Origin of the sequence: Acinetobacter lanii (assembly GCF_011578285.1) — a bacterium.
Taxonomy (GTDB): Bacteria; Pseudomonadota; Gammaproteobacteria; order Pseudomonadales; family Moraxellaceae; genus Acinetobacter; species Acinetobacter lanii.
Map to the genome: position 1 here is coordinate 749,512 of NZ_CP049916.1, position 115,343 is coordinate 864,854.

General features: G+C 41.2%; 101 protein-coding genes and 9 tRNA genes (1 of these 110 running past the window's edge). 64 read left to right on the top strand and 46 right to left on the bottom strand.

Going from position 1 to position 115,343, the window contains the following annotated elements; all coding sequences use genetic code 11:
- The first annotated feature begins 112 nt into the window (after positions 1-112).
- Positions 113-577 carry a hypothetical protein gene (locus G8D99_RS03515; RefSeq protein ID WP_166322695.1) on the top strand — a complete coding sequence of 155 codons (465 nt, stop codon included), beginning with the start codon at positions 113-115 and terminating at the stop codon, positions 575-577.
- Positions 578-679: 102 nt separating this feature from the next.
- On the opposite strand, the gene G8D99_RS03520 is transcribed toward G8D99_RS03515, so the two are convergent.
- On the bottom strand, positions 680-979 hold the full coding sequence (locus G8D99_RS03520) for a hypothetical protein (protein WP_166322697.1): 300 nt from the start codon (positions 977-979) through the stop codon (positions 680-682).
- A 236-nt stretch (positions 980-1,215) separates the two neighbouring features.
- Here G8D99_RS03520 and apbC point away from each other — a divergent pair, with 236 nt between their 5' ends.
- From apbC to G8D99_RS03565, 9 genes are all read left to right on the top strand, one after another.
- Positions 1,216-2,505: an iron-sulfur cluster carrier protein ApbC gene (gene apbC, locus G8D99_RS03525; RefSeq protein ID WP_166322699.1), complete on the top strand. Its 1,290-nt coding sequence runs from the start codon at positions 1,216-1,218 to the stop codon at positions 2,503-2,505.
- Between the two features lie 246 nt (positions 2,506-2,751).
- Positions 2,752-2,925: a hypothetical protein gene (locus G8D99_RS03530; protein WP_166322701.1), complete on the top strand. Its 174-nt coding sequence runs from the start codon at positions 2,752-2,754 to the stop codon at positions 2,923-2,925.
- Between the two features lie 198 nt (positions 2,926-3,123).
- Positions 3,124-3,504: a hypothetical protein gene (locus G8D99_RS15585; RefSeq protein WP_196782899.1), complete on the top strand. Its 381-nt coding sequence runs from the start codon at positions 3,124-3,126 to the stop codon at positions 3,502-3,504.
- Between the two features lie 268 nt (positions 3,505-3,772).
- Positions 3,773-4,366 (top strand): LysE family translocator, encoded by a 594-nt coding sequence (locus G8D99_RS03540; protein WP_166322703.1) that lies wholly within the window; start codon positions 3,773-3,775, stop codon positions 4,364-4,366.
- A gap of 134 nt (positions 4,367-4,500) precedes the next feature.
- Positions 4,501-5,070, top strand: a complete 570-nt coding sequence (gene dcd / locus G8D99_RS03545) for a dCTP deaminase (protein ID WP_166322705.1) — start codon at positions 4,501-4,503, stop codon at positions 5,068-5,070.
- Positions 5,071-5,513: 443 nt separating this feature from the next.
- Complete coding sequence (locus G8D99_RS03550) at positions 5,514-7,022, top strand: hypothetical protein (protein WP_166322707.1); 1,509 nt, start codon at positions 5,514-5,516, stop codon at positions 7,020-7,022.
- Positions 7,023-7,032: 10 nt separating this feature from the next.
- Positions 7,033-7,722, top strand: coding sequence for a hypothetical protein (locus G8D99_RS03555; protein ID WP_166322709.1), 690 nt, complete (start codon positions 7,033-7,035; stop codon positions 7,720-7,722).
- Between the two features lie 24 nt (positions 7,723-7,746).
- Entirely contained in the window at positions 7,747-10,245 is a 2,499-nt protein-coding gene (locus G8D99_RS03560) for a DUF6160 family protein (RefSeq protein WP_406741514.1), read from the top strand.
- Between the two features lie 353 nt (positions 10,246-10,598).
- A complete protein-coding gene (locus G8D99_RS03565; RefSeq protein ID WP_166322711.1) occupies positions 10,599-11,531 on the top strand; it encodes a DUF6160 family protein in 933 nt (310 codons plus the stop codon).
- Between the two features lie 104 nt (positions 11,532-11,635).
- On the opposite strand, the gene G8D99_RS03570 is transcribed toward G8D99_RS03565, so the two are convergent.
- From G8D99_RS03570 to G8D99_RS03585, 4 genes are all read right to left on the bottom strand, one after another.
- Complete coding sequence (locus G8D99_RS03570) at positions 11,636-13,354, bottom strand: proline--tRNA ligase (RefSeq protein ID WP_166322713.1); 1,719 nt, start codon at positions 13,352-13,354, stop codon at positions 11,636-11,638.
- 96 nt (positions 13,355-13,450) lie between these two features.
- Complete coding sequence (locus G8D99_RS03575; RefSeq protein WP_166322715.1) at positions 13,451-16,558, bottom strand: efflux RND transporter permease subunit; 3,108 nt, start codon at positions 16,556-16,558, stop codon at positions 13,451-13,453.
- 15 nt (positions 16,559-16,573) lie between these two features.
- Entirely contained in the window at positions 16,574-17,695 is a 1,122-nt protein-coding gene (locus tag G8D99_RS03580) for an efflux RND transporter periplasmic adaptor subunit (RefSeq protein ID WP_166322717.1), read from the bottom strand.
- Between the two features lie 33 nt (positions 17,696-17,728).
- A complete protein-coding gene (locus tag G8D99_RS03585) occupies positions 17,729-18,286 on the bottom strand; it encodes a hypothetical protein (RefSeq protein ID WP_166327488.1) in 558 nt (185 codons plus the stop codon).
- A gap of 363 nt (positions 18,287-18,649) precedes the next feature.
- Between G8D99_RS03585 and pilG the strand changes: the two genes are divergently transcribed.
- From pilG to G8D99_RS03615, 6 genes are all read left to right on the top strand, one after another.
- On the top strand, positions 18,650-19,033 hold the full coding sequence (gene pilG / locus G8D99_RS03590; RefSeq protein ID WP_166322719.1) for a twitching motility response regulator PilG: 384 nt from the start codon (positions 18,650-18,652) through the stop codon (positions 19,031-19,033).
- A gap of 24 nt (positions 19,034-19,057) precedes the next feature.
- Positions 19,058-19,426, top strand: a complete 369-nt coding sequence (locus G8D99_RS03595) for a response regulator (RefSeq protein ID WP_166322721.1) — start codon at positions 19,058-19,060, stop codon at positions 19,424-19,426.
- Positions 19,427-19,429: 3 nt separating this feature from the next.
- Positions 19,430-19,966, top strand: a complete 537-nt coding sequence (locus G8D99_RS03600) for a chemotaxis protein CheW (protein ID WP_166322723.1) — start codon at positions 19,430-19,432, stop codon at positions 19,964-19,966.
- A gap of 43 nt (positions 19,967-20,009) precedes the next feature.
- Positions 20,010-22,070 carry a methyl-accepting chemotaxis protein gene (locus G8D99_RS03605; protein ID WP_166322725.1) on the top strand — a complete coding sequence of 687 codons (2,061 nt, stop codon included), beginning with the start codon at positions 20,010-20,012 and terminating at the stop codon, positions 22,068-22,070.
- A 150-nt stretch (positions 22,071-22,220) separates the two neighbouring features.
- Entirely contained in the window at positions 22,221-26,630 is a 4,410-nt protein-coding gene (locus G8D99_RS03610; RefSeq protein ID WP_166322727.1) for a hybrid sensor histidine kinase/response regulator, read from the top strand.
- Between the two features lie 9 nt (positions 26,631-26,639).
- Positions 26,640-27,101 (top strand): hypothetical protein, encoded by a 462-nt coding sequence (locus G8D99_RS03615; protein WP_166322729.1) that lies wholly within the window; start codon positions 26,640-26,642, stop codon positions 27,099-27,101.
- A gap of 81 nt (positions 27,102-27,182) precedes the next feature.
- Here the strand turns inward: G8D99_RS03615 and dapE are convergent, their stop codons facing one another.
- The 3 genes from dapE to G8D99_RS03630 form a co-directional block, all read right to left on the bottom strand.
- A complete protein-coding gene (dapE, locus tag G8D99_RS03620) occupies positions 27,183-28,316 on the bottom strand; it encodes a succinyl-diaminopimelate desuccinylase (RefSeq protein WP_166322731.1) in 1,134 nt (377 codons plus the stop codon).
- Positions 28,317-28,499: 183 nt separating this feature from the next.
- Entirely contained in the window at positions 28,500-28,649 is a 150-nt protein-coding gene (locus tag G8D99_RS03625; protein WP_166327490.1) for an entericidin A/B family lipoprotein, read from the bottom strand.
- Between the two features lie 118 nt (positions 28,650-28,767).
- Positions 28,768-29,613 carry a DUF1853 family protein gene (locus tag G8D99_RS03630; protein ID WP_166322733.1) on the bottom strand — a complete coding sequence of 282 codons (846 nt, stop codon included), beginning with the start codon at positions 29,611-29,613 and terminating at the stop codon, positions 28,768-28,770.
- A gap of 106 nt (positions 29,614-29,719) precedes the next feature.
- Between G8D99_RS03630 and G8D99_RS03635 the strand changes: the two genes are divergently transcribed.
- The 11 genes from G8D99_RS03635 (at position 29,720) to G8D99_RS03685 (ending at position 32,789) form a co-directional block, all read left to right on the top strand.
- Entirely contained in the window at positions 29,720-30,121 is a 402-nt protein-coding gene (locus G8D99_RS03635) for a YbaN family protein (protein ID WP_166322735.1), read from the top strand.
- A 328-nt stretch (positions 30,122-30,449) separates the two neighbouring features.
- Positions 30,450-30,950 carry a cell wall-recycling L,D-carboxypeptidase ElsL gene (elsL, locus tag G8D99_RS03640; RefSeq protein ID WP_166322737.1) on the top strand — a complete coding sequence of 167 codons (501 nt, stop codon included), beginning with the start codon at positions 30,450-30,452 and terminating at the stop codon, positions 30,948-30,950.
- 233 nt (positions 30,951-31,183) lie between these two features.
- Positions 31,184-31,259, top strand: a tRNA-Val gene (locus G8D99_RS03645).
- Positions 31,260-31,286: 27 nt separating this feature from the next.
- Positions 31,287-31,363 (top strand) — tRNA-Asp (locus tag G8D99_RS03650).
- A 48-nt stretch (positions 31,364-31,411) separates the two neighbouring features.
- Positions 31,412-31,488: transfer RNA gene (locus tag G8D99_RS03655), tRNA-Asp, on the top strand.
- A gap of 22 nt (positions 31,489-31,510) precedes the next feature.
- Positions 31,511-31,586 (top strand) — tRNA-Val (locus tag G8D99_RS03660).
- A 13-nt stretch (positions 31,587-31,599) separates the two neighbouring features.
- Positions 31,600-31,676: transfer RNA gene (locus G8D99_RS03665), tRNA-Asp, on the top strand.
- 31 nt (positions 31,677-31,707) lie between these two features.
- Positions 31,708-31,783, top strand: a tRNA-Val gene (locus G8D99_RS03670).
- Positions 31,784-31,834: 51 nt separating this feature from the next.
- Positions 31,835-31,911: transfer RNA gene (locus G8D99_RS03675), tRNA-Asp, on the top strand.
- Between the two features lie 97 nt (positions 31,912-32,008).
- A tRNA-Val gene (locus G8D99_RS03680) sits at positions 32,009-32,084 on the top strand.
- A gap of 237 nt (positions 32,085-32,321) precedes the next feature.
- Complete coding sequence (locus G8D99_RS03685; protein WP_166322739.1) at positions 32,322-32,789, top strand: DUF2750 domain-containing protein; 468 nt, start codon at positions 32,322-32,324, stop codon at positions 32,787-32,789.
- Between the two features lie 11 nt (positions 32,790-32,800).
- Here G8D99_RS03685 and G8D99_RS03690 read toward each other — a convergent pair whose 3' ends face one another.
- From G8D99_RS03690 to yccS, 4 genes are all read right to left on the bottom strand, one after another.
- Positions 32,801-33,574 (bottom strand): YdcF family protein, encoded by a 774-nt coding sequence (locus tag G8D99_RS03690; RefSeq protein WP_166322741.1) that lies wholly within the window; start codon positions 33,572-33,574, stop codon positions 32,801-32,803.
- 142 nt (positions 33,575-33,716) lie between these two features.
- A complete protein-coding gene (locus tag G8D99_RS03695) occupies positions 33,717-36,377 on the bottom strand; it encodes a PepSY domain-containing protein (RefSeq protein ID WP_166322743.1) in 2,661 nt (886 codons plus the stop codon).
- A gap of 166 nt (positions 36,378-36,543) precedes the next feature.
- Complete coding sequence (locus tag G8D99_RS03700; RefSeq protein ID WP_166322744.1) at positions 36,544-37,104, bottom strand: YcxB family protein; 561 nt, start codon at positions 37,102-37,104, stop codon at positions 36,544-36,546.
- Positions 37,105-37,205: 101 nt separating this feature from the next.
- Positions 37,206-39,380 (bottom strand): YccS family putative transporter, encoded by a 2,175-nt coding sequence (yccS, locus tag G8D99_RS03705; RefSeq protein ID WP_166322745.1) that lies wholly within the window; start codon positions 39,378-39,380, stop codon positions 37,206-37,208.
- A 151-nt stretch (positions 39,381-39,531) separates the two neighbouring features.
- Here yccS and G8D99_RS03710 point away from each other — a divergent pair, with 151 nt between their 5' ends.
- Positions 39,532-40,737, top strand: coding sequence for a multidrug effflux MFS transporter (locus G8D99_RS03710; protein WP_166322746.1), 1,206 nt, complete (start codon positions 39,532-39,534; stop codon positions 40,735-40,737).
- 101 nt (positions 40,738-40,838) lie between these two features.
- Here the strand turns inward: G8D99_RS03710 and G8D99_RS03715 are convergent, their stop codons facing one another.
- Positions 40,839-41,543 (bottom strand): nitroreductase, encoded by a 705-nt coding sequence (locus tag G8D99_RS03715; RefSeq protein ID WP_166322747.1) that lies wholly within the window; start codon positions 41,541-41,543, stop codon positions 40,839-40,841.
- 385 nt (positions 41,544-41,928) lie between these two features.
- Between G8D99_RS03715 and G8D99_RS03720 the strand changes: the two genes are divergently transcribed.
- The 5 genes from G8D99_RS03720 to G8D99_RS03740 all read left to right on the top strand — a co-directional run bounded on the left by G8D99_RS03720 (position 41,929) and on the right by G8D99_RS03740 (position 46,928).
- Positions 41,929-43,221, top strand: coding sequence for a DcaP family trimeric outer membrane transporter (locus G8D99_RS03720; protein ID WP_166322748.1), 1,293 nt, complete (start codon positions 41,929-41,931; stop codon positions 43,219-43,221).
- 240 nt (positions 43,222-43,461) lie between these two features.
- The gene (gene gltS, locus G8D99_RS03725; protein ID WP_166322749.1) at positions 43,462-44,706 is read left to right on the top strand and encodes a sodium/glutamate symporter; all 1,245 of its coding nucleotides are present in this window, start codon (positions 43,462-43,464) and stop codon (positions 44,704-44,706) included.
- A 172-nt stretch (positions 44,707-44,878) separates the two neighbouring features.
- Positions 44,879-45,841, top strand: coding sequence for a patatin-like phospholipase family protein (locus G8D99_RS03730; protein WP_166322751.1), 963 nt, complete (start codon positions 44,879-44,881; stop codon positions 45,839-45,841).
- A gap of 224 nt (positions 45,842-46,065) precedes the next feature.
- Entirely contained in the window at positions 46,066-46,242 is a 177-nt protein-coding gene (locus tag G8D99_RS03735) for a hypothetical protein (RefSeq protein WP_166322753.1), read from the top strand.
- Positions 46,243-46,427: 185 nt separating this feature from the next.
- Positions 46,428-46,928 carry an acyl-CoA thioesterase gene (locus tag G8D99_RS03740; RefSeq protein WP_406741515.1) on the top strand — a complete coding sequence of 167 codons (501 nt, stop codon included), beginning with the start codon at positions 46,428-46,430 and terminating at the stop codon, positions 46,926-46,928.
- Positions 46,929-47,011: 83 nt separating this feature from the next.
- Here G8D99_RS03740 and G8D99_RS03745 read toward each other — a convergent pair whose 3' ends face one another.
- On the bottom strand, positions 47,012-47,359 hold the full coding sequence (locus G8D99_RS03745) for a hypothetical protein (protein WP_166322757.1): 348 nt from the start codon (positions 47,357-47,359) through the stop codon (positions 47,012-47,014).
- A gap of 526 nt (positions 47,360-47,885) precedes the next feature.
- Complete coding sequence (locus tag G8D99_RS03750; protein WP_166322759.1) at positions 47,886-48,119, bottom strand: hypothetical protein; 234 nt, start codon at positions 48,117-48,119, stop codon at positions 47,886-47,888.
- A gap of 676 nt (positions 48,120-48,795) precedes the next feature.
- On the opposite strand from G8D99_RS03750, the gene G8D99_RS03755 reads away from it, so the two are divergent.
- The 9 genes from G8D99_RS03755 (at position 48,796) to sbmA (ending at position 58,762) form a co-directional block, all read left to right on the top strand.
- Positions 48,796-49,809, top strand: coding sequence for a CobW family GTP-binding protein (locus tag G8D99_RS03755; RefSeq protein ID WP_166322761.1), 1,014 nt, complete (start codon positions 48,796-48,798; stop codon positions 49,807-49,809).
- 48 nt (positions 49,810-49,857) lie between these two features.
- Positions 49,858-50,388 carry a YaeQ family protein gene (locus tag G8D99_RS03760; RefSeq protein ID WP_166322763.1) on the top strand — a complete coding sequence of 177 codons (531 nt, stop codon included), beginning with the start codon at positions 49,858-49,860 and terminating at the stop codon, positions 50,386-50,388.
- A gap of 127 nt (positions 50,389-50,515) precedes the next feature.
- Entirely contained in the window at positions 50,516-51,139 is a 624-nt protein-coding gene (locus G8D99_RS03765) for an MgtC/SapB family protein (RefSeq protein WP_166322765.1), read from the top strand.
- Positions 51,140-51,271: 132 nt separating this feature from the next.
- Positions 51,272-51,610: an FKBP-type peptidyl-prolyl cis-trans isomerase gene (locus G8D99_RS03770; RefSeq protein WP_166322767.1), complete on the top strand. Its 339-nt coding sequence runs from the start codon at positions 51,272-51,274 to the stop codon at positions 51,608-51,610.
- A 530-nt stretch (positions 51,611-52,140) separates the two neighbouring features.
- Positions 52,141-54,120 (top strand): poly-beta-1,6-N-acetyl-D-glucosamine N-deacetylase PgaB, encoded by a 1,980-nt coding sequence (gene pgaB, locus G8D99_RS03775; RefSeq protein WP_166327492.1) that lies wholly within the window; start codon positions 52,141-52,143, stop codon positions 54,118-54,120.
- Between the two features lie 9 nt (positions 54,121-54,129).
- Positions 54,130-55,395, top strand: coding sequence for a poly-beta-1,6-N-acetyl-D-glucosamine synthase (pgaC, locus tag G8D99_RS03780; RefSeq protein WP_166322769.1), 1,266 nt, complete (start codon positions 54,130-54,132; stop codon positions 55,393-55,395).
- 102 nt (positions 55,396-55,497) lie between these two features.
- Complete coding sequence (gene pgaD / locus G8D99_RS03785; protein WP_227554349.1) at positions 55,498-56,034, top strand: poly-beta-1,6-N-acetyl-D-glucosamine biosynthesis protein PgaD; 537 nt, start codon at positions 55,498-55,500, stop codon at positions 56,032-56,034.
- A 129-nt stretch (positions 56,035-56,163) separates the two neighbouring features.
- A complete protein-coding gene (locus tag G8D99_RS03790; protein WP_166322771.1) occupies positions 56,164-57,285 on the top strand; it encodes an acyltransferase family protein in 1,122 nt (373 codons plus the stop codon).
- 277 nt (positions 57,286-57,562) lie between these two features.
- A complete protein-coding gene (sbmA, locus tag G8D99_RS03795; protein ID WP_166322773.1) occupies positions 57,563-58,762 on the top strand; it encodes a peptide antibiotic transporter SbmA in 1,200 nt (399 codons plus the stop codon).
- Positions 58,763-58,846: 84 nt separating this feature from the next.
- Here sbmA and G8D99_RS03800 read toward each other — a convergent pair whose 3' ends face one another.
- The 3 genes from G8D99_RS03800 to yddG form a co-directional block, all read right to left on the bottom strand.
- Complete coding sequence (locus G8D99_RS03800) at positions 58,847-59,425, bottom strand: DJ-1/PfpI family protein (protein WP_166322775.1); 579 nt, start codon at positions 59,423-59,425, stop codon at positions 58,847-58,849.
- Positions 59,426-60,046: 621 nt separating this feature from the next.
- Positions 60,047-60,616: a hypothetical protein gene (locus G8D99_RS03805; protein WP_166322777.1), complete on the bottom strand. Its 570-nt coding sequence runs from the start codon at positions 60,614-60,616 to the stop codon at positions 60,047-60,049.
- Between the two features lie 147 nt (positions 60,617-60,763).
- Positions 60,764-61,696, bottom strand: coding sequence for an aromatic amino acid DMT transporter YddG (gene yddG, locus G8D99_RS03810; RefSeq protein ID WP_166322779.1), 933 nt, complete (start codon positions 61,694-61,696; stop codon positions 60,764-60,766).
- A gap of 311 nt (positions 61,697-62,007) precedes the next feature.
- Between yddG and G8D99_RS03815 the strand changes: the two genes are divergently transcribed.
- Both G8D99_RS03815 and G8D99_RS03820 read left to right on the top strand, forming a co-directional pair.
- Positions 62,008-62,541: a type 1 glutamine amidotransferase family protein gene (locus G8D99_RS03815; protein ID WP_171522752.1), complete on the top strand. Its 534-nt coding sequence runs from the start codon at positions 62,008-62,010 to the stop codon at positions 62,539-62,541.
- A gap of 73 nt (positions 62,542-62,614) precedes the next feature.
- Positions 62,615-62,818: a hypothetical protein gene (locus G8D99_RS03820; protein WP_166322781.1), complete on the top strand. Its 204-nt coding sequence runs from the start codon at positions 62,615-62,617 to the stop codon at positions 62,816-62,818.
- A gap of 76 nt (positions 62,819-62,894) precedes the next feature.
- Here the strand turns inward: G8D99_RS03820 and G8D99_RS03825 are convergent, their stop codons facing one another.
- A complete protein-coding gene (locus tag G8D99_RS03825; protein WP_166322783.1) occupies positions 62,895-63,800 on the bottom strand; it encodes an NADP-dependent oxidoreductase in 906 nt (301 codons plus the stop codon).
- Between the two features lie 279 nt (positions 63,801-64,079).
- Between G8D99_RS03825 and G8D99_RS03830 the strand changes: the two genes are divergently transcribed.
- On the top strand, positions 64,080-64,457 hold the full coding sequence (locus tag G8D99_RS03830; protein ID WP_166322785.1) for a lysozyme inhibitor LprI family protein: 378 nt from the start codon (positions 64,080-64,082) through the stop codon (positions 64,455-64,457).
- A gap of 101 nt (positions 64,458-64,558) precedes the next feature.
- Entirely contained in the window at positions 64,559-64,966 is a 408-nt protein-coding gene (locus tag G8D99_RS03835; RefSeq protein WP_166322787.1) for a hypothetical protein, read from the top strand.
- A gap of 44 nt (positions 64,967-65,010) precedes the next feature.
- Here the strand turns inward: G8D99_RS03835 and gatB are convergent, their stop codons facing one another.
- Genes gatB through gatC form a run of 3 tightly spaced genes read right to left on the bottom strand, consistent with a single transcriptional unit; the run spans position 65,011 to position 68,328 of the window.
- Entirely contained in the window at positions 65,011-66,486 is a 1,476-nt protein-coding gene (gatB, locus tag G8D99_RS03840) for an Asp-tRNA(Asn)/Glu-tRNA(Gln) amidotransferase subunit GatB (RefSeq protein ID WP_166322789.1), read from the bottom strand.
- Complete coding sequence (gene gatA, locus G8D99_RS03845; RefSeq protein ID WP_166322791.1) at positions 66,486-67,964, bottom strand: Asp-tRNA(Asn)/Glu-tRNA(Gln) amidotransferase subunit GatA; 1,479 nt, start codon at positions 67,962-67,964, stop codon at positions 66,486-66,488. The genes gatB and gatA overlap by 1 nt, the downstream gene beginning before the upstream one ends.
- Before the next feature lie 49 nt (positions 67,965-68,013).
- Complete coding sequence (gatC, locus tag G8D99_RS03850) at positions 68,014-68,328, bottom strand: Asp-tRNA(Asn)/Glu-tRNA(Gln) amidotransferase subunit GatC (protein ID WP_166322793.1); 315 nt, start codon at positions 68,326-68,328, stop codon at positions 68,014-68,016.
- Positions 68,329-68,462: 134 nt separating this feature from the next.
- On the opposite strand from gatC, the gene G8D99_RS03855 reads away from it, so the two are divergent.
- The 6 genes from G8D99_RS03855 to G8D99_RS03880 all read left to right on the top strand — a co-directional run bounded on the left by G8D99_RS03855 (position 68,463) and on the right by G8D99_RS03880 (position 73,345).
- Positions 68,463-69,509: a rod shape-determining protein gene (locus G8D99_RS03855; RefSeq protein WP_166322795.1), complete on the top strand. Its 1,047-nt coding sequence runs from the start codon at positions 68,463-68,465 to the stop codon at positions 69,507-69,509.
- Positions 69,510-69,524: 15 nt separating this feature from the next.
- Entirely contained in the window at positions 69,525-70,382 is an 858-nt protein-coding gene (mreC, locus tag G8D99_RS03860) for a rod shape-determining protein MreC (protein WP_166322797.1), read from the top strand.
- Positions 70,369-70,863, top strand: a complete 495-nt coding sequence (mreD, locus tag G8D99_RS03865; RefSeq protein ID WP_166322799.1) for a rod shape-determining protein MreD — start codon at positions 70,369-70,371, stop codon at positions 70,861-70,863. Before mreC ends, mreD begins: the two co-directional genes overlap by 14 nt.
- On the top strand, positions 70,851-71,426 hold the full coding sequence (locus tag G8D99_RS03870) for a Maf family nucleotide pyrophosphatase (RefSeq protein ID WP_166322801.1): 576 nt from the start codon (positions 70,851-70,853) through the stop codon (positions 71,424-71,426). Before mreD ends, G8D99_RS03870 begins: the two co-directional genes overlap by 13 nt.
- A 133-nt stretch (positions 71,427-71,559) precedes the next feature.
- Positions 71,560-73,014 (top strand): ribonuclease G, encoded by a 1,455-nt coding sequence (gene rng / locus G8D99_RS03875; protein ID WP_166322803.1) that lies wholly within the window; start codon positions 71,560-71,562, stop codon positions 73,012-73,014.
- A gap of 157 nt (positions 73,015-73,171) precedes the next feature.
- Positions 73,172-73,345: a PA1571 family protein gene (locus G8D99_RS03880; protein ID WP_166322805.1), complete on the top strand. Its 174-nt coding sequence runs from the start codon at positions 73,172-73,174 to the stop codon at positions 73,343-73,345.
- 374 nt (positions 73,346-73,719) lie between these two features.
- On the opposite strand, the gene G8D99_RS03885 is transcribed toward G8D99_RS03880, so the two are convergent.
- Complete coding sequence (locus G8D99_RS03885; RefSeq protein WP_166322807.1) at positions 73,720-75,129, bottom strand: WS/DGAT/MGAT family O-acyltransferase; 1,410 nt, start codon at positions 75,127-75,129, stop codon at positions 73,720-73,722.
- Between the two features lie 168 nt (positions 75,130-75,297).
- Positions 75,298-76,032: a phosphoadenylyl-sulfate reductase gene (locus tag G8D99_RS03890; RefSeq protein ID WP_166322809.1), complete on the bottom strand. Its 735-nt coding sequence runs from the start codon at positions 76,030-76,032 to the stop codon at positions 75,298-75,300.
- A 210-nt stretch (positions 76,033-76,242) separates the two neighbouring features.
- Here G8D99_RS03890 and thrH point away from each other — a divergent pair, with 210 nt between their 5' ends.
- Positions 76,243-76,860: a bifunctional phosphoserine phosphatase/homoserine phosphotransferase ThrH gene (thrH, locus tag G8D99_RS03895; RefSeq protein WP_166322811.1), complete on the top strand. Its 618-nt coding sequence runs from the start codon at positions 76,243-76,245 to the stop codon at positions 76,858-76,860.
- A gap of 81 nt (positions 76,861-76,941) precedes the next feature.
- Here thrH and G8D99_RS03900 read toward each other — a convergent pair whose 3' ends face one another.
- From G8D99_RS03900 to G8D99_RS03920, 5 genes are all read right to left on the bottom strand, one after another.
- Positions 76,942-78,150 (bottom strand): OmpP1/FadL family transporter, encoded by a 1,209-nt coding sequence (locus G8D99_RS03900; RefSeq protein WP_166322813.1) that lies wholly within the window; start codon positions 78,148-78,150, stop codon positions 76,942-76,944.
- 286 nt (positions 78,151-78,436) lie between these two features.
- Positions 78,437-79,945, bottom strand: a complete 1,509-nt coding sequence (locus G8D99_RS03905) for an outer membrane protein transport protein (RefSeq protein WP_166322815.1) — start codon at positions 79,943-79,945, stop codon at positions 78,437-78,439.
- Between the two features lie 397 nt (positions 79,946-80,342).
- Positions 80,343-81,821, bottom strand: coding sequence for an outer membrane protein transport protein (locus G8D99_RS03910; RefSeq protein ID WP_166322817.1), 1,479 nt, complete (start codon positions 81,819-81,821; stop codon positions 80,343-80,345).
- A gap of 244 nt (positions 81,822-82,065) precedes the next feature.
- Positions 82,066-82,138: transfer RNA gene (locus tag G8D99_RS03915), tRNA-Arg, on the bottom strand.
- Between the two features lie 122 nt (positions 82,139-82,260).
- On the bottom strand, positions 82,261-83,610 hold the full coding sequence (locus tag G8D99_RS03920) for an amino acid permease (protein WP_227554350.1): 1,350 nt from the start codon (positions 83,608-83,610) through the stop codon (positions 82,261-82,263).
- A 305-nt stretch (positions 83,611-83,915) separates the two neighbouring features.
- Between G8D99_RS03920 and prpF the strand changes: the two genes are divergently transcribed.
- From prpF to G8D99_RS03935, 3 genes are all read left to right on the top strand, one after another.
- Positions 83,916-85,103 carry a 2-methylaconitate cis-trans isomerase PrpF gene (gene prpF / locus G8D99_RS03925; RefSeq protein WP_166322819.1) on the top strand — a complete coding sequence of 396 codons (1,188 nt, stop codon included), beginning with the start codon at positions 83,916-83,918 and terminating at the stop codon, positions 85,101-85,103.
- A 331-nt stretch (positions 85,104-85,434) separates the two neighbouring features.
- Positions 85,435-86,391 carry a GGDEF domain-containing protein gene (locus tag G8D99_RS03930; RefSeq protein WP_166322821.1) on the top strand — a complete coding sequence of 319 codons (957 nt, stop codon included), beginning with the start codon at positions 85,435-85,437 and terminating at the stop codon, positions 86,389-86,391.
- 195 nt (positions 86,392-86,586) lie between these two features.
- Positions 86,587-87,498 carry a polyprenyl synthetase family protein gene (locus G8D99_RS03935; RefSeq protein ID WP_166322823.1) on the top strand — a complete coding sequence of 304 codons (912 nt, stop codon included), beginning with the start codon at positions 86,587-86,589 and terminating at the stop codon, positions 87,496-87,498.
- A 91-nt stretch (positions 87,499-87,589) separates the two neighbouring features.
- Here G8D99_RS03935 and putP read toward each other — a convergent pair whose 3' ends face one another.
- From putP to G8D99_RS03960, 5 genes are all read right to left on the bottom strand, one after another.
- Complete coding sequence (gene putP / locus G8D99_RS03940; protein WP_166322825.1) at positions 87,590-89,083, bottom strand: sodium/proline symporter PutP; 1,494 nt, start codon at positions 89,081-89,083, stop codon at positions 87,590-87,592.
- A 193-nt stretch (positions 89,084-89,276) separates the two neighbouring features.
- Positions 89,277-90,125, bottom strand: a complete 849-nt coding sequence (locus G8D99_RS03945) for an SPFH domain-containing protein (protein ID WP_166322827.1) — start codon at positions 90,123-90,125, stop codon at positions 89,277-89,279.
- A 78-nt stretch (positions 90,126-90,203) separates the two neighbouring features.
- The gene (locus G8D99_RS03950) at positions 90,204-90,674 is read right to left on the bottom strand and encodes an NfeD family protein (protein ID WP_166322829.1); all 471 of its coding nucleotides are present in this window, start codon (positions 90,672-90,674) and stop codon (positions 90,204-90,206) included.
- Positions 90,675-90,825: 151 nt separating this feature from the next.
- Positions 90,826-91,728 (bottom strand): patatin-like phospholipase family protein, encoded by a 903-nt coding sequence (locus tag G8D99_RS03955; protein ID WP_166322831.1) that lies wholly within the window; start codon positions 91,726-91,728, stop codon positions 90,826-90,828.
- Between the two features lie 160 nt (positions 91,729-91,888).
- Positions 91,889-92,518: a lysophospholipid acyltransferase family protein gene (locus tag G8D99_RS03960; RefSeq protein WP_166322833.1), complete on the bottom strand. Its 630-nt coding sequence runs from the start codon at positions 92,516-92,518 to the stop codon at positions 91,889-91,891.
- A 142-nt stretch (positions 92,519-92,660) separates the two neighbouring features.
- Here G8D99_RS03960 and G8D99_RS03965 point away from each other — a divergent pair, with 142 nt between their 5' ends.
- The gene (locus G8D99_RS03965; RefSeq protein ID WP_166322835.1) at positions 92,661-93,956 is read left to right on the top strand and encodes an MFS transporter; all 1,296 of its coding nucleotides are present in this window, start codon (positions 92,661-92,663) and stop codon (positions 93,954-93,956) included.
- A 173-nt stretch (positions 93,957-94,129) separates the two neighbouring features.
- Complete coding sequence (locus G8D99_RS03970; RefSeq protein ID WP_166322837.1) at positions 94,130-94,828, top strand: HAD family hydrolase; 699 nt, start codon at positions 94,130-94,132, stop codon at positions 94,826-94,828.
- A 110-nt stretch (positions 94,829-94,938) separates the two neighbouring features.
- Here G8D99_RS03970 and G8D99_RS03975 read toward each other — a convergent pair whose 3' ends face one another.
- Complete coding sequence (locus tag G8D99_RS03975) at positions 94,939-96,126, bottom strand: ammonium transporter (RefSeq protein WP_166322839.1); 1,188 nt, start codon at positions 96,124-96,126, stop codon at positions 94,939-94,941.
- Positions 96,127-96,581: 455 nt separating this feature from the next.
- Complete coding sequence (locus G8D99_RS03980; protein WP_227554351.1) at positions 96,582-97,139, bottom strand: hypothetical protein; 558 nt, start codon at positions 97,137-97,139, stop codon at positions 96,582-96,584.
- A gap of 399 nt (positions 97,140-97,538) precedes the next feature.
- Between G8D99_RS03980 and G8D99_RS03985 the strand changes: the two genes are divergently transcribed.
- Positions 97,539-98,444, top strand: a complete 906-nt coding sequence (locus G8D99_RS03985) for an AEC family transporter (protein WP_166327502.1) — start codon at positions 97,539-97,541, stop codon at positions 98,442-98,444.
- A 47-nt stretch (positions 98,445-98,491) separates the two neighbouring features.
- Here the strand turns inward: G8D99_RS03985 and G8D99_RS03990 are convergent, their stop codons facing one another.
- Positions 98,492-99,169 (bottom strand): DUF421 domain-containing protein, encoded by a 678-nt coding sequence (locus G8D99_RS03990; RefSeq protein WP_166322841.1) that lies wholly within the window; start codon positions 99,167-99,169, stop codon positions 98,492-98,494.
- Between the two features lie 255 nt (positions 99,170-99,424).
- Between G8D99_RS03990 and G8D99_RS03995 the strand changes: the two genes are divergently transcribed.
- Positions 99,425-99,937, top strand: coding sequence for a hypothetical protein (locus tag G8D99_RS03995; protein ID WP_166322843.1), 513 nt, complete (start codon positions 99,425-99,427; stop codon positions 99,935-99,937).
- Between the two features lie 88 nt (positions 99,938-100,025).
- On the opposite strand, the gene G8D99_RS04000 is transcribed toward G8D99_RS03995, so the two are convergent.
- The 3 genes from G8D99_RS04000 to G8D99_RS04010 form a co-directional block, all read right to left on the bottom strand.
- Positions 100,026-101,366: a CitMHS family transporter gene (locus G8D99_RS04000; protein ID WP_166322845.1), complete on the bottom strand. Its 1,341-nt coding sequence runs from the start codon at positions 101,364-101,366 to the stop codon at positions 100,026-100,028.
- Positions 101,367-101,714: 348 nt separating this feature from the next.
- Positions 101,715-103,034 carry a hemolysin family protein gene (locus G8D99_RS04005; RefSeq protein WP_166322847.1) on the bottom strand — a complete coding sequence of 440 codons (1,320 nt, stop codon included), beginning with the start codon at positions 103,032-103,034 and terminating at the stop codon, positions 101,715-101,717.
- Positions 103,035-103,159: 125 nt separating this feature from the next.
- Positions 103,160-104,152, bottom strand: a complete 993-nt coding sequence (locus tag G8D99_RS04010) for a LysR family transcriptional regulator (RefSeq protein ID WP_166322849.1) — start codon at positions 104,150-104,152, stop codon at positions 103,160-103,162.
- 906 nt (positions 104,153-105,058) lie between these two features.
- Between G8D99_RS04010 and G8D99_RS04015 the strand changes: the two genes are divergently transcribed.
- Positions 105,059-106,660 carry an isocitrate lyase gene (locus G8D99_RS04015; RefSeq protein ID WP_166322851.1) on the top strand — a complete coding sequence of 534 codons (1,602 nt, stop codon included), beginning with the start codon at positions 105,059-105,061 and terminating at the stop codon, positions 106,658-106,660.
- A 76-nt stretch (positions 106,661-106,736) separates the two neighbouring features.
- Here G8D99_RS04015 and G8D99_RS04020 read toward each other — a convergent pair whose 3' ends face one another.
- Positions 106,737-107,243, bottom strand: a complete 507-nt coding sequence (locus tag G8D99_RS04020) for a copper resistance protein NlpE (protein WP_166322853.1) — start codon at positions 107,241-107,243, stop codon at positions 106,737-106,739.
- A gap of 340 nt (positions 107,244-107,583) precedes the next feature.
- On the opposite strand from G8D99_RS04020, the gene G8D99_RS04025 reads away from it, so the two are divergent.
- A complete protein-coding gene (locus G8D99_RS04025; protein WP_166322855.1) occupies positions 107,584-108,171 on the top strand; it encodes a 1-acyl-sn-glycerol-3-phosphate acyltransferase in 588 nt (195 codons plus the stop codon).
- A gap of 98 nt (positions 108,172-108,269) precedes the next feature.
- On the opposite strand, the gene G8D99_RS04030 is transcribed toward G8D99_RS04025, so the two are convergent.
- The 5 genes from G8D99_RS04030 to trpS all read right to left on the bottom strand — a co-directional run bounded on the left by G8D99_RS04030 (position 108,270) and on the right by trpS (position 113,937).
- Positions 108,270-108,620, bottom strand: coding sequence for a hypothetical protein (locus G8D99_RS04030; RefSeq protein ID WP_166322857.1), 351 nt, complete (start codon positions 108,618-108,620; stop codon positions 108,270-108,272).
- Positions 108,621-108,924: 304 nt separating this feature from the next.
- Positions 108,925-109,668 carry a sulfite exporter TauE/SafE family protein gene (locus G8D99_RS04035; RefSeq protein ID WP_166322859.1) on the bottom strand — a complete coding sequence of 248 codons (744 nt, stop codon included), beginning with the start codon at positions 109,666-109,668 and terminating at the stop codon, positions 108,925-108,927.
- 256 nt (positions 109,669-109,924) lie between these two features.
- Positions 109,925-111,634 (bottom strand): flotillin family protein, encoded by a 1,710-nt coding sequence (locus tag G8D99_RS04040; RefSeq protein ID WP_166322861.1) that lies wholly within the window; start codon positions 111,632-111,634, stop codon positions 109,925-109,927.
- 18 nt (positions 111,635-111,652) lie between these two features.
- Positions 111,653-112,303, bottom strand: coding sequence for a YqiJ family protein (locus tag G8D99_RS04045; RefSeq protein WP_166322863.1), 651 nt, complete (start codon positions 112,301-112,303; stop codon positions 111,653-111,655).
- Positions 112,304-112,923: 620 nt separating this feature from the next.
- A complete protein-coding gene (gene trpS / locus G8D99_RS04050) occupies positions 112,924-113,937 on the bottom strand; it encodes a tryptophan--tRNA ligase (RefSeq protein WP_166322865.1) in 1,014 nt (337 codons plus the stop codon).
- A 272-nt stretch (positions 113,938-114,209) separates the two neighbouring features.
- On the opposite strand from trpS, the gene G8D99_RS04055 reads away from it, so the two are divergent.
- Positions 114,210-115,136, top strand: a complete 927-nt coding sequence (locus G8D99_RS04055; RefSeq protein WP_166322867.1) for a DUF808 domain-containing protein — start codon at positions 114,210-114,212, stop codon at positions 115,134-115,136.
- 52 nt (positions 115,137-115,188) lie between these two features.
- Positions 115,189-115,343: the 5' portion of a KPN_02809 family neutral zinc metallopeptidase gene (gene ypfJ, locus G8D99_RS04060; RefSeq protein WP_166322869.1), read on the top strand. The gene runs 748 nt beyond the window's last position; only the first 155 of its 903 coding nucleotides appear in the window; its start codon is at positions 115,189-115,191; its stop codon lies off the right edge, out of view.

The following is a 115,343-nucleotide window of genomic DNA, read 5'->3' on the forward strand; positions in this document are numbered from 1 at the left end:
CACTTTGTTGCAAAATGATGCTAAAAACATGCAAGTGAATGAAATGCTGTATAAATAATTGTTAGACAATTTAATGATTCATCCAGAGATCAATCCCATCAGAGGTGCAGACATGAGCAACAATAAAAATGTAGAGCAATTGAAAGATAAAGCAGCTGATTTAGGTGCGGATATTAAGCATAAAGCGCAAGAAGTAAAATTAGACGGTGAAAAAGCGTTGGATGATTTAAAACATTCAGCCAAAGAAGCCAAGCTTGAAGGTGAGAAAAAGCTCGATGAACTCAAACGAGACACTGAAGCAAAGCAAGCTGAACATAAAGCGACAACCAACGATAAAGTGGATGAAGCCAAAACCAAGGCAGCTGATTTAAAAGATCAAGCGCATGAGAAATTTGATCATTTAAAAACTGAAGCCAGCCATAAATTGGAAGAGGCCAAGTTAAAGGCTACTGAGCTTAAACATGATGCAACAGTGAAACTTGATGAGCTTAAAGTTCAAGCCACAGAAAAATTGGATGATTTAAAGAAGAAAGCAACCGAAACCTTAAACAAATTTAAAGGCAACGACAAAGCTTAAAATTCATTCTTTGATCAAACGTTTTGAACAAAAAAAGAGTGATTCAATCACTCTTTTTTATTGAACATATCAGGCGAATGAAAATGACGTTAAATCCAAGTATTAGATATTTTTACGGTACTCAATTTTGCGCACTTGGTTATTCACCACCGTGACTGCATAAATATTTTCACCAATATTATATTCATATTGCATCGCATTTACCGTATTTGTACCTTCATGCCACGCCGTCGTTTTCATCGACTGGGGGGACTGTGCAGTGCGATCAATCAATTGATCTAAACTATCGCCAACGGTAATGGTTTGGTTGGTTGCGGTACGGAAACTATAGGTTTCGGTCATGCTGGCAAACACAATGCCAGAACAGGACAGTGCTAAAATCAGTGCCATGATTTTTTTCATCAAGTATCTCTCTTTATCTGAATTCACATTATGAGTATAGAAGTGTGATTTAAATAACACAAATCATGGTGAGTGATACTTTGGTTGAATTTATTGATCTTTTAATAGGATTCAGCTGTGTCAGTGTGCTAACAGGGGCATGAGAATCCTCATCCATGGTCTTAGAATACTTAACCTCAAGCACATTTAAGGCTAAACTAACTGATTCAGCTGTATGTCCATCTTTGGAGTAAATTATGTCGTGGCTTTCTTCTCTCAAATCTGTTTTTTCGCCTGCGAAGGAGGTCAAAGAAGAGGAAATCCAAAACGTATTACAGTCTTATTTATTGCCTCGTACAAATGCACCCCTCAAAGACCGTATCAGCCAAGTCAATGTTGAAGGTCGTGTGCTACAGATCACCATCAATACCTTTAAATCTGAAGCAGATGATTTACAAAAAATCCATGATGACCTTGCAGATGCCCTAGAGCCATGTGGTATTCAAGAATTGAATATGCATGTGATTCAACAAAAGCATGAACATACATCAGGTGGCTGTGGACATGACCACAAAGCGGGGGAAAGTTGCTCAAGTCAGCCAAAGACAGCAAGCGCACCAACAAAATCGAATTTACCGCCTGTGGTCGATGCATCTGGCACGACTGAAGCACCGATTCCAATGAAAAAACCTGCGCCAGAAAACATCGATCCAAATAATCCTCCGATTCAAAAAGCAGCGCCTTTGCAACGTGATGTACCAAAACATCCACGCATCCAAAACGTGATTTTGGTGTCATCCGGCAAAGGTGGTGTGGGTAAATCGACCACCACAGTGAATCTTGCTTTAGCCATGCAAAAGCTCGGTTTAAAGGTTGGCGTGTTAGATGCAGACATCTATGGTCCAAGTATTCCGACCATGTTAGGCAATGCCGGACGTACCCCAATGATTGAGGCAGAACAATTTGTGCCGATTGAAGCTTATGGTATGGCAGTGCTGTCGATTGGGCATTTAACCGGGGACAACAATACCCCTGTGGCATGGCGTGGTCCAAAAGCCACCGGTGCCTTAATGCAACTGTTTAACCAAACTTTATGGCCAGACCTAGATGTATTGGTGATTGATATGCCACCGGGTACAGGCGATATTCAATTAACTTTAGCGCAGCGTATTCCAGTAACAGGGGCGGTGATTGTGACCACACCACAAAATGTCGCATTATTGGATGCCACCAAGGGGATCGCACTGTTTAATAAAGTGGGTATTCCGGTCATGGGCGTGGTTGAAAATATGTCGACGCATATTTGTTCCAACTGTGGTCATGAAGAGCAAATTTTTGGTACAGGCGGTGGCGATCAGTTGGCAACGCAATATGACATTCCATTGCTTGGGCGTTTACCGTTAAATGCATCGATTCGTGAAAATGCCGATTTGGGTAAACCCTCTGTCATTGCAGGCGATGCTGCCGCGGCAAACTATATCGAGATTGCACAGAAAATTGTCGATCAATTACCAAAAGCAGAAAAAGCACAGAACCGTATTTTTTAATCCGATTGAGTAGGCGATCTTGTATTCAATAGAATGTCATTAAAGCCTCTGTTTAAGTAAGCCTTGAAGCAAACACAAAAGCCCAATTTCAATTGGGCTTTTTTATGCTTAAAAGATTTCATTTAGATTGACCTGATCTGTCACATTCCGATGAATGGTCAAAAAATCGCTAATTTTAGGATTATTTGCTCTAATTTTAGTTTTTAAAATATGCATATTCTTTCTTCCAAGTATGTGAGTTTTAAAATGCGTACTCAAAAAATGGTTTCTGCGTTGATTTTGGCTTTAACTACTGTGTCTTTTACTGCTTCGGCAGCGATTATTAATACGGTTGATTTCCCATCTGAATTTGTTCAAAGCAAAGACAAAGTGGCTTCTGCTCCAGTAGAGCAAGTGACTGCGAGTGATGTGCAAAAATAATCACATTAATGCGTGTAAATGAGAGAGCTTTTGCTCTCTTTTTTATTTTAAATTTTATAAAAAAGCCAGTTTGATTATAAATAAACCATTTAGTTCAATATTTTATTTGTGTTTACAATACAGTTACATTGTTTCCATATGTAATTCTTAATTATACTGTTCAATTGAAATATACATTAATTTACTCGGGGATTTGTCATGAAATTGGCTCAAGCAATTCTTTTATCTGTTTCAACTGCACTTGTAGCTGCACCTGCAATGGCAGAATCATCGACATTGAAACAAATGGGTCAAGCAGCAGGCTTAACAGCAGCTCAAATCGCGGCAAATAAAGCAGCAAACAGCAAAGATGCGCAGAAGTTAGCGAAGAAACAAGCTGAAGCGAAAGAGAAAGCAGCCAAAGCGAAAAAACAAGCAGCTGAAAAACAAGCCAAAGCCAAAGCGAAAGCCGCTGCAAAAGCTCAAAAAGCAAAAAAAGCGGCTGCGAAAAAGCAAGCAACTTTAGCGAAAGAAAAAGCGAAAGCAGCGCAAAAAGTAAATACCGCAAAAAGCATTAAAACTGCACTTTTAGGTAAATAAGACCAGTTCGCTGCATCAAGCAAACTCATAAAAAAGTCGAACTTCGGTTGGACTTTTTTATTGCTTTTTGTTTTATAACGGAAACAAAAAAATGAGCTTCAAGTGCTTATACTGACTAGACAGTTATACATCAATCTTTATCCTATCTATATGAATGATAAATTAAAATAAAAAAAGAGCTGTTATTTAAGCATCTTCTTACAATTGAGATTTTGCTAAAGCATTTCAACTGAATTAATCTGCAATCGCTCAACTGAGAGTTTTTTGTATGATTTCATGGCTCTTCATTGGTTTGGTGATCACGATTTTATTGACACCCGGTCCGACCAATACATTGCTCGCATCCTCAGGTATTCAAGTGGGGATCAAAAAATCTTTTCGGCTGATTCCTGCTGAGGCCATCGGCTATCTGATTTCAATTAGCTGTTGGGGATTTTTGATTGGTAGAGTCACCAGTCATTTGCCTGCATTACCCACCATTTTGAAATTATTTAGTGCAGGCTATATGGTTTGCTTGGCCATTAAGCTGTGGCGCACTTCCAATGCACAGCATAATTTTTCAAAGCCGACTATTGGTGTCAGTGAACTGTTTTTTGCGACGCTACTCAATCCAAAAGCTTTATTGTTTGCTTCAGCTATTTTCCCGAGTATTGCGTGGATTAAGATGCACTACTATGTTTCGCATATGCTGATCTTCTTATTGTTGATTATTCCAATTGCATTTTTTTGGACCGTGATTGGTTCGGTACTCGCATCCAATAAAATCCGTTGGTTAAATCAGTCGAACATGCAAAAAACCGCTTCGTTGGTGATTATGAGCTTTTCGATTCCCTTAAGTTATTCAGCCATATTACATTTGTAAGATTCAAAACACTGGCTTGATTTGATCTAGGGCATGCAGCATTGTTGAGGGATTAAGCCTGCTTATTTCCATTGGACCCGAATTCAGTTAAAGTACAGCGCAGTAATTAAATTCAGTTTTTTGGGAATAAATAAATGGCAATTAAGTCTGATCGTTGGATTCGCGAAATGAGCGAAAAACACGGCATGATTGAACCGTATGCAGAGAACCAAGTTCGTTTAGATGAAAATGGTCAAAAGCTCATTTCTTATGGCGTTTCAAGCTATGGATATGATGTGCGTTGTGCACGAGAGTTCAAAGTGTTTACAAACGTTCATTCGGTAATTGTAGATCCGAAAAACTTCGATGATAAAAGTTTTATCGATATCGAATCTGATGTGTGTATTATTCCACCGAACTCATTTGCTCTAGCACGTACGGTTGAATATTTCCGTATCCCACGCAATGTATTGACCGTTTGCTTGGGTAAATCAACCTATGCGCGTTGCGGTATCATTGTAAACGTTACCCCACTTGAGCCAGAGTGGGAAGGTCACGTGACTTTAGAATTTTCCAATACCACCAATCTTCCTGCACGTATTTATGCTGGTGAGGGTGTGGCGCAAATGTTGTTCTTCGAATCTGATGAAGTTTGTGAAACCTCCTATAAAGATCGTGGTGGTAAATACCAAGGTCAAACCGGTGTAACTTTACCAAAAGCGTAATTCAGCTTGAACAAAAAAAGCAAACCTAAAGGTTTGCTTTTTTTATGGCTAATTTTTGATAAATGAATAATATGAGCATGTAGGAGAAAAGCGACAAGGGCTGTATGAAAACAGCGTTAATCCTGTTTAGAAACATGACTAAGTCATTATTATTTTAATAAGTCTATGTTTTCTATTTAAATTTCATTTATCGGAAAAACAGTGATATAACGCACATAATTTTGCATAAAAACATTTAGTTCGATAGTATAAATTGTGATGCATGACATCCTTTTTTTGAGAAGCATGGAATTATTCAGACTGCAGGATTGCAAGATCGGATAAGCACTCAAATCGCTCGATTCAACTTTGTGCTCGATGCAACCTTGAAAGAGCCAAATAAAAGCGACACTTAGAATTATAAAGATATGGTGCGGAGCATCGTATAACATAGGAAGGTCTAGATGACTACACTGCATTATACGTTTCATTTTAACCCGACAGCACGTATGAAAAAACGTGTTTTATCGGGTCTTATTGGCTTCATTCTTTGCCAAAGTAGCTTCGCGCTTGAAGCACTCTCCGATGAATCCTTAAGCTCAACCACGGGTGAAGGTGTGGCATTTGTGCCACAAGATGCATCCTTTGTCTTTCAAGGTGAAAAAGCGGCCTCTACCGATTTAAACAATCGTGCTCAAGACACCGGTTATATTCATCTAATTCCAGTGGGTCCATTGACCAGTACCGTCCAAGATACCAATAAAGATGGTGTGGTGAATGGCTCCGATCATTCAGTGGGTAAAGCGGATTTGTTCGTTTATGGTTTGGCATTGTCAAAATCTGATGGCAATCAAAATAGTCGGATTGCAGCAAATACCGCATCCGCGATTAAATCGTGGGGTACAGCGACCAACCCATGGATTTTAAAAGTAGAAACAGAAAACCAAGTTCCCAATTTTGATACGGCTAAAGTCTGTGCCACAGCCGATAAAAGTTGCCAAGTGCCTTATCTGACCCTTGAAGCACCGCTATACAATACGACGATTCCAACCCTCGATACTGAGGGCGCAGATGCCTACAAGTTAAAGTTAGGGTTATGGGCCGACGCATTTGTCCTCGACCCGAGTAAAAAAGAGGGCGATGCCAGCCTGTATAACCTCGGGGAGAAAACAGGGGTTTCAGATGCCACACGCGCCAATCGTATGCGTTTACAAATGATTTGGAATGATTTCAGTATCAATGGTTCACGCCTACAAATTTTTCAAACGCTAAATGGCGCAAAAAATGAAAATGGCATGAGCGCCTTTTATAACAATACTTTAGGTATAGCAGGTTTAGTCCGCTTAAACAGTGGCGATGCAGCTAATCTGCGTTATACCAATATGAATGGTAAGGCGCTTAGATTAAGTACCAAAGAAATTAACGATAATTCAGGAATGCTCACTACACCGGCTGTAAATGCCAATACCTTAGCCCCGAGCTTTGATGCCAATGATGGTGTTTTTATTCATAATTTAAATGCCAACTTGGTTTTAGGTTCATTGTATCAACCTCTGATTTTAGGTTCAGACGGTAAAAACTTTAGCTTAGAATTGACCCGTATTCCAAATAAAGCCGAAATCTATAAGAAAATTTATACCGATTATGACAATCCGAACTCTAAAGAATATTTAGGTTCGACCTGTAATGTATATAAGTGTGGCAATAACGGTTTGGCAGGCTATCAAGGCAATAATGCCACCCACAGTAGTATCACGATTGGATCAACTGTCTATGATGCGGCAAAGAACACGTTATCTGCATATAAAGGCAATGGTTCAACCAACGATGCGATTGGTGTTTCCTTTGGTGCGCTTAACCCGATATCCCCAGGCGCAGGTGCAGCACTACCTGCTGCGGGTAAAAATTTAGGTTCAGCAGTCATTGATGGTGTCTTGATTCAACATTTAAAAATCACCACCAAAGGTCTATAAGGAGCACAACATGAAAAAAACAATCGCGCTTCTCATAATAACCTTGATGGTCAGCCCGGTGTATGCGCTTGAAGCCTTAAGTGATGATGCTTTGCAAAATGTTGAAGGTCAGGCAGGTGCAGATCTGTCTTTAAAATTATCGATTAACCATAAACTCGAAAATGATAAATATGTGTTTGATAATGGCACAGGTGCAGTGTGTGCCGATGTGCAATTCTGTCGTCTCGCCGTTTCAGTGAATAACCGTTTTATTGATAACAATGGACAAGCCAGCAGTGGCGATGGCTATAAATTGTGGTTGGTATTTAAAGGCATTCAAGGCACGATTAATATCCAAAAATTAGGCTTGGATGGTATGGATCTCAGCTATAAGGATGATGGTGGTGCAGATAAAATTAAAGCAGCCATGCAACTGAGCTTTGATGCAACCAAACCCATTGAAATACGTAACTTTGGTTTTAATGCCTTGGCCTTTGGACAGGATAAATTTTTAACCACCGCGGGTGTTGAAGCTGGCAGTACCAATGCCAGTGATTATGGTTATCTGCAAGTGACGCGGTACGATACCAGCAATGCACCAGGTTCAGTCTATGACCATGGGCGTGAAACAGGCTTTATGGGCGTACAAATGAATGGCAATTTGGCATTACAAGGAAAGGTGATGATGTTTGGCTGTGATGCAAGTCATCCCCGTTGCTAAGCCATCATAGAACAAGGAAGCATGATGAAAAATAATATGCAGCATCATCGGTCAAATACAAATATTCAGCCTAACCAACATAAGCATGCGCAAAAATGGACCTTAAATACGTTAACCTTTAGCATGTTGATGATGGGGGCAACAGCCCCCGCTTTTGCCTTACAGGCGATGCAAGATGAAGACTTGCGTGCTGTGAATGGTCAGGACGGTGTTCAGATTAGCACTAGTTTATCAGAAGCCAATGTCGATCAGGTGTATTGGGCAGATGAAGCAGGACGTGGCAGTGAGGGTGCAACCAATAACACGCTGAAAGCAACTGTAGATAACGTGAAGATTCGCCAAAGCAATGCATCCACTGTGCCTTTAGGTGCAGAGATTAAGCTGAATACGGGGAGTCAGAACAACAATGTGGGTTTGGATTTGTCGGCAAGTTTATCGCCAGCTTTGATTACCGTAGATTCATTTCGTATTTGTAATACTGAAGCAACCGTAAGTTGTAGCCCTGCGATTGGTAATTTGGCGATTCAAACCAGTTCCAATATTGATTTAAATTTAAGAACTTTAAACGGCTTATTCAGTCAAGAAAATTTGAGTGAAATGTCTTTGGGTATTAAAAATGCCAACGTCTATATTGGACAGACCGACGCAAGTAGCAAGCTCAATCAACTGATCTTAAAAAACTTCAATTTTAACTTTGCAGGTCGTGGTGCAATTTTTGTTGATTCAGCAGAAGGCTTACGCCTACAAACCAATACTCGCTTGGCTGGGAAAGACAGTGTTGCATCAAATACGGACATCCCAAATGACAATTTGGGTTATGTCGATTTAAATCGTGTGGCGGATTCAGCATCAGGTAACACAGGGTTTAGTAATACAGGAACCTATGCCAAAGAGGGGATCACCACCAATTCAGGTCTGAACTTGGAAATCATGCTGAATAAAGAGGTAAATGCATCTGATCCTTATGCGATTGACTCAAGCAGCAACAGTCCAAAAGGGGCGAAAGGGCTAATCCGAGTGGGTGCTAGTGGTCGAATGGTCAATTCATCACTCGAATTTCGTGGGGTGTCCGGCGACAACACTGTTTTAGATAAAGCAAACAACGGCAAAGGCTCATCCACTGCACTGTCTACCAATGTTATGGGCAATTCTGGTGTGGCATTTCGAATGCAAACAGAATTTACCAAAGATGATGACTCAATGCTAAACGGTGACAAAAGCAAGGCCACCACTTTAGAGATTGGCGGGGCGGGGCTTAATGCTTATGGCTTTGAATTTAGTAATTTAACAGGCTTAATGCCAAGTACACGTGCATCATTTGACAGTGGTAATGTCTATATTAATTTAGCCGATACTAAGTCATTGACGATTCCGACCAATAATGTCTTCCAAACCACACGTTTTGGTAATGGTAGTTATCTCACCAAAGACACGGACTATTTACAAAATATTCATAAAGGCACCACAGGCACGAACCCTTACAGTTTAGTGGCTGCGATTCGTGGTGCAGAGTTCCAATCGATTTCACGCCGTGGACGATTTACCACCAGTGCAGGCGTGGCGGCTAATAATTTGTTTAGTAAATCAGGTACAGACAATCAATGGGGCTTGGCACTGCCATTTTATAATCTAAATGCCAATCTTGCGCTGTATGGCACCACTGTGAAAGCCGATCAAGCATTTTATTACACTCTTGCAGGTTCCAATGTGATACGTAATTTGGTGGCAAGCACAGGAGATACCGCGCGTCTTGGTCTATCACTTGCGATGAGTACCGAAGGGGTGAAAAAGGATGATGGTGCTAAAACCACATCAATTATGGTAATTGATGGCGGTAAAGTAAATGATGCGACAGGTTCCGCAACAGATTACTATATGGGGCTAAGAAACATTGACATGCTACTCAAAGGTGCCGGCAGTTTAGGTGTTGAAAATGGCAGTGTGAATGTGAGCTTACGTGACATGCTGATTGTAATGTCGGCTGAAGTTGCAGCGGGTTATTTACCGGGCACCACCTATAAAACCTGTAAGCTCAATGCAGGAGCTACAGGCTGTGGCACGACTAGTGCAGCGCCTAAAAACAGTTTCTCTTTACCCGATGATGTTTTGTTTGGTTTAAAATTGCGTGTTGGGGGAGATATTGATTTGTCTTTAATTCCGAATAATTCAGTCGAGGATGGCAGTCGTTTATCTGTTGTCGGTGAATTGGATTTAAAAGGGGACAACAACACCATTCAAATCAGTGACCCACAAAATGGTTCAACCTTGGGCTTAGACCGGATTACTGGTAAAGTCGGATTTAACAATGCGATTGTGGTGACCAAAGATCAGGCTTCTGGTGAGGGTAAAGTCGGTTTCCATACTAGTCTACTGATGAATCCAAATAAAACCACAAATGGTGTATTTCGTGCCAAAGATATTAATTTCTATCCACCCGCTACCGGGCCGGGTGCTCGTTTAGGTGAGCTTGCAATTACCGGTGGCCGTATTTCGAGTGAATTTAATATTATTCCTAGAAATTAACTGAAAACTCTTTTTATTCAGTATCTCTTAAAGCCAAATGATGCTGTTTTTTAATACCAAGTTTAAACTTGGTATTTTTATGTCCGCTGAAATTTTAGCTTTAAAGTCATCCATAAAAAGATTCAAATAAATTGATCAAATTTTGTTAAAAATAATGATATTTTTCAAATACTTCAAATTGTTACTCATAAGTTACAAAAAACATAAAACAAAAGCCACATTTATAGTATATTGTGATCTAATCGATGTTTTTTCAATCGAAATAGAATCAGAATAAGCTGATCAGAAATGAGCGATTAAAATAAATATTGTCATAAGGATTATGGACAATGTGGAAAAATTATAAAAACAGAATGGCTCTGTTATTACCATTATTGCTACCTTTTACTTCATCCATGGCTATGCAGGCGATGGATGATGATCATTTGTCTGATACAACAGGTCAGGATGGAATTAATTTAGGGATTCAAATTCCTAAAATCGATGTAGGGCAAGTGGCTTTAATTGATAAAGATGGTGTTTCCTCTAAAATTCTAAACAAAGATTATAATCAGGCTGCGTCATTGACTTTAGCGGGAACGAGCAATGCGCCAATGAGTGTGAGTTTCCTAGGCAATAATACCAATTCAACCATCAATGCTGTGATCGATACAGATGCGGGTGCAGGTAAAGCGTTTGCTAATATGGCTGTATCGCTCGGTTCAGGCATGACCGGGCTTAAAGTTAGTCCTTTTGCCCTCTATTTAGCCAACACAAATAATACCAATGGCTTAGGTGGTTCTAAAGATGTGTTTACAGCAGGTAACACCTTAAATATTGGGGTGAGTAAATTTTTAGAAGTCGGCAGTGCGAGTAATAACTTTCAAATTGACTTTGTTCAAGGCAATACACCGAAACTGAATATTCAGTTAGGCAATGTACCACAAAGTCATATGGTACAGTTTAGCGGTGCAATCCAAGCCATTTGTGGCACAGGTACAGGTTGTCCAATTTCACTGATTTCAGGTGACAGTTCTGCTAAGTTTGATTTGCAAATGAAAGCGTCTAATAGCACCACAGGGTTTTTACTAAACAATTTTTATGCAGGGCTCGAACCGACAGGCTTAGTCGTTGGAAATATCGGTACCTCGAGCAAAATGAATGTGGCATTGAACAATGTCACTTTGGGTAATGTAGGTGCAACTTCGCCCAATGTGTTTAATGGGATCGCTAATGGTTCAATGGGAAGCTTTGGTGCGGTCGGTGCATCAGTAAAAGACTTAAAAGTAAGCATTCGAGGTTTTTGATATGCACCATATGCAAAGCCTTAGATTCAACTAAAATATCAAGCAATAAAAAATCCCGCATCAGCGGGATTTTTTACGAAAAGAGGAGGATTAAGCGAGGAGCATTATTGTGCAAGTTTGGCTAAAACTTCTTCTTTAGAAATATTTACAGATTCAGCATCGGTACGACCTTTGTATTCAAAAGTACCTGCATCCAAACCTTTTTCACCAATCACGATACGATGTGGAATACCATTGATTTCTAAGTCAGAGAATTTAACCCCTGGACGTTCATCACGGTCATCAAGAATCACATCATAACCAGCAGCGAGAAGTTCTTGGTACAACGCTTCAGCTGCTTCCATGGTACGTGGTGATTTATGTGCATTCATCGGTACAATTGCCACTTGGAACGGTGCAATTGCAGCAGGCCAAATAATCCCTTTGTCATCAAAGTTTTGTTCAATTGCAGAGGCAACGACACGGGTTACGCCAATACCGTAGCAACCCATAGTCACAGTAAATGGTTTACCATCTTTACCCAGTACTTTACAACCCAATGCTTCAGAGTATTTTTGACCCAACTGGAAGATATGACCGACTTCAATACCACGTTTAATCAGAATGGTCCCTTTACCATCTGGAGATGGGTCACCTTCTACCACATTACGTAAGTCATACACTTCGGTAAATTTCGCATCACGTTCCCAGTTTACGCCAGTTGCATGTTTATCTGCTTCATTGGCACCTGCAACGAAATCAGACAATACTGATGCAGCACGATCCACAATTACAGTGAGACCTTTTTCAACAAGACCTTGTGGACCTATGAAACCCGCAGTCAGACCCAATGCAGCCATTTGTTCTTCAGTGGCAAATGCAATTGGCGCAGCGATTAAAGGATGTTTTTCAGCTTTAATTTCATTCAGTTCATGGTCACCACGAAGGAATAAAGCCACCACAGGAGCGTCTTCACCTTCCTTTGCAGCAACACCTTGAACCAACAGGGCTTTAACAGAATCTTTGGCATCTGTACCTAAAAAAGCAGAGACGTCCGCAATGGTTTTTTGATTATGCGTATCAACAATTTTTAATTCTTGCTCTGGCGCAGCACGTTCACCGACCAAAATCGCTTCAGCCATTTCAACGTTGGCTGCATAGTCTGATTCAGTTGAGAATGCGATATCGTCTTCACCACTTGAAGCCAAAACGTGGAATTCATGTGAACCTGAACCGCCAATCGAACCTGTATCTGCTTGAACTGGACGGAAATCTAAACCTAAGCGAGTGAAGATACGGCAGTAGGCTTCGTACATTTCGTCATAGGTTTTTTGCAGTGATTCTTGATCAGCATGGAAAGAGTAAGCATCTTTCATCACGAATTCACGTGAACGCATTACACCAAAACGTGGACGAACTTCATCACGGAACTTGGTTTGTACTTGATAAAAGTTTGCAGGCAGTTGCTTGTAGCTTTTGAGTTCGTTACGCGCAAGATCAGTAATCACTTCTTCATGCGTTGGACCCAGTACAAAATCATTGTTATGACGGTCTTTAAAACGCAGCAATTCAGGACCGTATTGTACAAAACGACCTGACTCTTGCCAAAGTGATGCAGGTTGAGTCACAGGCATCAAAACTTGTAAAGAACCCGCACGATCCATTTCTTCACGAATAATCGCTTCAACTTTATTTAGCACGCGTACGCCCATCGGCAACCAGCTATATAAGCCTGAAGCCAATTTACGAATCATCCCCGCACGTAACATAAGCTGGTGTGAAATCACTTCAGCATCATTTGGGGTTTCTCTTAACGTTGCAAATAAAAAGCGACTCGCGCGCATGGAAACTGTCCTAAAAAAGTTTGGTATCAAAGCCAAATTATACGATAAAAAATGAGGTGTACATTTAAAATGACACCTCATTACAACTAGAAAATATTATGACATGATTTTACGGGTTTGACGCATCATAAAGTTTTTAAAGTCATCTAAGTAAGTAAAGATCACGGGAACCACCACCAAGGTGAGCAAGGTCGAGGTGATCACACCACCGATCACGGCATGCGCCATCGGAGCACTTTGTTCACCGCCTTCACCTAGACCGAGTGCCAAAGGCACCATCCCCATGACCATGGCACTGGTGGTCATCAAAATAGGGCGTAAACGAGTTATACCCGCAGCAATAATGGCATCAAAACGTGACTCACCCCGATCCATGGCTTTCTTGATAAAGTCGATCAGCAAAATGGCATTCTTGGTCACTAAGCCCATCAACATAATAATCCCAATAATCGAGAATAGATTCATGGTCGAATTAAACAGGAACAGGGCTAAAAATACGCCAATTAAGGATAAAGGCAGGGAAGCCATAATGGCTGCTGGATGAATAAAACTGTTGAACTGAGAACCCAACACAATATAAATAAACACAATCGACAGGGTGATCGCTGTAAGGGCATAGCCTGCAGATTCTGCCATATCGGCATTTGAGCCTTGGGTATCAAAGCTATAGCCAACAGGCATTTCAAATTTTTCCTGTAAAGCCGTGATGTCTTTACCAATATCTCCCGCAGGACGTCCTGAGGTATTGGCTTCCACCAATACTTCGCGAGCCAAATCACGACGATTAATCTGAGATGCCCCCAAATTTTCATCCAAAGTTGCAATACTCGACAGGGGAATCAAAATCGGTTGATTATTGGCATCCATCTTTTGAGAAGTGATGTTCAGGTTTTGAATGTCACTTGGCAAAGTCCGTTTATTTTCCGTTAAACGTAAGTTCACATCGTAGGTTTCACCTTTTTCATCTTTCCATGTGGTGACATCATCCCCTGCGAGCAGTGGACGAATGACATTGGCCACTTGATTGACGGATAGCCCCAAGTCATTGGCCAAAATACGGTTGATATGTACTTCTAAAGTCGGTTTCGGTTCTTTCAATGAACTTTCTAAATCGACAATCCCATCGACTTTTGAAATTTCAGCCATGAATCGATCTGAAATTTTTTGCAGTTCATCCAAATCAGGCCCTTTGATCGAAATCATCACCGGTTTTTGACCGCCAGACACGGTTTCATCGGCAGAAGCCACCGAGGTTACGGTAATACCGGCCACACTTTTCAGACGTTCACGGAACTGGTTGTTTAGTTCAGACAGGGTTTCTGATCGCTCTTGGCGTGGGGTGACACGAACACGAATACTGACATGGTTTTTACCGCGATCGGTCACGCCATTAATCACGCCATAAGTGGACAATACGTGCGGTTGTTGTCGAATAATCTGATCGACTTGTTTTAGTTTGGCTTGAGAATATTCAAGCGATGCATCCACAGGTGTTTCAAATTTAATGCGAATTTCACCTTTATCGGGAACAGGTACAAACTCCGTACCAATGAGTTTCGATAAAGCGAGTGCACCAAACAATGAGGCAATTGCAATAGCCAATGTGATGAGGCGAAAACGCAACGCAAGCCGAAGCAGTTTTTCATAGACATGACTTAAGCTGTCTAACTTATTCGAGATAGCATTAAAAAATCGTTTGATGGCATTGGGTTTTTGATTCGGGTCTTTTTTCTTCTCTGCCCAATGTGCAGACAACATCGGATCAAGGGTAAAACTGACAAACATCGAAATCAGTACCGCAGTACTGACAGTGACACCAAATTGATAGAAGAATCGACCAATGATCCCGCCCATAAATGCAACCGGTAAAAATACCGCAACGATGGTGAGTGTGGTGGCTAGAACAGCGAGACCGATTTCTTTGGTACCATCTAAAGCTGCGGTGACATGATCTTTACCCATATCGGCATGCCGCACAATGTTCTCTCGAACCACAATTGCATCATCAATCAATAGACCAATACTTAAGGACAAAGCCAGTAAGGTCATCATGTTAATGGTGAAGCCAAAAATCCAAACGAAGGTTAGTGTCCCGAGTAAGGCAATCGGTAAGGTTAACCCGGTAATTGCTGTAGAGCGGAAAGAGCCTAAAAACAATAAAACAATGATGACTGCAAGCACACCACCTTCAACAATGGTGCGTGCAACATCTTTAATACTGGCACGGATGCCTTTTGAGGTATCCACCACCACTTTTAAAGTCGTGCCTTCCGGCAATTGTTGTTTAATTTTGTCTAAAGTTTTATAGGACGCATCGACCACATCAATGACATTGGAATCTGAACTTCTCAGAATATCGACGGCAACGGCTGTTTTACCATCGATATAAGCACTCGATTCAAGTTCGGCTTGGCTGTCCTGAATGTTTGCCACTTGCTTGAGATAAATCGGTACGCCATTTTTAGTGGCCACAATCAAATCACCAAAAGACTGGGGGTGAATCACACGAGATTTAATCTCGACCACGAGTTCTGAAGCGGATTGTTTCAGTGTACCACCCGGCACTTCGATGTTTTCACCTTTTAATGTATTGATGACTTGATCAACACCGATACCGAAGCTTTGTAATTTTTGCGGTTCAACCTCAATACGAATTTGTCGTTGTGAATCACCCAAGAGATTGACCGTACCAACGCCAGTGACCGTCCTAAGCTGCGGCACAATACGCTGGTCTAAGTAAGAGCTAAGTTCACGCAAGCTCATATTCTTTGATTCAAATACCACCGACATGACCGCACTTGCAGTAGGGTCGTAACGTTCGACAATGGGGTCTTGAATTTCATCACGGAATTCAGCAGTAACGGGTGCAATTTTATCGCGCACATCTTGTGCTGCTAGGGTAGAGGGAACTTCAAGATTAAATTCGGCAATAATGGTCGACAGACCTTCGCTGGATTGCGACACCACTTGTTTAAGACCCGAAATGGTATTGATCTGATCTTCCATTTTCTTGGTGATTTCAGACTCTACCGTTTCAGGTGAGGCACCCGGATAGTTGGTGTAAATCACCACAAAGGGAAAATCAACGTCAGGGAATTCTTCCACGCCCATGCGTTGCCACGAAGCAAAACCAAGCACCATTAGACAAAACATCATCATGATGGTGAAAACAGGATATTTGACACTGATTCGGGTAAACCACATAACAATGTTCCTAGTTTATTTGGCAGAAATCACAACGGATTTATTGATGTCATCGGCGGTAAATTTCACTCGACTAATCAGATCCTGTGGCTGTAACCCACTGACAATGGCGATATTATCATTGACTTGTTGTTGTAAAATTTGAATCGGCACTTTGATTAATTTTTGTTGGCGTACCACCCACACATAGGCTTTGTCTTGTGCATCTTGAATGGTATCCAGTGGAATACGCTGTCCCTGAATTTGATTGGCATCTAAAATCGCACCATCGACAAACGCCCCAATACTCAAAGACGGAATCGCTTCATTGGGACGTGCAAAGAATTCAATTTGGCGACTGACCTGATCGGCAATCGGCGCAATACGGGTTAGGGTAGCAGTGAATTTTTGAGTGTTGCCTTGTAAGGTATATTCAATTTGGCGACCCAGTTTGAGTGATGCTTGCTGTTCAGTCGGTAGTTTGGCTTGAATCTCGAGTTGATTCGGATCCACAATTTCAAATAAAGTTTGTCCAATGCTTACGGTTTGACCCGGCTCAACCTGACGTTTGGTAATGATCCCTGAAATTGGACTTTTTAAAAGACCATCTTGATCGGCTTTTAACGCAATATCGACATTGGCTTGTTGGGCCTTGGTTGTTGCTAATTGTCCCTTATAGTCGACTTGGCTTTGTTCGTATTCCACTTTAGAAATAAAGCCTTGATCATACAAACGTTTTTTGCGCTGTACCATATTGGCCGCTTGTTGCGCTTGTGCTTGTGCAGAGGCTAAGTTGGCTCTGGCTTGAGCAAGCCGTGCAGCATTGTCCTGATTATTCAATTGCACCAAAATTTGTCCTTTGGCCACCTGTTGACCGACATCGGCATTGACCGATGATGCAGTGGCAGACACTTGTGCTTGAATGGAACTTTGATTGACCGCTCGAATGGTGCCCGTAAAGGCAGAGCGTTGTACTGCAACCCCTTGTTCGACTTGGATCACATCTTGTTGAATCAGTTCAACTTGATTTTTAGGTGTTGTGGATTGCGCGGGTTGATCTTGTTGTTTTTCACAAGCCACTAAAAATAGGCTGAGACACAGGACAGAGAGATTAATTTTTAAGCGTTGATTAAGGACTCTATGATGTGTTTTTTGCATGAATACGATCCTTTGAACATAATAAAGCCTTTTTTATTCAAAGGCTTTTAAGCGATTGATGATTGTCTCGTATTGGGCTTGGGTATTTCGATAGTCCGTTTGTAACGATTCAATATTCTTTTTGGTGTTGGTGATGTTTTGCATGTTGTAACGTAAACGGTCTTTCAGATCGTTGGGGACAGGTTGACCTTTCCGGAAATATTCCATTTCCTGACGTTTAAATACAGCCCGATCTTTTTGACTTTGTTTCAACTGCTGTTGTTGTAAGGCAATCTGCTTTTTATAATTCTTTAACAGATCATCGCGTTTTAACGTCGCAATTTTACTTGAACCATACGCTTTTTTGAGTTTATTGTCATGCTCTTGTTGGCGTGCTTGAGCGGCACGCGTATGCGCCATTTTTAAATCTTGATCAGTATTGTAGCTGCGATTCTTTTGAATCACTTGCATATTGGCATCGAGTGCTTCATACCCATGACGAATATGAGCCGGGGTCACAGTACTGCTGATATTTGCCACGCCATTTTTATCATAATAACGATACCATTTGGCTTTATTCACTGCAGTTTCAGCGAAAGTTTGGGATGCCATAAAAATAGACAAAACCACAGAAAGCACATACACTGACTTTGAGGAAAAAATGGGCTTAGATGCAGCAAAAAAATGAATAAAGTTGTACATTTAATCCCCGTTATAAATAAAAAGAATTTTTTATTTTTACTATTACCTGAAACATTTTAGGGCGTTAGTTTAAATTTATAAATATATAACTTGAAAATATTACATAATTTTTATGATCGAGTTAACTCTTTTGTTTTCCTTTATGACACACTAACGATTGTGAATTAAATCTACATTGAAACAGACAGTAAAAATATGTTAAAAAATAACGATTATTGTAAGAATAATATAGTTAAGCTCTACTTAATTCAGCTCACTGGGAAGGGTCATTAAATGGACGATAAATTGCAGAATCTTAAAGTCATGGTCATTGATGATTCAAAGACGATTCGTCGTACAGCTGAAACATTATTACAGCGTGAGGGGTTTAATGTTGTAACAGCCGTGGATGGTTTTGAAGCATTGTCTAAAATTGCAGAAGCCAATCCAGACATCGTTTTTGTCGATATTATGATGCCACGTCTTGATGGTTATCAAACCTGTGCATTGATCAAAAATTCACAAAATTATCAAAATATTCCGGTCATTATGTTATCGAGTAAAGACGGTTTATTCGATCAGGCTAAAGGACGTGTCGTAGGTTCAGATGAATACTTGACCAAGCCTTTTAGTAAAGATGAGCTATTAAATGCAATTCGCAATCATGTAACAGCATAATGATTTGAATTCTTGGGGAAAAAAATGGCGCGTATTCTTGTTGTTGATGATTCACCAACTGAAATGTTTCGGTTCAAAGAAATACTCAATAAAAATGGCTTTGATGTCTTAGAAGCATCCAATGGTGCAGATGGGGTCACCTTAGCGCAGGCAGAATTGCCTGATCTGGTGTTAATGGATGTGGTAATGCCGGGTGTAAATGGATTTCAGGCTACACGTCAAATCGCACGTGGTGCAACCACCAAACATATTCCGGTGGTGATCGTGAGTACCAAAGATCAAGATACCGATCGAGTTTGGGGCAAACGTCAGGGTGCAATTGATTACTTGACTAAACCCATTGATGAGAGTCAGTTGATTAGCGTGATTAAACAATATCTCAGCGTGGGATAATTTATGGCAGCAAATGGATTTATCGAATTACTTCGGCTGTCTAAACGTGGCAATAAAAACTACGCAGGTAGCGATCAAGAAGTAAACCGATGGTCAGGCATTGCATTTGAGATGATGGGGCAATATTTCGTTGCTCCATTAGGTGAAGTTTCAGAGGTGATTTATCCGCCTGTCTGCACCGCTGTACCAACAGCCAAGGATTGGGTTAAAGGATTAGCCAATATTCGTGGACGACTGATTTCGATTTCGGATTTGGCACATTATATTTCTGGACAAAAATCAGTATTTTTACCATCTCAAAAAGTTTTGTGCATTAGCCATAATGATCATTATGTTGGTTTGATCGTAGATCAAGTTTTGGGGATTCAACATTTTAATAAAAAAAGCTTTTTTTCAGAAAATAAACAGATAGACCAAAAGCTGAAACCGTATTGTCAGGGGTATTTCCAACAGCATAATCAAGCGTGGAATATCTTCTTATTCAGTCGGTTATTAAAAGATCCACAATACATGAATGCATCAGAAAAATTTATAAACTAGTTTCGACGTTCGCGACAGCTGTAACGTAATGGGGAGAAGCTGAATGGGCTTTAAACTAAACAAGAACAAAGCAGGTGAGAGTGCTCAGACGAGCAATTCAGTATTTGGGAACAATTTTAAGTCCAAAGTGGATCAATTTAGTAAATTGTTTGGCGATACTGAACAAAGCAAATCCTATCTTCAATTGGGTTTGATCAGCTTGGTGGTCTCAGTATTGATCCTACTGTATCTATTCTATAGTGTGCCACGTAATAATGATTTAACACGTAGTCTAGGTGAGTTACGTTTATTGTCTCAAACCATACCTCGACAAGCCTCGGATGCCATGGCGTCAGGCAGCAAGGATTCATTTAAACGTTTAAGCGACTCTCAAACTGAGTTTGCTGAAAACTTTGAAACTGTGCGAGATGTTCATCCACATAATGATGCATTAGACAAGGTTGAGCAAATCTGGAGCAAAGTCGATAAAGATATTGCTTCAATTACTTCTCAAAGAGAAAGCATTAATAAGCTGTCAGAAACCAATAAAATGATTGCGGATGTTATTCCGGGGATTCAGTCAGAATACAACTCCATTGTAGCCATGATGCTTCAATCGAATATGTCCGGACAACAGGTTTCAATCGCAAAAAATCAAGTGGTCCTTGCAGAGCGTATTTCAAGATCACTGAGCGATTTTGTCAGCGTATCTAATACAGCGACCACCGATTACAACGCGGACATTGAAACGTTTGGACGTTTCTTAAATGCAGAACTCAACGGCAATGCAGAATTGGGTGTGGCACGTATTGATCATCCTGACATCCGTGAATCATTGATGAGCATTAAAAGTGATTATGATGGCATTCTGAAATCAGCGTCGAGTTCAGTGTTGGGTAAATCCAAAGAAATTGGTCAATCACGTGAAGCTGTCAATAATATTGCGGCAAACTCAGAGCCAATGTTAACGAGTTTAAATAAGCTATCGACAAGTTCTGCCTTAAAAACCATTTTGCCCGGCCTATTATTGCTCATAGCATTGAGTACATTCTTATACAGCGTATTCAAGCTTTTGGTGTTACGTAGTCAATCTGATCAAGTGCGTGTAATGCGTTTGCAAGATGAATATGACCGTAACCAAAATGCAATTTTACGTTTACTCGATGAGATTGCCGATTTGGCCGATGGTGACTTGAGTTCCTATGCAACGGTATCAGAAGACTTTACTGGAGCGATTGCGGACTCGATTAACTTTGCGATTGATCAACTGCGTGACTTGGTATCGCGGATTAATGAAACCTCGCAAGAGGTTGCAAAATATACCCAAAACACCCAACAAATTACCCATCAGCTTGCAGAAGCATCTGAGCATCAGGCACAAGAAATTGCTGGTGCATCCACTGCGATTAATGAAATTGCCTTATCGATTGAGCACGTTTCTGCCAATGCAGAAGAGTCAGCAGAAGTGGCGCAGCGTTCGGTTGCCATTGCATCAAATGGTGCAGACGTGGTGAACCGTTCGATTCAGGGTATGGATACCATTCGTGAGCAGATTCAAGAAACTTCGAAACGTATTAAACGTTTGGGTGAGTCTTCACAAGAGATTGGTAATATTGTCTCGTTAATTAATGACATTGCCGATCAAACCAATATCTTGGCATTAAATGCAGCCATTCAAGCATCGATGGCAGGAGAGGCGGGTCGTGGTTTCGCCGTGGTTGCCGATGAGGTACAGCGTCTAGCGGAACGTTCAGCATCTGCGACTAAACAGATCGAATCCTTGGTGAAAACCATTCAAACGGACACCAATGAAGCGGTTATTTCGATGGAACAAACCACCTCAGAGGTGGTACGTGGTGCGAATCTTGCTAAAGATGCAGGTGTGGCCTTGGATGAAATTCAGTTGGTATCGAATAACTTGGAAAAACTGATTGCAAACATTTCGGAATCTTCGAAATTACAGTCAGCTTCAGCCGGTCATATTGCCAATACCATGAACATTGTTCAAGAAATTACCTCACAAACCACCAGTGCAACCTTCGATACAGCACGTTCAGTTTCTGAATTGGCCAATATGGCAGATTCACTGCGTGAGTCGGTAACCAACTTTAAATTACCTGAATAATTATTGTTACTCTTCGGGGCGTGAGACTTATGATTCAATAGGTCTCACGAGAGTTAAAAAAGATCATCTTTGCTAAGATGCATGTTCATCGAAGTAAAAGTGGATAGGTTCTCGTCTCTGATTTGGAGACTAAGCATAGAAGCCTGAGCTATGAAACAAATATTAAAACATTTAGTCGAAAAGACCGAGTTGCCTGAAGATCATTATTTGGATCAGGACGCTGAAATTTTAGAAATCTTCGTTGAAGAGTTGGAAGAAATTTTTGAAAATTTACAGCCATTGTTAGATCAATGGATGGCTAACCCTGCACAAGATGATGTGTTGGTGACGATTCGTCGTAACTTCCATACCTTAAAAGGTTCAGGTCGTATGGTGGGGGCAAAGTCATCAGGTGAATTGGCATGGACCGTTGAAGATACGCTGAATCGTGTGATTGCCAAAAATGTCGAACTCACTCCAACATTACAACGCTATGTGCGTGCAGTTTTTAATCTGTATCAATATAAATTATTTCACGATTTTAAAAATACCCAAGCCCATGATCAAGACTTTCGACCTTTGGTACTTTTAGGTCAGCAATTACAACAAAATTTAAGTCTAGACCCTGCTTTAGAAGAATTATTAGATTTATCTGAGCAGTTGAATCATGTTGATGTCATCACAGGCATGGAACGTGGCGTTAAGGAGCCAAGTTCAATTACACAAGATGCGCCGATTGAACAGGTTGAACCAATTCAACACATTGAAAGCTTTGAGTTTACGCCATCTAAAACAGCACTTGAAGCGACTGAAAGCGATAGTCTACTGTCTGAAACTGTAACGATCTTTATAGAGGAATCAGAAGATCATTTACAGACCTTGGATCAGTTTATTCAAGTGCCGAACCATAGTGCAGAGCAGTACAATCAGTTGATTCGTGCCTTGCATACCTTACGTGGTAGCTCATCTATGGCGCATGTCGATGATATTTTTGATGCCAGTGGTAAAGTTGAGCATTTATTCAGGTCATTGCTGAAAGAAGATACAGAAACCAGTGTCAATGAAAATGCCTTACTGAGTCAGTATGTGCACTATGTGCGTGATTATTTGCATGCCTTAAAATCATCCAATACGTCAAAGCAACAGTTTGCTGAAATTCAACAGAAATTTGATGATGCTTGGGCGCGTTATGATTTCCAAATTGCCAATGTAGAGCAATCGGATCAAAGTCAAAGTTTGGTCAGTGAATTGGTGAATTTGCAGATCGACCAATTACTCGATACTGAACTTGAATTCGATAAACGTGCACAGTCAGAGTATCCTGAATATTTCAGAACCTTGAGTGCGCAAGCGCAATTATTGATTGAGCATACCAATAACCGCGCGGCGATGGGGATTCGTGAATACACCCAATCTTTAAAAGCGTGTTACGACGCAGTGTTGCAACATTTTAGCTTACTCAATACCAACTATGTGTATGAGCTTTTTGCCAGTGTGCATCAAGAGTTTATCCACTTATTTGATACCTTGGCGGCAGGACAACGTGTAGGGCTTAGTATCCAAGCGTTGCAAGCGATGGATGAACTGAAAGCGTATCTACAACAAGATATTGAAGGTGTTGATCAGTTTAGTGATCTATCAGTTGCGTCATGGTCATCGAATGAAACAAACGCGTCATCGCATTCGCTTGATTCTGCACATGTCTCTGCACAAATTGCAGCAGACAAACAGTTCATTCATGATGAACAAGCTCGCCGTGAATTTGATCCGGATGTGTTGGATATTTTCCTGGATGAAGCAGAAGAGTTACTCGGCTTTATTGATCAAGACCTAAATACTTGGTCCGCTGAGCCGGGAAATACCAAAGCACTGAATAACTTGATGCGTCATTTGCATACCCTGAAAGGGGGCGCCAATATGCTTCAGGCAGAACATATTGGCTCCATTGCACATGAACTTGAAAGCATTTATGAGCGCATTATCAATAATCATATGACCGTGAGTCAGGATTTGATTGATGCCATTCGATTGGTGCAGGACGATGTCGCTGACCGTTTACAAATGATTCGTGACGAACAAGTTGATTATCCAGCGCCTTATACCATTTCACTTCTACAATTTATTGCTGATCCGAATGTGAAAGATCAGTATGTTGCAGCATCACCATCAACAACAGATGTTGAAACAACTGCATTGTCTTCTGATGCAGTTGTAAATGATACGGCATCAACAGGAGCGGGCACAGAAGACACTGCTGAAGAGATCGCCAAAGAGACCTTTGCTGAAGAAGCTGAAGAGCTGATTGAAGAAGCACAAGGACTATTAAAACAATGGAGCGATCAGCGCAGTAACCGTAGTTTATTATTGCAATTACAACGCATTTCGCACAGTCTCAAAGGCGGTGCGAAGATGGTTCAAATCAGTAAAGTCTCAGACATTGCGTATGAACTTGAGTCAGCTTTTGAACAGTTTGCGGTACATAATTTTAACTCAAATGCCTATGACGCCTTATTAGCGTCTGCATTTACTTGGTTGAAATCAGCAATTCTTGAGCAGAACTTCCAGTACTTTGACACACTAAAAAGTAATTTAAGCAACATTCAGTATGTCGATGTCTCTGCTCAATTGCCGGAAAAATTGGCGCGTACCGATTTACTCGCAGATCAATACACGGTTGAAGTGGTTGAAGGTGATGGTACCGAGCCACCATCGATGCTGGGTGAATGGGGCGAAGATACCCAAACTGAGCAAAGCGATGAGATGATTCGGATCTCAGCTGATCTGATTGAAAAAATGATCGATCTTTCAGGTGAGAATGCGATTAACCGCTCACGCATTGAAATGGACTTAAGTCAACTCGGCAATACTTTGACCGATATGGAGCTTGCGATTCAACGTTTGGCGGATCAGTTGCGTCGAATGGAAGGGGAACTTGAGTCACAGATTATTGCCAAACATGGTGACTTGGATGGCCGATATGAAGACTTTGACCCATTGGAAATGGATCAATATTCATCATTGAATCAGTTATCTAAATCCCTAGCTGAGTCTGCATCGGATTTGGTTGATTTCAAATCTACTTTGGTTGAAAAAATCAAAGACACTGAAGGCATTTTATTACAACAGTCACGTATTCAAGCCGAAATCCAAGAAGGTTTAATGCGTGCACGTTTGGTGCCTTTCTCTCGACTATTGCCACGTCTGCAACGCTTAGTTCGACAGGTTTCAACCACATTGAACAAGCCAACAGAATTATTGGTCAACAACACCGAAGGCGAGCTGGATCGTACCATTTTAGAGAAATTGGTTGCTCCACTTGAACACATGTTACGTAATGCACTCGATCATGGGATTGAAAGCACCAATCAACGTGTCAATCAGGGCAAGCCTGCACAAGGTAAGATTGAACTGGATATCAGCCGTCAAGGCACGGATATCGTGGTGGCCTTTAAAGATGATGGTCAGGGGATTGATGCCGACAAGATCAAAGCCAAAGCCATTGAACTCGGGTTATTAAAAACCGAGCAAGCCTTGTCAAATGAAGATATTTTACAATTCATTTTCCATCCCGGTTTCTCAACCGCAGAGAAAGTCACCCAGATTTCAGGTCGTGGTGTCGGATTGGATGTGGTGCAAAGTGGCATTAAGTCGTTGGGTGGTCAAGTGTCGGTTGCATCTGAACTCGGCAAAGGTTCGACCTTTACCATTCGCGTACCAACCACGGTAGCGGTGAGTGATGCCTTGATGGTGAAAGTCGGCGATCAACAGTTCGCTGTACCGTTGGCGCAGATCGACCGTATTGTACGTATTTCACCAACCGCTTTGGATGAGTTCTTCAACAGTGATCAAGATTATTTCCAAATTGATCATCAAAATTACAAGCTACGTTATCTGGCAGAATTTGTCGCGCATCAGCCTTCACCTAAGTTGAATGGTGTGGCACATTCATTGCCGGTGTTGCTGATTAAAGGCAATATGGGGCATACCGTTGCCTTGTTGGTGGACCAATTGATTGGTTCACGTTCTCAAATTGTGATGAAGCCGATTGGTGACCAATTGGCTTCAATCGGCGCGATTTCTGGTGCCACCATTTTGGGTGATGGGCGCGTTTGCTTGATTTTGGATGGACAAAATATTGCCCGCCAAATCCAAGCCAGCAATCGTGATGATGCCAAGGTTGAAAAACGAGACACCTCACGTCGCAATGATCAACGCCATTTGATTATGATCGTGGATGACTCTGTAACGGTGCGTAAAGTCACTTCGCGCTTACTTGAGCGTCATGGTTATGATGTGGTGACCGCCAAAGACGGTCTAGATGCAATTGAGCAACTCGAAAATGTCAAACCAGATCTGATGTTGCTGGATATCGAAATGCCACGTATGGACGGTTTTGAGGTGACGGGCTTGGTGCGCCATCATGAGGTGCATCATGATCTTCCGATTATTATGATTACTTCACGAACCGGCGAAAAACATCGTGATCGTGCGTTCAGTTTAGGCGTGACTCACTATATGGGTAAACCATTCCAAGAAGCGAACTTGCTAGAGAATATCTCTGCGGCACTGGAAACCAAATAGAGAATTGTAATGAGTGACACACAACAGACAAAAGCCATGGATTTGAGCCAGACGCAGGAACTTCAGCACCTGATTACGGTATCCACGGGTTTTATTGATGCCTATATTATCCATTGCTATGAAAAAGTGCCGATGCTGTTGCCACAGAATATTGTCCTATCCGCATTGGACAGTCCAGCGCATGTCAAAACCGTGCAATGGCATGAAAAAGAATTGCCGGTGTATCATGTCAATGGACCTGCAAGACGCTATGGGGTGGCACTGGTGATTGAGGGTGAGCACATTGAGCAGCGCTTTGCCTTGATGTGTGAAGAGATGCCGAAGACCATTCGTATTCGTATTTCTGAAGTGGTCGATGACGAAAAGGCCAGTGATCATGTCAGTATTTTGCAATATGTGCGAATTAGCAATCAGCTTTATCATGTGCCAGATTTGGCAAAAATTCAGGCTGAAATTGGAATTGCTGTTTAACTAGCAAGATTGACCTTTTAATTTTCAATGATCAAAAAGGGATGCATTACGCATCCCTTTTTTTATAGCTCAATTAATTGATTAAGCCAAAAGTTCCACCAAAATTTGTTCATAAATTTCAGCCAAAGGTTCGAGTTCATCTATGTTGACGTGTTCATTGATTTGATGAATGGTGGCATTGAGTACACCGAGTTCAAGCACTTGCGCGCCTGTCGGTGCAATAAAGCGACCATCGGACGTACCACCTGAAGTCGATAACTCGGTTTCAGTCCCTGTGACATTAAGAATGGCTTTCTTAGCAGCATTGACCAACTCACCAACTGGAGTCAGGAAAGGCAAGCCAGACAAAGTCCATTGAATCTCATAGTCCACACCATGACGGTCTAAAATTTCTAAAGTACGTTCTTTTAACTGTTCGGCTGTCACTTCAGTTGAATAGCGGAAGTTGAATAAAACATTCATGCTGCCTGGCACCACGTTGGTTGCCCCAGTACCGGCATTGATATTTGAAATTTGGAATGAGGTCGCAGGGAAATATTCATTGCCATTGTCCCATACTGTATCGCATAGCTCTGCAATCGCTTTTGATGCCGTATGAATCGGGTTAACCGCCAAATGAGGATAAGCCACATGCCCTTGTTTGCCTTTAATTGTCACATTGGCATTCAGTGAACCGCGACGACCATTCTTAACGATATCCCCCAATGTATGGGTGCTTGAAGGTTCACCGACCAAACACCATGTCATTTTTTCATTACGCGCTTCTAAAGTCTCAACCACTTTGACTGTGCCGTTGATGGAAGGGCCTTCTTCATCAGAGGTGATCAAAAATGCAATCGAGCCTTTGTGATCAGGGTGTTTTTCGACAAAACGTTCAGATGCCACCACCATGGCTGCCAAAGCAGTTTTCATGTCGGCACTACCGCGACCATACAATTTTCCATCACGGATTTCAGGCTTAAATGGATCAGACTCCCATGCATCCAAAGTACCTGTTGGGACTACATCGGTATGACCGGCAAAGCAGAATACAGGCGATGCAGTACCACGACGCGCCCAAAGATTATCGACATCTTCAAAGCGCATATTTTCAATGTTAAAACCAATCTTGGCCAAACGATCTGCCATGATATTTTGGCATGAATGATCAACCGGTGTAACCGAAGGTTGGCGTAAAAGTTGAAGACTTAAATCAAGGGTAGCGGACTGGGTCATGGAGAGATATCAATTAAGCAATTGCAGTTATCATAATCGAAGAAAAACCGTAAAGAAAATCTAAAATATTGATGCCTAATATTAATTTTACGAAATCATTCATCATTTGTTGGTTTAAAATGAACCGCACAAAAAAACCTGATCAATTGATCAGGTTTTTTCTTAACTAAGGAAGAAGTCGAATTAGTTGCGACGGATTTCTTCAGAAGTTTTTTCAGCAGTATTCGTTACAGCATCCCCAGCTTTAGATACATCTTTACCCACGCCTTTAAATGTATTACAGCCTGTTAAAACAAATGTTGCAAGCAATGAAGCAGCCAAGATTTTTTTCATCATCATCTCCGGTTTGTAATTTATTCTGATGTTGAATAAGAATAAAAATTAAACAGATAGATGAATATGAGAGTTTTATTATGGGAATGTTATGAAATGTAGCTTTTGCAGGAAAAACTTACAGCACTCGCACAGAGCTAGTGAGGTTCTCGGCTTGACGGAACATAAAGTCATGTTGCGTGGCATGATTGCGATATAAACCATTGCACCACCAAACAGCGTTAGGGGAACTCTGGCTCTGATGCGGACAGATCCATTCTTGACGTTCAACCCGATAATAGCCGCTCAAGCATTGATTGCCCCAATGTCCAATACGACGTGCCGGATTCACCCAATGTGGCAGATTGAATTGATGATGTTTTAAAGGTAAATACAGTTGACCTTTTAAAACAGCAACACGTTTTTGGATGATGTGATGATCAATGGTCTGAAACTGAAATTGCTTTTGACTGAAATGATGCAATTTACGATTGAGCGTATCACTGCGATTTAAGCCATACCACTCAGGTAAATGCATTTGACCTTCAGCCAAGTAAAACTTTAGCGCCACTTCCCAATGTTCAATTTGTTGTGTGGTTTTATTCAAAATTAAAAAATCGAGTTCGCCTAAAGTATTTTTTCCTTCAATGATTTGAATGCTGTGTCCTAAAAGTTCGAAGTCATGATATGTACTGTCTTGTAGCCAAAACCACATTAAGTATTCAAAGCGTAATCCCAAACGGGTACTTTTTAAACTCGATACAAAACGAAGCAGGGGGTCGGGTTGCTCATCAAGTTGGTTTAGGCGTTTTTCATAGCGAGCATATTGCTGTTGCCAAAACTTATCATCATGCAACTCGAAAGCATGCAGGACACTCATCTCTTTGGGCGTTTCTCGAATAATGTTGGGACTCGCAATTGTAAAAGCGAGTTGTCTGACGATAGGGTGTTTAAATTGCAACCAAGCTTCAAATAAGACCGTCATAGATTCAACTCAAATGATTCAAGAAAAGCCTGAGAATATAAATTATCAAACAGTATTGCCTATAAAAGCATATATACTGATGAAATTCATCTGAATGAGTTGCGGTATGAGAATCTTGTTTTGGCGTAGCCTCGTGGTTATTTTTATTGTGCTGGGTTTTATCGGGGCACTTTTGCCGGGCATGCCAACGACGGTTTTCCTGATTCTTGCTGCATGGGCGGCCTCAAAAGGTTGGCCACAAATGGATGCATGGTTGCTCAATCATCCAAAATATGGACCAACGCTGTGCAACTGGCGTGAACACGGTACAGTGCCACGTAAAGCTAAATGGTTCGCCAGTATTATGATGTTGATCAGTGGGGTTGTTATGCTGATGACTAATGCACCCGTTTTGGTGAAAGTGTTTACAGATGTCACCATGCTCTTGGTGGCGATTTGGTTATGGACGCGTCCTGAGCCTAAACTGAGTTTGGAAAACGCCTCAAGCAAACAACAGATTAATGAATAGAGCGCCGAGTGAATCATAGCGTTCTTTCAAAAATCCAAAAATGAAAATAAAAGCACCATCTAAATGATCAATCAAATCTCCTTCTCATCTGCTAAAAGGAGAGGGGATGTCCATGATTGAATGTTAATAGGGTAAAATGAATTTATGAAACAAGTTTAATGTTTTGAATAAATAAGACGACAATTAAATGTAAGACTGCAAATAAATAGAGTTGTAAAAAGTCGCAATCAATAACCTAATCGGGTTATTTTTGTTTTAGGATAATCACCACTCATCCATAACAGTGATCGCCTTAATCACGGATGACCCATTCTAATAAGAGTCTAGTATGTACACGATTGAACACGCCGACATTTTAATTGATCTTGAATCGCAAACGTTGGCACTGCCGAAGCTGAATAAGTTTTATCTGATTTCAAGTGGTCTTAATGGTATTGGTGAGCAAGAAAATTCTGGAAAGACGCCACGAGGTTGGCATACAGTGGCGCAAAAAATCGGGCATGACTTACCGATCAATGCCGTGTTGAAAGGCAGACAATGGACGGGCGAGGTTTATGATGCTGAATTGGGGGCATCTCATCCTGAACGGGATTGGATTTTGTCGCGTATTTTATGGCTTAGTGGTTTGGAAGTTGGCTTTAACCAAGGCGAGGGTTGTGACACCTTTAATCGTTATATCTATATTCACGGCACACCCGATTCAGAACCGATGGGCATTCCCAAATCACATGGCTGTATTCGGATGAACAGTCAACAAGTCAAAGAAATTTTTGATTTGGTCGAAGAAGAGGCTTTGGTTTATATCTCTCAATCTAAAATCAATGGCTGAAATTTGTGCTGATTTTAATTTGGAAAACTCAATTTTTTAAAACCGCTCAAAATCATGTGCAATAAAATTGAAGATAAATAGGTAAAAAATATACAAAAATAGGCTTTTTTAGCGGAAATGATCTATTTTTTAATCATTCAAACTTGAAATGTAAGATTAGTTGAGAAAAGCGTTTGACAGTGGGCGAGGATTCTCTATAATGCACCTCATCCAAACGATGAAACGTTTTGAAAGGGCGCTTAGCTCAGTTGGTAGAGCGTCTGCCTTACAAGCAGAATGTCGGCGGTTCGATCCCGTCAGCGCCCACCAAATCCTTTCAACGTTAAGATTTTAAGTGCAGCGGTAGTTCAGTTGGTTAGAATATCGGCCTGTCACGCCGAGGGTCGCGGGTTCGAGTCCCGTCCGCTGCGCCACTTTAAGTCTTAACATTGTTTGTACCTTAATAGCGATATTATGTAAGTGCAGCGGTAGTTCAGTTGGTTAGAATATCGGCCTGTCACGCCGAGGGTCGCGGGTTCGAGTCCCGTCCGCTGCGCCATTTACGTAATAGACCTTTTAAAGGGCGCTTAGCTCAGTTGGTAGAGCGTCTGCCTTACAAGCAGAATGTCGGCGGTTCGATCCCGTCAGCGCCCACCAGATTTTTTGTGATGCAGCGGTAGTTCAGTTGGTTAGAATATCGGCCTGTCACGCCGAGGGTCGCGGGTTCGAGTCCCGTCCGCTGCGCCATTCATTAAGTCGAAATAGTTTGACCCTTTAAGGGCGCTTAGCTCAGTTGGTAGAGCGTCTGCCTTACAAGCAGAATGTCGGCGGTTCGATCCCGTCAGCGCCCACCATATCTTGAGATGCATATCTTTAGATATAAAACTTATTTATAAGTTTGCCGTGCAGCGGTAGTTCAGTTGGTTAGAATATCGGCCTGTCACGCCGAGGGTCGCGGGTTCGAGTCCCGTCCGCTGCGCCATTTTCATTTTCCCTGATTTGAAATTGGTTGAACATCATGTAGACTACGCACTGCGTTTGTCTTGCGTCAAAAATTCAAAATTTGAATTTTTTCCTCAGGGCGCTTAGCTCAGTTGGTAGAGCGTCTGCCTTACAAGCAGAATGTCGGCGGTTCGATCCCGTCAGCGCCCACCATATCTTTTAAAGATATCGTTCTTGTTATTAGAATAATCCTAGAAATCTCCTTGATTTGATCTGTATATTCCAATTTATATAGTCCTCATCGCTTAAATGTCTGTTTTAAAGTTCAATTCAATCGTTTGATTGCATACCTTATCCAATTTCATTTTTTATATCATCCATAGTTTTTGTATAACGCATGCTTTTTGTATAAAATGTGATGAATCACAATATTTTACTATTATAAAAATTATGCGAAATCCTTATCAGCGCAAATCCAATACGTCTATTGCAAATACCATTGTGCCGCCCAAGGAACAATATATTCATTTTTTAGAAACCGTGATTGCACAAGAAAAACTCTATGGTTTATATCATGAGGGTTGGGCATTATGTGCGACCCCATCCGGTCAACAAACTTTAGCAATTTGGCAAAATAAGAATTTGGCACAACTGTTGATTCGAGACAAATGGGCGGATTATGCCATCGAAGAGGTGAGTCTGATCGATTTTGTTGAAAAGGTGATTCCCTATATTCGTCAACATCAAACCCATTTGTCCTTAAATCTGATGCCGGAAGGGCAAAATGTATTGGTGTCTGGTCGACAGTTTTTGATTGATTTGAAATCCTATTTATATAATTTATATTTAAAAGAGCCAGCACGATTCAATTCAGGCAAGTTGCCTTTACCACGTAAAATTCGTTTACACGATAAATAAAAGCAAAAGAATTAATACTCATTTAATAGCCAACCACTAAGGTAAGCAAAATATTCTCTAAGCCAAGCGTTATAACGGGTCATCAGTGGCGTGCTTGCGCTGTACAATGTGGCGTTTTGATAACCTTGTTTGTGGGCAATGGCTTCAGCACGTAAAGTATGGAAATCACTGGTCACAATGGCAATCTTAGACTCCAGTCCTAAATCATGTTGTTTGAGCACAACCAAGCTATTTTTGAGATTGAGTTCGGTGCTGGTGCTTTGATCTTCAAGCAAAATACGCTGCGTTGGAATGTGATGCTGAGATTGTAAATATTCAGACATGACTTCAGCTTCAGTTTTTACTTCTCCAAAATCATGCCCACCGGTCACGACAATCCATGCTTGAGGTACTTGTGTAGCAATTTCAGCGCCCCGATTTAAACGTAAAGCCAATGTCGGTGAGGCTTTGCCTTGAATGATGCCACTTCCCAAAATAATGATGGCTTGAGTGTTAGGCTGAACAGATGCATCTTTTATGTGGGTATGTAAGTAAGCAAAGAAAGCCAATAAGCTCAAAAGCCAAGCACTAAACCCCAAATAAGTGATGCACCATACTTTTTTTAAAATACTATGCTGTTTTAGAAATGAATGAAATCTTGGTAAAAAGAACGTATAGACGGCAAGTATTGCCCCTAAAATGAATGGGATAATCGTACCCAAATGAATTTTCTTTTGTGCGATCAGAAAAAGACCATCAGCAAATAAGATCAAGCCGACAATAAAGAGTAGGATTCTGAGCATCATGAGGGTTCTTTTCTAAAAGTGAATAGTGAAAGTGCAGAAAGCATACTTCAATTTAAGAGAAGTACAAAAAACCGAGCAATCATGCTCGGTTTTTTAAATGCTCATCTCAGCATCAAATGGACAATATTGAATTGAACAGAGATTAATAGACATCTCGACGATAGCGTCCGTCATGACGCAATTGATCGACTACATCAGCACCTAGAATCTCGATTAGGGTTGCATCGACATCTGAGGCCATACCTTGAATACTGCCGCACACATAGATCACAGCACCTTGTTCAATCCATGATTTAAGTTCATCCGCCTGTTCACGCAGTTTATGGTGCACGTAGATTTTCTCGGCTTGATCACGAGAGAAGGCCAAATCACAACGTTTTAACATGGCGGTATTCTGCCAAGCTTGAATAGTTTCTTTGTAGAAGAAATCATGGGCTTGTTGACGTTCACCAAAGATCAGCCAATTCTCGGTATAGCCTTGACGAATACGTGCTGACATCAGGCTCAGCAGTCCTGCAATACCTGTCCCGTTGCCAATACAAATGATCGGGCGATTATCATCGATCAAATGGAAGTTTGGGTTGGTCCGAATCCGCAGATGAATTTTGTCACGTAGTTGCGTATGGTGTGTCAGCCAGCCTGAGCCTAAGCCCAATTCTCCTGAGTTATCCATTTTTTGACGCACCACTAAACGTAATACTTGTTGCGTCGGAATACTGGCAATCGAGTATTCACGAATCGGTAAATCTGGCAACTGATTCACGAGTAAATCTAAATTGGTAACTGACTCAATATCAGACGCTAAATTTTTATTCCAGAGGGCGTGTTGAATGCTTTGGTTGAGACTATCGACATGTGCATCCGCATCAATCTGATGTTGATCGAGGAATACTTGAATCCGTTCAAGGCTATTTCCGGGTTGCACGATGGCAATATCACCGGCTTGCCACTGCGCTTCATGTTGCGCTTGTAATTCAAGATTAAAAGCGGGGGCGCCGAGACTATTTGGATTGAGCAATGTACGTTGAGTTAAAGTCCATTGATCAAAAGTATGTTCAATGTTGGATGATTTAAGTTTAAGTTGGCTGACGGTTGCCAATTTCTCATTCCATAACTGAATGGCTTTGGCATTGCTATTGTCCACTTCAATGGTTTCAAACAATGCGGTGGCTTGATTTTCTTCTAACCAGCGGTGTAAGTAATGCCCAAAGAAACAGAAGGTTTCTGGATAATCCATTGAACCTAATGCCAGTACAGCAAATTTTAAATGACTCAAATCTAAACTTTGACTCATGATATTTTTGCTAAAACTGCTGGCTAAATCAGGGGCTTCACCCGTGCCATAGGTACTGGCAATAAACAATACTTTTTCAAACTTTTGCAAATCGGAAAGGGTGAGTTTCTGAATCGGTTTAACCGTCACCGATTGCTGCGCTTCTTGTAAACTACTGGCTGTGCCCCACGCCAATTGTTCAGACACTCCGGTTTGCGTCGCATAAGTGATCAGCCAAGGCGTTGCATCGGGATCGACTTCACTCATTAAACCCTTTTGCTTCGCCACCAAAGTCAATTGCTTTTGCTTACGACGTTTTAAATACAACATCCAACCGGTCACAAAGAATAACGGCATGGATAAAGCAGATAACATGGCAAAGAATTGATATAACGGTCCGAAGAAACTGCCACGATGCACAGGCAAAATGCTGCTCATCACTTTTTCATTCAGTTTTTTGTCGGCATAGAGTTCCATTTTTTCAATATGTGCCGATTGATAGTTGTAAACGGCTTTATTACGGGCACGTTCATGTTGAGGAATAACATCGACAAACGAGACCTCTACTTTACCATCATCTTTCTTGGGAAGATTAAGGGTCAAGGTTGAATATTCACGTCCCATTTGCGCATTAAAGCCTAACCACGTCTGATTTAAAGCACGGTGAATTTCGACTGGAGAAAGCGCATCTGATTTTTCAGTTCGATCCTCACGCGGTTTTTTTGCCGCAATTGAATCAGAAATAACCGCGTTACCTGCATGATCAGATCTTTGCGTGTGTTGCGTCGGTGCTGAACCATGTTCAGTATGTTTCTCTGCAGGATCACGAGCCGATTCGTTCTTTTTATTTTCAAGTGGTTTTTCTACGCCCATGAGCGTGTACATTCCGTTTTTCCACCAACTGTATGACCAAGTTAGACCTGTGGAAGCGATCACGATGTAAAACACAAACACCCAAGTGCCGGCAACCGCATGGAGGTTCCAAATAAAATTGCGTCCTTGCAGTTGTGGTTTAAACGACAGCCATTGTTTCCAAGTATGTACTTTCGGCCATCTGAGGTATAAACCACTCAGTGCAAAGAAAATTAAGATTAAAGTACACGCGCCCGTAATCTGTTTTCCGACCGGACCTACAGTTAATGTGCGGTGTAAATTCTTTATAAACTTAAAAAATTCCTGCCCTTTAATCTCCGGTAACTTTTCAGCCGTATAAGGATTGACCATCAGGTTTAAGCCGTGCTTGTCACCTTTTTTAACGATGTTCACTACAGAAGATGCTGTAGGGGATGCCGCTACCGTAATACTGTTAATCTTCAACGCTGGGTCATGAATGTGAAAATGTTGATACAGTTCAGCAGGGCTGAGTTTACGGGTGTTTTCAGCTTGAACTGTATAACTCTCTGGGTTGATCAGTTTTAAAATCTGTTGATCATAAGAGTAGATTGCGCCAGTCACACCCATCAGGGAGAGAATCAATCCAGCGGTGATGCCAAGAAACCAATGCATTTGGAAAAAAGTTTTTTTTAGCATGGAGATACAGTGGAGATGCAAGTTTAGGGTGGCCGAATTATATCCGAAGATTGGGGAGAGAAAATGAATTATGCAGATAATATTCATTCTCATTTATAGTTTTGTAAGGCTGAATCAAAAAAACCTCCAAAAATGGAGGTTTTAAAGGGGATCTGCGCTTTAACACTTATAGTGTTTTTGCTGCACCCACAGTTTCATTTAAATGTTTGCGTACAGTTTCAAATGAGAAATTTTTGCTGTCCATACGTTTAGGTAAGATGTATGCACCTTGTTGACCTTTCATTTTGAAATTAATCAGCATGAAATCTGGGGTGTTATACCATTCGTAAATGTCTTTCCAACCCACTGTACCGACACCTTCTTGCAGACCTATTTTTTGGCGCATCACGATGCCACTCGGCTGCACACCCAGTTTAATGCCTTTGATTTCTTCTACTGGGAATTCATTCATCTTACGCTTCACATACCACTCTAGGCCGAATTTACGCACCAAAAAGTAGATAACAACAGCGACAAGTGTCACCCAGAAGATAATCGTTGAATAATTTCGGATAAAAATTAAACCCAAAATCGACAGTGCAACAACCGCAGCCATAATCGCCCAAGCTTTAGTACCAATCTTATTGGTGCTACGCCAAATTGCCAATTGCGCTTGACGCTGTTCAGCTTCAGTCACTTCATAAGGGACCGGTTGTAAGGTATACGCGTAAAGATTTTTCGCAGTCATAGTGTCATTAACAAAAAATTGTAAATCTAGGCACAGTTTATCACTAAATGACTTGACTCAGTGAGGAAATTGTTCAAATTTAAACAGCTATGCCGAGCTGTTTAGATTGAAGCAAGTGCACTGGAGTGAGCATCATGCTCATGGCTCAAACTCTGTTTTAAATTGCTTAAATGTTTCAGTATGCTTAACATGAGTGATAATTGTTGTAATACAATCAAATCCTTAGAGGTGTCTTCACGACTTTGATTTAATTTAATACGAATGTTTTGCTGCAGGTTGTGCAAATTCAATTCAGGCATTTCATCATGTAAAAGAGCACCACGAATATCCGCTAAAGCATGATGTAAAAGCTCAAGCGTTTCCTGATCATAAATTTGATCGCGATGTGCACCCAGTGCTGCGATATAACTTAAAAAAGTATGATTCAAACACAAAAATTCAAAGGCTTTGCTCTTTTGCACTGGATCAAAATCGGGCTCTGTAGCGAGGGTAGACACCAGTGATGCAACATCGGCATCACGGTTATGCGCTGCACGACGAACCACGCGATAATTCAAACCATTGTTACGCCCTTGAGCATATTGATTGACCACTTCGGCCAAATAATTACACTGTGCCTCTAAAGAACGGGCAACAGTCGGCGCCAAACGACGAAATTTCCAATCGGGGAAAATAAAGGTCACGCCTAACCAGGCCAAACCACAGCCAATAATGGTATCAATTAAACGGGGCATCGCGGCTTGAAAACCGAGTCCGTCAAGATTGAAGTTAATTAAGGCTAAAATCGTGATAAATGCGGTAGCTTGGGCATATTGCTTACTGCGCAGATCAAAGAACAACACACCGCTTAGAATCAACAGCAGTAACTGACCTTCCGTTGATGGTACAAAGTACAGAATCAAAAAGCCGAGTGCGATGCCTGCCATAGTGCCCAAAATACGCAGGCGCAAACGCCGTTTGGTGGCATTAAAATTCGGTTGACTGACAAACAGTGCGGTGAGCAGTACCCAATAGCCATATTGAATATCGGTGATTTGCACAAAGATATAACCGACCAAAAGCACCATCGAGACACGAATGGCATGTCGGAACAGCACCGATTCAGGGGTGAGATTTTGTTTGATCCGCACCACTATATCTTGCCAGCCTTTAAGATCATCATCTTTGAGTTGGTTTTCAATATATTTATTTTTATCGAGTTTGATATTGCGTTCAGTTTCCACATTACGCAGTTGTGCATCGATGCCTTTTAAGTTTTGAAATAAGGCAAAGAGGGCATTGACCCAAATCAAATCATGTTGCTGATTTTCACGCAACTGTTCCAACGATTTCTTAAGATTGACAAAAGCATGATCAAAGCGGGCATTATGTTTGTAGATGGTCCGATTTAAAATGCTGTCGCTCAAATCCTTACAGGCCTTAGCTTGCAAAGACAGAATCCGTTGAAAGCGAAACAAAATGTCGCTGTGTTCAAATATTTTGGTCAGCTTTTGATAATCGATATGTGCGGAATCGGCACGTTCATGAATGTCTTGCGCGACAAAATAATATTGTAAACTGCGACGGGTATCGATCTGACCCCGGTCACCTTTTAAACGTGTCAGTAAGGTGGTTTTCATGTCGTTGAAAATCCCCACCAACTGACCATTTTCCAGTGACAAGCTGATCATACTTTTTTGATAGCTTTTCGCTGTCATATCGACATCGAACAAATTTGATTTGGCAAATAAAAAGTCACCGAGAGCAGAAAAACTTTTCGCCAATTGATCTTGTACTTGGCGCGCAGGGAACAGCAAGAAACTAATGGTGGCAATGATGCCGTACCAAATCGCGCCTGTGACCAATAACACCGGTTGCGCATACCATTCTTCAAACAGATTGACTCCAAGCATGGCATACACAGAAATCACCAAACAGCCATAAGAAATAGTGGCGTAACGACGTCCTAACGACCCGAGTAAAATTAAACCAATACAGGCAACAATTAAGCCTAATGCGAAGACCACTGGGTAGGGGAATAACAGTTGCACCGATGCAGCGCTGACAAAGAACCCAATATAGGTATAAATCAGGTTCATAATCCGAACCGAAAAACGATCGTCAATATCGCTTAAACCTGCGGCAACCACCCCAAGGGTCAAAGGAATGGTCATCAATTGATGACCTAAAAAATAGGGAATAAATGCCGTGCCTGAAAATGCGATGATCATTCTGAGGTTGTACATAAAAGACGTGTTGTAGGTTGCTTTTTTAAGCTGCATCAACCAAGTGTTCAAACCCCAATCCTTATTTTAGTGCTAAATCGCATAGTTACATTTCTAATTATAAACTGAATGAATCGTGAAAATTCACTTGTATTGTGCACGAATCATCCGTCAATTCAGTATAAACTCGTCTGTCATATGATTGTCAATTTTGAAATACGCCATGCCTGAAAAAAATGCGAGCCAAGACTATTCAAGCGGATGGATTATTCTCCTCGCTTTATTTACAGCACTTGGTCCTTTGTCGATTGATATGTATTTGCCAGCATTGCCACAAATGGCAGATGACTTTGGGGTAAGTACACAACAAATTTCAAATACGCTGCCTGCTTACTTTTTAGGTTTAGCCATTGGACAGTTATTCTATGGTCCGATCAGTGATCGGATCGGACGTAAGAAGCCGCTGTATTTCGGCATGAGTGTATATGCACTGGCGAGTTTATTGTGTGTTGTTGCACCGAATGATTGGGCGATGATTGCTGCACGAATTTTGCAAGCTTTGGGTGGTTGTGTCGGTGTGGTTATGGCACGAGCAGCAATTCGCGATAAGCTGGACCTACAGTCATCTGCACAAGCCTTTGCCAGTATGATGATTGTAATGGGGCTTGCACCCGTTTTGGCACCGATGATTGGGGCATTCATTTTAAAATTTTTAAGCTGGCAAGCGATTTTTGTAGTGTTGGCGATGATTGGTTTGTTTTGCCTAATCTGCGTGCATTTCTTGTTTGTAGAAACGCTACCTGCTGAACGTCGTTTAAAACTGAATTTTAGACAAGTGTTTGTATTGTACAGTTCGATTGTTCAAGATCAGTCATTTCGTTTGCCCATGCTCGCGGGCTGTCTGACTGGTGCGGCATTGTTCTGTTATATCAGTTCAGCAGCACCGGTGTTTTTAGAGCAGTTTAAGCTTGAACCGCAACTATTTTCATATCTCTTTGGTTTTAATGCCTTTGGGATTATGCTGTTTTCATCGTTGAACAAACGCTTGAGTCAAAGATTAAGTATTGCTCAAAGACTGAAACTCGGTGGACTGATTCAATTGAGTGGGGCTTTACTGATCTTCTTAGTAAGTTGTTTTAACCCAAGCTTACTCAGTATCGTGATGCTCGGGGTATTTATGACGGTGGCAGGCATTGGTTTTACTGGGCCGAATGCCATGGCATTGGCAATGTCGAAACAAGGCAATCGTGCAGGCACAGCCAGTGCAATTATGGGCAGTGCGCAATTTGCATGTGGATTGTTGGGTGGTGTGCTGTTGAATTTCTTGTTTGGCTCAGCCTTAATGGATATGGCGATATTGATGCTGATCTTTACTGGTTTGGGCTGTGTGGCTATTTTCAAATTGAGTAAAAGCTTGCAACATGCCTAAGTACATTTGAAAATTGTTCAATCAAAAAGAGCCGAAGGGCTCTTTTTTAGATTTGAAATTAGATCGATGATCGAGTTAATGGATATCGTTTTAAAGGCAACCTAATCTAGAAACACGGAGAAATTTTCTACGGGTTCACGCGGAGTCACAAAAGTATTGATGATATGTTCGGGGTCAGCATAACCCAATGCCATAGCACAGACCAATTCTTCATTGTCAGGTGCACCGAGCACATCGAGTACAATGCGATGAAAATGATTCCATGCCGCTTGTGGACAGGTGTCTAAACCACGTGCTTTGGCAGCAATCATGACATTTTGAATCATCATGGAAATATCCATTTTTGCACCAATGCCCATGGCTTTGTTGACCGTGAAAAATAAACCGACTGGCGCATCAAACAGTTGATAGTTACGCAGTTGCTGTGCTGCCATTTTCTCTTTGTCACCTTTTTGAATGCCAAGTAGACCATAGAGCCCCCAACCATTTTCACGACGACGATCAATATACGGTGAAATCCATGTTTCAGGGTAATAGGCAAAGGTTTCAGTATACTGCGCAGCACGTTCAGGCTGTTGAAATAATTCGATTTGCGCGGCACACACCCGCTCAATCATCTCAGCACGTTTTTTTCCAGTGATCACATAGACTTTCCACGGTTGGGTATTGGTGCCTGAGGGAGCGCGTGCGGCGACTGTTAAAATGTCTTTTACAATCTGTAGATCAACTGCTTTGTCTAAGTAAGCACGAATCGATTGACGCGAGCTAATCGCTTGGTCTACCAGTTGAACTTGGTCAGAACACATAAAAACTCCGATTAAAATTATTATTTCCTTGGGTATACGCTATATACCATAGTCTTATTTGTAGTGTCATTTTCAAAGCATGACTGGGGCTAACGCACAGATATATCAAATATTTTGAATTAGTAAGCTGAAATTGTTCTTGAGATTCCAATAAATCTTGAAAATACGTATTTTAATATTGATCATTAATTGTTAGATTAGGTTATGTGTTATACACATAATGTTACGTAGTAAAATTTAGCAACAAAATAATTTTTTGGAAAAAATGCAGTGAGTGCATGTTTTTTAAAGGAAAAAGCCTTTAAGCCAAACAATACGTTTAACGTCGAGATATGACGAGAAACCAGATGCACGGATATGCACCTTTTACACTTTGGAGTTTTTGATGAGTCAATTCATTCGCAGTCAATCGTTAATTCAAAAAGGTTTAGCTGTCGCCGTAACTGCAGTGATGATGAGTTCAGTTCATGCTGCAACAGAAAAGGAAGAAATTCAAAGTCTTCGTCAAGAAGTTGCCGAACTGAAAGCATTATTGACTCAACAAGCTCAAGTGCAACAACAGCAACAAGTGCAACTTGCTGAAGTAAAAGCACAACCGGCAACTGCTTCGGCACCGCTGTCTTTAAAATCTAAAGCGGGTGCAAGCGTCAATCTTTATGGTTTTGTCCGCGCTGATGCTGAATATTCTGCCAAAGGTGCTGATGGAATCTTTAACGCACCGAACAAAGTTGATTTAAATGGTGTTGCTGTAGGTGAAAAAGACCCTAAAACGATTAATCCAAACAAAGATCGTTTCTATGCCACGGCTAAAACCACACGCTTAGGCTTGGATTTTGTTGCACCCGTACAAGGTGCTGATGTGGGGGGGAAAATCGAGGTCGATTTTGCAGGCACCAATGAAGCACTTCGTATTCGTCATGCGTATTTAACTTATAACCAATGGTTGTTTGGTCAAACCACATCTTCATTCTTGTCAGGTGAAACCACCGCTGAAATGCTCGACTTTGGTTCACCACTGGGTATTGGGACCAAACGTATTCCAATGGTGCGTTATGCAGATAAATGGGGTGCAGATACTTTTTACTTCGTTGGCTTAGAAAAAGGTGCTGATGCTAACCGTCTACCAACCTTAACCGGTAAAGTATCGACAAAAATTGCAGATGGTAAAGGTTTAGTCACTGCCCGTGCTTTACTGCAAGAAGACCGTGGTCGTATTGCTCGAAATGGTCAAGAATATAAAGATGAAACTGAGTTAAGTTGGGGTGTGGCTGCAGGCTTAAACTTTAAGCCAATTGAACAATTAACTTTAAATGCCGATTATTCACATGTTTCAGGTGATAACAACAGCTTAATTGGCTTTGTTGATAACTCAGTTGTAACCAATACCAATACTAATGATATTGATCTTGTGGATTTCGATGCTGTCACTGTAGGTGCTACCTATAAGTTTAATCCTAAGGTACGTTCGACTTTAGGCTATGGCGCAATTTTCTATGATGATAAATATTTAGTGACAGGCAAAAATGAAACCTTACAACAAGGTTGGTTAAATGTGATGTATAACCCAATTAAACCGATTACCTTTGGTGCGGAATACATTTACGGTGAACGTGAAACTGTGGGTGGTCAAGTCGGTCGCGACAGTAGTGTAGGTTTAATGGCGAAATATGATTTCTAATCATCGTAGTAATTAAGATCACAATAAAAAAGAGCTCAGTATGAGCTCTTTTTTATGCAATAATTACGCTTTAACTATATGCAATTGATTATCTAAGTCTCTAGATTTGTTCACTTTAAGCTTTACATTATTCAACTTGTTAGCATTCAATATTGATTTAATGTATTCGGTGAATTGATGCTTATACAAATTTAGTTTTAAAAATATGCAGATATAGAAGAATTAGAGTGGATACCCAATATGGAAATAACGTTTAATGCATTTTATACCCTGATTGCAGCCGTAATCGTGCTGCTTTTGGGACGGTTCTTGGTCAACAAAATTGATTTTTTAAAACGCTATAATATCCCAGAACCTGTAGCGGGTGGTTTGGTTGCAGCGGTTCTCTCCTATATTGTTTATAGTATTTGGGGATACAGCATTACCACGAGTGGTGTTTTACAAACCAGTTTCATGTTGATTTTCTTCGCTTCAATTGGTTTAAGTGCAAACTTTTCAAAACTAAAAGAGGGCGGCATGGGGTTGGTGATCTTTTTGATTGCTGTTGCATCCTTCATTGTCGTGCAAGATGTAGTGGGGATTAGCTTAGCCACGTTACTCGGAATCGACCCACTGATTGGTTTAATTGCAGGCTCGATTACCCTGACAGGTGGTCATGGTACTGCAGGTGCTTGGGGTGAAATTCTTGAAGTAGAGCATGGGATTCAAGGCGCATTGGCTTTAGGTATGGCAAGTGCGACGTTTGGCTTAATTATTGGTGGTATCATTGGTGGGCCATTGGCCAAGTTGCTGATTAATAAATACAAATTAGCAGCACCTCATAGTAAAGAAGAAATTAATGCTCGTGATAGACATGATCAAAATGACCCACATCAAACTGGCGAATTTGTAGCGTTTGAATATCCAAATCAAGTCCGCTTAATCACTGCAGACAATGCCATCACCACTTTAGGTTTATTTGCGGGCTGTTTGGCTTTTGCAGAGTTTATGACCGGCTTTAGCAAGGGTACAGCATTTGAACTGCCTACCTTTGTTTGGGCATTGGCTGGGGGTGTGATCCTAAGAAATTTTCTTGAAGGTGTTTTGAAAGTTAAAATATTTGAGAGAGCGATTGATGTATTTGGTAATGCATCACTGTCTTTATATTTAGCGATGGCACTCCTTTCGTTAAAGCTTTGGCAGTTGGCAGATCTTGCCGGTCCTTTGGTGGTGATCTTATCTGCGCAAACATTAACAATGGCTTTATATGCTGCATTTGTGACTTTCCGTGTGATGGGTAAAAATTACGATGCTGCTGTGTTGGCGGCAGGCCATTGTGGTTTTGGTATGGGCGCAACACCGACTGCTGTTGCAAATATGCAGGCGATTACCAACATGTATGGGCCTTCTCATAAAGCATTTTTAATTGTCCCGCTCTGTGGTGCTTTTTTTGTGGATTTAATTAATGCCACGGTCATTCAAATGATTTTAAAATTTTTCGCATAAATTTTAAATTTCACTGAACAAAGCCTCGACTAAACATCGAGGCTTTGTTCATTTATGTACTTATATGGGTAATCTTTCTACATAAAAAGCCGAATATCATAAAAATTTAAACAGTAAATCTGACAGTGGTATGATTTGATAGTCCCATTCTTTAAATTAGCTTTTAGATTCAATGAAACTTCTTAAAATTTTCTGTCTCGGTTTATGTATTAGTCTTTCTGCTTGTCAGCATAGTGCGATCAAGTCACAGACGGTTGCAACCAAGCCTGTGCAGGAAGCAAGTTCTGATATCGATTACACTGCATTTAAAAAGAATAAAGCCAATCACAAACCTGTGGTGGCCTTGGTGCTTGGAAGTGGAGGGGCACGCGGTTACGCTCATATTGGGGTGATTGAAGTGCTTGAACAAAAGGGTATCAAGCCTGATTTTATCGTGGGCACCAGTGCGGGCAGTATTGTGGGTTCGATCTATGCCAGCGGTAAATCTGCACAGGAATTGCGTGATATTGCCTTGAAAATGCAAGTGCATGACGTGCGTGACTTTAATATTAAAATGCAAGGTTTCCTAGACGGTAAAAAAGTTGAAAATTATGTCAATAAACACGTCGGGAATCTGCCCTTAGAAGAATTAAAAATTCCACTGTATGTCGTGGCAACTGAACTCAAACATGGCGAAAAAGTGGTGTTTAATAAAGGGAATACTGGCCAAGCCGTACGTGCATCTATCTCTATTCCAAGTATGTTTATTCCTGCCAATATTAATGGCAATCAATATGTCGATGGCGGTTTGGTTAGTCCGGTCCCTGTCAACATCGCAAGAGAGTTGGGCGCAGACATCGTAATTGCGGTGGATATTTTGGCACAACCGATCCATACCGAAACCACCAATCTTTGGGGGATGTTCAACCAAAACATCAATATCATGCAAAGTAAATTGGCTGAGGAAGAATTAAAAAATGCAGATATCGTAATTCAACCTGACTTACGTGAAAAAGCCCATATTTTTGATGTGAAAGGCCGTGAATTGACCATGCAAGCGGGCATTGATGCTGCCTCTGAAAAAATGGAGCAGATTGAAAAATTGTTCGAGAATCAACCCAATATTAAATCTAAATTTTATTCTGCCCAGCAGTAAGTTGAGTACAGACTGTTAATGCTTAATGGTTTTAAAAAAATTAAGGTTGTGCAATTTTTAAAATTTAATAATAGGTATTAAGTCTGCATTAATACCTATTTTATCTATATATAACATGATTTTATGTTTACCATTTGGTTGATTTTTTTTATAATTTTAAAACTTAAAAAAGAATATTTTTAAGCTTTATAAAACATAAAATATAATCAAGGGTAACCATCATTATGGCTCAATTTAATCTCGGTCAATGTGTTTTGTTAGCATCTAATCCTGAACTTGTTTTCGAAATTATTGCCATTCATCAAGACCAAACCTTTGATATTCAAGGTCAAGACTCAGCAGTTAAGCATTTGAAGTATCATCATATTCCGTGTGAAATGTTACGTGCCAAAGCGAATTAAGTTTTCTATGTAGATTTTTACTTTATGTGATTGATCAAATGAAACAGAATTCATTGCGCGATCATATAATTTCAACAATATTCTTCACAGAAGAAGATATTTTATAAACAAAATGCAGATATAATAGGACCTATATCCTGTGTAAACCATTGAGCTTAAACTATATGTCTCCAACTGAAAATGTCATGCCACTTGCTGTTGATCAGTCTGAATTAACGATGTCAGTTCTAATGACTCCAGATATGGCGAACTTCTCTGGAAATGTACATGGTGGAACCATTTTAAAGTTGCTCGATCAAGTGGCTTATGCATGTGCAAGTCGTTATTCAGGTTCTTATGTGGTGACTTTATCGGTGGATAAAGTGAATTTCAAAGAACCGATTCATGTCGGTGAAATGGTGACCTTCCTTGCTAGTGTCAACCATGTGGGTCGTACTTCTATGGAAATTGGGATTCGTGTTGAAGCACAAAATATTCAAAAGCGCACTGTGCGTCATACCAACAGTTGTTATTTCACCATGGTTGCAGTAGATGAAAATGGTAAACCTAAACAAATTCCGCCATTAAACTTAGACAATGATTGGAAACGTTGCCGTTATGAAGCTGCTGAACAGCGTAAAGTGGCACGTTTACAAGAAAACAATCATGCGTCGTGCAGTATCTATAAGAAAGCAGCCAAAGCTTAAAAGTTTTAAAAAGCTGTCGTGAATAAAAAAGACCTGAATACAGGTCTTTTTTTATGTGCTTAAATTGGGATTTCTAAACTTATTTAAGAGTGCCGTTTCGCCAAAGTATAGCCATTGACCACCATAAACCAATTGCCTTGCACGTCTTGAGTGGGCGCTTGAGTCACTTTGAATTCGGTTGAGAAGGGTCCAACCCCCGCCTTAAAGCGGTCAGTTTCAAAAGATTTGATTGGTGCTGAGAGTGAGGTGGATTTGCCTTGTTGTTGATTGTGATACTCAAGATGACCTTCAGGACTAATCACTAGGCTGACACTACTGTCTGCACTGAGCCAAGAGCCTGCATAATGTATTTTATCGGCATCTAAGGGCTTGCTACATGCCATTAGACACGTACTGAGACATAAGCACAGCGATAATCCTTTATGATTCATGGTGAAGCACTCTACATCGAATGTTGAAATTTTTATTTTGGATTTAAGTGTTTGAATTCATTATTTTTAAATTAATGCATGGGTATATTTTATGAATGATATTTTGAACTTTTAAAAATGATTCTATCCAAATACAATAGGTTTAAGTATGAGGATATTGTTAATTTTTAATCAGTTTGCGCTCAGTCTAAAGTGATTCAAAAAGATAAAATTTAATCTGTGTAGTGCTGTTTATTTGAGTTAAAACTTAACAAGTAAGATAAGAAGCGGTTATACCAATCCTCATTTTCAGAGATTAATTTTTACATTAAAAATCATCTCAATAAAAAGCCCACTTCAAACTAGAAGTGGGCTTTGATTTTCATACAGTCATCAACATGCAGATAAGTCGATCAGATTCACAACTGGAGGCTTAACAATGAGAGCAAACTCTCTTAACGCCGAATCATCCCTGATGAAAATGAATACTCCTTATTCAACAACAGATCTGATCAATTCAACTGTAAATGATGTAGATCATTAAATGTTATTGCGCAGGTTGAGCAGTCGTTGGAGCAGTGGTTTCTTCTGCTGCAACATCAGTGCTTGGCTGAGCTGTGGTTGGCTGACCCGCTGCAGATGTTTCAGCATTCACTGGTTGTTCTTTAGAAGAACTAATCACGTTGTCTGCTTTTTGATCTTTTTCTTTTGGTGTTGCTGCAAAAGTTGAAAATGCAGTGATGGCTAGAGTGGTTGCTAATAAAGTTTTAACAAGTTTCATGTGTGGCATCCTTCTTTATAAAATATAAAAAGCGTCACTTAATTGAATTTTCATACATTTAAGTGTGGGTTCATCAAAACCGGTTCATCAAAAATAAGAAAGGTTGATTCTTTGAAACTCATCTGAGTTCAAACTGAATGCAAATCGCCAATTAGCACGGCTAGATGCAATCTGAACCAACGAAATTTATGCTAAAGCCATAACGTAGATAGGGCAACCAAATCAACAAAGCGACACAGCTTGGCTTACAGTGAATACACAAAGCAGCGCTTTATGTTTTGCTTATGTGAATATGCCCTTAAAATTGAGCAATAAAATGTATGAAAATATGAATTTTAGCTTAAAAAATAACCAGAAAATTTACTTAGATAAAACAGAATCCAGTCTAAATTGAATCTGGATGGAAAGTGTTTTAAAAAATATGCTGATCAAATTCTGATGAGCTTTGCAGATTTAGAGATATATAAACCCCAAAGAAAAACTGTTTTTAAGATCATTAATGAGCTTATCGATTTGATTAACTTGGCTTTATAGAAGTATCAAATCTTATGCATCGTATTTTGAATGCTTAATACAGGCTTGAGTTTGTGATGATTAAGCATAACAATGTTTTTGGGTATGCTCTTTTGCCTTTTTAAACCCCTTCATCTTCTAATTCATATTCGAGAATGTTCTTTTGAAACTGATACAATCCCATGCGGTCAAAACACATATTATTTCAGGATTCTTGGGTGCGGGTAAAACCACGCTATTACAACATCTGTTGGCGCAAAAACCTGAAGGTGAAACTTGGGCCGTGTTGATGAACGAATTTGGTCAAATTGGGGTGGATCAAAAACTCTTGCCGCAACAACAAGGCTATGAAGTTAAGGAATTGTTGGGAGGATGCTTGTGTTGTACCAGTCAATTGCCGATGCAAATCGCCTTGTCTCGTTTAATTCAAGAGACTCAACCCGATCGATTGTTTATTGAGCCGACAGGATTGGGGCATCCGGCACAATTGTTGGAACAACTGACTGAACCGCACTGGCAAAGTTTGATAGAAATGCGTGCTTTGGTCACCGTGGTGGATGGGTCACGTTTACATGATGCAGAGTGGACAGCACAACACTTGTATCAGGATCAGCTAAAAGCAGCACAGATCGTGGTGGTGTCGCATCAAGATGCGATGAATGAGAAAGATCAGTTAGCTTTAAATAGATTAAAGCAAGAATACCTTGCCTATGTGCAACATTGGTTGACCTCCAATCATGGACAACTTGAGTTACAGGCTGTTGATTTACCCTATGTTGGGGTTGAGCGTAAGATTCAGCCCTTGATTCAGATTCAAAAAACTTTAGCAGCAGGGCAAGCGCAGCCTGAAATTAAACAACTGCCTTATCATTATGTGGAATCGGCCCAAGGCTACACGGTGGCAGGCTGGAAATTTTCCAAGCGTTGGCAATTCGATTTTTATGATTTGCTCGATGTGCTGTGTGAGCTTACAGATTGGGTGCGGATTAAAGCAATCTTTCACACCAACCAAGGTTGGATGAGCTTTAATTTTAATCCGGAACAATTGAATTATAAGTCAGGCGCTGAAAATATCGATAATCGGATTGAGATCATTACCCAGCACGAGCGTGATTGGGCAGATGTTGAAGAGGCGATTTTAAAATGTCGAATCGATACTTTGGAAAAAACGCAGTAATTGCAGTGAAAATCTTATATCCTTAGCGCCAAATTTGAGGACACTGGTATGGCGCTAAAAGCGACAATTTATAAAGCAGATTTAAACATTGCCAATATGGATGTGCATCAATATGGTGACTATCAATTGACCATGGCACAGCATCCTTCAGAAACCATTGAACGCCTGATGGTTCGCGTTTTAGCTTATGCACGCTTTGCTGATGAACGTTTAGAGTTCACCAAAGATTTGTTCGAAACTGATGAACCGGCGTTGTGGCAAAAAGACCTGACGGGTCAGTTGGAAAAATGGATTGAAGTCGGCTCACCCGATGAAGACAAAGTCAAAAAAGCCAGCGCACGTTGTAAAGAAGTGGCTGTAATCACCTACGGTTCAAGCGTAGATGAATGGTATAAACGCAATAGCAAACTGAAAACATTAAAGAATGTGCAAGTTTGGCAATTGTCGGAAAGAACCACCGAAGCGATTCAAAAGCTATGTGAACGAACCATGCAACTGCAGTTAAATGTGATGGATGGTGAGTGGACCCTGATTGGTGATCATGCTCAAGCTGAAATTGAATGGACACAACTGCAATAACAGTGTTTGAAGTCTAAGAAACCCTAAGCTTTTGTCCATTCATGTTGAGGATGCGTGTTTCGACTTGCATCCTTAAATCAAAATTGCGTATACCTAAGAATAACAATAGAACAAATAAGGGAGCACTATGCATCCTGATGTATATCGCCTGCTGATTGCGTTAATGATTGGCGCCATCATTGGCGCAGAACGTGAATATCGCAGTAAGTCTGCGGGTCTGCGCACCATGATTATGGTGAGTCTGAGTTCCTGTCTATTTACCATTTTATCGATTCGTATTGGGCTCGACAGCCATGACCGTATTGCCGCCAATATTTTAACCGGTTTGGGTTTTTTTGGGGCAGGGGTGATCTTTCGCGATGAAAATCGAATTTCAGGCATTACCACCGCCACCACCATTTGGATGACCGCAGCACTGGGTATGGCAGCAGGTGCAGGCTATGAATGGTTGAGTTTATTTGCCACTTTGATTGTGTTGGTGGTGCTAATTTTTTTAATTTATGTACAAGAGTGGATTGAGTCGCTGAATCAGGCACGCACCTATCGCATTGTATGTAAGTTTAAAAAGAAAACCTTGTATCAATATGAAGAGCTGTTTAAACACTACAATATGCAAGTGATTCGCAGCGTACAACATAAAACTGAAGAACGCATTACCGGGCGTTGGATTCTGATTGGTTCTAAAGAAAATCATCAGAAGTTAACGGCTTATTTGCTTAATGACTCAAATATCCAAGAATTGAGTTTTTAAACATGCACTGAACAGATGCTGATTCAATAGGACAGTATGGAAGCAAAATGCCTCGCCATCTAAGCGAACATAGGGTTTGCTTTGAATTATGTTTATAATCTGAGTATTCATAAATGTTGTTGAGGAAAGGGCATGACTGCTGAATTAGAAATTATTGATTTAAAAGTGGGTGAAGGTAAAGAAGCGGTGAAAGGTGCATTAATCACCACGCATTACACCGGTTGGTTGGAAGACGGCACTAAATTCGACTCATCGATTGACCGTGGTAACTACTTTGAAACCGTGATTGGTACCGGTCGTGTGATTAAAGGTTGGGATCAAGGCATCATGGGGATGAAAGTCGGGGGTAAGCGTAAATTGATCGTGCCATCACATTTGGCTTATGGTGAGCGCAAAATGGGCAAAATTATTCCTGCCAATTCAAATCTGATTTTTGAGATTGAACTGTTTGATGTGAAAACCCGTGACTAATGTCAAATCCTGAGTGGAATGCATACAATTTCCATTCATGTTTTACAAGAAGCTCTCAATTGGGGGCTTTTTTTGAGCCGATTTAACAATACATGATCAGACTCATACACAATCAAATTCATTTAAGTGCATGATATTCAATTGATTGAATAGCAACTCAAGCCAAAATTGAGGAATCGTACAGGGTGAAATGAAGTATTTGATATTTTAATGGAAAATTAATAAATCACCATCCGGATATAACCCTTTGCAAGATTTAAGCGTACAATATTGGAGAAACATTTTTAAACATAAATGTGCTTTATTTAATGTTCTAATATGTCTCCTCATTATTCGCACTTGAATAATGCGTGTTCTCCTCCATTCCAAATTTTGGTTAGCGCTATTTAGATCATTGATCCTGTTCAGTTTTATCACCTCATGTATTGAAACACTATGGGTGAGGATGATGAGCATCGGATCATTTCGTTTAATTAAATGGCACATGAGATGATGATATGAAACTGAGAGCCTTACCCGTTGCGTTATTGATGGCGATTTCCTCGATCGGTGCAACCTTCTCAACCTGCACGTCAGCAAAGGATCAATCTCAACAGCAAAGCAAAAATTTTGATAGTCAAAATTTAACGGTCTTGGCTTATCACGAAGTCAGCTCTGACAAAAATAGTTTGATTCCAAACTATGCGGTGACCACACAGCAGTTTGAAGCGCATCTGGAATGGCTAAAAAACAACGGCTATCATTTTATTAGCATCAATCAAGTCTTGGCCGCGCAAAAAGGGCAAGCGAAATTGGCACCCAAATCGGTATTACTGACTTTCGATGATGGCTATGCAAGCTTCTACCAATATGTCTATCCGATCTTGCAAAAAAACAAAATCCCCGCAGTGTTGGCTGTTGTAGGGGCATGGTTAGAACCCCACTCCAATCAGAAAGTGAATTTTGGTGATGTCGAATTGCCACGCAATAATATTTTGAGTTGGGAACAACTGAAAACCATGCAAAATAGTGGTTTGGTTGAAATTGCCAGCCATAGTTATAATCTCCATCATGGGATTTTGGGCAACCCGCAAGGCAATACCGAACCTGCTGCGACAACACGCTTATACTCAGCGCAAAATCAGAGTTATGAGTCCGATCGCGATTATGCCCAGCGCATTCAGCAAGATTTTAAGAAAAACGTACAGCTGTTCAAACAGCATGGCATAACAGAACCACGTGTCATGGTGTGGCCTTATGGGCGTTATAACCAACAAACTGTCAACATTGCACAGCAACAGGGCATGCCGCTGAGTTTTAGCTTGGACGATCCAACCTTGCGCAAACATCAATTACCCGGTCAATTGAATCGAATATTAGTGCAAGGTGGAATGACGCCTGCGCAGTTGGCGACTGAAATCAATAACCGCAACCTGCAATGGACCGATCAGCATCGTCCGCAAAAAATCATGCATGTGGATCTGGATTATATTTATGACCCCGATCAAAAACAGCAAGAAAAGAATCTAGGATTGTTGCTCGATCGAATCCAAAAAATGGGCGTCAATACGGTTTATTTGCAAGCCTTCTCAGACCCAGATGGCAATGGTTCAGCCGATTTAGTCTATTTCCCCAATCGCTATATTCCGATGCGTGCCGATCTATTTAATCGCGTCAGTTGGCAGATCATGACTCGGACCCAAGTCAGCCGTGTTTATGCATGGATGCCGATTTATGCTTGGGAATTGCCAAAGCAACATCCGGTGGCAAAAGAAGTGGTGGTGACCCAACAAGCCAAAGACAGTCAGCATTTGAATATGGGTTATCGACGCTTAAGTCCATTTTCAGAGTCAGCCAAGTCGGTGATTAAAGGGATTTATCAAGACCTTGCTAAGTCATCGTCATTTAACGGGATTATTTTCCATGATGATGCGACTTTGTCTGATTATGAAGATGCCAGTCCCATGGCACTCAAAGCTTATAAACAGCACGGCTTACCGACCGATTTAGCCAAAATCCGTGAGGATGATGCCAAATTGCAAAAATGGACGGCGATGAAAACCCGTGCCATCGATAGCTTTGCCATGCAATTGGCGGATGAAGTGCGTTTGTATCAGCCGTTTTTAATGACAGCACGTAATTTATATGCGCAAGTGGCGTTAAATGCCTATTCTGAAAATTGGTATGCCCAATCTTTAGAAGAATCCTTAAAACATTATGATTTCACTGCAATCATGGCGATGCCTTACATGGAACAGGTTGAGGACAAAGATAAGTTCTTTCGTGATATGGCCAATCGTGTGTCGAAATATCCCAATGGATTCAAACGAACCGTGTTTGAGTTACAAGCGGTGAATTGGCGCAATAACCAAAAAGTACCTTCGGAAGAAATGGCAGATACCATTGCTTCGCTGTATAAACAGGGCGTGATGCATGTCGGCTACTATCCCGATAACCCGATTGAAGATCATCCCGATCCGGCAGTTCTACGTCAAGTATTTGACACCAAACCCAATGCGTTGGTGCCTTAGGACAGATTGATGAGCACTTTGCAAAGCCTGTGGCAGTCGATTCTTAACTTTATTTTTTATTATCCCTTATTTATGTCCTATTTATGGATGGTGGGGGCGCTGATTTTCTGTTTTAAAGAACGACGTGAACCGGGCTATACCGAACCACCAAAACTTAAAGAATATCCTTTGGTGGCGGTATTGATTCCTTGTTTTAATGAAGGGGACAATGCTGAGGAAACCCTTGAGCAAGCCTTGCAGCTGCAATATCCCCATTTTGAAGTGATTGCGATCAATGACGGTAGTTCTGATCATACCGGTGAAGTATTGAATCGCTTAGCTGCCCAACACAGACAATTGCGTGTGGTGCATTTGGCTGAAAATCAAGGTAAAGCCATGGCACTGCAAGCAGGTAGTTTGGTCACTGAGGCGGAATTTTTGTTAGGGATTGATGGGGATGCTTTGCTTGACCCTTATGCCGCGCATTGGATGATGCGTCATTTTCAGCAACATGCCAATGTGGCTGCGGTGACCGGAAATCCACGGATTCGCAATCGTTCAACCTTGTTGGGTCGTGTGCAGGTTGGTGAGTTTTCTTCCATTATTGGGATGATTAAACGTGCCCAACGCACCTTTGGACGCTTATTTACCGTATCGGGTGCAGTCACCGCCTTTCGTAAAACTGCCGTGCATGAAGTGGGTTATTGGTCACCGAATATGTTAACCGAAGATATTGATATCTCTTGGAAGTTACAACGTGCCGGTTGGGACATCGAGTTTGAGCCGAATGCGATGGTGTGGGTGCTGATGCCTGAAACCTTAAGCGGTTTGTGGAAACAGCGCTTGCGCTGGGCGATGGGTGGGGCACAGGTTTTACTGAAAAATATCGATGTGCTGGTCAAACCGCAACTGAATTTTTTATGGCCGCTGATTTTAGAGCTGAGTCTGACGTTGGTATGGTCGTATCTGATGTTGTTTATGGTGGTGATGTGGTTGTTACATCTCATCCTGCCTTTTGTCGGTTTTCCTGATATTAGCTCGCCATTCTTACCTTATGGTACCGGTATTTTTATTGGCGCAACCTGTCTGATTCAATTTTGCATCAGTTTATGGATGGACAGTCGTTACGAACGTGGATTATCTAAAAATTATTTCTGGATGATTTGGTATCCTTTTGTTTTTTGGATTATTACCGTGACTGCCACCATTGTGGCAATGCCAAAAGTCTTGGCACGGCATGATGAAAAACGGGCACGTTGGGTCAGTCCTGACCGTGGGGTACGTAGTGAGCCATAGATTAAAGTGCATGATTTTCAATATGACGATTTTGAAAATGAAGACTTTGCAGATAATGATTGTGGAAAGAACCACTTTAAACATGAATAGGTTTTGAACATCATGTTAAGTAAAAATATGTCATCTAAAACGATTTCAGAGTCTAGCGTGTCGGTACAAGATCACACTGTATCTGCACCCGATCAAGTGCAGAATCAGGTCATGCATGTGCCTGATCAAGCTTCAATGATCATTGATGTACGTGATCAATTGCCACGGCATAAGCGTTTCTTCACCACCTCGACCACACTGTTGTTATGGGGCTGTTGGTTATTGCTTTGGCAACCGGTCATGAATCAATTGGGATTATTGGATACACAAAGTGATCGCTTGGTTGATAAAGTGCTCCATGCATTTTTTAGCATTATTGAACATGGTTTTATTGCGATTTTAGTCTGTGCGGTGATGCTGTGGTTATGGAGCCATTTTATCCCTGCAAACACAGTCAAACATGCAACAGTCAAACGTTTGGCTGAATATGCACAGGAATTTGCTGTGACTGAATCGGAGATTCAACAGGCACGCCAGCAAAAAGTGGTGACGGTACATCACGATGATTCAGGCAAAATTATTCGGATTGAAAGCCAAGATCAGGTTTAAAAAACAGGCTTAAAACAGGCTTGAAATGCATTTTTTTATAGTGATAACGATTGGGCATGTTGTTGATACTTTGGGTGGAGTGAATCATTCAAGTCAAGCACGATGCTGCAACGGTTGAATGAGAGGATTATGGTTAAATTAAATTCTGCGGAAAGCATCCGAGGACTGGCATGCTTGGCCGTGGTCTTCTCGCATTTAAGTTTAAGTTTTTTCCCGTATCTGCATCATTTTGATGTCAATGCGACCACAGATTCTGCATTACAGTATTTTATTCATCATTCGCCATTTGCCTTTTGGTACTCAGGCACGGCGGCCGTATTTTTATTTTTTGTTTTAAGTGGCTATGTCCTGTCTTATGCGATTTTAAGACGACCTGAACAAGCAAAAACAAAAATTAAAAGTATGCTGATTAAGCGTTATCCGCGTTTAGCCATTCCTGCTGTGGTGTCCTGTCTATTGGTATGGATCATCTTTATGATCTTCGATATTGACAGCAGTCAAGCCAATGGTTGGTTACAGGCCTATGTGACGCAACCGATCAATCTTCAACATGCGATTTACGAAGGCACGATCGGTTCGTTTTTCTTTGCCGAAAGTGATACCAATTGGGTGCTATGGACCATGCACATTGAACTGCTCGGTTCTTTGATTTTGTTTCTGCTGTTGTATTTGTACAAAGTAAAACGGGTTCTGTTCTTTATCGGCTCAGTGGCTTTACCATTACTGGCTTGGTATTGGAAAGGCGAGGGCTTTTTTCTAGGCATCTTAAGTTTTGTCATTGGCATTTATTATTATCTTTATGGTCGTCCGTTGAAACTTTTCCCTGCCATTGTGTTGCTGTTGTTGGGCTTGTATTTGGCCGGGGCACACAATACCAGTTGGTCGTATCAATGGTTGACGCCATTCATGGGTGGTAGTGTTTATGACTATTGCAACTTTTTAGCTGGGGTTGTGATTGTGTATAGTATTTTGATGAGTCGTCGACTTTCTGAAAAACTCGACAAGCCATTTTTGATTTGGCTTGGAAAAATTTCATTCTCGGTGTATCTGATTCATTTAATCGTTTTATATGTGGTCGGGCTTCCGGTTTTTAATATTCTGCTCGATCAGGGTTTGAGTTTTACCACTTCGGCACTTGTTGCTTCATTCATTTTCATTGTCATGACCTTAGTTTTTGCAGACTATTACAGTCGTTGGGTCGATCAGTTTGCGATTCAAATCAGCCAAAAGATTGCCCATAAATTCGAGTAAATCTTAAGCGAAATGGCTGAACTGTTGTATCTACGACGCACGGATTCATTTAAATGGATCAGTGCGTTGCTGGGCATGCTTAACTCAAATGAAAAAGAGAGGGAAGGAGATTCAGAGCTTGCTTGTAAAAGAAAAGTCATACCTTCACAGCATCATAACCCCCATCAAAGACATACAATCTATAACAAATACCCGATAAAAAATTTAACAGTTTTAACTGTTTAAGATTAGTATGTTGTCAGATGATTCAAAATATAATTAGGGATATCGCGTTTCGATGTTTAAGTCTTTTTTTCCAAATCCAAAGTGGTTTTTTAGCTCCTTGGTGCTGTGGTTTATCATCAATTTGATTTTATGGTACTCAGGTGGTCGAGGTTGGGGTGAGCTGATTGGCTTGCCTACAGGCTATAGCAGTATGGAATTGCCTGCCAGCGTGAATCGTTTTTGGTCAGCACAATTTATTTGGTTCTACCTGTGGTTTTTTGTGTCGACAACAATCTTTGCCCTATTTTGGAAGTTTAAATCCAATAATTCTTGGCAACGCTGGTCGGTATGGGGCTCTGCATTTATTCTGTTTAATGTCTGGTTTAGCGTGCAAGTCAGTGTCGCGATCAATGCTTGGTATGGTCCATTTTGGGATTTGATTCAAAAAATGCTGACCAATGGCGGAGACATTAAAGACCTCTACAATGGGGTGCTGAGTTTCTTGCTGATTGCGATGGTGGCGGTGACGGTCGCTGTCATCAATTCATTCTTTGTCAGCCATTATATTTTCAGATGGCGTACCGCCATGAATGAGTATTACACCGCGTATTGGCCACAACTGCGTCATGTCGAAGGGGCTTCACAGCGTGTACAAGAAGACACCATGCGTTTTGCCACCACGCTTGAAACATTGGGTGTGACCTTTATTAAAGCAATTATGATTTTGATTGCCTTTTTGCCTGTGCTTATTGAACTGTCTAAACATGTTCCTGTTTTACCGATCATTGGTGAAGTGAAATATTCATTGGTCTGGGCAGCCATCGGGTGGGCGCTTTTCGGAACATTCTTACTGATGGTGGTCGGGATCAAATTGCCGGGCTTGGAATTTAACAATCAAAAAGTGGAAGCAGCGTATCGTAAAGAATTGGTTTATGGTGAGGATCATGCTGATCGTGCAGAGCCTGCCACCTTACGCGAGCTGTTTCATAATGTGCGTAAAAACTATTTCCGTTTGTACTTCCATTATGCCTATTTCAATATGGTCAGTACGTGGTATGCCCAGCTCGATATCTTGTTCAGTTTGGTGGTGCTGTTCCCATCCATTGCGGCAGGCACCATGACCTTAGGTCTACTCAATCAGATTGGTAATGTATTTGATAAAGTCCGTGAGTCGTTCCAATATTTGATCAATTCATGGAAAACCATTATTGAATTGCTGTCGATTTATAAACGTTTACGTGCATTTGAGTCGGTCATTCAAGTGAAAGATTGATCGGTTTAAATCAGATCAAAAAGCCTGCAGATCGCAGGCTTTTTGATGTTTGGGAATATTGAATAATGCAGGGTGAGGAGATTATTAAATCTGCACTGTTGCACCCAAGGCTTTGATGAATTGTGCCATCCACGCAGGATGCGCCGGCCAAGCGGGTGCTGTGATTAAATGTCCATCGGTTACCGCCTCAGTCACAGCAAGCGCTGCGAAGTTGCCGCCTGCCAATTTCACTTCCGCTGCACAGGCAGGGTAAGCCGAACAGGTACGACCTTGTAAGATACCCGCTGCCGCTAAAATTTGTGGGCCATGGCACACTGCCGCAATCGGTTTTTGGGCGGTATCGAATTCTTTCACGATTTCAATCACACGGGCATTCATCCGTAAGTATTCAGGAGCACGTCCCCCCGGAATGACCAAGCCGACATAGTCTTGGGTCTTCACCGCATCAAAGTCAAAGTTGATCACAAAGTTATGACCCCGCTTTTCGCTATAGGTTTGTTCACCTTCAAAATCATGGATTGCGGTTGCTACTGTATCCCCATTCTTTTTATCAGGACAAACTGCATGTACGGTATAACCCAATCCTGTTAAAAACTGGAATGGCACCATGGTTTCATAGTCTTCGGTATAGTCACCCACCAACATAAGAATGTGTTTAGCCATCTTTTTTCCCTCTGTTTGAATCGATTGAAGTGTTGTTGTTGAAATTAATTTAGCATAATCAAAGACGCTCAAACATTAGGCTTAGGTGGTCTTTCGTTTGGGGTTTTTCATCACGCGATCTAATTAGCATTCACTCAGTTATAGAGCATCTTGGTGTTAAAGAAAGCATGCCAGCGATATTCGTTGAGCCCATGTTTTAAAATGATTTTAAAGTTTAGCCAATTGACTCAATCAAATACTCTGACCAACAGCCGAAACATGCCTTTGAATATCAGTTCAATGATGCGTAATCATCCCATTAAAATCAGTTGAAAAAACACAACCACGCAGAGATATTGAATGCTACGGCATAACATACAATCCCGTGATACCGCACATACAAGGGGAAAAGTAGTAACTTTAGGCATTGGCTAAAGGTATTTTTTAAAAGCTACATGCCGAAGATTTTCTTCGGCATATAATCATGTGCATCTGTGATCAATACAACAATAGAGCATAGATCCACCATACAACAAACCACTTCAGCGTGACCCAAAGGCCCAGATGTATATAGGCTTTCCTGTTTTTATTTTAACTTTGGTAAATTTGAAAATGGGTGTTAATGATTCAATATTCATGCCTTTAGACCCCATCAAATAAATGACCGATGAAATGAAAAAGCCCACGAATAACCCAAAATAAACTTCGAATAATCACCTCAAAAATCAAACGAACCATGACATGGAAAAATAAATAGCCTAAGCATTCAAAGACCCATAAAATCGCTCTGAATACCAAAACAACGCTAAACAGTACGATGCATAAGCTGTAATGCCATTTGCCAAAAGGGTCAACGCGAAAATTGCCAATGCCAAAATGATAATTTTGTTCTAAATCATCAAAGCTCACCAATTCAGGATATTCAAACATCTGTTCAAAACGGGTGAAATGTTGTGGGCGAAAAAAGGACTGGCTCAGTGTGGTTCTTTGCTGAATTGGTTTAGGCAGATAAGGCGCATTTAGGTCATATTTGGGCGCACGAATACCAATCAGATTTTGCTTAATCGGTGTTTGCTGGATCAGTCGAGGTCGATAATGTGGCGATGCGTCAATAGATGTGGTCGACGGAATTTCATCGTCATCAGATAGAAACACGCGGTAAACAATCACAATCAAAATCGTAAAAATACTGGCGCTAATCAGAATAATCATAGGTTGAGATGCAATATTTTGGTTTTTATTATTCAAACTATTTTGAACGGCATGCGTGTATTGAGCAAGTACTATACGATGGTTGTCTATTGCTTCGAAATTGTTCTTCGACTGAAAGCATGTGCCTTAATATGACAGACACGCCAATCAAAGCTGTTGTGTTGTATAAAACAGCTTGGTGCGGATCGCTTGCCAATTGGTGGATATCCAACACACAAATGAGCCCAACGTCACCATCATCGCGCCATGCCAAAAACTGGTTGAGAGTTGGGTTTGTAAAATCCACATTGAAATCAGTGCTGAAAAAATGGGACTAAAATAAGACAAAGTCACAAGCAGGGTAATGTTGCCTTGGTTAATGCCAATATTCCAAACGGCATAGCCCAATGCGGTAACAATCGAGACCACCAACATATACCCTAAAGTATGCCCATCAATCGATGGGAAATTTTGTATCAGTTCAGGATGTAACAGGCCCATTTTTAGCCATAACACCACGGTAATCGCAAGGAAGAACAGGGCAATCGGATTATGTCCACCACTGTACTTTTTAGTGATGACGCAATAGATTGACCACAGCAAAGCACCACAAAATGCCAAGAGATAACTCAGCGGATTGGTCTTGATATTAGCAAGTGCCATGTGCCAATCGAAACTGCCATTGCCTGTTTGAATATAAATGATTCCGCTTAAACTGATCCCCAGCCCGAGTAATACCCACACATTAAATTTAAGCTCTCGAAACACGATTAACATGGCAACGGTCATGCTCGGCCAAAGATAATTCACCAAACTGATTTCAATGGCTTGTTGAGGGGTTTGTGCCAATGCAATGGCGTATGAAAAACATAGCTCATAAATCACAAATAAAGCAGTTGCAGACAACAGATAAATACGCGGAATGTGCTTTAAATTCGGAATTCGAAACAGCACCACCAAAATCACGGCACTTAAGCTATACATACACAGTACAGCCAAATCGGCCCCAATCACTGCACTGATTTTTTTGAGTAAACCGACAATAGAAGACCATTGCAAAATGGCACTAAAGCCAAGCAGCGTCGCGAGATTTTTGGACATGGGAGAGAGACGGCAGAGCCAAAAGAAGAGCTCGAATTATACGCTTGAATGCGACGTTTTTTTAGGCATTTGAGATTGGAAAAATTGCACAACAACTTGGGTTTTAATCGGCTTTTTCATCTGTATTTAAAGCAATATGCTCATGGATTTTTACAGCGCTCAAACGTTTTTACGGAATGAAGTCATCGGATGGAAATGCTTCATCAAGGTGCTTATGTGTAAAGGGGATATAAATTTACTTTACATAGTCCTCCTAGTTGAAAAGAAAGGGTTTATGATACAAAGAAAGCGGTTCTTTTGGAGTTCTCCCTATGTTGCATCAAGTTCAATCTGCTCAGCCTCATTCATTGTTACGTCAGCGTTTGTCTCGTTGGGGTTTGGCGACATTCACTGCCTTGAGTTTTATCGGTGCAAGTCAAATCACGACAGCAGGCCCTACCGTCGATCAACTGAGTGAGTGTTTGGTGAAATCTACCACCGCAACGGATAAAACGGCTGTTTTGCAATGGACTTTCGTGGCTTTATCCACCCATCCTGATTTAAAGACTTTCAGTAATGTGACTGCAGAGCAAAAAACAGCTTTAGATCAAAAATTTGCGCAAGTGGTACAACGCATTTTGGTTGAACAATGTGCTGAACAAGCCAAAGCCGTGATTAAAACCGAAGGGATCTCTGCGGTAGGTGATTCCTTCCAAGCCTTGGGACGTAACACAGGGGATGAAATCTTGAAAAACCAAGAAGTGAAAGCGCAGCTTAAAGGCGTTTTAAAATACGTCGATATGGGCAAATTGGTTTCAACCTTTTTAACGCCTGATATTTTTTCTAAATTGGGTTTAGCGAAATAACCTTATTAGGTCTTGATCACTCCGCGATTTAAATTCTCTCAGATGTAGAGAAACTTATGTAATTGGTTGATGTATGAGTGTGGTGTTAGGCAGTCTATGCATCATGGCATTGCTGTTTTTTATATTGATGTGTTTTATGTTTAAGTTACTGTTTAAAGTACTTAAATGGGTGATTATTTTGTTTGTCATCGGGGCAATAGTGTCAGGGATTCTATATTTGACGGGTCACGAGCCGATTGGTTTTTACAAAGTGTTCTATACACGGTTTATTCATTAAACGCACAGATTCAAAAATCCCTGTTTCATACTCGTGAAACAGGGATTTTTTTTGGTTTTAATGGCGAAATTGTATTTTATTTTTCAAATACCAAAACACTTTTACCTTTTGTATGACCTTCTAAAATATCCGCATAGGCTTGTTGAGCTTGTACAAAGGGATACTCACGACTCACCGCCCATTGGAAACGTCCATCGGCAATGCCATCGACCACATGCTGTAGATTTTGTACATTACGTTTTACCCAAACCGGTTGAATTTGGTTAGAGGATACTTTTCGTCCGGCAATCGTACCCTTGAAACCATTGGCTTTAACCAATTGTAATGAGGCGTGGGTGGCATCTTCATTGCCAATCATATCAATAGAAACATCAAAGGCAGTCGGATGAACTTGTCTAATTCGTTCAATCAAACCTTCGCCGTAAATCACAGGGGTTGCACCCAAGGCACGAATATAGTCTTGGTTTTTCTCGGAAGCAGTCGCAACCACGTTGATGCCACGGTCTACTGCGATTTGAATCAGTACTGAGCCGACACCGCCTGAACCGCCATGTAGCAATAATGACTGAGCTGGACCCATTTCATCCAAAATGGTCATTGCGGTTTGTGCAGCACCTGCGATGGTGCCTGCCACTGCCCAAGAGATATTACTTGGTTTCTTGACCAAGTTGGCGATGGGTACATCAATTACGCTCGCATGGGTAAATGCACCACCTGAGCCTAAGACTTCATCACCAATCTGCCATGTGCTTTGACTGCCATTGAGTTCTAAAATCACGCCAGCGTATTCGGTGCCAAAGGTTTGTGGCAGGTCGGCATGTTTAAATTCGCCTGTCATGCGACGTGCATCGATGGGGTTAATGCCTGCGGTTTTAACTTGAATGCGTGCCATGCCTGAGGCAAGGGCAGGAAGTGTATGCGTTTCGAGTTCAAGGACATCAGATTGTCCGTATGCATGTGCAAGGAGAATGGTGGTATTCATAAGTATTTTCGCTTTTACTGAGTTTTTATGTTGTTTTGATTATAGGAAGCTCAAGTGGCAAGTTTGAAGAGCGAAAAATAGGACAGTGTTTTCTGGTGGTTTGATTTTTTATTTTAAAAGATACCTCTCCCTTGCGAACTCAAAATATATTTTGAGGATTCTCATATCCTAGAAAGAGAGGGAACTGTAGCTATTAAGCTATTTTTTGATAAAGCCTTTAATCTGATATTCTTCATTTTGAAATGAAGAACAACTTTGAGAATAAGAATGAAGCGAAATATGGATGGTCTTTTTCTAATTTTAGTAATGTTAATGGCAACTGAGATTCATGCAGATCAAACCAATTTAAGTCATGCTTATAAAAATTGTCTTGATCGAATCAATAGCACCACTGAAATGTTAGCTTGCTCTGTCACAGAAAGAAAATTTCAAGATAGTCGATTGAATCAGGCATATCAAAAAGTATTGAAGACTTTAGTCAATGAGCAAAAAAAGCAACTTCAAGCTGTGCAAAGATTATGGATTCCTTATCGTGATGCCAATTGTACTTTTTATTCTGACAATGACAGAGGCACAGTTTCAAGTTTAAACATCAATGTTTGTTTTATTGAAATGACGGCTCAGCGTGCAGTTGAGTTGGAGCGATTGACTAAATAGTTGTAAGAAACCTCTCGCTATTAATTTTTTATGTATTATTGCTCGTTTTTTATGCTAATTGTATTTAAACTAATTACTTTAGAGTTTTTCAAAAGACAAAAATGAAAACAAAAATAATTTTAGTCGTGACGATGTTGGGTTTATTGGGTATGTCACCCGTTTATGCAAAATCATGTATGCCCAACAAGCACGCCAAAGTTCCAAACATTACTGAAAAAAGATATCACCAAGCACGTAAAATGCTTATCGCTAATCAATGGCAACCCTACCGAACAATCAATATTAACACTGCAAAAGATGAGTTAATGTATTCAGGGAATGGATGGGGTTTTTGGGAGCAGGGATATACTGAAGTAGAAAGCTGTGCAGGAACAGGTTTTGCTCCTTGTGTGTTTAACTTTAAGGATGTTTATGGAAATCTTTTAAAAGTATATACCGAAGGTGAAGAAAGCCCAGAAGATAAGATTTATGCAGGTGTATCAGGATACGAGTTTAAGTGTACTAAATAAAAAAACCCGCTCTTAAGCGGGTTTTCTTTTAAAGAAAGATTAGATTAACCAATCAATTTCTTCATCAATTCATTCACTTGAGCAGGATTGGCTTTACCTTTGGCTGCTTTCATCACTTGACCCACAAGACCGTTGAAAGCTTTCTCTTTACCAGATTTATACTCTTCAACCATCTTTTCGTTGGCAGCAAGAACTTCTTTAATAATTGCTTCAACTGCGCCTGTATCAGTTTCCTGTTTCAAGCCTTTTTCAGCAATAATCTCATCCGCAGTTTTGCCTTCTTCCCACATAAAGCCGAACACTTGTTTCGCAATCTTACCGTTAATCGTGTTGTCCACAATACGTGCAATCATGCCACCCAATTTCTCAGCAGACACAGGGGATTCAGAAATCTCTAAATTCGCTTTGTTTAAAGCACCAGAGAATTCACCCATCACCCAGTTAGCCGAAACTTTACCTTGCGCAGCACCACCCGCAGCAACCACAACAGCTTCATAGAAGTCTGCAAGTTCGCGAGAAAGCGTAAGTACGTGAGCATCATACTCAGTCACAGCAAAGTCAGCCACAAAACGTGCACGACGGTCTTTCGGCAACTCAGGCAAGTTGGCTTTTGCTTCTGCAATTTGCTCATCAGAAATGATGACAGGCAACAAGTCAGGGTCAGGGAAGTAGCGGTAATCGTTCGCTTCTTCTTTCGAACGCATTGAACGCGTTTCCATTTTCACAGGGTCGAACAAGCGGGTTTCTTGGTCGATGGTACCGTCCCATTCCAAAATTTCCATTTGACGTTCAATTTCAACATTGATCGCTTGTTCAATGAAACGGAATGAGTTCAAGTTTTTCAGCTCGCAACGTGTACCGAATGGTTGACCCGGACGACGTAAAGACACGTTACAGTCGGCACGGAAAGAACCTTCTGCCATGTTACCGTCAGAAATACCCAACCAACGCACCAAGGTGTGAATCGCTTTAATATAAGCAACCGCTTCTTCAACCGAACGCATATCAGGTTCAGAAACGATCTCTAAAAGCGGTGTACCTGCGCGGTTTAAGTCGATGCCCGATTGACCTTCGAATTGGTCATGAATCGATTTACCTGCATCTTCCTCAAGATGCGCACGTGTCACGCCAATGCGTTTAACCGTACCATCTTCAAGTTTAATGTCGATATGACCCAAGCCCACAATCGGGTTGTCCATTTGGCTGATTTGGTAGCCTTTAGGCGAATCTGGGTAGAAATAGTTTTTACGCGCAAATACAGACGCTTGGTCGATATACGCATCAATACCCAAGCCAAAGCGAATCGCAAGATCAACCACTTCTTTGTTCAATACTGGCAATACGCCCGGCATTGCAAGGTCAACGAGGCTGGCTTGTGTATTTGGGTCTTGACCAAATTCAGTTGAAGAACCTGAGAAAATTTTAGATTTTGTTGCAAGCTGAGTATGAATCTCGATGCCAATAACAACTTCCCAACCATCAATCAGGTTAGATTTTGGCTTAGCAGCATTTTTAGACATTATGCATTCTCCTCAGCAATTGCAGCGCGTTTGGTGTGCCAATCTGTCACTTGTTGATATTGGTGAACCACAGACAACAGTTGTGATTCAGACCAGTAGTTACCAATCAACTGTAAGCCCACAGGCAAGTTGTCTTGGTCAAAACCAACAGGCGCATTGATGGCTGGCAGACCCGCCAAGTTCACCGCGATGGTGTAAATGTCACCTAAGTACATTTCAACAGGAGACAAGTTTGCACCAATCTTGTATGCCGTTGTCGGTGCAGAAGGCGCAGCAATCACATCGACAGATTCAAATGCTTTTAAGAAGTCTTGTTGAATCAAACGACGGACTTTTTGAGCTTTTACGTAATAGGCATCGTAATAACCCGCAGACAGCGCATACGTACCAATCAGGATACGTTGCTGAACTTCTTTACCAAACCCTTCAGAACGTGAACGTTTGTACAAGTCCATCAAGTCCACAGGATTTTCACAGCGGTAGCCATAACGTACGCCGTCAAAACGTTGTAGGTTTGAAGACGCTTCAGCAGGGGCAATCAGGTAATAGGTTGGAACATAGGCATCCGTCATGCTGAGATCAATCTCAACCAAGGTTGCACCCATCTCTTCCAATTTTTTCAACGATTCTTCAACACGGGCTTTCACCTCAGCATCTAAGCCAGCCACATTGAAGTATTGTTTTGGAATACCAATACGTAAACCTTTGATAGACGTGCCACTTAAGTTGGCAACATAGTCATCAACTTCTTTATTCACCGAAGTTGAGTCTTTGGCATCATGACCCGCAATCACGTTCATGAGGTAAGCACAGTCTTCAGCCGAACGTGCCATTGGACCACCTTGATCCAGTGATGATGCATAGGCGATCATACCGAAGCGGGACACACGACCATAGGTGGGTTTAAGACCCGTTAAACCACAGAAAGAGGCAGGTTGACGAATCGAACCCCCTGTATCCGTACCTGTCGCGATTGGGGCTAAATCAGCAGCCACTGCAGCAGCAGAACCGCCCGAAGAACCGCCCGGAACACGGTCTAAAGCCCATGGGTTTTTGGTCGCGCCAAAGTACGAACTTTCCGAGGTTGAACCCATGGCAAATTCGTCCATGTTCACTTTACCTAAAGTGACCAAACCTGCAGCTTTACCTTTCGCGACAACCGTTGCATCGTAAGGTGAAATAAAGTTGTCTAAAATCTTAGAACCCGCTGTGGTTTTGATGCCTTTGGTACAGAAAATATCCTTATGCGCCAAAGGAATACCGCTCAGTAAACCGGCATTTCCGGCTTTGATCGCAGCGTCCGCAGCATCTGCTTCTGCCAATGCAAACTCAGGCGTTACCGTTACATAGGATTGAACTTGAGCGTCAATTTTTGCAATACGGTCTAAATAATGTTGAGTCAATTCGCGTGATGAAAACTGTGCAGTTTTTAAACCTTCAGCCATTTCACGAATCGATAAGCGATGTAAATCAGTCATAAGTTCAATTCTTTACGTTCAAATTTAAAATAGGTGTGCTGAGCTAAAATTATTCAATCACGCGTGGAACAAGGTACAAGCCGTCTTGTGTTGCAGGTGCAACAGCTTGATATTCTTCACGATGATTGGTTTCAGCAACCACGTCTTCACGTAAGGGTTGGGGATTGTCAAATGGACTTTTCAGTGGCTCAACACCATCGGTATTGATGCCTTTTAAAGTTTCCATCATTCCTAAAATTTTATTGAGACTTTGAGCATATTCAGCAGATTGAGTTTCGTCTAAAGACAAACGCGCTAAATGCGCGATACTAGAAACGGTTTGTGCATTTAAATCTGCAGAATGCTGAGCATCCGATGTTGACATGATGTCTTACCTAATCAGTATTAAAAAATATTCAAAATATCATGCGTTATAATAAGCGATTGACTTGTTCAAAGCATCACATTTAGTTAAAGTTGCCATCTTACGTCCATATAACGTTTAACTGAGAACGACCCGTGATTCTAAAACGACTAATTGGCTTGTTTTCGCCAGATCTTGCCATTGATTTAGGCACTGCAAATACACTAATTTATGCGCCAGGACGGGGCATTATATTAAACGAACCGACGGTTGTGGCGATTCGTCACAGCGGTTCACAAAAAATTGTAGCAGCTGTAGGTTTAGATGCTAAGCAAATGCTTGGTCGTACACCTGCAAACATTTCTGCAATTCGTCCAATGAAAGATGGTGTGATTGCAGACTTTGAAGTAACTGAAACCATGTTAAACCAATTTATTGGTAAAGTGCATGAAAAACGTCTGTTTCCACCTGCACCTCGTGTGGTGGTATGTGTGCCATGTAAATCAACTTTGGTTGAGCGCCGTGCGATTCGTGAAGCGGTATTTAATGCCGGTGCACGTGATGTACGCTTAATTGAAGAGCCAATGGCAGCGGCAATTGGTGCAGGTATGCCGGTTGAGCAAGCATGCGGTTCAATGGTGGTGGACGTTGGTGGGGGTACCACTGAAATCGCGATTATTTCACTTCAGGGTTGTGTCTACGCAGATTCGCTTCGTATTGGTGGCGATGTGTTCGATGAACAAATTATTCACTATGTACGTAAAGCACATGGTTGCGTGATCGGTGAAACGACTGCAGAAATTATCAAAAAAGAAGTGGGTATGGCGATGCCAGATCAAGGCGCTAAACCACTTGAAATTGAAGTGCGTGGACGTAACTTGGCGGAAGGTGTACCGCGTGCGATTACGGTGACTTCAGACGAAGTGATGCAAGCAATTTCTGATCCGCTACAAAGCATCGTGTCGGCAGTGAAATCTGCACTTGAGCAAACGCCGCCTGAATTGTCGTCTGACATCGCTGAACGCGGTATTGTCTTGACCGGTGGTGGTGCATTACTGCGTAACCTAGACAAACTTTTATCACAAGAAACAGGTCTGCCTGTGGTGGTTGCTGAAGATCCATTGTCTTGTGTGACCCGTGGTGGTGGTAAGGTGCTTGAGTTCTTTGACAACCCGAACCATGACATGTTGTTTGTAGGCTAAGTTAGGGATCAGGCGGTGCAACCGAATCTTTTTTCAAGACAACCGCCATCTTTTCGCTCTTTCATCATTGCGGTGGTTGCGTGTTTTGTGGTGCTGATGTTCAATTGGCGTATGCCACAATTCATTCAACCGGCAAGAGATGTCTTGTACGCGGCATATAATCCGATTTATGCCCTCGCAAGTTATCCAGTATTATCGAAAGAATGGCTAAATCAACAAACCAAATCTGAAGGGCAGTTGCGTCGTGAAAATACTGCGATGCAGGCTGAGCTGCTTCAGGCGCAAGTGCGTCTACAAAAATTATCAGAACTGTCTGCTGAAAATACCCGTTTAAGAGGTTTACTCGATACACCGCTGATTATTGATGGGCGTATGGAAATTTCAGAGGTGATTGGGACTGATGCAGACCCGTTACGTCATATTATTATTATCAATCGAGGGGCTGCAAACCACTTGAAAGTGGGGCAGACGGTACTCGATGACCAAGGGATCATGGGGCAAATCATCAATGTTTATCCGCATAGTAGTCGGGTGATGTTGCTGTCAGATAAAGAGCATTCGCTGTCTGTGCGTTTAGAAAGTTCAGGCATGCGTGCGATTGTGTCAGGGACGGGTGATTTGGGACGATTAAAAATGGAATACGTCCCGACCAGTTCAAATCTAAAAGTGGGCGATAAGGTCTATAGTTCCGGTTTAGGTCAACATTTCCCTGCCGGCTATTTGGTGGGAACGGTGTCTAAAGTGAAACGTGAAAACACCGGTGAATTTGCCCAGATTGATGTGAAACCTGCGGCACAATTGGCAGGTGGTCATCATGTGGTGGTGTTGTTCTCAGATTCATTAGCGATGGAGCAGCCAAATGCTCAGCGCTAAACGTTTAAGCAAAGATCAATCCAAAGACCCGTTATTGGTGATGGTGATCTCGATCATCATCTGTTCAGTGTTGGTGGTCTATCCACTGTCCTATAGCTTTGCAGGATGGCGACCGCTGATCATGCTGATGGTGACCTTGTTTTGGGTGCTGTGTCAGCCGACGTGGTGTGGGGTGTGGTTTGCTTTTGCAATGGGTTTGTTTAGTGATCTGTTGCTCGATGCCCCCTTGGGACTCCATGCCTTAAGTTATGTTTTGATCACTTTTATTACCCGTTATTTTACCCGTGAACGTCGTGTCATGACTTTTGCCAATACTTGGGTGATTGCCAGTTTAGCCATGTTGGCACATTTACTTTACGTGTTGTTGGCACAAGTGATTTCTGAAATGGAGTTTTCCATTACCCGTCATTGGCAACCATTGCTCAGCAGTATCTTGCTGTGGCCACTGTTATATTACTGCTTAAGACGATGGCGCGTTTAATTTTGGCGTCGAGTTCACCTCGGCGCAAAGAATTGCTTGAACAAGTCGGACTGAGCTTTGATGTGTACAGTCCTGACATCGATGAATCTGTATTCATCAATGAGCAGATTGAACCGTATGTAGAGCGTTTAGCGCGGCAAAAAGCACAGGCGGTTTTGTCACAGTTTCCTGATGCCACGGTCATTGCGGCAGACACCAGTTTGGTGTTCAATCAGCAGATTATGGGTAAGCCCGAATCGAAACAACATGCTTTTGAGATTTGGACCCAATTGTCAGGTCGTGAGCATGCCGTGTTGAGTGGGGTCTGTGTGGCGAATGCACAACACAGTATAACGGCTGTGGTTCGCACACAGGTTGAATTTCAAGTGCTCAGCCATCAAATGATGGAAGACTATTGGGCCACTGGTGAGCCAATTGGCAAAGCAGGGGGCTATGCCATTCAAGGTTATGCAGCACAATGGATCCCGCGCATAGACGGGAGCTATAGCAATGTGGTCGGTTTGCCTTTGCATGAAACCTTAGCCTTGCTCAAGCAGTTGAACGAATACAGTGAATATGCGTGATTGACCGATGATGTTGATCACACGCTTGCTTTTAACATTCTGATGATTTCTCAAAATAAAACCATAAAGAGGGATAGAAGAAGGTTGGAAGGATGCCATGAAAAGAATTTTTATAATGTATTGAGTATTTTTTATGTCTGATGAGTTGTTGATTAACGTCACACCGACTGAATGTCGGGTGGCTTTAATTGAAAATGGCACGGTGAATGAGCTTTTTGTCGAACGGACAGCCAAGCGCGGTCTGGTTGGCAATATTTATAAAGCCAAAGTCGTGCGCGTATTGCCGGGCATGCAAGCTGCGTTTGTCGATATTGGGCTATCTCGTACTGCTTTCTTGCATATCAATGATATGGTGTGGCCGCGCAATCAGCCCACACCCAATGTATTTGAGCTGTTGCAACCGGGTCAGATTCTGACCGTTCAAGTCATGAAAGATATGCTCGGTACTAAAGGGGCAAGACTGTCGACTGACCTGTCGATTCCTTCGCGTTATTTGGTGATGATGCCCTATGGACACCATACTGGGGTGTCGCAAAAAATCGAATCTGAAGAAGAACGTGATCGCTTACGTGCCATCATTGAGCGTATTCAAGCTCAACATAAACTTCCGGGTTCTGTGATTGTGCGTACTGCGGCAGAGGGCATTGAAGAACAGGCCATTGCGCAAGACATGGCCTATTTGGCGAAACTGTGGGAATTTATTCAACGCAAACAAAAGAGCTTGATTGTTCCCTCATTGGTGTTTGAAGAACTACCGCTACCACAACGTATCATTCGTGATTTAGCCAATGAAGACACGGCAAAAATCCAAGTCGACTCGAAAGAAGTGTTTCAAAAGCTCAAAGAATTCGTGGATGAATTTGTCCCATTGATGAGCGATCGCCTGAAACATTATCCGGGTGAATGTCCAATCTTCGATTTATACAATGTTGAAGCCGATATTCAAAAGGCGTTGCAAACCCGTGTGGCACTGAAGTCCGGTGGTTATCTGATGATTGATCAGACCGAAGCCATGACCACGATTGATGTGAATACAGGTTCTTATGTCGGCGGTCGTTCTTTAGAGGACACCGTTTTTAAAACCAATATGGAAGCCACTCAAGTGATCGTGCGCCAACTGCGCTTACGGAATCTAGGGGGCATTATCATTATTGACTTTATTGATATGCAAGAAGCGTCACACCGTGAAGAAGTGTTGCAGCAGTTTGAACGTGTGCTTGAAAAAGACCATGCCAAAACCAAAATCACTCAAGTGTCGGAACTGGGTTTGGTCGAAATGACACGTAAAAGAACACGTGAATCATTGGAACATTTGTTATGTGAATCGTGTCCAACCTGTCAGGGGCGTGGTTTTGTCAAATCTGCTGAGACCGTATGTTACGAAATCTTTCGAGAAATCATGCGTTATGCCCGAGATTTCCAATCCAAGAGTGGCTTTACTGTCGTTGCACACCCGCAAGTGGTGGATCGTTTGCTCACCCAAGAAGCCACGGCAGTGTCTGATTTAGAACATTTTGTGAATCGTGTCATAAAATTCCAAGTCGAAAATTTATACACGCAAGAGCAATACGATATCATTCTCAACTGAAATTGTAACAGGATATCGTTAAACACTTGTTACATCTGAAATTTTACATTTGTGCTTGATTTCACAATACTAGGGGACATAAAGAATTAAGTAGCCATAGGCGTTGCACTGCTGAAGTTTTGCAAGTGCTCAACGTTCTTAGCAAGTGAGGTCAAACATGAATATAGCAGAACAAATGATTAATCAAGGTATAAAACACGTTCTTGAAGCTCAACATAAAAATGCATGTGTGATGGTCAATGAACATGGTCATGAAGTGCATGTCACCAAAGCCATGGTGGTTGCAGCATGCCAACAACTGTTGAATCAGTGTCGTAATATTAAAAACTAAGGGGCATAGATCTAGCCCCTTACTTTACTGATAAAGCTCATAAAAAATAATAAAAATGGCTTTTATCATCAGTTATTTGAGCTGAAATTCGCTTAAAATTAATGCTTAAACGTGTGTCTAAATTTAAGTTATATTCACCTTTAATTTTTTATTTTAAGACTCAATTCAATTGCCAGAACTTAAAATATTGAGCTTAAAATATAAAGAATCTTATCAGTTTCGAATCAAGTTAACTTAGCCCAAACCTATAGATTTTAAATGCCTTTTCACTGATATATTTATTAAATATCCAACATTCAAACCCTTAAATACATCTAAAAACTAAAGCGGATCAATAAAAGATTGATCCGCTTTTTTGATTTTATACTGCTCGCTTAGGCGTGGGTTTTTAACGCATTATTTTCAGTAGCTTCTGTTGCGTTATTTTTAGGCATTTGATCGGCAATGATGCTTTCAAAACGCACAATTTCATCTTCCAAATGTGTCAGTAGGTTTTGCATTTTGGGTAAAGCATTTCGGCAACCGGTCAGTCCGACTTCAAGTTTATCGAGGTAACTGGTCATGGTGATGTTCAATGCTTGTCCATCCAAAACGATTGAAGCCGGGTAGAGTGCTTCGAGTTTAGCACCATTCCAATACAGGCTTTCAGTCGGTCCCGGGACATTCGAAATCACGATATTAAAGGCCTGACGTTTTGGCATCATCCCGGAGATAATGTTTAAACCAGCAGCACCATAAATAAACGCACTATAGTTCAAAATTTGATTAGAGGTCATACGGCGGAAACGAGTTTTAGCATTTTTCACGCTGCGAGTAATGATCTCTAAGCGTTCAAGCGGATCCTCTTTGTGCGTCGCCAAATTGGCTAAAATCATGGTAATGCGGTTGCTCATATCTGAGCTGTCATCACGCACAGAGGCAGGCACCATGGCAATCAAAGGTTTTTTCGGCAGTGCATTTTGCGAGAGTAAATATTCACGCAATGCACCGGCACACACTGCCAAAATAATATCGTTAATGGTCACATCTAAATGTTTCGCAATATGCCGTAAACGGTCAAACTCAAATGATTGTGCAGCAAAGCGACGCGATGAGCTGACCCGTTGATTAAGCAAGCTACTCGGTGCTTGGAAACTTGACACATAGTCCGGATTTTTCATTTCCTTAAACACAGTCTGGTACAGCTCTTGAGTCACCCGTGGTGCAATTTCTAACTGTTGCTTAACGGTATTGAAAATACCTTTGACTAAACCTGTCTTCGGGTCTTTTAAACGTTTGGCACGTTTACCTTCCACACACCATAAGGGCACAATGCTTTTTTCATCAGGATCTGAAGACAGCGATTTTTGAATCAAACGCATACCTGCTACGCCATCCACCATGGCATGATGAATCTTGAAGTACATGGCAAAGCGGTTGCCTTCAATCCCTTCAATAATATGGCAACTCCACAGCGGTTTAGCACGGTCGATCAAGGTGCTGTGCTCTTGTGAAATATAGACCAAAAGTTCACGAATACGCCCCGGATGAGGCAAGGCAATATGACGAAAATGATGGTCAATATCAAATTCAGTGTCTTCGTCCCAAAACAGCCCATTTAAACGATTATTAAATGGAGGAATCGGCATACATTTGGATTGACGAATATCTGCGACTAAATCTTGAATAAAGGTACTTGGGGCATCTTCAGGAATTTGAAACAGGAACAAACCGCCGACATGCATCGGTTGTTGGCGTTTTTCTAATGATAAAAAAATAAAATCAAGCGGGTGTAGGGGGCGCATGGTTGGGGTCTGCCTCACTGCAAATTTATCTATAAATTCTTGTTTGAATTATATGTCCGTTGACTCAGTATATTACGTTTTTAGCCGAAATTGCCAAAGCTTTTGCTGAACGTTGGGTTTAAAAAAAGCCACTTTAGGTCAGTGGCTTAATTTTTGATTCTTAAGACATTATTTCTTTAAATTACCCGAATGCAAACCGCACTCTTTATGGGTGGCTTCTTCCCACCACCAACGACCTTCACGTTCATGCTGATTGGGTAAAACTGGACGGGTACACGGTTCACAGCCAATGGAGGTGAATCCACGTTCATGCAATGGGTTATAAGGAATTTCCATCATACGAATGTAATTCCAAACATCTGCACTTGTCCAATTGGCAAGCGGATTGTATTTAATCAATTGCTTACCTTCGCCTGAAAAACCGGCATCGGCTTGAATAACCGGAATGTCGGTACGGGTGCCAGGGCTTTGGTCTTTACGTTGACCGGTAATCCAACCATCTAAAGTCGCGAGTTTTTTACGTAAAGGTTGCACCTTACGAATACCGCAACATTCTTTGTGGTCATCTTGATAAAAGCTGAACAAGCCTTTTTCATTGACCAAGTTTTGTATCGCTTCAGCTTCAGGAAAGCAGATTTCGATTTGAATATTGTAATGCTTACGTACCGTTTCAATGAATTGATAGGTTTCTGCATGTAAACGTCCGGTGTCTAAGCTAAACACTCGAAATGGTTTACCTAAATTGTGTGCCATATCAATCAGCACCACATCTTCAGCACCTGAAAATGAAATGGCAATTTCACCTTGTTGATTTAAGGCAAGTTCTAAAATTTCGGAAGGAGATTTATCTGCATATTCAGATGCAAGCGCATCCACAAGATCAATCGTTGGAATGGCAGTCATGTCTGCTCCTGGCAATTAGCTTGAAGCTATCAATATTTTTTAAAAATCAAAATTATTCTAAAGCAAAAAGCGATTATTTACTGCATAGATAAGTGATAAGGCTTATCAAAAAAATAGAAGTAAAACACCCGATTGAGCTGAATGAACTGACGGATCTTGGTGCTATGATATTCGCCAAATTTAAGATCAATAATACAAGAGGGTGTTGCAATGGAAATCGTGTGTCTTGATTTGGAAGGGGTTTTGGTTCCTGAAATTTGGATCAACTTTGCAAAAAAAACTGGAATTAAGGAATTAGAAGCGACCACGCGTGATATTCCAGATTATGACGTGCTGATGACGCAACGTTTAAATATCTTGAAGCAACATGGCTTAGGTCTAAATGATATTCAAGCTGTGATTGCAGACATGGGCCCATTTGAAGGGGCTAAAGAATTTGTAGAATGGGTACGGACCCATTTTCAATTGATTATTTTGTCTGATACGTTCTATGAGTTTGCGCATCCATTGATGCAGCAACTGGGTTGGCCTACCATCTTCTGTCATAAGTTAGAAACCGATGAAAATGGTATGATCGCCGCCTATAAATTACGTCAACCTGATCAAAAACGCGAAGCAGTCAAAGCCCTCCATGGCTTAAACTTCCGCGTGATTGCGGCAGGGGATTCGTATAACGATACCACTATGCTCGGTGAAGCGGATGCTGGATTCTTGTTTGATGCCCCAGATAACGTGATTGCAGAGTTTCCACAGTTCCCGCCAATCCACGGTTATGCAGCATTAAAAGAGGCGATTCGTAAAGCCTCGGTTCGTGATATTCCAGCTTAAACTTACTTAAGATAGCCTAAAAAAGAGCGCTTATGCGCTCTTTTTTAGGCTCTGCGATTCTGAAATGAAGTACAACAGAGATTAGAATTTATAACCGATTTTGACCCCATAACCAATCGCATAGTTGTTGCTGAAGTCGCCTTTAACTTGACCAGCGGTTTGCGCTTTGGCATCCCCTAAACCAAAGTATTTGACCCCCCCTTGGATAAAGGTACTTGGCGTCGGGCTATATTGCCCCCCAAGACCAACGCTCCAGTAACCATGGGTTGGACCTAAAATAGTAATCGGGTTACCCGCGCCAGAGTCCCAACCTACACCAGCACTTCCTGCCCATTTGTCAGTAAATTTATGCGAAAGACCGAGGTTAATCGCCCATTCATCATCTTTATAATCAATCAGATTCTGTTTACCCACACCTGGTAACATACTGGTTGCTGTTGCGAGTAGTGTCGGTGTAACTTTAAATTGATCCCAATGCACCCAGCGTACATTGGCAGTGGCTAAAGTTTTTTTGGTAATCCCTGTTTGGAAATCTAAGTTGACTGATTGTGGCGTAACCGCTTGAACTTTTGAGTTTACGTGACCCATCGTATTTAAAGTGGGTTGTAAAAACTCAACAGGAATATGAGTCAAAGAGGAAATAATACCACCGGACTGAGGTAAGTGAGAGCTTTCTTCACTACGTGCATTATGTTCCACTTCAGAACGATATGTTAATGCTGCGCGTAAGCCAATTTCTGGTTTAGAGTATGCAAAACCTGCAAGCCAACCCCAAGCATCTTCATTTTTTACTTTAATGTCATAGCCTGAAAGTAGAGAATAGGCATTACCACGTAATGAAATATCCGCTTCTACGGTTTGCCATACAGCACCCCCATAGAAATTCCAATTTTCATTGGGTTGATAGCCTGCTAAAAGCGTCAAATTATTGGTGTTGACATCCACAGTGGTACTTTCAGTCGCTGTTGAGAAATCAGAGCCATCAATTTGATAAGTAGAATCACCCCCAAAAGGTTGGTCGTAAATCAGACCTAGAGAGATATGATCAGTGGCCTGAACTTTGAGTGCAGCATTTGGAACGATATAGCTGTCTGCCATATTACCCACACGATGTTGCGAATTGTCTTTACCCGAGACATGTGGCACTACACCTGAAATTCCGGCTTCAGCATAATTACCCGGCTGTAAAAATGCTGTCATTGATTGGTTAGAACGCTCTAAACCCGCTGCCAAAGTTATTGTTGGAATTGTTGTTAAAAGAATTGCAAAACGAATTACAGATAATTTCACGAATTTTTCATCCCTGATAGCTAAGTTAGCCAAAAAAGTGCATGAAAAATAACATAATAAAAAAAAGAGTAAATACTCAGTTAAATCCTTACAGGCTTATAAAGAAGTGTGAATATTCAAATTTTCGCATTTGATAATTATATCTTAATGATTTGTAATCAAAAAAAATCAATTTTAAAGATGAGTAAAGTTTAGTATAAAAATTCTAATCGTTGTTTTAATAAACAGCTAAACTAGCTGAAATAAAAAGGTCGCTGATAAAAGCGACCTTTTTAGCTTAAAGTTCTTAGAACTTGTAACCAATTTTCAAACCATATGCAATCGCATAGTTGTCTTCAAAAGTGGCAACATAATCATTGCTACCTGCTTGAGCACCCGTTTGAGCATCGGCATCACCTAGACCGAAGTATTTCACACCACCTGCAATAAAGGTTGCAGGGGTTGGGCTATATTGAAGACCTAAACCTACATTCCAATAACCTTCAGTTGGGCCAAGTGTAGTAATCGGATTCCCTGCACCAGAATCCCAACCTGCTGATACATTACCTGCCCATTTGTCATTGAACTTACGGCCTACACCCGCAGTAATGGTCCATTGATCATCTGCATATTCAACGAGATTAAATCCATTTGGACGTTGTACTAGCTCGCCGACTGCTTCAGAAATTTTTCCAAATTGATAAGGTTGGATTGAGAAATTAGACCAATCAACCCAGCGAGCATTTACAAATGCAACGGTGTTTTCCATGATCCCCGTTTGAAAATCGATATTGACTGATTGAGGGGTTGTTATTTTGGTTTTGCCTGTTGTACCTATCGCTTGTAACTGAGCTGGAGTTACATCAAGTCCCAATAACACTGAATTAAGAGCCGGGAAAGACAACACAGATAAAGATTCTTTCACATCGACATCATGATCAATTTCAGAGCGATAAGTTGCAGACAGTTTTAATGCAATATCTGGTATTTGGAAAGCAGCACCTGCAAGCCAACCCGCACCGCCTGTTTCTTTAATATTTGCATCATAGCCATTAAATAAACTATAGGCTTGACCACGTAAGCTCACTTGACCTTTTACAGTTTGGTAAACACCACCACCATAGATGTTGAAGTTTTCTGTCGGTTGAAACCCAACCACGAATGACAGGTTTTGAGTATCCACATCAACTTGTGTATTGCCTGTACCTAAGTAACTTTTAGCTGTTTCTAAAGCGGTTTGCGTCTGTTGGAGCGACGTTAAACCACCAGCTACAGTTGCATTTCCAGCTTTAGCCACTTGTTGTAAGGCACCTAAAATTTCATTTTGAGTGGGATTGCTAGGATTTCCACCTGTCACACTGGTCACAGCTTGTAAAGCAGGAGCAAAAGCTGCACCTGCAGCAGTCACTAAATTGCCAATACTTTTAGCAGCCAAGCCATTAAGGGCATCTTGTCCTAAAATAGTGTCATTACCTGGGTTTGACACAAATACGTTATTGCCGTTATAGGCTGCACTTGCTCCAAATGGTTGGTCATAAAGTAGACCAAAAGAAATCTTATCGTGAATTTGCAGTTTCAGGGCAGCACTTGGAAAATAATAGTCATCAGCCATATCGCTGATATGACGTTTAGTATCGCTTTCACCTGATTCTTTCCCTTTTACAGTGGGGTCTAAAACAGAGATACCTGCTTCAAAATAATTTCCAGGTTGTAAGAAAGCCGACATTGATTGACCTGAACGATCGAGTGCCGCAGCATGGGTTACAACAGTAGGTAAGGTCAACAAAATAGCAGTGGTGAGTGTTTTTAATTTCACTTTAATCTTTCCCTAAAAATATAGTACTACAGTGATTTTTTAGTTTTAAATCCTGAAATAAACGGATAGAACTCAATGTAAATTTCCGTAAATTCTTAACACAAAATAACACATAAAAAAAAAGAGTAAATACTCTAGAAACATAAAGCTTTGTGTTTTTTATTTGAAGAATCAAGATTTATGAGTGTTTTATAGAATCATGATAAAAGCTGAAAAATTAATCATAAAGGGCTTTCTATTTGTTGCTAAATTATCGAAAAATTATTTGAACCTTAAAGTCATTTCGATAATTTCTATCATCTATTATGTGAACAATTGAGAAAACAAACAGCATGATTAAATTCTAAATAAAAAAGGAGTATCTCTTGATACTCCTTTTTTTAAGATATTGGTCTAGTTAAAATTTATAACCGATCTTCAAACCCATTGCGAAAGCATCATTGTCAGTGAAGTCACCAATATAGTTATCTGAACCGAATTGAGAGGACAATTGTGCTTTAGCATCGCCTAACCAGAAGTATTTCACACCACCTGCAATGAAGGTCGATGGCGTCGGGCTAAATTGCGCACCTAAACCGACATTCCAATACCCTTCAGTCGGCCCTAGTGAACTCACTAAATTACCTGCACCTGAATCCCAACCCACTGCAAAAGTGCCTGACCATTTTTCAGTTAGTTTTCGACCCACCCCGACAGTGGCAGAAATTTGATCATCTGTGTATTCAATAATGTTGAAACCATTCGGCTGGCTGACTAAAGGTCCAATCGTTTCAGAAACAGCACCAAATTTTTCTGGACGAATTTTAAAGTCTTGCCAATTCACCCAACGTACATTTGCAAAGGCTATGGTGTCAGCCATAATGCCAGTTTGGAAATCTAAGTTGACGGATTGGGGGGTTTTTAGTTTGGTGCGAGTAATATCTTTGCTGAGAATATTACTGACAGTACTGATATCTAAACCTGCATTGGCCAATAAGGGTAGCGCAGGTTGAGAGGTTAATGTCTCTCTAGTATCGACTTTGTGCTCGATTTCAGAACGGTAGGTTGCAGACAATTTTAAGGCGATATCAGGAATTTGGAATGCTGCACCGGCAAGCCAACCGACACCACCGGTTTCATCGAAACTTGCATCATAACCATTGAATACACTTGCAGCCGCCCCACGAAGATTTAAACTTCCTTTGACCGTTTGGTAGACACCACCGCCATAAATATTAAAGTTTTCGGTAGGTTGGAAACCAAATATCATCGATAAGTTTTGGGTATCGACGTCAACTTTTGTTCCTCCTTGCCCAAGCAATTGTTTGGTCGAATTTAATGTCGCATCTACCTGTGATGCCACACCAGCATCCACAATATCTTTAGTATTTCCCATGCCAGGAATGGGTGCATTAGCAGCATACATCGCTTGCACAGTTGCCAATGGAATGCCTGCAGTGGTTGCCAATTGTTGAATGCCGGCAGGCGTATTGCGCGCAATCGCTGCTTGTCTTAATGCTGCCAATTGAGGTGCTGGTAAAATAGTGTCAACACCCGGATTTGAAACCAGAATGTTATTGCCTACGTATTCTGCTGCAGCGCCAAAAGGCTGGTCGTAAAGTAAACCAAATGAGATTTTATCGTGAATTTGTAGTTTGATTGCTGCTGAGGGGAAGTAATAATCAGATCCCATATCATCGAATTTTCCACCATCATAAGCCGATGTCGCTTGTCCAGAAACATCAGGGGTGAGGATAGAAATCCCTGCTTCAAAATAATTGTTGGGTTGTAGGAACGCACTCATTGATTGCCCCGAACGATCCATAGCAGCGGCATAGACACCAGAGACAGGTAAAAGTGCAAGAAGTACAGACGAGCTGATGGCTTTTAATTTCATGTTATCTATCCTTAGATAATGCAAATTTTTTTGGTTTTTTGATGTTATTTAAATTGTTATTCCCAAGCGCTAAAAAAAACGGATGTTAAGTTTTGGTTATTTTTTAGCCTTAAATCAAAATAGCATAAAGTTTCAGACTTGCAACAAAATTTATGACAAATTTGCCCTAAAGATTGAGAAATAGGGTCAATAAAAAACAAGAAAGTTGATTGAGTTGGTAGAAATAATAGAATTTTTGGAGGTACGCGCTCTGCGGGACTCGAACCCACGCCGGTCGCTTAGGAGGCAACTGCTCTATCCAGTTAAGCTAAGAACGCATAATTTGCAGTAATTTAATTGAAAACAGTCTTAAAGAAAAGTTGAATCTTCATGTTCTAGTAGATTTCTTGATAAGACATAAAAAAGGGCATTCTAAAATGCCCTTAATTGTTCTAAAAATTTATTTGGCTTTATTGAGGCTCTTATAGAGTAAGAACATCACCACGATCCAAATCGGAATCATCATGACAGACTCTTTAAAGCCTTGCGTCCACATAATGTAAAGTACCATCAAGATGAAGATTAGGACCAGCGCATTACCAATGGGTGACCACAGTGCAGGGAATTTGGTAACTTGTCCCAATTTATTCATGGCTTGTTTGAACTTTAAATGTGTCAAACTGATCATCGCCCAGTTCAAGACCAAAGCACCGACCACCACATACATGAGATGCCCCAAAGCATCTTCAGGCACAAAGTAGTTCAACAATACGCAGCCGAAAATCAACAGGGCAGAGAAGAGCACTGCAGGAATCGGTACACCTGATTTGTTCACTTTTAAGAACATTTTCGGTGCATTACCTTGTTTAGCCAAACCAAACAACATCCGGCTATTGGCGTACATCCCGCTGTTATAAACAGAAAGAGCCGCTGTCAAAATAATAAAGTTCAGTAGATGCGCCGCCCAATCAATGCCCAATTGGCTGAAGATCATCACAAACGGACTTTTATCTAAGCCACCGAGGTCTAACTGATCCCAAGGCACGAGTGATAACAGAATTGTTAATGAGCCGATATAGAAAATCAGGATTCGGAAAACAACTTGGTTGATCGCTTTTGGAATGGTTTTTTCTGGATCTTCCGCTTCGGCTGCGGCCATACCAATTAATTCAATGCCGCCAAAGGCAAACATTAAAAAGGCCAGCATATAGAACAGACCTTCAAAGCCGTTCGGGAAGAAGCCGCCATGTGACCAAAGATTAGTGAAAGATGCGGTTGAATTAACATCTGCTGTGATTAACAGATACAAACCAAACACGATCATCGATACCACAGCAGTGACTTTAACGATGGAGAGCCAAAATTCAGATTCACCATAGAATTTAACGTTGCCCAAATTGACCAACGTAATCACGATGAAGAAAAACAGTACGGATGTCCATGCCGGAATAGCCGGCCACCAATAGTTAATATATTTTGCGACAGCGGTCAGCTCTGTCATGGCTACAAGTACGTACAGGATCCAATAGTTCCAACCGGCTAGAAAGCCTGGAAATCTACCCCAATATTTGTTGGCAAAATGACTGAAAGAACCTGCAACAGGTTCATGTACGATCATCTCACCCAATTGACGCATAATCAAAAATGCGATTAATCCGCCAATGGCATATCCTAAAATAATGGATGGACCAGCAGACTGTATGACCTGCGCAGAACCTAAAAATAGGCCAGTACCAATTGCGCCGCCCATAGCGATCAATTGAATATGACGATTTTTGAGACCGCGCTGAAGTTGAGAATTGTTTTCCAATTGTTCAGCTCGCCGAGTGTGATTTTTAAAACATTGTAATAGATTGATTTCTTTTAGCCTAGTAAATACAGTGCCTAAGCAGTGATCGATTTTTATAGATGGCGGTTAATTCTTAATTCATATTTTAAAACAAGGGTTTAATTATATTGAATGCTCAGTTCATTGACTAAAATTTATAAGTAAATCGAAATAATAAGAATATTTTTTATACTTAAGTCCTGTGGTCAATGACTTTTTATCCGCGCATTATATCCTTGATTAGAATGAACAATAGCAACTCAACATAAGATAAGGACAGACAAGAAATGAGCTTTGCAGCACAAGTGAAGATCCCCGCGACCTACATGCGTGGTGGTACCAGTAAGGGCGTATTTTTTAAACTTGATGATTTACCTGAGCGTGCTCAACAACCCGGGGCAGCACGTGATCAACTTCTTTTACGTGTAATTGGAAGTCCTGATCCTTACGCAAAGCAAATTGATGGGATGGGCGGCGCAAGTTCAAGCACCAGTAAGACCGTGATTTTATCGAAAAGTACTCAAGCAGATCATGATGTTGATTATCTATTCGGACAAGTCGCGATTGATCGCCCCTTTGTGGATTGGAGTGGGAATTGCGGTAACTTAACAGCCGCAGTGGGTTCATTTGCCATTTCCAATGGTTTGGTTAGTGCAGATCGAATTCCAGAAAATGGGCTGTGTACGGTGCGTATTTGGCAAAAAAATATTGGGAAAACCATTATTGCACATGTCCCGATCACCAACGGTCAAGTTCAGGAAACAGGGGATTTTGAGCTTGATGGTGTGACTTTCCCTGCGGCAGAAGTGCAGATTGAATTTCTTGATCCTGCTGATGAGGGTGAAGACGGAGGTTCAATGTTCCCGACAGGCAATTTGATCGATGAGCTTGAGGTGCCTGAATTAGGTACATTTAAAGCAACCCTGATCAATGCTGGTATTCCCACCATTTTCCTGAATGCAGAAGACATTGGCTATAGCGGTACAGAGTTGCAAGATGACATCAATAACGATGCCGAAGCTTTAGCCAAATTTGAAAAAATCCGTGCCTATGGAGCACTGAAAATGGGCATTATTCAAGATGTAAGTGAAGCGGTATCGCGTCAACATACCCCTAAAGTGGCATTTGTATCTGCACCGAAAACCTATACCTCTTCGAGTTCTAAAGTGGTTGAAGCGACGGATACCGATTTGTTGGTTAGAGCCTTGTCGATGGGAAAACTGCATCACGCCATGATGGGTACAGCGGCGGTGGCAATTGGAACAGCTGCTGCGATTCCAGGAACTTTGGTAAACTTGGCTGCAGGCGGTGGAGCACGTGAATCGGTGCGCTTTGGTCATCCCTCAGGGACTTTACGTGTTGGCGCACAAGCCTCACAAGAAAATGGTCAATGGGTGGTGAAAAAAGCCATCATGAGTCGCAGTGCGCGGGTGCTGATGGAAGGCTGGGTGCGTGTGCCTGGTGATAGTTTTTAATATCGATTCAATCGCATTCAAAATGCAGATCAACGCTAAAGTTTAAAATCTAAAAAAAGCCTGACCTTTGAGCAGGCTTTTTTAGATATGTCATTTGATCAATTATGTGAAAGGTGGTTTGATTCAACCGTCTATAGCGCTGTCTTAGGGTAGAGGAATGGTAGTTAAAAGCATTTTTTTGTGAACTTGATCATGTTATATTTTTTCCAAGATGAAAATTTGGTCTGATTTTATTCTAAACACTAGGGTTTTAATGCGGTTGCCATTGGTTTTAGAATTTAGAATATAGTTGCCCAGTTCGTTTAATAATTATTATTAGAATGAGGTTTCTATGACTGATCATGCTAGACATAAACCGATTAAATTAGATGAACAACAATTTTTAGAAGCCATTAAAAATACCGACAAATTGGATTTGGTTTCTTTTGTATCGAATCTGCCTGTACCTATGGCAATTTTTGATGCTGATGCGGTATTTACCGCTGTGAATCAAAAGTTTGCTGATATTTATGAAAGTGATGCGCTGTATTTGATTGGCAAGAAATTGAATGAATTTTCCACCGTGGTTTTTGCCCATTTTGGCGATGCAGTCACTACCTTTAATCATGACCATTATCTAGAGCATCTTGAAAATGAGTTTTACTCCAAAGGTCATTTTTATATGCTGTATTTCAAAGTCATCCGTGGAGTGAACCAAAGCATACAATCGATCATTGTGGTGTGTGCCGATGTTACACGCTTAAAACGCCGTGAACGGGTGTTGCTGCAATCCAATAAAAAACTGCATGATCATCTGTATATCGACCAAGTGACAGGACTCAAAAATAAACTAGCACTTGAGCAGTATTTGCTTGAGCATTTTAAAGATGATCAGCGAGAGCGCTATGCCTTTATCAAAATTGATTTAGACGATTTTAAAAAGTTTAACCAGTTGAACAGTTATAGTTTTGGTGATGAAATTTTGACGGAAATCGGTGAGTATTTTACCGATGAAATTGCCAATGACAATGCCCAACTGTTTCGCTTAAATTCGGCCAGTTTTGTGGTGGTGGTTGAAGATTCAACGCCGTGGAAAGTACTGACCATTGCTGAGCGTTTACGTCAAAATATTTATCGAAAGAAAATTCAATATGAGGAATTTTCAGAAGATATTTTGACGGTCACCATTGGTATTTATCAATTAAAACAACATCATGATTTAAATGAAACCAATGTGATGAAGCAACTCGATGTTGCGGTCAATCTTGCCAAAGCCAAAGGCAAGAATTCAATTTATGTGTTGGAATGACTTAAACACAAGGTTGAATCGCAAAATGCTCAAGATTTGTAGGATGCAGCTCAAAGTTTTTGGCTATTCAGGATGAGTGAAGTGCTAATTCAGAGTAGAATGTTGCTGTTGAGCATCGATGATCTATTCAGTGAACATACGATGCTATTCAACTTCAAAACAAGTCGATGTAATTAATGAGATTTAGAGGCGACAGTGACATCCATTCCAAACGTGAATACTGAAATTTTGACCCATGCTCAGCAGCAAATTCAGCAAGATTTAACGATGGCACTCGATGCATTTTCAATGCCTGAGCCTTTAAAAAGTGCGGTCTATCATGCGGTGATGTTAGGCGGCAAGCGTGTCCGTCCTGCGCTGTGCTATGCCACAGCCAATCTCAAGCCGAATCATCCGCATTATGCAGCGGTACGCCGTGCAGCGGTGGCAGTGGAACTGATTCATTGTTACTCATTGGCCCATGATGATTTGCCGTGTATGGACAACGACTTGTTACGTCGTGGTCAACCGACCTGTCATGCAGCTTTTGGTGAAGATACCGCACTGTTGGCCGGGGATATTTTGCAATCCATGGCATTTGAAGTCTTGGGCAGTCGATTGTTTGATACCCAGCACAGTGTCGATTCGCCAATCATATTAAAACAGATGCAAATCTTAGCCACTTCTAGTTCGAAAATGGTCTGTGGTCAAGTCTTGGATATCCAAGCGGAAGGTCAACATGTTGATCAACAAGCTTTAGAGAACATACATCGCAATAAAACCGGCGCTTTGATTCAAGCAGCAATTATGATGGCGGCAGTGACGATTTTTGATGGCACTGATCCTGCGATTCCGCAATTGCGCAAATTTGGTCAAGCCATTGGTTTGGCGTTCCAAGTTCAGGATGACATTTTAGATGTGGTTTCAGATACGCAAACGCTTGGTAAAACCGCAGGTAAAGACGAGCAGGTGGACAAATCGACTTATCCGGCTTTGATGGGTCTAGAACAAGCCAAAGCCTATGCGCAACAATTGCATGATCAAGCTTTTGCAGCATTGGCTTACTTTGCCGATGATGCAGAGCAACTCAGCCAAATTTCTCAATTCTTGTTGTCACGTAAAAGCTAAAGCACTTGATGTGAGAATCTCAGTTTAAAAATGAAGCGCATAAAAAAGAGGACGTGATGTCCTCTTTTTTCATTTTAGATTTGCTTCAGCATTAATGGCTTGATTCTTTATACAAACGATCCGCTTCATCAAAACGCGCAGTCACTTCAGTCGTTGGTGCTGGACCACATAAACTCACCACGACAATGGCAATGAGTGAGCAGATAAAGCCTGGAATAATTTCATATAGACCCGTATCTCCCCACACGTTTTTCCATAGAATGACCATGACAGCGCCTACGACCATCCCTGCCAATGCGCCATTCAAGGTCATACGACGCCAGAATAAAGACAGAATAATCAGTGGACCAAAAGCAGCACCAAAACCTGCCCATGCATAGGCAACTAGTCCTAAAACTTTAGATTCAGGGTTGGATGCAAGCACAATCGCAAGAATCGCAATTAACAGCACCATCAAACGACCAATCCAAACCAATTCTTTTTGTGATGCATTCTTACGAATAAATGATTTGTAAAAATCTTCGGTCAAGGTACTTGAACAGACCAAAAGTTGACAACTTAAAGTACTCATCACCGCAGCCAAAATAGCCGCCAAAACGATACCCGCAATCCAAGGGTTAAACAGGATTTTGGTCAGTTCCATAAATACGGTTTCAGGGTTGGTATTCACCACGCTAGCCAATTGCGGATTATGCTCAAAGTAGGCAATCCCGAAGAAACCTGCTGCAACTGCACCACCTAGACAGAGAATCATCCAAGTCATGCCAATACGGCGCGCATTGGGAATCGATTTCACCGAATCGGCTGCCATAAAGCGTACCAAAATATGCGGTTGACCGAAGTAACCTAAGCCCCATGCCAATAGTGATAAAATTGCAACGGTACTTAAATCGCCAATCACATTAAAGGCTTGAGGACGTGCTGCCTCTAAAGCCAAAGTGACTTGCGACATATCGGCGAAGCTTAAAATCGTCACCACAGGCGTAAGCAGCAATGCAAAAATCATTAAACCCGCTTGAATGGTATCGGTCCAAGACACGGCCAAGAAACCACCGACAAAGACATAACTGATGGTGGCAATCGCACTGATCCAAAGTGCTGCTTCATAGGACATACCAAACATGCTTTCGAACAGTCGTGCACCCGCGACCATACCTGACGCACAATAAATCGCAAAGAAAATCAGGATCACAAATGCAGAGACAATGCGCAGTACTTTCTTTTGGTCATTGAAACGATTGGAGAAATAATCGGGCAGGGTGAGGGCATTGTGTTGGACTTCGGTGTGGACACGCAAACGTCCCGCCACCAACAGCCAGTTCATCCAAGCCCCTAAGATCAGACCAATCGCAATCCACATTTCAGATAGACCTGAAAGATAAATCGCACCGGGTAGCCCCATGAGCAACCAACCGCTCATGTCAGAAGCGCCTGCAGAAAGCGCAGTCACGAAACTACCTAAACGTCGGCCCCCCAAAATATAATCTGAAAAATTTGTGGTTGCACGATAGGCCATTAAACCAATGATCACCATCGCGACTATATAAAATAGAAAAGTGATTAAGGTGGGATTGAGGGAGCTCATACGTTATCCATATTTAGGTGGATTGTAGATTGAAAGGGTCAAATCTAAAATTAAGGCGAAATTTAAACATAATTTAAAAAAAAATGCTGAGAATTTCAGGGGCTTGATCTTAAGAAATGTGAAAGGCAGCCAATTGGCTGCCCTTTCAAGAATAAACTGTGTGCTTTTAAAACACGATAAATACAAGCCGTGTTTAATTTCTGCCCATCACACCACGAATGGTATTCATGATGTCTGCAGGCAAGACCACTGTTTTGGCATTGTTGGATTTTGCCATATCTTGCATGGCTTTGACATATTGTTCACCGAGCAAATAGGCCACAGGAATTTCTTTATCGCCGACAGCATTGGTGACCATTTGAATGGCTTTTTCCGAGGCTTCTGCCAACACCACTTGTGCTTCTGCATCACGGCGTGATGCTTCAAGGCGACCTTCGGCTTCTAAAATCGCGGCTTGTTTTTCACCATCTGCACGGGTGACGGTCGCACGGCGTTGACGTTCGGCAGCCGCTTGCGCTTCCATGGCAGATTGCATGGTACCTGAGGGTTGAATGTCTTGGATTTCAACCGTTTTTAAGGTAATGCCCCAATCGGCAATGTCATCAGAGATCGCCATTTTAAGTTTGGCTTTAATGTGGTCACGAGAGGAGAGCGCATCGTCTAAATCCATCTCACCGACAATTGAACGCAATGACGTTTGCACTAAGTTTTGAATCGCCCAAGTATAGTTTTCAATGCCATAGACCGCTTTAACTGGCGCAGTAATATTGATATACGCTACCGCATTCATGACCAATACCGCATTGTCTCGGGTAATCACTTCTTGAGAAGGAATATCCAACACAATATCTTTGGTGGTGACTTTATAAGCCACTTCGTCGATATACGGAATCACAAAATTCAAACCCGGATTTAAGGTGGTGCGATATTTCCCTAAACGTTGCACAATCCAATTATAACCTTGCGGTACAATACGAACCCCTTTAAAAATGGTAATGCCGACAAAGGCTAAAAAAGCTAAAACAATAATTGAACCAGACATTGCTGTTCCTCTTGATTTTCATTATTCAATCGTGATGAGACGAAATTTTTAGATCTATATCTTTAACAATAAGTTTGCTTATAAAGGCGAAGTGGCATTGTGATGTGGTTGAACCACCAATTGATTGCCCAAAATATCGGTGACCCGAACCCGATCGCCAACCTGTACAGCAGCTAAGGTGCGACAGTCCCATTCATCTGAGCCAAGCAAAGGCATTTGAAAACGCACTTTGACCCGATCATGTTCCAAGGTTTGAATCACCATACCGGTTTGGCCAATGGTGGCTTCACGCGGTAGTCCCGCTTTGGTTCGGTCAATCGATAAAGGCTTGATATATTTAAACCAAAGTAGGGTAAAGCTGATCGACAACACAATCCAACAAATCACTTGCCAGACAAAAGACATGCTTGGAAAAATCCACACCAACATACTGACTACAATGGCTGCCGCGCCAAACCACAGTGCAGCAAAGGCCGGCAACAGCAACTCAGATAAAATCAGCACTATACCCAATACAAACCAATGCCACGGTTCAAAGATAAAATTCATAAAGCGACTCTAATCATTAATCGTTGTTTTGTTGATCAATACATATATCAACTTAATCTAACAGACTTGAGCCAAACTGAATATAAAAAAACCAAATCCATTCATTTTTAAACAGTTTTTTTAGTATTTTCTAAATCCGTATCCTTTATTTTTAAATGCGGGATTTGGGTGCAGGTTTAAAGGCAGCAGGTGATTTCTTAAAATTGGCAATCGCAGTATCAATCGATTTAATTTTCAGTTGTGCCGCTTTTTCACCTTCTAAAATCGCTTCATTGCTGGCTTTTAAATCTAGCGTACCTAAATGTCCAACCTTGGGTTGAATCACCACATGGGCAAGGTTCAATTCATGGTTGATGCTTTGTTGTCCCATGATATTAATGGTCTGATCGAGTAAGCCCCACATGTTCATGCCTTTATCGGACACCGGACGTGCGGAAATATCGACTGCAATTACAATATCTGCGCCCATATCACGCGCGGTTTGCACCGGAATTGGACTGACCAAGCCGCCATCGACATATTTTCTGCCCGCAATGTTGGCAGGAACAAACACATTGGGAATACTACATGAGGCACGTACGGCTTGACCGGCATTGCCTTGAATAAAGTCGGCACGTTTGCCTGTATCTAAACGGGTAGCCACTGCGGCAAAACGAATCGGGAATTGTTCAATGGGTTTATTGGCAATTTGACGATTGACAAAATCTTGCAGTTTTTGCCCCAGTACAATGCCTTGTCGGTTTAGGGTCAAATCTCGAATATCCGACTCTTTTAAATTTTGCGCGATACTTTGTAGTTGATACGGTGTTTTCCCACTGGCATAAATACTGCCGACAAAACTTCCGGCACTGGTACCCGTGACAATTTTGGGTTTAATCCCATGCGACTCTAGAACTTTGATTACACCAATATGGGCAAAGCCTTTGGCACCACCACCGCCCAATGCCACCGCAATAATCGGTTCACGCGCTTTGATGGCACTGGTTTGAGTCTGTGTTTGAGTGGCTTTATCACAGGCGCTGAGACTCAGCGTGAGGAACCCTAGAAGCATCATTTTTTTGTAGGTGACATAAGGTGCATGGCTTTTCTTCTTTTACATCTGTTTATTTTTAAAGGCGAGCATTTAACACTGAACAGCTTTTTTCTTTAGCCATTCAGTGAAGTCAGTATAGTCATGACTACACCAAACGAATTTGATGTAGTTTGAGTCAAGTTTATTGTGTTTGATCGAATAGGGGTCTTAAAGGTTTGGCCAACAGCTCTAAATTCTTAGGAGAAAAATTGCCCTTATAGTGATTTAAAATCGTGGCTAAATCTTTTTCATAATCACCGGTTGGCTGAATATAGCCTAAACAATGAATGGCTTTTTTATCATAATCTAAAGCAAACATCACCACAGGAATGTTGGCACCCATCGCAATATGGTAGAAACCCGTTCGAATTTTTTCAGCACTTTTACGTGTACCTTCAGGGGCAATTGCGATCCAAATCTTATCTTTAGATTGGATCACATCCACAATTTGCTGGGTTAAACCATGTGAAGATGCGCGGTCTACAGGCATGACACCCATCCATTTGAGTAAACCTTTTAAAGGGGTATCAAACAGACTGTCTTTGACAAAAGCGGTGACATCAATTCCTAAGCCCAGCATTGCCATGAAACCGTAGATTCCATCATAATTGGAGGTGTGTGGTGATATAATCGCCACAGCTTTAGGAAGATTGGGAAATTCTCCATCAAAAGTCCAACCTTGTGCACGATATAATCCTTTGAACAGATTGCGGCTGAAGGCTGAACCTCGACGAGGCACTTGATCTGGGAGGGTGGGGAAATGATGTGTCATTTTCAAATTTCTTGCATAAGAACTAAATAATGTGATCGACCCTAATACTTTGATCTATGGATAAAATAAAAAATATGAGGGTTATGTAAAATGTTTCACACTGATCTCAAAATCATCCCACAACATCGGGTATCTTTTCTCAATGTTTAAAACCCCACAACTATATCTGTTATTGTTTTCTTTGTATTGGGCGCAAGGTTTACCTGTGGGTTTTATGACCCATGCTTTGCCGGTGATTTTGCGTGCGCAAGGGGTGTCTTTAACTCATATAGGGGGCTTTGGTTTGTTGATGGCACCGTGGGCAGTTAAAGTATTGTGGGCGCCGTGGGTCGATCGTTTGGGGTATGACCGAATCGGACATTATCGCAGCTGGATTATTCCCACTCAACTTCTAAGCATCGTGATTCTCGTCGTTCTTTCCTTTTTACCCATTGCCTCTTTGAATCAACCGATGTATTTGCTGTGCTTTTTTATCGCACTGTTGTTGATGAATACGGTTGGCGCCACACAGGACATTGCCACCGATGGCTTGGCAGTGAGCATCTTAAAAGGTGAGCAACAACATATTGGGAATATGTTCCAAGTGGTGGGATCAAGACTCGGATTTATTGTCGGGGGAGGTGCAATGCTGTGGTCCTTGGATTGGCTGAATTGGCAAACTACCTTTTTGATTTTGGCAGGGATTGTGTTGATCAATACCATTCCGATTATGTTTTATCGTGAACCCCAACATGCGCAACCCAACACGGTCAAGCTCCCTAGTCAACAACATGCTGAACAGGGGACTTGGATACAGCAAATTCAAAGCTATCTTCGTTATTTTCTAAACAGCAAACTGATGTTGAGTTGGTTGGTCGTCCTATGTGTGATTAAAATCAGTGATGGATTATCAGGTCCGATCATTAAACCGCTATTGGTGGATTTAGGACTCAGTCTGACCCAAATCGGTGTGTATATTACCATGCTCGGTGCTTTTGCCGCATTGGTAGGTGCAGGCTTAGCAAGTTACAGTTTAAGGTTTTTGACTCGAGCGAAAGCATTACTGGTTTTCGCAAGTCTTAAGGTGCTGAGTCTTGCCGGTTTTGCATGGTTGGCACATTTAAATACATTACATTTAAAGGTCGCCCCGTGGCTGATTTATACGATCAATGCTTTAGAAGATATGTTTGCTTCGATGTTCTTGGTGATTATTTTAACTTTAGTCATGCAATACAGTCGGAAAAGTCATGCCGGTACCGATTTCACTTTTCAAGTGTCATTAATGTCCATGGTCAGTGGCGGACTCTATACCTTAAGCGGTATTGCAGGCGATTGGTTGGGCTATCAGCAGTATTTAATCAGTATTTGTGTGCTGGGTGCGCTGTTGCTTATACCGATCGTGTATTGGCTAAAGCTAGAACAAAAAGCTCAGCATCTTGATCAGGCATATGATGAATAAGAGTGGTGAAGGGCGGTGCGATGTGGCATTTTAAATCTGAGTTATGGTATTTCCAATAGTGATTCATTGGAGCATTTTCAGCTTACTAAACAAGTGAGTACAAATCCGCATATAGAATCTTCGCTGAGCTTGCTAAACTGATTTGCATTCAATTTTGACCCGATGGAACACACATGCAGGCGGTACTTTTTGATTTAGACAATACCTTGACTCATCGTGATCAGAGTGTCCAAGCCTACAGTCTTCATTTGTTGCAGAGCTTTGATACGGCATTAAATTCCAATGATGAACGTCAATATCAAAAGACTCTAGAGATTATTCGCCGTATTGATAATGGTGGATACCCAAAAAAACAATTACTGACTCATCCAAGTATTGCCGGTTCCGTCGCCAACGCTTTGATTGAGGAACTAGATTGGGCAACCACACCTGAACTTGAAGAATTGACAGAGTTTTGGTTTGCACAATTTGGTTTATCTGCAGTGGCCATGCCGGGGGCAGAAGATTTACTACAGCAGCTTAAAAACACAGGTTATCGTCTTGCCGTGATTTCCAATGGTGGACATACGACACGTCTGAAAATTTTAGAGGGTTTAGGATTTACCCCGTATTTTGATGCGATCTTTAGTTCTGAATCTGTGGGGATCGCCAAACCCAACGCTGAAATTTTCTTACACAGTTGTCAGCAGCTTGGGGTTGAACCTCAACAGTGTCTGTATATTGGCGATCATCCAGTAAATGACTATCTAGGTGCTACTCAAGCAGGATTGAATGCATTATTGCTGAGCGGTTTTCATAATACGGATGCCTTATATCAAAAGACTGAAATCAAAATGATTCACGCTTTAGATGAAGTGTGGAAGCATCTTTAAGGTTTTGTCTCGCCTTTATGCAATTCTCATCTGTTCTTTTTTACAGTCCTCTATTAAAAGCAGAGGACTGATTTGAAATTAAGCATATAACGGATTCGTTAAAACAAAGCCTAAAACATTGCATCTTCAGAATTGGCTGAAATTTTATGAATCGACAAATCTGCACCACGGTATTCATCTTCTTGGCTTAAGCGAATCCCAATGCTGGCTTTTAAACCGCCGTAAACGATGAAGCCACCTGCAGCAGCAACCAAAATCGCAAAACCTGTTCCAAAGATTTGCGACAGTATCGAAACACCGCCTAAACCGCCCAAATAGCTCTGACCAAATAGTCCAACGGCAATGCCACCAAAAGCACCGCATACGCCATGTAAAGGCCAAACGCCCAGTACATCATCGACTTTGAGTTTGTTTTGGGTATAGGTAAACAGTTTTACAAATAAAAAGCCTGCAATGGCACCAATCACTAAAGCACCAATCGGATGCACAATATCTGAACCTGCACAGATCGCGACTAAGCCTGCAAGTGGGCCATTGTGCAAGAACCCGGGGTCTTCTTTACCGAAGAAATTGGCTGCAATGGTGCCACCGACCATTGCCATGAGCGAATTCATCGCCACTAAACCTGAGATCGCATCGAGGCGTTGTGCGCTCATCACGTTAAAGCCGAACCAACCGACAATGAGAATCCATGAACCTAAGGCCAAAAAGGGGATTGAAGAGGGTGGATGTGCGCTGACACGACCATCTTTTTTATAACGACCATGACGTGCGCCGAGTAAAATCACCGCCACTAACGCAATCCAACCGCCCATCGCATGCACCACCACCGAACCGGCAAAGTCATGGAAACTTGCACCAAAATGCACTTCTAACCATTTTTGCATGCCGAAATTGCCATTCCATGCAATCCCTTCAAAAAATGGATAAACCAAAGCCACCAAAAATAGGGTTGCAATCGCTTGTGAACGCATTTTGGCACGCTCTGCAATGCCACCTGAAATAATCGCGGGTATCGCAGCAGCAAAAGTCAGTAAAAAGAAACAGCGCATCAGGTTATAACCATGATCAGCCATTAACACGGCGCCGCTATGGAAAAAGTGCTGACCATAAGAAATGTAATAGCCGACAAAGAAATAGGCGATAGCTGAAATTGAAAAGTCGGTGAGAATTTTACTCAGCGCATTGACTTGGTTTTTATGGCGTACCGTACCGAGTTCTAAAAAAGCAAAACCGGCATGCATCGCCAAAACCAGAATTGCACCTAAAAGGAGAAAAAGTAAGTCTATATTTTGCATAATGTATCTTTATAGTGCTGTGGGTCGCAATTTTTGATCAGTATAACCATAGATGTGTGCAATGAATGCACTATGGAACCTAGGAAATAATGATCAATATTGTTGAAACATGATCAAGACTCGATATAAAGCAAAGCACTGCACCAATTTGGAAATGTTGGGTATTTATGGTGCATTGTGAAATTAAGTTAAAATACTAGGCCTTTGAAAATATTCATATTTTATTTTGAAAGCTTTTGTGTATTGATGTTAATCGTAAAATTGGAGCAAAGCGCGCTTAAGTTTTTTATTTGTAGTTGCACTGATTGTGTTGTATTGAGTTGTTCGATTGAGCAGCGATTACTTTAATTTGAATGCACTGATCGATGACTTTTTTAGCAAGAGATGAACAGTTTATTTAAGATCAAACTGATTTGCTCAACACGCTAACAGTCACCATAAAACTTTTACGCGCTTTAAATGCCTTTGTTCACACAGGGTTTGCCTTTAAATTGCTGACGATTTTTGGCAAATTTTTTGCCATCCCAACTATAGACGGTGTGGCATTGGCTTGGCGTTTGAATTTCAATCTCAGGCCAACCATGACGTCCAACGGTTTTGAGAAACAGCGGTTCACCTGGGCTATTCAAGATCCGAGTCCATTTGCCTGTAGCCTGTTTGGTTATCAGATGAAAACCTACACCAGTGCTGCCGTAGCACGCTGTTCCTCCATCACGAATAATGGCATCAGGTCGTCCATCGCCATTCAAATCACGTACAAAAGGAATATGTCCAAAACTGCATTTTCCGCGCCAAGCGCCACTGACATTTTTAAAGCCTGCTGCGGCGAAAATCTCTGCCTGCTCTGGAAATGAAATCGTGGCATGTGCTAGGTGTGAGCTGAAACCCAAAGCAATCGTTGCTGTGCTGATTAAAAGCTTTTTTGAAATATATATTTTTCCTGATTTATATATGTATCGGCATCCGAGCAATACAGCATGTCTCCAAATGCCTCTAAATGTTAAATTTTCCATAATCTTTATTATTTTGTTGATATAAGTCTCATTTTATAAAAATGATGAACAATATCAAGTTGAATATGTAATACCTCCAATTGAGGGCGTTCCTCTAGATTTAATGGCTTAACTAAAGTCTAAATCGAGCAAATGAAGCTAAAGATGTGTGTAAAATAGCCATTGGATTTCTGATCGTGCAGTATGGGAGCGTATCATTATTCACAGTAAGTCGTTGTTCTCACGCAACTAAACGATCGTTGAAAAACACCATCCGTCAGGCCAGTTTTCAGCCAAGCAGTAGATTGAAAGCTATGCTGATGAAAATTGTCAAAGACTTAAAGTTGAGAACGGATTAAATTGATATGTATAAACGGTTCAATCGGCGCTGGCTGTGTTGAATGAGATAGGCTCATGGCTATGCACAGTATTTTGTTGTCGTTGTTCCCTTTAATTGCATTGATCTTAAGTGGCTATGTGTTAAAGCGCACAGCATTTTTAAATGACGGATTTTGGGCGGGTGCTGAAAAGCTGAATTATTATGTGCTGTTTCCCGCGATGTTATTTGGCAATTTGGCTGCAGCGGATATCCATTTCGCTATGGTTAAGTCGATTGTCATGATGCTTAGCATCATGTTACTGATGCTGATGCTGGTCTTATATGGCCTAAAGGTCATTCTCAATATCCGACCTGCACGATTTGGCGTGATGGTGCAAAGCAATATTCGTTTTAATACGTATATGGGCTTAGCCATTGTGGCAGCCTTGTTTCAACAGCAAGGCATGACCCTATTTGCTATTCTTCTGGCGGTGAGCATTCCCGTGGTCAATGTTCTTTCCGTACTTGCCTTTACTGAAAAAGACGGCATGAAGCTGAACACCATTCTGCTGTCCTTGCTAAAAAATCCCTTGATCATGTCTTGTATCGTTGGAATTGCATTTAATCTATCCGAATTAAAATTATGGCAAGGCGCACATGCGTATTTACAGCAATTTGCACTGTGTAGTTTGCCTTTGGGGTTAATGTGTGTTGGCGCGGCTTTGCAGTTTTTAGCACTGAAAAAAGATCTGATGCCTTTAGTTATTAATACTTTTTCTCGGTTAATGGTGATTCCACTGATTGCCTTATTGATTGTGAAATGGCTAGGATTCACTGAACTCCAAACCCAAGTTTTTGTGCTGTATTTTGCCTTGCCGACCGCATCGGCATCTTATATTTTAAGCAAAGTCTTGGGGGGAGACAGTCAACTGATGGCAGGGATAATCAGTTTGCAAACCCTCTGTGCAGCAGTGACTTTGCCAATTATCTTATCCTTTATGTTATGAAAACTTGAATCGGATAAGCGCTGTATTTTCCAAATATTTCCTCATGTTTAGGTCAATCGAGCGGTATTGATTGCAACTGCCCATGTTTTGCATTCACAGCGTGTACAGGCTTGTCTTGCTTGTTGAATGTTTTGCACATGCCCACAATAACTGCAGGCGTAATGTGCATCAGGTTCTATGTGCTTGACGATGGAACAAGCTTCAGGAAACAGCGGCAGCCCATATTTCACTTCTTCATTGGGATAAAACAAAATACTGAGTTTGCCATCACTTTCTAGCAATGCCACCCGTATTTGACCCAAGTGTTCAGTATTCTGTTGACGCATTTCTGCAAAGAATTCATCTTGGGAATATTTCCCTTTTTTGACATCTTCTAACACCAATTCACCCGCTTTGACAATGTATAAGGGTTTACCTTCGAGCAGATCTTCAAAGGCTTGGTTCTTCATCATTAACCACGTGGTCAAACGATATAGGGTAATAATACAGGCCATCACCACAAAGGCTTGCACCAAGGGCAGATCTTCAGTAAACATTGGATCGCCTGCCACTGAACCGAGCGATAAAATAATCGCCACTTCAAAAATCGACAGTTGCCGAATGCCGCGTTTACCTGTCAGCCTTAAAAACAGAATGATCATGGCAAACATCATCACACAGCGGACTAAGATTTCGCCTAAAAAAGCCCATGTGGTGTCATGTATAAAAATATCTGCAAAATCCATTGCCCATGCTCTTGTTGTTGTATGATTTTTAAATTAGCAATTTTATACATCTAGTCTATTGTTTTATATACAGAGATTTGCAAGTTCCTGTATCAAAACCTTGTAATGGATACGTCAGAAATTCACGATGCTATTTTCAGAACACGATAAGATCGGTTTGATTCAAGACGCTGTTTCAAACGTCGATATTTTAATCCTGATTTAAATGCCAATTTATGCGAAAATAGCGCTTTATATTTTTGTCTAAGGACTCCCATGACTGATCATTCTCCTGAATCTTTAAGCGATATCGAAATTTTAGACGTTTTACAGTCGATGAAAAGCGATGAGCTCGATGTTGAAGCGAAAGAAATGATTCGTCAGGGTGGTAAAGCAGGTCGTCAAGAAGCGCATAAACAAGCTTTGGTGGCATTGCATAATTCGTTTGAAGAGAAGTTTGTTGAAGCTGTGGCTTTGGCATTGGGGCTCAACGAAGGTCAGGCGAAAAAAATTCGCTATAAAAAAGACCGTGTTCGTATTTTAAAAGTGCGTGGTATTGATTACCTTGCCATTGATGGTGCTGAAACTGCACAAGTCTTATCACAAGTGGCACAAGCCATTGTTCGTGAAGATGCAACAGTAACCCGTGATTTACACAATATTTTCCCATTCTGGAAAGAAGGCTGGCCAATGGTGCAGTTTGATAATGCCTATGCGATTTTGTCTGAAGACATCGCGATTCATTACCAAGCGACTTTAGACAAGTTATTGCAATTGTATGGTCGTTAATCTAGATCGATTCAATCATTGATTGAAGCTCAAGCCAGTAAAGAAAGCACCCTGAGGTGCTTTTTTTAGATCAAACTTTTGGGTTGATTTAGCCCAATGTGGAATAAAACGGAAATACGCCCACAATCAACGCTGTGGCTAACATAAATAAGCAAGTAATAATCGCCCATTTAATGGTGAACTTCTGATGGTGACCCAGTTCAATGCCTGCCAAACCGCAGAGTAAATAGGTTGAAGGCACCAAGGGCGAAAGTAAGTGCACCGGTTGACCGACAATCGAAGCCCGTGCCATTTCCACCGGCGTGATGCCATAATTGGCTGCTGCTTCAGAAAGAATGGGTAACACGCCGTAGTAGAAAGCATCATTTGACATAAAGAAGGTCAGTGGCATACTGATCACTGCAGTGATGGGTGCCAAGAAAGGCCCCATACTTTCAGGAATGATCGCGACCAATTCTTTGGACATGGCATCGACCATGCCTGTACCAGACAAAATACCGGTAAAAATACCCGCCGCAAAAATAATCCCGACCACGTTTAAGGCACTGCCTGCATGATGCGCCACCAAACTCTTTTGCATGTCCAAATCTTTATAATTCACCACCAATGCAATACACAGTGCGATCATAAACAACACTGACATGGGTAAAATTTCTTTCACTAAACACACCATCAATACTATGGTCAGTAGGGCATTAAACCATCTTAAATGTGCTCGATTGGCTTCAGGGTTATTTGAGATTTGAATGCTGTTACCGTGACTGACATCGAGCTCAATAATACCGACACGTTTACGTTCCATTTTGCCGTAGATATAACCGAGGAAATACAACCAACCAATTGAAGCGAGCATTGGAATGACCATCGGGACAAACACTGCACTTGGATCAACATGCAAGGCACTCGCGGCACGAGCAGTCGGGCCACCCCAAGGGGTCAGATTCATAATCCCACTGGCAAGCATCATCAAACATGCCATCACCAAAGGGCTCATGCCTAAGCGTTTATACAGCGGGAGCATAGCAGCGACACAGATCATATAGGTGGTTGAACCATCACCATCGAGTGACACAATAATCGTGAGAGTAATGGTGCCGAGCGTGACTTTAAGCGGGTCACCTTTGACCATTTTTAAAATCCATTTCACCGATGGATCAAATAAACCGGTGTCGATCATAATCGCGAAATACAAAATTGCAAAAAGCAACATCACACCCGTCGGTGCCAGTTTTTTAACACCATCGAGCATCATTTCACCGAGTTTAGCGATCTCGATATGACTTAAACTTTCAAAGTAGAAACCTAAACCGTAAGCAATTAAAGCAAAAACAACGGGAATTAAAGTCAGTGCAACGAGGGCACTCATTCGTCGGGACATGATTAAGTACATGAAGCACAAAATCATGCCGAGACCTAAAAGGGTCAGCATGTTTCAATCCTTTGAAGAAATCAAAAATAATTTTTATGGTGTTACCCATTGATCTTATAAGCTTTTGTAGAAGCCCAAAAGACTGTTTAAAAAATAGAAAATCCTGCGCTATTGATTAAAAAAATACTATTAGGAAATCAGATTGTTATAAAAAATGTGAAGATTAAAGTTGTTTGAATTGTGAGCTGATTGGCGCTTTTCTGCAGAAAAAGAGATTCATGGGATGAATTTTCTATTCGTTTCCAAGATAAAAACTAGAAGTTTCACTCGTATTTTTACAGCCAAAAAAACCTCATCTAAAGATGAGGTTTTTTTAAGGTTTATTTTGGAAAAGTGTACTGAAACAGATTACTCATTGCTTGCTTCTGGATCTGCTTCTTCAAGCAGACGAGTCACCAACAATTGGTCAATTTTAAAATGATCCACATCGACCACTTCAAATTTATAGCCACCAAAAATCACGGTATCGGCAGGGCGAGGAATCTTACGTAGTTTGTACATCATAAAACCGGCCACAGTTTCATAATTTTCATCATCCGGCATTTCATCAATCGCCAGCGCATGTTTTAAGTCTTCGATTGGGGTGCTGCCATCAATCAGCCATGAATTGGCATCACGTTTAATGATTTGTACATCTTCGTCCGTCGGTGTGACCCAATCTCCCATCACGGTGATCATAATGTCTGACAAGGTAATGACCCCAACTACCAAGGCATATTCATTAAAAACAACAGCAAATTTTTCTTTGCTTGAACGGAAGCGGTCTAGCAGTTCAGATAAGGTTAAGGTATCTGGAATGGTCAAGACATTACGAATCGTACTTTCATTCAATTGCAGTAAAGATTGGTTCTTTAAGATACGGACCAAAATGTCTTTGGCATCGACATAGCCAATCACATTATCAATACTATCACTGCAGACTAGAAATTTTGAATAAGGATACTGTGCTAATTTTTGGCGAATACTTTCTTCTGATTCATTCAAAGTAAAATAGACCACGTTTTCACGAGTGGTCATACTTGAAGGGACGTTACGTTCTTCAAGTTCAAATACATTTTCAATGAAATGATGCTCTTGCTTTTGCAGGACACCGGCTTGTGCACCTGCATCCATGACTGCAGAAATATCATCAAAGGTAATATTGTCATCACGTGTGGTATTCACATTGAAAAAACGGAACAGCAAATTGGCAATCAGGTTAATGAACCATGCCAATGGACGACAAATGGCAATGAAGATTTGTACGGGGTGAATCACCGAAATTGAAATTTTTTCAGGAGCGATCATGGCCAAGCGTTTTGGCATGAGGTCGGCAAATAAAATGAAAAGTGAAGTCACTAAAGTAAAGGACAGGGCAAAGCTAATATTTTCAGCCCATGGGCCCGAGTAGAAACGTGTAACCATTTCATAGAAGTAAGGGCGAAAAGCACCTTCACCTAAAATACCGCCCAAGATGGCAACGGCGTTTAAACCAATTTGAGATGCTGCAAAAAAATTGGCTGAATTTTCTTGAAGATCTAAGACTTTTTGTGCGCGGTCATCTCCCGATTCAGCTAAAATTTTTAATTTAACTTTACGTGATCCAGCCAGAGCAATCTCACTTAATGATAAGAAGCCGGCTCCAGTAATCAAAAGGATCATAATCACGATATTCTGAAAGAGACTCACAAAACACCTTTAAATTGAAATTATTATGAAAGTTTTAACACAAAAATAAGCAAGGTAGTGAATATATCCACTACCTTCATAATATAACGCTTTCTTTACGAATGTAAAAATGAATTCGTGGCAGATTAAAACTGAGGAAAATGCGTATTGTTATTGGATAAGAATTCGCGATTTTCTTCTTCAATCATTTGACGAGCCACATACAAAATCAGCTGTCTTAACCAACGATGTGCAGGGTGATGATGCAATAACGGACACCATGCCATTTTTAGTTCAAATTCAGGAATATAAAACGGTGGATCTTTAATCACTAAGTTTTGACTTTTGGCTTGTAAGCGACCAATACGTGAAGGCAAGGTGGCAATCAGGTCAACATTGGATGCCAATAAGCCCGGCATTTGATAGTGACGGGTAAACACTGAAATCTTACGTTTTTGCCCAATACGTTCTAAAGCCTGATCAATCCAACCGAGTCCGGCTTGTTTTTCAGGATTCACTCCAAAGCCCACACCCATACCTGTTTTAGACACCCAAATATGTTGTGCATCTAAATAGCTTTTGAGGTTGAGGTTATTCACCGCAGGATGTTTTTGATTGAGCAAACAAGAGAAGCTGTCACGCCACACCAACACCTGATGGAAACTTTGCGGAATTTCATTAAAGCGGTTAATGGCTAAATCGACTTTGCCTTGTTCCATATCCCGATAAGACACATCACTTGGCGTTAAAAAATCTAAAACCACATTCGGTGCTTCTGAACGCAATGCTTTAACCAAGCGAGGCACCAAAGTTGCTTCAGCGTAGTCTGAGGTCATGATGCGGAACACGCGAGTTGAGGTATAAGGTCTAAACTCAGTCCGTGGTTCTAAAATCACGGACAAATCAGAGAGCGCGTCACGAATACGAGGTTGCAACTCAAGTGCACGTTCTGTTGGCGTCATACCCTCAGAAGAACGAATTAAGAGCGGATCATTAAATAAGTTACGCAGACGTCGGAGAATGTTACTCATCGCAGGCTGGGTGACACCGAGTTGTTCAGCAGCACGCGTTACATTTTTTTCACGTAAAAGTACGTCAAGGTAAATTAAGAGATTGAGATCAACCCGCTCCAGATTCATAAAAAAAATACCGAATATATATTTTTGAAATCGTTTGAATTATGCCATAAGCAACAGCCGTTGTGTATGCGGTTGCTGAAAAATGCATCAAATTTTAGCAGTCATCGGAATTAACATTTAATTCCCCACACTTTTACTGGGATTGAAGATGATTTTACTAAAATTATTTTTCAGATCATGCTGTTAAAAGACATCTTTACTTTTGATCAGCATCTAACTGCTTTTTAGTTCCTTTACGGCGACGCATTATAACTGAGACCGATTGATCTTGTGCAAGGTTTGGCTGCTAAAGATTATGATTCGATCATTCTGGTTAAATGGATATAAAAAACAGGCTGAAAATAAAATCGGAAACGAATTCTGATGTTGTATTGACGTTCATTCATCGTCAGATCAGCAAAGACTCTTTTTCTTTTAGGTACTGTAAAGCACATGACTATTTTCGGTTTAACCAATGCTCAGTCAGTCATTTCATCTGATGCATTCATTGAGCGGCAATTTACAATAAATATTTTGTTTAAAATAATTCCTCTTAAAATGTTTTCGTTCAGCTTAAAAATAGCCTTTTAAAGGGGGAAATGAGTGATTTTCGCTAGTTGTAAATTGATCAAGACTTAAGTCTAAGGCGTGGAAATTGCAAAAATCGTGTCAAAATTAAGCATTTTAAATAATTTATAAACTATATAAATCAAGAGCTTATAAAATAACATATGTATTATAATACGACTTTGATCTATGTATTTTTTAAATAAATATCGAAAATCAGTGCAGGATATTGGATTAATTTGATCAGCCCATCTACTCTAGCTTCATAGCAACGAACTGCTCTAAATCTAAACAAATCATTAGAGGGTGTGATTTTAGGCAGCGTTGTAGAAAAATCCTAAAATTATGAAGGAAGATATCATGACTACATACCAAACAGCGATTGATGCAATCCGCGAATTAAAAGCTAAATTCGGCAACACTTGGGCAGACATCAGTCCTGAAGATGCGGCGCGTATGCAAATCCAAAACCGTTTCAAAACTGGTTTAGACATTGCAAAATACACAGCGGCAATTATGCGTCGTGATATGGCAGCTTATGATGCTGACTCTAGCAAATACACTCAATCATTGGGTTGCTGGCACGGTTTCATTGCACAACAAAAAATGATTGCGAACAAAAAATACTTCGGTACAACTGAACGTCGCTATATCTACTTATCTGGTTGGATGGTTGCAGCACTTCGTTCTGAATTTGGTCCACTTCCTGACCAATCTATGCACGAAAAAACATCTGTACCTGCATTGATCGAAGAAATCTACACATTCTTACGTCAAGCAGATGCGAAAGAATTAAACGACTTGTTCCGTGCGCTTAAAAAAGCAAACGAAGCAGGCGATACGGCTAAAGCAGCTGAAATCACGTCTCAAATCGATAACTTCCAAACTCACGTTGTGCCAATTATTGCGGACATCGACGCTGGTTTTGGTAACGAAGAAGCAACTTACCTTTTAGCTAAGAAGATGATCGAAGCGGGTGCATGTGCACTTCAAATCGAAAACCAAGTGTCTGATGCGAAACAATGTGGTCACCAAGCAGGTAAAGTCACCGTTCCACACGAAGACTTCATCGCTAAAATCCATGCATTACGTTATGCATTCTTAGAAATGGGTCTTGAAGACGGTATCATCGTTGCGCGTACTGACTCTGAAGGCGCTGACTTGACTCAAAAAATCCCAGTGGTTAAAGAGCCAGGCGACATCGCTTCTCAATACATCAGCTACTTAGACACCACTGAAATCGACATTTCAGAAGCGCAAGAAGATGAAATCCTGATCAAACGTGATGGTAAACTTCACCGTCCAAAACGTCTTGCTTCTGGCTTGTACCAATTCCGTGAAGGCACGCAAATCGACCGCGTTGTACTTGACTGTGTAACTTCACTTCAAAACGGTGCTGACTTACTTTGGATCGAAACTGCAACACCAAACGTTGCTGAAATCGCTCACATGGTGAATCGTGTTAAAGAAACCATTCCAAACGCGAAACTTGTTTATAACAACTCACCGTCATTCAACTGGACGTTGAACTTCCGTCAACAAGCGTACGATCGTTGGGTTGCTGAAGGTAAAGACGTGTCTGCTTACGACCGTGCTAAATTGATGAGCGCTGAGTACGATGAAACTGAATTGGCTGCTGAAGCTGATGAGAAAGTACGTACATTCCAAGCAGATGCTGCGCGTGAAGCGGGTGTGTTCCATCACTTGATCACACTTCCGACTTATCACACTGCTGCACTTTCTACGCATGAACTTGCTCAAGGTTACTTCGGTTCTGAAGGTATGTTGGCTTATGTTGCTGGCGTACAACGTAAAGAAATCCGCGGTACGATCGCTTGTGTGAAACACCAAGCAATGGCGGGTTCTGACATCGGTGATGATCACAAAGAAATCTTCGCGGGTGACAACGCGCTTAAAGCGGGTGACGATGCGAAAAACACAATGAACCAATTTGGTGGTTAATCCTCACAAATGATTCAAAAAAACCCTGCGCAAGCAGGGTTTTTTTATGGCGCTATACTTTTAAGTCATTGATCGATTAATGCAGGTCTTTCTTTAAAGTGTAATGCTCGGCTAATGCACCTTCAACTTTTTTACCTGTATCACGTTCTACCACAGAAATTTCATTTTCACCGACGAAGAAGCGCTGATTTTCTGCGGCTTTATCCAAATTGATAATCGAAAGATTGGTCTTGTCGAATTCAAAAGTACCTTTGGTTTTAATTTCGTTCCCATTGCCTTTACCTAAATATTCTTGAGTCAATTCATAAGTTTTATCAGCATTTAATTCCAGTTCAGTTTTAATACCTTCACAGTCTGCACAAGGCAGGACACCTTTATATTCACCATGCCAATCAAGTGAAGTTTCAGGTGTGTCGCCAGTAGGAACTGTTTCGGATGTTGTCGGCGGTGCTGAAGTTGAAGGACTTACACTTACAGATTCCGTTGAGGGATTGCTAACGGCAGCTTGATCTTGTTGTTGCGGTTTATTACATGCAACCAGTCCGATACTGATCAATGTGATTGCGAGAAATGTTTTTTTCATTGTTTCCACCAGATTTTCGCGTTTAAAGTAATGCTTTTACAGCAAATCATGACAAATCAGCATAATGAAACTGGGGAACACAGACGGTTTAATCCTGTAATGAAATGGAGAATTTTTGTGAAAAATTTAAAATAGTGGTGTTCATTTCTAATCAGCAATTAATGAAATTGCTTGAAATTAAAGCGGGTATACAAAACAAAGATAAAGCTAATCTTCTTGGTTATTTTAATTAGAATAAATAGAAAAAATTAAATAAATTAAGTATTTAAAATATAGATGGATTGGTATCTTTGTTTAAAATTGCTACAATCTGCGATCTCTTTTTTTCGATGGTGCACGCGTGTACGAAAAGTTGGCAGAACAAAGTTTAAAAATGATGGGCTGGACGCTCGATAATCATTGGCCACAAGATTTAAAACAATGTGTGATGATTGCAGCACCGCATACCAGTAATTGGGATGCCCTATATGCACGTTTGGCACTCAAAGCATTGGGCGTGAATGTTCGTCTGACCATTAAAGACAGTTATATGAAGTTCCCATTTGGTCCCTTTGTTCGTGCTTTGGGCGGAATCGGGATTGACCGTCGTCCAAAACAAGCTGGGCAACAACGACCGAGCATGGTTGAAGTCATGAGTGATTTGTTTAAAGAGCATGATGATCTGGTCATGCTGGTGACGCCTGAAGCAACACGCGCCAAGCAAGAACAATGGAAAACTGGTTTTTATCATGTGGCAGTGACCGCAGGCGTACCCATTGCTTTAGCTTATATGGATTATGCGCATAAAAAGACTGGAGTGGGTAAAGTGGTTTATCCATCAGGAAATATGGACAAAGACATGGCGGAAATCATGGCATTTTATGCCAACATCAATGCCAAATTTCCAAAGCAATTCAGTGTTGATCAACGCTATTTAGATCAGATTTGATAGACAAAAAAACAGGACATCAGGTCCTGTTTTTTTATGCATGAGTATTGTTGAATGCAGAGTGCTTAAAGAACAGTGCTTAAAAAAGCCAGCTTCAATTAACTTTGATGCTGCTGCGCTGGATTTTGCAACTCGCGGGTGACACCACCTAAAAACTGACATGCCGATTTAAAGGTGACATATTCCTGTTCCACCATCTCTTCAAGCGGCATCTCAGACGGGCTATCACCCTCTTTAAAACTTTCAATATATGAAGCTGCTTTTTCTTTACTGATTGCCAATGAGCGCTGATGGAATCCAGTAATCGGATTATGGGTGAGTTGCTCGTTGTCGATATTATTGCATTCAAATTGAGTGAGTAATTGTTCTGCCATTTCAACTTGTTGAGAAGTACCCAGTGAACAGCCTGTAAGAATCAAAAAAATGCCGGCAAATAGGAGCGATTTCATGGAGAGATTGCGTGAAAAATGAGTGGCGCTATTGTACAAATTATGCTGTAGAAATAAAGTCCAATTTTCGATTCAACCGTATTCATACGCTTATAAATGCTTAAATTTACTGCGCTTCATTGAGTTTGAAAAATAAAAATAATTTAAATCAAAAATTACGTGAATCTGCATGTGACTGAACAGCACAAAATAAAGATGATTTAAAGCTGTATGGATTCATTTTTGGCTTCAGCTTAAAGGCTTAATTATCTTTATGAGCGAGCTTTGTGTCCTGATCATGATTTAAAAACCAGTAATACGGTCTCTATGAAAAATGGCGAATAGATGTGACCGTTAATACCCAACCCGATGCAAACAATAAGCTTAAAACAATATGCTTAAATTGTTGTTCAGAAATTTTATAAAACAATTGTGCACCGAATATCGCAGGAATGGTCACTGCGATCACAATCACCGCCATATAACTCAAATGACTGAATTGAATGGTGCCTTGCCATAGATACACTGTAATGGTGAACAGCTGAATGGCAAAATTGAAATGCCTTAAAATATAACGTTGTTGATCTTTGGGTAGACTTCTAAGCATGACCCATGCAGAAGGCAGTGCACCGCAAAAGCCACCGAGTCCACCCAATATACCCCCCAAAAATCCGACACTGGCGTCGGCAGGTTTGCCGAGTCGCTTCATTAACTTAAACTGTGGTGCAAAGTACATGGTCGGGCACCACAGCACTAAAAATATCCCCAAGATCAATTTAAACAGGTGTGCATTGACCAGATCGAGTAGGTAAGTCCCTAATGGCACACCGATTAAACCGGCAAGGATATAAGGCAGAACTAAACTTTGATTAAAGTGATGTTTTTGTTCTTTGGATAGTGAAATCAGATGACACCATAGGGACGCAAACACCACCAAAGGTGCTGAGACTTGTGGAGGAAGTATCCAGACCCAAAAAGACATGGCAATCAATGCAAATGCAAAACCCGTCAGTCCTTGTACAAAGCCGGCTAAACCTGCACCGAGTATGAAAATAATCCATAGACTCATGGGAGCTTTAACTCAAAATGGATATGGATAAATAGAGATTCAGCATTGATAAAACGATCCATGTACAAGATTCACTAAGCGCTCATTCAAGCATAGCCTAAAAGTATGATGTTTATAAATCAACGATTCAGGAAAGGATAGCTAAACAAAATCAAAAGGATATTCGATTTTATCGAGGGCTTAAGATGCAGTAATAAAAATGCCCAATTTAAATTGGGCATTTAGTGAATATGTTTCATTTAATTGGGTTGAGCGTTTAATCGACCTTTGGTTTTAAACTTTGGGTTAGACCATTAATGTCACCACCATTGATGCCCAATTCATTCATTAGACTATCAATTAACGGCGCTTGTGAGCGATAGCGTAGGGCGCTATTGACCACCTGATCAGAGAGTGCAACTTGACCTTGCTCAGTATTTTCACCTGAACTTACTGAACTTCCGCCTAAGCCACCCATACCATTGACTTGGAGAATTTTGATGTCATCAATATTTTCCATTGGCTTCACACTTTCACGAATGATTTCAGGTAAATATTTAAGCAGGGCTAAGCGAATTTGCATTTCCACTTGCTCAGAAGACAAGATATTGTTGGCTTCATTGACTGCACGTGTCCCTTCCGCATCGACTTGATATTGTTTTTCTTGCGCTTGCGCAAGAAGCACTTTCGCATCGGCTTCACCTTTGGCTTTTAAGCGCACTTTTTCAGCTTCTGCTTCTGCACCAATACGAACAGCTTCGGCATCATCCGCTGCAGCTTGTTTTGACGCTGCTGCCGCAACTGTAATCGAAATTGCATCGGTTTCAGCGGCCTGAGTTGCTGCGACCAATTCAACTGCTTTAATACGCTCTGCACGTTGGGTTTCACGTACCGTGATGACTTCCTCTTCTGCTTTTACCGCTTGGGCACGGGCTTGATCGGCTTGAGCTTTGGCTTCAGATTCTGCACGTGATTTTTCAGCAATCGCAATGGCACGGTCTTGCTCAGCCAATTCAATGGTTTTCTTTTGTTCCACTTGGGCTTGTTGAATGATTTGAGATTTTTGAATATTTTGATTTTCTACATCTCGTGCTGCAGTAATACGTTTTAATTCAACTTCTCGACCTGCCGCAATTTGCGCTTCTTCAGCTTCACGTTTTTTCGCTGCTTCCTGCATCGCAATTTCAGCCAACTGTTCAGCTTTACGAATGGAAATTTCACGCTCTTGTTGCATCTTTGCGTATTCTTCTTCACGCAAAATTTGCAAACGTGCTTGTTCTGCTTGCAGATTTTTGGTTTTGATCGCAAGGTCTGCATCTTGCTCAATGTCATTGCGTTTTTTACGGCGGTCTTCAATGGTCTCAGTCAGCTTGGTTAAACCTTCCGCGTCAAAGGCATTTTGGGGGTTAAAGAACTTAAAGCTGGTTTGGTCTAAACCGGTCAATGACACTGTTTCGAGCTCTAAACCATTTTTAAATAGGTCTTCTGAGACCACTTGCTGCACTTTTTGCACGAAATCAACCCGTTTCTCATGCAACTCTTCCATGGCCATTTCAGCGGCCACTGAACGCAGTGAATCGACAAATTTACCTTCAACCAAGTCTTTTAACTCTTGAGGTGACATGGTCTTTTGACCCAAGGTTTGCGCAGCAGTGGCAATCGACTCTTCAGTGGGTTTTACACGCACATAAAACTCAGCCATGACATCGACACGCATGCGGTCACGGGTAATCAAGGCTTGATCTGCTGCACGTTTCACTTCTAAACGTAGGGTGTTCATGTTGACAGGAATCACTTCATGTAACACCGGCAGCACGATTGCACCGCCGCCTAAAATGACTTTCTCACCACCAAAACCGGTACGTACAAAGGAGACTTCTTTACTTGAACGTTTATAAAGACGGGCAATAATGGTCCCAATCACAATCAGTGCTGCAAGGATAATCCCGGCAATCACTAAAATTTGATAAAAACTTGAATTTTGCATTATGTGTTTTCTCTTTGTTTATTCTTCAATTGAAATGGCCTGAAAGCCAATTGTGGTTTTGCGGGTTAAAATCACATGTTGACCTTGTGAAAAGGTAATATCTGTTTCAGGTTCAACTAAAATATAATGGGTTTGCCCATGCTGATCTTTGACTTTGGCTTGGGCTGGATAATTAACTTTGGCATTGCCTAAAAAGATTTCAGCACGCAGACCAATGAGCTCATCTAAGCGAATCGCTGTGGTTTCATCTTTGGGTAATACCTTAGACATGATTGCAGCCACCAAACGAACAATCGGCATGCATAAAAATAAGCTGGCAGGCGCAATGATCCACAGCGGGAAATATTGTTCTGTGATTTCAAAATAAAGGCTTTGCACAATAAAACCAAACAGGGCATAGGTGGTGAGAAAAATAATCAACCACACCAACACCGGAATTCGCCCCAAATACAGCCAATCTAAAAATTGTAGCCAAATACCTTGATCAGCATCGACATGCACATCGGGATGTGTGGGATCGAATAAATCATCTGGAATAAATTGGTCTAAAAAACCTTGCGAGCTTGCACCCACAATCAGCAATAAGCATTCCACCACGCCCAATAACAACATCAGACATAGGCTCACGCTAAACATCAAGTTGGATGGATGGACAAATAATTCCCACATGAATCCGATCTCTCATTTGTAGTTATTGTTGATTATTTTTAGATTTCATTACCTTCTAACAAATGATGATTTGCAAATCATGATTTTCAAATAATGTTAGCAGCGAGATACAATTGTTCTCACCGAATAATGAAAGATAAATTTTAAATATATAAAGTCATTATTTTGTTCTGATATCGCTTTAAAAATAATCAATTTTTCTAGTGTAAAGTGTTCATTAAAATTTGGCAAATGTTGATTATTTAATAAAAATTAAGAGCAAATGTATGATTATTCACGTTTTCAAATGAACATTTGAGCTAAGTCTTTTAAATCAAAATCAATCTTCAATGCCCCAATTTTTAAATAAAAAAAATACGCAATGATTGGGGTGATCACTGCGTATAACAACGAATCTGCTTGCGCAGTTTCGGTTAAGGAGAAATGTTATGAACATTGGGGATGGTTCATAACCGTGATTAAATAATAATGAATCTCGATAACTGCGTCATAGGTATTCACGTAAAGTAGTGTAAGTTCTCGTTAATATGCCAATATAATCAACTCGATTGTTTAGCTGAAATTAAAAAACCTCTCCAAAGAGAGGTTTTTAGTCGTATCGAACAACATAAACTAACAAATTAGAAGTGGAACACGCCTAAACCTGATTTCACTTCATCTAAAGTTTGTTGTGTAATATCACGACATTTATCTGTGCCTGCTTTTAAAATATCCATGATGTAATCTGGATCTTTTTGTAGTTCTAAACGACGTTCACGAATGGGTGTAATCAACTCTTTAAGCACACCCTCAAGACGTTTTTTCACTGTACCATCGCCTAAACCACCACGGCGGTAATGCTCTTTTAATTCTGCAACCGCTTCTTGATCAGGATCGAATGCATCAAGGTAAGTAAATACTACATTGCCTTCCACTTGACCTGGATCTTCAATACGTAAATGATTCGGATCGGTATACATCGCATTCACGGCTTTCTTAATGTCTTTGTCTGAAGCATCCAGTACAATGGTATTGCCCAAAGATTTCGACATTTTCGCTTTACCATCAAAGCCCGGTAGGCGACCCACATTGGAAAGCAACGCTTTACATTCTGGGAGTAAATCTTGACCCATTTGACGGTTTAAACGACGCACGATTTCGTTAGTTTGTTCGATCATTGGAATTTGATCTTCACCCACAGGGACAACAGTCGCTTTAAATGCGGTAATGTCTGCAGCTTGAGCAACCGGGTAGCACAGGAAGCCGGCTGGAATATCGCGCTCGAAACCACGCATCTGAATTTCAGACTTAATAGTTGGGTTGCGCTCTAAACGAGACACGGTCACGAAGTTTAAATACAACATCGTCAGTTCATTTAATGCAGGTAAGCATGATTGAACACAAATCGTGGTTTTGCTTGGGTCAATACCGACAGCCAAGTAATCTGTTGCCACTTCAATAATATTGCGACGTACTTTTTCAAAGTTGTCCGCATTGTCTGTCAGTGCTTGAGCATCTGCTAAAAGCAAATGTTGATGATGTGAATCTTGTAAACCCACGCGAGAGCGTAAAGAACCGACAAAATGGCCTAAATGAAGTTGTCCTGTTGGACGGTCGCCTGTCAAAATCACAGGGCGATTGTCTAGATTACTCATGACTGAATACCGACTTGTATATTAAATTTTGGCTTATTGTAAGAACATCTGCGCTGTCTGCCTAGCGTTTGTTGTATGGATATAGCAATTAAGCTCTGATTTTTAAGCTAGATCATTTACAAGGCTTTTATTCCATTTGTAGGTTGAATGGGTATACACCTTATATAAGTCAAAGTTTTTTGAAATTAGCTGATTAAATTTACGGAACTACATCACTTATTTTTTTAATTTCTGTAAAATTAGCAAGATGATATAAAAATTGGATAATAAAAATGGCTGGTAGTTTATTAATTTTACTCGATGACATTGCCACGATTTTAGATGATGTTGCCGTAATGAGCAAAATGGCTGCGAAGAAAACCGCAGGTGTGCTTGGGGATGATTTAGCCTTAAATGCTCAGCAAGTCAGTGGTGTCTCCGCAGATCGTGAATTGCCTGTGGTTTGGGCGGTGGCAAAAGGTTCTTTTTTAAATAAATGTATTTTGGTACCTTTGGCTTTAGCAATTAGTTTTTTTGCACCGTGGTTGATTACCCCTTTACTGATGATAGGGGGATTATTCCTGTGCTATGAAGGGGTTGAAAAGGTTATTCATACTTTTCAGCATAAAAAAGCAGGTACGGTTGAAGATGCTGCACAGGAAAAACAAAGTTTAGAAACGGATTTAGCGTCACTTGAAAAGCAAAAAATTAAAGGTGCGATTCGTACCGACTTTATTTTATCTGCCGAAATTATTGTGATCTCACTCGGTACGGTTGCAGCCGCGACCTTTGGGGTTAAAGTCGCAGCATTATGTGTAATTGCAGTCATCATGACTATTGGAGTCTACGGCTTTGTGGCAATGATCGTCAAGATTGATGATTTAGGCTTATATCTAGTCGATCAAGCTTCGAGTTTTAAACAGGCGATTGGTCGTGGATTACTCGCATTTGCACCAAAGCTGATGAAAACTTTAACCATTGTCGGCACCATCGCCATGTTTTTGGTCGGTGGTGGGATTATCAGTCATGGTGTGCCTTGGTTTCATCATTTGACTGAAGAATCGGTTGATTATGCTGAACATATCCCAACCTTTGGTCATATTTTTGGTGCGTTGACGCCAACCTTAATTAACTTTGTGATTGGGTTTATTGCAGGCCTAATCGTGGTGATCATCATTACAGGCTTTCAAAAAATATTTTCTAAAACAAAAACTGCATAATTGAGTAATCATAGCTAAAATAAACTCATAATTTAAAAATAAGGATAAGACTATGCGTTGGAAAGGGCGTCGTGTCAGTGAAAATTTAGAGGATCGCCGGGGTGGTGGCGGTGCCAAAGCCGGTGGCATCAGTATTTTGGGTCTGGTGGTGGCTTTTGTGGCGTGGAAGTTTTTTGGAGTCGATCCGCAAATGGCGTATCAAGCCAC

Bases quoted from the DNA above. Each gene is read 5' to 3' on its own strand.
- G8D99_RS03515 (WP_166322695.1), top strand. From the start codon at position 113: ATGAGCAACAATAAAAATGTAGAGCAATTGAAAGATAAAGCAGCTGAT.
- G8D99_RS03520 (WP_166322697.1), bottom strand. From the start codon at position 979: ATGAAAAAAATCATGGCACTGATTTTAGCACTGTCCTGTTCTGGCATT.
- apbC (WP_166322699.1), top strand. From the start codon at position 1,216: ATGTCGTGGCTTTCTTCTCTCAAATCTGTTTTTTCGCCTGCGAAGGAG.
- G8D99_RS03530 (WP_166322701.1), top strand. From the start codon at position 2,752: ATGCGTACTCAAAAAATGGTTTCTGCGTTGATTTTGGCTTTAACTACT.
- G8D99_RS15585 (WP_196782899.1), top strand. From the start codon at position 3,124: ATGAAATTGGCTCAAGCAATTCTTTTATCTGTTTCAACTGCACTTGTA.
- G8D99_RS03540 (WP_166322703.1), top strand. From the start codon at position 3,773: ATGATTTCATGGCTCTTCATTGGTTTGGTGATCACGATTTTATTGACA.
- dcd (WP_166322705.1), top strand. From the start codon at position 4,501: ATGGCAATTAAGTCTGATCGTTGGATTCGCGAAATGAGCGAAAAACAC.
- G8D99_RS03550 (WP_166322707.1), top strand. From the start codon at position 5,514: ATGACTACACTGCATTATACGTTTCATTTTAACCCGACAGCACGTATG.
- G8D99_RS03555 (WP_166322709.1), top strand. From the start codon at position 7,033: ATGAAAAAAACAATCGCGCTTCTCATAATAACCTTGATGGTCAGCCCG.
- G8D99_RS03560 (WP_406741514.1), top strand. From the start codon at position 7,747: ATGAAAAATAATATGCAGCATCATCGGTCAAATACAAATATTCAGCCT.
- G8D99_RS03565 (WP_166322711.1), top strand. From the start codon at position 10,599: ATGGCTCTGTTATTACCATTATTGCTACCTTTTACTTCATCCATGGCT.
- G8D99_RS03570 (WP_166322713.1), bottom strand. From the start codon at position 13,354: ATGCGCGCGAGTCGCTTTTTATTTGCAACGTTAAGAGAAACCCCAAAT.
- G8D99_RS03575 (WP_166322715.1), bottom strand. From the start codon at position 16,558: ATGTGGTTTACCCGAATCAGTGTCAAATATCCTGTTTTCACCATCATG.
- G8D99_RS03580 (WP_166322717.1), bottom strand. From the start codon at position 17,695: ATGCAAAAAACACATCATAGAGTCCTTAATCAACGCTTAAAAATTAAT.
- G8D99_RS03585 (WP_166327488.1), bottom strand. From the start codon at position 18,286: ATGGCATCCCAAACTTTCGCTGAAACTGCAGTGAATAAAGCCAAATGG.
- pilG (WP_166322719.1), top strand. From the start codon at position 18,650: ATGGACGATAAATTGCAGAATCTTAAAGTCATGGTCATTGATGATTCA.
- G8D99_RS03595 (WP_166322721.1), top strand. From the start codon at position 19,058: ATGGCGCGTATTCTTGTTGTTGATGATTCACCAACTGAAATGTTTCGG.
- G8D99_RS03600 (WP_166322723.1), top strand. From the start codon at position 19,430: ATGGCAGCAAATGGATTTATCGAATTACTTCGGCTGTCTAAACGTGGC.
- G8D99_RS03605 (WP_166322725.1), top strand. From the start codon at position 20,010: ATGGGCTTTAAACTAAACAAGAACAAAGCAGGTGAGAGTGCTCAGACG.
- G8D99_RS03610 (WP_166322727.1), top strand. From the start codon at position 22,221: ATGAAACAAATATTAAAACATTTAGTCGAAAAGACCGAGTTGCCTGAA.
- G8D99_RS03615 (WP_166322729.1), top strand. From the start codon at position 26,640: ATGAGTGACACACAACAGACAAAAGCCATGGATTTGAGCCAGACGCAG.
- dapE (WP_166322731.1), bottom strand. From the start codon at position 28,316: ATGACCCAGTCCGCTACCCTTGATTTAAGTCTTCAACTTTTACGCCAA.
- G8D99_RS03625 (WP_166327490.1), bottom strand. From the start codon at position 28,649: ATGAAAAAAATCTTGGCTGCTTCATTGCTTGCAACATTTGTTTTAACA.
- G8D99_RS03630 (WP_166322733.1), bottom strand. From the start codon at position 29,613: ATGACGGTCTTATTTGAAGCTTGGTTGCAATTTAAACACCCTATCGTC.
- G8D99_RS03635 (WP_166322735.1), top strand. From the start codon at position 29,720: ATGAGAATCTTGTTTTGGCGTAGCCTCGTGGTTATTTTTATTGTGCTG.
- elsL (WP_166322737.1), top strand. From the start codon at position 30,450: ATGTACACGATTGAACACGCCGACATTTTAATTGATCTTGAATCGCAA.
- G8D99_RS03685 (WP_166322739.1), top strand. From the start codon at position 32,322: ATGCGAAATCCTTATCAGCGCAAATCCAATACGTCTATTGCAAATACC.
- G8D99_RS03690 (WP_166322741.1), bottom strand. From the start codon at position 33,574: ATGATGCTCAGAATCCTACTCTTTATTGTCGGCTTGATCTTATTTGCT.
- G8D99_RS03695 (WP_166322743.1), bottom strand. From the start codon at position 36,377: ATGCTAAAAAAAACTTTTTTCCAAATGCATTGGTTTCTTGGCATCACC.
- G8D99_RS03700 (WP_166322744.1), bottom strand. From the start codon at position 37,104: ATGACTGCGAAAAATCTTTACGCGTATACCTTACAACCGGTCCCTTAT.
- G8D99_RS03710 (WP_166322746.1), top strand. From the start codon at position 39,532: ATGCCTGAAAAAAATGCGAGCCAAGACTATTCAAGCGGATGGATTATT.
- G8D99_RS03715 (WP_166322747.1), bottom strand. From the start codon at position 41,543: ATGTGTTCTGACCAAGTTCAACTGGTAGACCAAGCGATTAGCTCGCGT.
- G8D99_RS03720 (WP_166322748.1), top strand. From the start codon at position 41,929: ATGAGTCAATTCATTCGCAGTCAATCGTTAATTCAAAAAGGTTTAGCT.
- gltS (WP_166322749.1), top strand. From the start codon at position 43,462: ATGGAAATAACGTTTAATGCATTTTATACCCTGATTGCAGCCGTAATC.
- G8D99_RS03730 (WP_166322751.1), top strand. From the start codon at position 44,879: ATGAAACTTCTTAAAATTTTCTGTCTCGGTTTATGTATTAGTCTTTCT.
- G8D99_RS03735 (WP_166322753.1), top strand. From the start codon at position 46,066: ATGGCTCAATTTAATCTCGGTCAATGTGTTTTGTTAGCATCTAATCCT.
- G8D99_RS03740 (WP_406741515.1), top strand. From the start codon at position 46,428: ATGCCACTTGCTGTTGATCAGTCTGAATTAACGATGTCAGTTCTAATG.
- G8D99_RS03745 (WP_166322757.1), bottom strand. From the start codon at position 47,359: ATGAATCATAAAGGATTATCGCTGTGCTTATGTCTCAGTACGTGTCTA.
- G8D99_RS03750 (WP_166322759.1), bottom strand. From the start codon at position 48,119: ATGAAACTTGTTAAAACTTTATTAGCAACCACTCTAGCCATCACTGCA.
- G8D99_RS03760 (WP_166322763.1), top strand. From the start codon at position 49,858: ATGGCGCTAAAAGCGACAATTTATAAAGCAGATTTAAACATTGCCAAT.
- G8D99_RS03765 (WP_166322765.1), top strand. From the start codon at position 50,516: ATGCATCCTGATGTATATCGCCTGCTGATTGCGTTAATGATTGGCGCC.
- G8D99_RS03770 (WP_166322767.1), top strand. From the start codon at position 51,272: ATGACTGCTGAATTAGAAATTATTGATTTAAAAGTGGGTGAAGGTAAA.
- pgaB (WP_166327492.1), top strand. From the start codon at position 52,141: ATGGCGATTTCCTCGATCGGTGCAACCTTCTCAACCTGCACGTCAGCA.
- pgaC (WP_166322769.1), top strand. From the start codon at position 54,130: ATGAGCACTTTGCAAAGCCTGTGGCAGTCGATTCTTAACTTTATTTTT.
- pgaD (WP_227554349.1), top strand. From the start codon at position 55,498: ATGTTAAGTAAAAATATGTCATCTAAAACGATTTCAGAGTCTAGCGTG.
- G8D99_RS03790 (WP_166322771.1), top strand. From the start codon at position 56,164: ATGGTTAAATTAAATTCTGCGGAAAGCATCCGAGGACTGGCATGCTTG.
- sbmA (WP_166322773.1), top strand. From the start codon at position 57,563: ATGTTTAAGTCTTTTTTTCCAAATCCAAAGTGGTTTTTTAGCTCCTTG.
- G8D99_RS03800 (WP_166322775.1), bottom strand. From the start codon at position 59,425: ATGGCTAAACACATTCTTATGTTGGTGGGTGACTATACCGAAGACTAT.
- G8D99_RS03805 (WP_166322777.1), bottom strand. From the start codon at position 60,616: ATGATTATTCTGATTAGCGCCAGTATTTTTACGATTTTGATTGTGATT.
- yddG (WP_166322779.1), bottom strand. From the start codon at position 61,696: ATGTCCAAAAATCTCGCGACGCTGCTTGGCTTTAGTGCCATTTTGCAA.
- G8D99_RS03815 (WP_171522752.1), top strand. From the start codon at position 62,008: ATGTTGCATCAAGTTCAATCTGCTCAGCCTCATTCATTGTTACGTCAG.
- G8D99_RS03820 (WP_166322781.1), top strand. From the start codon at position 62,615: ATGAGTGTGGTGTTAGGCAGTCTATGCATCATGGCATTGCTGTTTTTT.
- G8D99_RS03825 (WP_166322783.1), bottom strand. From the start codon at position 63,800: ATGAATACCACCATTCTCCTTGCACATGCATACGGACAATCTGATGTC.
- G8D99_RS03830 (WP_166322785.1), top strand. From the start codon at position 64,080: ATGGATGGTCTTTTTCTAATTTTAGTAATGTTAATGGCAACTGAGATT.
- G8D99_RS03835 (WP_166322787.1), top strand. From the start codon at position 64,559: ATGAAAACAAAAATAATTTTAGTCGTGACGATGTTGGGTTTATTGGGT.
- gatB (WP_166322789.1), bottom strand. From the start codon at position 66,486: ATGTCTAAAAATGCTGCTAAGCCAAAATCTAACCTGATTGATGGTTGG.
- gatA (WP_166322791.1), bottom strand. From the start codon at position 67,964: ATGACTGATTTACATCGCTTATCGATTCGTGAAATGGCTGAAGGTTTA.
- gatC (WP_166322793.1), bottom strand. From the start codon at position 68,328: ATGTCAACATCGGATGCTCAGCATTCTGCAGATTTAAATGCACAAACC.
- mreD (WP_166322799.1), top strand. From the start codon at position 70,369: ATGCTCAGCGCTAAACGTTTAAGCAAAGATCAATCCAAAGACCCGTTA.
- G8D99_RS03870 (WP_166322801.1), top strand. From the start codon at position 70,851: ATGGCGCGTTTAATTTTGGCGTCGAGTTCACCTCGGCGCAAAGAATTG.
- rng (WP_166322803.1), top strand. From the start codon at position 71,560: ATGTCTGATGAGTTGTTGATTAACGTCACACCGACTGAATGTCGGGTG.
- G8D99_RS03880 (WP_166322805.1), top strand. From the start codon at position 73,172: ATGAATATAGCAGAACAAATGATTAATCAAGGTATAAAACACGTTCTT.
- G8D99_RS03885 (WP_166322807.1), bottom strand. From the start codon at position 75,129: ATGCGCCCCCTACACCCGCTTGATTTTATTTTTTTATCATTAGAAAAA.
- G8D99_RS03890 (WP_166322809.1), bottom strand. From the start codon at position 76,032: ATGACTGCCATTCCAACGATTGATCTTGTGGATGCGCTTGCATCTGAA.
- thrH (WP_166322811.1), top strand. From the start codon at position 76,243: ATGGAAATCGTGTGTCTTGATTTGGAAGGGGTTTTGGTTCCTGAAATT.
- G8D99_RS03910 (WP_166322817.1), bottom strand. From the start codon at position 81,821: ATGAAATTAAAAGCCATCAGCTCGTCTGTACTTCTTGCACTTTTACCT.
- prpF (WP_166322819.1), top strand. From the start codon at position 83,916: ATGAGCTTTGCAGCACAAGTGAAGATCCCCGCGACCTACATGCGTGGT.
- G8D99_RS03930 (WP_166322821.1), top strand. From the start codon at position 85,435: ATGACTGATCATGCTAGACATAAACCGATTAAATTAGATGAACAACAA.
- putP (WP_166322825.1), bottom strand. From the start codon at position 89,083: ATGAGCTCCCTCAATCCCACCTTAATCACTTTTCTATTTTATATAGTC.
- G8D99_RS03945 (WP_166322827.1), bottom strand. From the start codon at position 90,125: ATGTCTGGTTCAATTATTGTTTTAGCTTTTTTAGCCTTTGTCGGCATT.
- G8D99_RS03950 (WP_166322829.1), bottom strand. From the start codon at position 90,674: ATGAATTTTATCTTTGAACCGTGGCATTGGTTTGTATTGGGTATAGTG.
- G8D99_RS03955 (WP_166322831.1), bottom strand. From the start codon at position 91,728: ATGATGCTTCTAGGGTTCCTCACGCTGAGTCTCAGCGCCTGTGATAAA.
- G8D99_RS03960 (WP_166322833.1), bottom strand. From the start codon at position 92,518: ATGACACATCATTTCCCCACCCTCCCAGATCAAGTGCCTCGTCGAGGT.
- G8D99_RS03965 (WP_166322835.1), top strand. From the start codon at position 92,661: ATGTTTAAAACCCCACAACTATATCTGTTATTGTTTTCTTTGTATTGG.
- G8D99_RS03970 (WP_166322837.1), top strand. From the start codon at position 94,130: ATGCAGGCGGTACTTTTTGATTTAGACAATACCTTGACTCATCGTGAT.
- G8D99_RS03975 (WP_166322839.1), bottom strand. From the start codon at position 96,126: ATGCAAAATATAGACTTACTTTTTCTCCTTTTAGGTGCAATTCTGGTT.
- G8D99_RS03980 (WP_227554351.1), bottom strand. From the start codon at position 97,139: ATGGAAAATTTAACATTTAGAGGCATTTGGAGACATGCTGTATTGCTC.
- G8D99_RS03985 (WP_166327502.1), top strand. From the start codon at position 97,539: ATGCACAGTATTTTGTTGTCGTTGTTCCCTTTAATTGCATTGATCTTA.
- G8D99_RS03990 (WP_166322841.1), bottom strand. From the start codon at position 99,169: ATGGATTTTGCAGATATTTTTATACATGACACCACATGGGCTTTTTTA.
- G8D99_RS03995 (WP_166322843.1), top strand. From the start codon at position 99,425: ATGACTGATCATTCTCCTGAATCTTTAAGCGATATCGAAATTTTAGAC.
- G8D99_RS04000 (WP_166322845.1), bottom strand. From the start codon at position 101,366: ATGCTGACCCTTTTAGGTCTCGGCATGATTTTGTGCTTCATGTACTTA.
- G8D99_RS04010 (WP_166322849.1), bottom strand. From the start codon at position 104,152: ATGAATCTGGAGCGGGTTGATCTCAATCTCTTAATTTACCTTGACGTA.
- G8D99_RS04015 (WP_166322851.1), top strand. From the start codon at position 105,059: ATGACTACATACCAAACAGCGATTGATGCAATCCGCGAATTAAAAGCT.
- G8D99_RS04020 (WP_166322853.1), bottom strand. From the start codon at position 107,243: ATGAAAAAAACATTTCTCGCAATCACATTGATCAGTATCGGACTGGTT.
- G8D99_RS04030 (WP_166322857.1), bottom strand. From the start codon at position 108,620: ATGAAATCGCTCCTATTTGCCGGCATTTTTTTGATTCTTACAGGCTGT.
- G8D99_RS04035 (WP_166322859.1), bottom strand. From the start codon at position 109,668: ATGAGTCTATGGATTATTTTCATACTCGGTGCAGGTTTAGCCGGCTTT.
- G8D99_RS04040 (WP_166322861.1), bottom strand. From the start codon at position 111,634: ATGCAAAATTCAAGTTTTTATCAAATTTTAGTGATTGCCGGGATTATC.
- G8D99_RS04045 (WP_166322863.1), bottom strand. From the start codon at position 112,303: ATGTGGGAATTATTTGTCCATCCATCCAACTTGATGTTTAGCGTGAGC.
- trpS (WP_166322865.1), bottom strand. From the start codon at position 113,937: ATGAGTAATCTAGACAATCGCCCTGTGATTTTGACAGGCGACCGTCCA.
- G8D99_RS04055 (WP_166322867.1), top strand. From the start codon at position 114,210: ATGGCTGGTAGTTTATTAATTTTACTCGATGACATTGCCACGATTTTA.